Below are 96,643 nucleotides of genomic sequence, written 5' to 3'. Positions count from 1 at the left end.
GCTATCGGCTGAAGCAGAAAACGACAGGCTAGACTATGAAAGGTGGGTCAATTTTATTGGCCAAAGGTGGGTCAAAATAAATGGCCATTGACAGGTTCCCGTCGTCTTCGCCGGTCGCCCAACCTGGCCTACGAAACCGACCTGCCGAATTCATCCTCGCTGCGGTCCGTCGACCAGAAAGACATGTACAACGGTGCGCCTAACCAATACGACTGGGAGCTGAAAGGCAAGCGCGAGCTGTTCGTGCCCTACAATGCCTACAAGCTTCACGGGCCAGAAATCGAAGCCGACGACGTGATTCGTCCGGGCCATATCAATCAGCAGCTTACCCGCTACGAACTTCATCGGGTTTGGGTAGTCGAAGCGAAACGCCGTACCGGTATCAGCCACATTTATGATCGCCGCGTGTTTTACGTGGATGAAGACAGCTGGCAGATCCTCGCGTCCGAGGAATACGATGCAGAGGGGAATCTGTGGCGTGTGTCGGAAGCTCACAACATCAGCTATTACAGTGAGCCGGTATTCTGGACTACCATGGAAATGACTTACGACCTGAAGGCGGAGCGTTATTACGTTGATGGGCTGGATAATGGATTCCCGGCGTACGATTTCGCCCCGGGGTTCCGTGGCAACGAATTTACTGCCTCCGCCGCCCGTCGTGCCGCTCGCCGCTGATTTCCAAGGAGACTGACATGGCAGACCCGCAAGCCCACCTGGACCACCTGGATCGACTGATGGCGGATCTCGGTCGCGCCCTGGCCGAAAAGGACTGGGACGCGATGGCGGGGCTGAACGAGCAGGTGAAGCCGGCAGTCGAGCCGCTGATGGCTGCCCTGGAAGCGGGAGAGGTTGATGCGGAGCCGGTAAGGCTCCGCCTGCAGGAACTACAGCAGTTTATTGACGCCGCCGATGAATCGGCCCGAATGGCCCGCAAGGAGGCGGAGGATGGCCTGAAGGGTGTAAACAGGAACCGGAGTGCGGCGAAGGCCTACCAGAACGTTTCTTCGAACCGACCAAAATAGCGTCATAAAATTGACTCTGGGGTTCTTACAGTCTTAAATACCGCACAAATCCCCCAAGAGATTCGGTTGAATGTCTAAAAATAACAAAGTGCTGGTGCTGAGCGAGGATGATTCAAGATTGCGGGACATAGTCACCATTCTTGAGTTCATTGGCGAGGAGCAGGTCCTTGCCGGCGATGAAGCCAGGGCACTTTTGAGCAGTGGTGATGAGGAAAGCCTTTCAGATATCGCAGTCGCGGTGGTGAATGGCGAGGATGCAGGAACCACCGAGGCGATCACCGCTGTGTGTGATGCCGTTCAGGGCGTACCGTTTCTGGTTGTTGGTCACCCTGAGCTCAAGGGTCTGTCCGATGAGACCAGCGGTCGCATCATTGCTCGCATGGAATGGCCGCTCAATTACACCAAGTTCGTTGATTCGCTCTACCGGGCCCAGATCTATCGGGATCAGTTCAGCCGCTCCCGGGAGCGTGGCCAGCAGCGCGGTTTGCAGCTCTTCCGGAGTCTTGTGGGAACCAGCCGAAAAGTCCAGCAGGTACGCCAGCTGATGGAGCAGGTGGCGGATAAGGACGTCAGCGTTCTCATTACCGGTGAGTCCGGTACCGGCAAGGAGGTGGTCGCCCGCAACCTGCATTACCATTCTTCCCGTCGTGATAAACCATTTGTTCCGGTCAACTGTGGCGCCATTCCGGCGGAGCTGCTGGAAAGCGAGCTGTTCGGCCATGAAAAAGGGGCCTTTACCGGAGCCATCACGGCCCGGGTAGGGCGCTTCGAGATGGCCGAGGGGGGCACTCTGTTTCTCGATGAGATCGGAGACATGCCGCTCAACATGCAGGTCAAGATTCTCCGGGTTCTGCAGGAGCGCACTTTCGAGCGGGTGGGAAGCAATCGCACCCAGTCTGCAGATGTGCGGGTAATCGCCGCCACACACAAGCACCTGGAAGACATGATTGAATCCGGGGATTTCAGGGAAGACCTCTATTATCGCCTGAATGTGTTCCCCATCGAGATGCCGGCCCTGCGTGACCGGGTGGAAGACATTCCCCTCCTGATTAATGAACTCATTTCCCGGATGGAAAAAGAGAAGCGTGGATCGCTGCGGATGAATTCAGCGGCCATCATGAGCCTTTGCCGGCACGACTGGCCCGGCAATGTGCGCGAACTGGCGAATCTTGTCGAACGCCTGTCGATCATGCATCCCTATGGTGTAATCGGCGTGCAGGAGCTGCCCAAGAAGTTCCGCTACGTTGACGACTATGATGAGAATCGCCCGGTGGAGGACACCGGTATGCCTTCCGGTATTCCTGGCCTGGTGGGCCTGGATGCCCCGGCATTGCTGCCGGTGAACGGTATCGACCTGAAGGATTACCTCTCCAACCTCGAGAAACAGCTGATCCAGCAGGCGCTCGACGAGGCCGGCGGCGTTGTGGCCAGGGCTGCCGAGAAGTTGCGGATCCGACGCACTACTCTGGTAGAGAAGGTTCGAAAATACGGGCTGCGGGAAGAGGAATCCGAGGAGTCCTGAGCAGGATCGCCCGGAATTTAGAGCTCCCTGAACGGCGTCAAAGGTTCGTAACCTGAGGCGCCGTTTCCGTTTCTGACCGACGTAAAATTGTCATTCTCCTCTTTCAAGAATCTCCTTTCCTTTGAAATATATAGAAAAAATCAAGTTGGCACGTTGCTGGCTTACAAACCTGCAAACGAAGTATCCGAACTATGAGGTCCGAACCGACGGGCCGATCGGGGAGTCAGGTTATGAGTCAGGCACAATTTGTTCTTCAGTCCGGCGCGGGCGGTACAAAGACCAACGCTGCGGCGGACGTCAATGACAAGGTTACCGCCCTGTTTCCGGAACAGGACGATGAGGCGGTGGATACCGCCCTGGAATTGTTTAACCGGATGTCGCGGCAGATCACTGACTCCTACCGGACCCTCGAATCCCGGGTCAACCAGCTTTCCGGCGAGCTGAACCAGGAATCGCTCCAGCGTCAGCAGGAGCTCGAAGAAAAAGAGCAGCTGGCAGATCGTCTGTCCACCTTGCTGAACGCACTGCCTGCCGGCGTTGTCGTTCTGGATAGCCAGGGCGTGGTAACGCAGACCAACCCGGCAGCCATTGCGCTTCTGGGGGAGCCCCTCGACGGTGCCCGCTGGGTTGATGTCATCCATCGCTGTTTTGCGCCCCGGCGGGACGATGGTCACGAAGTGTCTCTGAAGGATGGTCGCAGGGTCAGCATCGAGATCCGGACCATGGAAAACCAGCCCGGCCAGTTGATTCTGCTGACAGACCTCACCGAAACCCGGCACCTTCAGGCGCAGCTGGCTCACGCCCAGCGTCTGTCTGCCATGGGCAAGATGGTTGCGTCTCTCGCTCACCAGATCCGTACTCCGCTGTCCGCGGCCATTCTTTACGGTGGTCATCTGAGCCAGGAGGACCTGGACGAAGAAATGCGCCAGCGCTGTGCTTCCCGCCTGATGTCGCGCCTGACCCACCTGGAACAGCAGGTGCGGGATATGCTCATTTTCGCCCGGGGCGAAACCCGGCTGGCCGAGGAGTTATCTGCCGACAAACTGGTCTCGGCACTGGCATCGGCAGTCGAGGGGCTGAAGCCGGCTCCGGGCGCGACAGTGAAGCTTGAGAACAAAATCTCCAGCGACTGCCGGCTGATGTGTAATCGGGATGCCCTAGTTGGCGCCTGTACCAATCTGGTGAATAACAGCCTGGAGGCCGGCGCTCGCCATGTGGCGGTTCGGGTAACCGAGGAAACCGGGGAACTGGTCATCCGGGTTGTGGACAACGGCCCAGGTTTTGAGCTCTCGGACGCTGCCCGGCTGACCGAAGCTTTTTATACAACCAAGTCCCATGGCACGGGTCTCGGCCTTGCAGTGGTTCAGGCCGTTATCAAGGCGCATCAGGGACGGTTTTCCATTGAATCGCCGGAGCAGGGCGGTGCTGTAGCCACCCTGCGTTTGCCGCAATTACGTAACAGACACTGATCGGAGGCAACCATGGCCAAGGCCCAGATTCTGATTGTTGAGGACGACCATGACCTGCGTGAAGCGCTGGTAACCACCCTCGAACTGGCAAAATTCCGGGTTCGGGAAGCATGCAATGCCAGCGAAGCCCTTGAGCGACTGGCCGAGGCTCCGGTGGATATGGTGGTCAGTGATGTCAACATGCCGGGTCTGTCAGGGCACCAGCTTCTGGCAGAGGTGCAGCGGCTGTACCCGGGCCTGCCAATGATGCTGATCACGGCCTATGGCCAGATCAGCGATGCGGTATCCGCCATGCAGGCCGGCGCTATCGATTATCTGGTGAAGCCATTCGAACCGCGTTTCCTGGTGGATGCCGTCAGCAAGGTTGTTGGCGGCGGGCGTGAGAAAGCCAGTGATGAACCGGTGGCAGAAGACCCGATCAGCAAGCGGATGTTCCAGCTGGCGACCAAAGTGGCCGGCAGCGATTCCACCGTCATGATCTCGGGGGAAAGCGGAACTGGCAAGGAAGTCCTTGCCCGGTTCATTCACCAGCAGTCCCCGCGGTCAGAGCAGCCATTCGTGGCGATCAACTGTGCTGCAATACCGGAAAACATGCTGGAGGCTATCCTGTTCGGTCACGAGAAAGGTGCCTTTACCGGTGCCGTCGCCTCCTCGCCCGGCAAATTCGAGCAGGCCAACGGCGGAACCATTCTGCTGGACGAGATTTCGGAGATGGATCTGGGGCTTCAGTCCAAGCTCTTGCGGGTATTGCAGGAGCGGGAAGTGGAGCGGGTTGGTGGTCGCAAGACCATCAGCCTGGATGTCCGTGTTGTAGCGACCACCAACCGGGATCTGGCGGATTACGTTCGCGAAGGCAAGTTCCGGGAAGACCTCTATTACCGTCTGACAGTGTTCCCGATGCACTGGCATCCGCTCCGGGAGCGGCCGCTGGATATCATGCCACTGGCTACTTCGCTGCTTAAAAAGCATTGCCGCAAAATGAAGCTGACCGGGATTACCTTTGCCCAGGACGCAAAAAGTGCGCTTATGAATCATCAATGGCCGGGGAATGTGCGGGAGCTGGACAATGCCATCCAGCGAGCGCTGGTGCTGCACCAGGGAAATGTCATTCACTCTGGCGATCTGTGTCTGGAGCTGGGCATCACCGGCCGGCCGGACCTTCGCAGCGCGGCGCCGGTTTCGATGACCGAAACCGTTGCCAACATAGCAGCGGGCGAGCCGGATATTTCAGACTCTGGCTTTTCCCCCCTAGACGAACCTTCTCATTTGCGCAGTGACGAGCCGGAGGGCGCGGTTTCGCTGGGAGATGATCTGAGGCAGCAGGAATTCCGTATTATTATTCAGACACTCCGGAAAGAGCGTGGGCGTCGCAACAGGGCCGCGGAGCAATTGGGGATCAGCCCCCGCACGCTCAGGTACAAGCTGGCCCAGATGCGCGACGCCGGAATCGATCTGGACGCCGAAATGGCCTTGGTCTGACCCCCTGCAAGACGAACTCCTTCATTGGCACCCCTCGGGGTGCCGTTTTTTTATCTTCGATTCCCCATGCCGGTGGGGGCACCCTGCCCGTCGTCAAAAGTCCGTCATGGAACTTTCACGACTCCGTCCTTTTATCCGTAACCTTCTGATATTTATATCTAAAAACTACTTGGCCTGCCAATTGCTTCACCGGAGCTAAGATTATCCCAAGAGCAATTCCGTCCCTGGGAGGGCGGAGCCAGGAGAGAGTTATGGTTCAGCGTGCCGACATCAACAGTGTTTTGTCCGATATCCGGTCCCTGCGTTCACAGATGATGCAGAACCAGCGGGTCGAGCAGGATCAATCGGTTCGTGGTCGCATAGACGGCCCTCGCCAGGTTCAGGAAACCCAGGAGACGCCCAGCTTCAATGACATGCTTAGCAACGCGGTGAACAACGTGAACGACCTCCAGAAAACGGCTGGGGATCTGCGAACCGCCTACGACATGGGCGATCCGAACGTAGACATCACCCGTGTGATGATTGCCGCCCAGAAATCCTCTGTCTCCTTCGAAGCGCTGACCCAGGTACGTAACCGGGTGGTTCGGGCCTACGAAGACATTATGAACATGCCGATCTGATAACGGAGCAGAGTCATGGCCAGCGTACCTGCAGAAACCAATGCCTCCAACATGCCCGCAGCCCGGGAGGGAGACGCGCCAGAGAGCCGTAGCGACCTGTTCATGGGGTTCAACCGGCTCAACCTGCTGCGCCAGATCGGGCTTATGGTGGGGCTTGCCGCCAGCGTGGCGCTGGGGCTGGCGGTCGTGCTCTGGGCTCAGGAGCCGAACTATCAGCCGGTGGTGGGTGATCTTTCATCCTACAATCCCCAGGATGTGACCACCATCCTCGAAAGCAACGGTATCGACTACAAGATGGATCCGCGCACCGGCGCATTACTGGTTCCCTCGGATCAGGTCTACAACGCCCGTTTGAAGCTGGCGGCCGAAGGTGTCACCGATCGTCAAACCATGGGCTACGAACTGCTGGACCAGGAACGTGGTCTCGGCACGTCCCAGTTTATGGAAACCATCTCATACCGGCGCGGGCTTGAGGGTGAGCTTGCCCGCACCGTTGCCAGCATGCGTGGCGTTCGGAATGCCCGTGTGCACCTGGCTATCCCGGAGCGCTCTGTCTTTGTTCGCGATGCCCGTGATCCCTCTGCCTCGGTGTTTCTTGAAGTTTTCGCTGGTCGCCGGCCAGAACAGGAACAGATTAACGCTATTGTGAATCTGGTTGCCGGCAGTGTTCCCATGATGAGCAAGGAACACGTAACCGTTGTCGATCAAAACGGCAATCTGTTGACGGGCAAGCAAAGTCAGAGCGGTGCGGATCAGATGGCGGACCAATACGAATACACCGCCAAAGTCGAGGAGCGTCTGACACGTCGGGTTGCCTCTCTCATCGGACCCATCGTGGGTGATGGCCGCTATCGTGCCGAAGTGTCGGCGGATCTCGATTTCTCCTCGGTGGAGCAGGCAGAGGAATTGTTCAACCCCGAACAGCAGGCGGTGCGCAGTGAGCGTGAGCTGACCGAACGGCGCACTGCCGGCGCACAGGGCGGCATTCCCGGTGCGCTGGCAAACCAGCCGCCGGCTAATGCTACGGTGCCAGAGCAGGCTGCCGGCGGTGATGGTGAGCAGGCGGTGCCAGAACCGGTCAACGTGCGAAGTGAATCCACGCGAAATTATGAAATGGATCGTACTGTCAGCTACCGACGTCAGGAGCTGGGCAGAGTCAAGCGGGTGACCGTGGCTCTGGCGGTGGACGACATGAAAGTAGTGGATCCACAAACGGGCGAAGTCAGCTACGAGCCCTGGCCGGAGCAGGAGCTGCAGCGGCTCAGCATGCTGGTTCGGGACGCCGTGGGCTATTCAGCTGCCCGGGGTGACAGTGTTACGGTGATGAATACCGCATTTGCGCAGGAAGAATCCGTTGAATTCGAGGCTCCGGCGTTCTGGGAACAGCCCTGGTTCTGGGATCTGATGAAGCAAGTGCTCGCAGGCCTGGTGATTCTGGTGCTCGTGCTGGGGCTGCTGCGCCCAACGCTTAAAAGCCTGTCCGGCGGTGGCCAGCGGGAACGCGGCCTGGATTCCGGCTCCGGCAGTGGCGGTGGTTACGGGGGCCTTGATGACATCGAGGGTGGAGATGAGCTCCGCAAGGCCATGTCCGCCCAGGATGATCTGCTTTTGCCGGGTGCCACAGACGGTTATGATAGGCAGCTGAACGCATTGAAAGGGCTGATTGCCGAAGACCCGGCGCGGGTCGCACAGGTAATGCGCCAGTGGGTGAACGTCGATGACTGAGCAAGCCAATCAACAGGGTGGCGGTGAGCCATCAAAGCCGCAGCGGAAAATTCCGCGTGTGGAGCAGGCTGCGATTCTGCTCATGTCACTGGGCGAAGCGGATGCCGCAGAAATCCTCAAGCACATGGGCCCCAAAGAGGTCCAGCGTGTGGGCGTGGCCATGGCCCAGATGAAGGATGTCAGCAAGGACGAAGTGACCTACGTGATGAACCAGTTTGTTGATGCCGTAGGCGGGCAGACCGGGCTTGGCGTAGGCAATGACGAGTACATCCGGACGATGCTCACCCAGGCGCTCGGCGACGACAAGGCATCCAGCCTGATCGATCGCATCCTGATTGGCGGCAATACCACCGGCCTCGATACTCTCAAGTGGATGGAGCCCCGGGCCGTTGGCGACATCATTCGCTATGAACACCCGCAAATCCAGGCCATTGTTATTTCCTACCTGGATCCGGATCAGGCCGCTGAAATTCTTGGCACCCTGGATGAGAAGGTCCGCCTTGATGTGATGATGCGTGTTGCGTCACTGGAGAGTATCCAGCCCCAGGCCTTGCAGGAACTCAACGATATCCTGGAGAAGCAGTTCTCGGGTGGCGCCGCCTCCCAGACCAGCCGCATTGGCGGGGTCAAGCGCGCAGCGGACATCATGAACTTCATGGATCGGAGCATCGAAGGCAATCTGATGGATTCCATAAAGGATATGGATCCGGACCTTGCCAGCACCATCGAAGACCTGATGTTCGTGTTCGATAACCTAAAGGAAGTGGACGACCGCGGAATCCAGGCGCTGTTGCGGGAAGTGTCCTCGGAAGTGCTGGTGGTGGCCCTCAAGGGCGCCGACGAGGAGGTTCAGAACAAGATCTTCAAGAACATGTCCAAACGCGCTGCGGAATTGCTGCAGGATGATCTTGAGGCCAAGGGGCCGGTCAAGGTCAGCGAAGTTGAATCCGCCCAGAAAGACATTATCACCATTGCACGCCGTATGGCCGAGGCCGGTGAAATCTCCCTCGGCGGTGCCGGCGAAGAAATGATGTGATGAAAGATTCCACCCGTGACGTCAATCGCATTCCCAAGGAACAGCTGACCGCCTATGAACGGTGGGAGCTGCCCCTGCTGGATGCCCGTGGCAATGAAGTAGCGCGGGAAGAGGAGCGCGAGGTCAAGCCCCTCACCGCCGCCGACATTGACGAGATTCGCGAGGCGGCCCGGGAAGACGGCTATAACGAGGGCCGGGAACAGGGTTACCAGGATGGCCTGAAGGCCGGCAAAGAGGAAGGCCACCAGGATGGGCTGGAAACCGGCCTGGCAGAGGGCAGGGAGCAAGGCAAAAGTCAGGGCTACGACGATACCCGCAAGGAAATCGACACCAAGCTTGACCGTCTCGAACATCTACTCGGTGAGTTACTGCTGCCGATCAAGCGCCACGAGGACGAACTTGAAACCTCTCTGGTCAACCTGACCACGGTTCTGGCCCGGGCGGTGGTCTATCGTGAACTGACCATCGACTCCTCCCAGATCCGTCACGTGGTTCGCCGCGCCATGGAGGCGCTACCCTCCACCGCGGAAAACATCCGCATCCATATAAACCCGGAAGACTGTGAAATGGTTCGCGAGGTGACCGCCCGCCTCGAAGCGTCCGCTTCCGTCATTGAAGACGCCAGTATTCTGCCCGGTGGCTGTAAGGTGGAAACCCGTCACAGCCTGGTGGATTTCACGGTTGAGAAACGTTTCCAGCGGGCCGTGCAGAGCATGCTGGACCAGCAGATGAGCGACAGTGAGGGCGGAGAAACCGAGGAACTGGACTCCATGATGGAAGACTTGACCGGTTTCCATCGGGACGTGCTGGATTCCCCGGAGACCGGGGATTCCTCAGACGATCCGAAGCCGGCGCAAAATACAGGTGACGGTGATGACCTCGAGCCTCGCTGATCGCCTCAACCGCTTTCAGGGGTTTCTGGGAAACGAGCCCGAGCCTGAACTTTCCGGCCGATTGACCCGCATGGTGGGCCTTACCCTCGAATGTGTCGGCTGCCCCATGGTGGTCGGTGACCGCTGTGTCATCTTTGGCCAGAACACCGGTAATGTTGAGGCGGAAGTGGTGGGCTTTGAGGACGACCGGGTGTATCTGATGCCCCTGACAGCAATCGAGGGGCTCAAGCCCGGTGCCAGGGTTGTGCCTCTGTCTGCCGCAAGCCGGGTGCCGGTCGGCCCCCAGCTGCTTGGCCGGGTGGTCGATGGCAGTGGCGAGCCCCTGGACGGAAAAGGCCCCTTGCAGGCCGAAGCCCGCGTGGCGCTCACCGGGGATATTATCAACCCGCTGAACCGCGCCCCGGTGCGGCAGTCGATGGATGTGGGTATTCGGGCGATCAATGCGTTGATGACCGTCGGCCAGGGGCAGCGCCTGGGTCTGTTTGCCGGCAGTGGCGTGGGCAAGAGTATGTTGCTGGGCATGATGACCCGCTTTACCGATGCCGACATCACCGTGGTGGGCCTGATTGGTGAGCGGGGCCGCGAGGTAAAGGAGTTTATCGAAGACATCCTGGGCGAAGAGGGCCTTTCCCGCTCGGTGGTGGTGGCCGCGCCCGCGGACGATTCGCCACTGATGCGGTTGCGCGCCGCCATGCTGACCACCCGGATTGCCGAGTATTACCGGGATCAGGGCAAACGCGTGCTCCTGTTGATGGATTCTCTTACCCGTTACGCCCAGGCCCAGCGGGAAATTGCGCTGGCCGTGGGTGAGCCGCCGGCGACCAAAGGCTACCCGCCCTCGGTATTTGCCAAACTGCCCCAGTTGGTGGAGCGAACCGGCAATGGTCGCCCCGGAGGTGGTTCTATCACGGCGTTCTACACCGTACTTACCGAAGGCGATGACCAGCAGGATCCGATTGCAGACGCTGCCCGGGCGATTCTGGATGGCCACATCGTACTCTCCCGCCGGCTTGCCGAAGAGGGACACTACCCCGCCATTGATGTGGAAGCGTCGATCAGCCGGGTGATGCCGCAGGTAACCGAGACCGAACATTTTTCCAGGGCCCAGCGATTCAAGCAGGTGTACTCACGGTACCAGCAGGCCCGGGATCTGATCTCTGTCGGCGCTTACGTGAAGGGTTCCGATCCCGAGACCGATTTTGCCATCACTCACATCGGTAATATGCGCCAGTTCCTGCAGCAGGGCCTGAATGAGAGTGCACCACTGAAGGAAAGTGTTGACCAGTTGCTGGCGGTGGTGCCAGAGCGTCGATCCCCCGATCGGCGTAAGTCGGCCGTGCCGAATCCGGCAGCTGGCGGCGGAGGTGATGCCTGATGCTGCGTTCCCGGCGTCTGGAAGTGGTTCTTTCCCTGGAGGAGCGCAAGGAGCAGGAAGCCCTGGAGCGAATGGGAGAGGCCAGGAAGCTGGCGGAGCAGCAGCGCGAACAGGTCCAGAACCTGAATCGCTACCAGCAGGAGTACCGGGATCAGATTCGCAACAGCCAACAGGGGGTTGTGCAGGTGTCCAGGCTCCAGGCGTGGCAGGCCTTTATTGCGCAACTGGATCAGGTAATCCGGCAGCAACAGACGCAGCTGGAGCAGGCGGAAAAGGTCTTCGAGGCGCGCAAAAAGGAATGGCAGCACGCCTGGGAGCGCCGGCGTGGCATGGAAAAATACATAGAAACCTGCCGCCAGCAGGAGCAGAGGGAGCAGGATCTCCGGGAACAGAAGCTTTCGGATGAGGCCGCGGGGCGGGCTTTTAACCAACGTCGACGCTGAATCTTGCTCCGCATCAAGCAAATACAGATGCAAAATCAGACCACTCAGCTATCCTTACCGGATGTAGGGCTGGTAGAACACGCCGGTCAAATGCTGCTCTTGATAGCCCGGGAGGTTTTGGAATGCCGATCCAGACGCGCCGCGATGATGACGGTCAGACTCTTGTTATCAGGATAGAGGGGCGTTTCGACTTCAGCACCCATCAGGCGTTCCGTGATGCCTACGAGCACGGTGATCCGAACATCCGGAATTACATTGTGGATCTGTCTGACACCACCTACCTGGATAGCTCGGCGCTGGGAATGCTGTTGTTGCTCCGTGATTATGCCGGAGGTGACAGCGCAGGAATCGTCATCGAAAACTGCAATAACGATGTCCGTCGTATTCTTTCAATCTCCAATTTCGAGCAACTTTTCAATATCCGCTGATGCTCGCGGACTGCCGGAGTACTCATGGATGATTCCGTTGCAGAACATAGCCGTCCCCTGAGAATACTGATCGCTGACGATTCGGACAGCGATCGCCTGATCCTCAAAACACTGCTGAAGCGACTGGGGCACGAAGTCCTTGATGTGGCAAACGGGCTGGACGCGGTCTCTGTTTTCCAGCGGGAGGCGCCGGACCTGGTGCTGCTGGATGCCCTGATGCCTGTCATGGATGGCATGGAAGCGGCCCGTCAGATCAAGCTCCTGGCTGGTGAACGGCTGGTTCCCCTGATTTTCCTGACCTCCCTCTCTGAAGCCGGTGCCCTGGCCCGATGCCTGGAGGCCGGTGGCGATGACTTCCTGGGAAAGCCCTATAACCGGATCATCATTGAAGCCAAGATCAAGGCCTTCAACCGAATGCGATTGATGCACCGGACCCTCTCGGATCAGCGGGATCTCATTCGTGAGCGCAACCGACAACTTACCGAAGAGCAGGAAATCGCCAAGCGGGTCTTCGATAACGTGGCTCATTCCGGCTGCCTGGATGCCTCCAATATTCGTTATCACGCCTCGCCCCAGTCCATTTTCAATGGTGATGTGTTGTTTGCCTCGCCGCGGCCGGCGGGCGGGATGCTGATCTTCATGGGGGATTTCACCGGCCATGGTCTGCCGGCTGCCATCGGCGCCATGCCTGTAGCCGAGATCTTCTACGGCATGGCCAATAAGGGTTTTAACGGCCAGGACGTATTGCGCGAGATCAACCAGAAACTCAAACGGATTCTGCCCACGGGCATGTTCTGCTGTGGCGCCATGATCGAGGCGGATTTCAAACTTAATCAGCTGCAAGTCTGGAACGGCGGTCTGCCCGATGGCTGGCTGATCCGGACCACCGGAGAACTCCAGGCATTGCCATCGCGGCATCTTCCCCTGGGTATCCTTGCGCCGGATCAGTTCAATGCCGATTTCGAGAGGGTTGGTGCCGGCCCTGGTGACAGGGTGCTGATGATGACCGATGGCTTTCTGGAATCTGCCGACAGCGCCGGCAACGTATTCGGTGAGCAGGGCGTTACCGGCACGCTTGACCGGCTGGACGGTGGCGACCATCCGTTCGATGCCATGATGTCCGCGGTTCACCGGTTCACCGGAAACTTTGAGGATGGCGATGACCTGACGCTCTGCTGTCTGGAAATGATGGACGAGGCTGGGCTGGCTACCCTGCCAGATCGTGCCGCACCGTCTGCTCTTGCCGGGCCGGCGGAATGGCGCTGCAGCTATGAAATCCGGGAAAGGACTCTCGGCGAGTTCAGTCCTCTGCCTCTGTTGCTTCATATCTGCATGGAGGTGCCGGGTCTTCGACGGAAGAGCGGCGAAATCTATACCCTGCTGGCGGAACTCTACAACAACGCGCTGGAGCACGGTGTTCTGGAACTCCCGTCAGAATGGAAACACTCACCGGAGGGCTTTGGCCGCTACTACGCGGAGCGCAATCGGCGCCTGGCTAACGTGGAGGGTCACTACATCCGGTTCACACTGCACCATTCCCTGAAACCGGATGGAGGTCGGCTTCGTGTTATCTGTGAGGACAGCGGCCAGGGGTTTGATTTTCACAATCATCCCAGCGTGGCCCCCGGTAATTCCCCAACCATGAGCGGGCGCTATGCAGGGCGGGGCCTGCTGCTGTTGAAACGTCTGGCGGAGACCATCAGGTTTCATGAACAGGGCAATCATGTTGAAATTGTCTACGATTGGCAGTTCGCCCGTACAGCGGAGAATCGAGATGACTGATAAACCACACCTGGACGAGGAGGCACTGGCTGAGCTTCGAGACGTCATGGAGGACGAATTCGAAGTGCTGATACAGACCTATGTTGCAGATTCCCGCGACAGGATTCGGGGATTGCAAGAAGCCCTGAGGGCTGACGATAGTGACGCCTTTGCCAAGACGGCCCATAGCTTCAAGGGCAGTTGTATCAATATTGGCGCCCCGCGGCTTGGCGAACTCTGCCTGAAGGCGGAAATCGCAGGAAAGGAGTCCCGGCTGGACGATGCCTCGGGATTAGTGGATGACATCGCCCGGGAATTCGAACAGGTAATCGCAGGCCTGGATGGCTTGATGGTGGGGTGAATCAGGTCTATTCAGGCCGTTTGTCAGGCGAAGCAGGTGTGCGCTGGCATCACAATTGCTTTGTCCTTCGCATTGAGTGGATTAACCGCCCATGCACCGGCCAAGTCCGGCAAGGTGAGGGCGACAATGCGATAAAAGCGGCAAGAGGTTGCCATGGCCCAGATGGTTCTTCCCCAAACCCCCGCGCCCGGGACGCAACAAGATCCCGGCCCGTCAAAATCCGGAGCCAGCCGAGATCCGGCTGACAGGAAAAGCGATTTCGACTCTGTCTCCCAGGCTGAGCAAAAGCGGCTCGATCGCCAGAAGGCGGATCGGGCCGCTGAGGCCAGATCTGCCGATGAATCCCGGGCGGCCCGGGACACACCTTCAGAGACGAAAACGGAAGCAAACGCGAACGCTGATCCAAAGGGTGGCGAAAAAGCCAACGCTGCCACGGATGCTGAATCACAGGACGCGGACTGGGCCGCTGTAGCAGGTGATGGCAAATCAGAGCCGACGGCGCTTCCCCTTACCTTTGTCGAGTTGCAGTCCTGGCTGAATCCAAAAGCCGGAGGTGCCGGTGAGTCCGCCATGTCAGCTACAATGCCGGGAGTCGGCGTCAATGCTGCCAACGGTGTTTCGGGCCAAGCGAATTCCGTTGCCGGATTGTTCAGTGGCCTTCTCACAGGGGCCTCGGGTCAGAAAGCTCAGTCCGGATCCGGCGGTGTTTCCGGCGATGCGACACTGACAGATGTCATGAAGGCCTCAGTGCTCACCGACTCCGGCCGCAATGCGGATTCCGGCTCGTTGATCAATTCTGGCCGCTTCCAGTCCGCCATGGATCTGGTGTCCCAGCAAGCGGCCAATAATGCCAATGGGGCAGCAAAACTGACGGCCGAGAACGCTGCGCCATTACGAGGTTATGCTACGTCCATTGATGTGCCGGTAGGCCATGCAGAGTGGGGCGACAAACTGGTGGGCAAGCTCAGCTGGCTGACTGCCCGTAACATGTCGGTTGCCGAAATCCACCTGACACCACCGGACATGGGCCCCATGGAGGTCAAGGTCCGGGTGCAGAACGAGCAGGCGAGTATTACGGTCCATTCGGCCAATCCCGTGGTCCGTGACCAGCTTGAACTGCATTCCCACCGGCTCAGGGATATGCTGGGTGAGCAGGGAATGTCGTTGGCAGGCTTCGATGTTTCCGATTCGCCTCGCCAGCAGACCGGCGAGCAGGGCACCGGAAACGATAATGGCTCCGGTGGCGGTTCGGCATCGCTGGTCGCTGGCGATCAGGACGATGAAGGCATCAGCTCCGGCAGCCTTGATCTCAGCTGGAAAGGCGAAGTAGACATCTTCGCCTGATACCCTTCGATATTCTCTTCCAATCTCCTTTGCCCATCCTTCCCGGCAACGCTAAACTGCTGTTCTGAACGGGAAGGTTGGGTGTTCTGGCCCGCCCTTTGCATCCAATCCTGAAAAGTCGCGGAAAATTGCTCCCCGTGACGGATTTCTGGCAAAGCGAACATTATGGCTGAAAATAACGAATCTGAAGCGGCTCCTGCCAAGAAGGGAAAACTGAAACTGATCATCATGCTGGTTGTGGTGGTGATCCTGGCCATTGTGCTGTCTGTGGTGGGTACCCTGTGGTTCCTGGGCGGCGGTCTTCCGGGCATGGGGGAGGAAGAGGGTGACGCAACCGAGGTTGCAGAGGAAACCTTTATTCCCAGCAGCTACTACCAGATGGAAAAAGCCATCGTTACCACGGTTCAGGCTGAGGGCCGCCAACGCTACGCCCAGGCGTACCTGGCACTGGAGTCTACGGATCAACAGGCGCTGGAAGCTGCCAAGCTGCATATGCCTCTGATTCGAAGCCAGCTGGTGACCGTACTCGGAAGCAGCAACTTTAACGAGCTGCAAACACCCGAGGGCCGGAGTGGCCTGGTTGACCGAATGCTGACCACGGTCAACCAGGTGCTGGAGCAGGAAGGTGAGCCCGCCATAAAACGGGTGTTATTCAGAAATTTTGTCGTGCAATAGCGCACGGGCCACGGTACTTCAGGGGCAGGACTACGTATGCAGGACTTGTTGTCACAGGATGAAATCGATGCCCTCCTCCACGGGGTGGATGACGGTGACATTGATACCTATGAAGAGACTGATGATACCGGTATAAAGTCCTACGACCTTGCCAGTCAGGACCGTATTGTCCGGGGTCGGATGCCGACCCTGGAAATGATCAACGAGCGGTTTGCCCGCTATACCCGGATCAGCCTGTTCAACCTGATGCGTCGCAACGCCGATGTCTCTACCGGCGGCGTGCAGATCATGAAATTCGGCGAGTACATCCACACCCTGTACGTGCCCACCAGCCTCAACCTGTGCAAAGTCCGGCCGTTGCGTGGCACCTCGCTGTTCGTGCTGGATGCCAAGCTGGTCTTCAAACTGGTGGACAATTTCTTCGGTGGGGAAGGGCGGCACGCCAAAATCGAGGGCCGCGAATTCACCCCGACCGAGACCCGCATCGTGCAGATGGTTCTGGATCAGGTGTTCCATGACATGAAGGAAGCCTGGCACGCGGTCCTCAAGGTGGATTTCGAGTACCTGAGCTCAGAGGTCAACCCGGCCATGGCCAACATCGTCAGCCCCAGTGAGGTGGTTGTGGTCAGCACCTTCCACATTGAACTCGACGGTGGCGGCGGTGAGCTGCATTTTGCCTTGCCCTATTCCATGATTGAGCCCATCCGCGACGTGCTCGATGCCGGGGTTCAGAGTGATATTGACGATGTTGATGAGCGCTGGGTGAACGCGCTCCAGGAAGACATCAAAGAGGTCAATGTACCGATCAACACGACGGTCTGTCGCCGTCGGATCTCGTTGCGGGATATTGCCAAGCTGAAGGCTGGCGACATTATCCCGGTGGAGGTGCCCGAGCATTTGACGGTCACCGCCAACGGCATCCCCGTTTACAAGGCAACTCTGGGGACCCGTGACGGGAAACTGGCACTGCGGATTCATGAGCGGGCATCAAGGCCCAAGGTGAAGAAACAATTCAAGGTGGGAAACAATGGCTGACGACGACAAGAAAGACGAGCAGGAACTCAGCGAGGACGAAAAGCTGGCTGCCGAGTGGGAAGCCGCCATGGAAGAGTCCGGGGATGAGGGCGAACGCGAGGACGAGTGGGCCGCTGCGATGGCTGAGGCCGGCGAGGCCGAGGATGATGTTCAGGCTGCCCCCATGGAGGAGTTTGAAACCGGAAGCGAACCCACGAAAGGGGGAGGCCCGGCTCCGGATATCGACGTTATTCTCGATATTCCGGTCACCATTTCCATGGAAGTGGGCAACACTGAGATTCCGATAAGGAACCTGCTGCAGCTCAACCAGGGCTCGGTTATCGAGCTTGACCGGCTGGCGGGCGAGCCGCTGGACGTGCTGGTAAACGGTACCCTGATCGCCCATGGCGAGGTGGTCATGGTGAATGAAAAGTTCGGCATCCGTCTCACCGATGTGATCAGCCCGGGCGAACGTATCAAGCGGTTGCAGAAGTAACATGTGGTCCAGAGTGACTGCGGCACTGGCGCTGCTTGTGATCAATCCGGTTGTTGCCCAGGAAACGGCAAAGACTGCTGCGCCTGATTCGCCGGTGCGAGCCCCGGATACCCTCGGAACCATTCTCAGCCTGGGGCTGGGTCTGGTGGCCGTGGTTGCCGTGATCTATGGCTGCGCCTGGATCATCCGCCGGATGAACGGCATGACCGGCATGAACAATAACGCCATCAAGGTGGTGTCGGTGATGGCCATTGGAGCTCGCGAGCGTATTGCCCTGATTGAGGTGGGCGGCCAACAGATCCTGTTGGGTATTACCCCATCGGCGATCCGGACTCTGCATGTGTTTGACGAGCCGGTTGTCGAGGCCGGGAGCGCCGGTTCCGGTGATTTTGCCCGTCGCCTGCAGGGCATGATCGGCAAATCCTGGACCTCCCCGACAAGGAACGATTAGCCCCATGCTTGCCGCAACCATCAAGCGACTGCTTCCTTCCCTGATCGTATTGGCAGGCTTTTTCTGGGCACCTCTGGCCCTGGCCCAGGAGCCGTCGGGCATCCCGGGTATACCGGCGTTTACCGTAACGCCCGGAGAAGGCGAAGGCGCGCAGGAATACTCGGTAACCCTGCAGATCCTGGCGCTGATGACTGCGCTCACCTTCCTGCCGGCGATGCTCATGATGATGACCTCGTTTACCCGCATCATCGTTGTGTTTGCCATCCTGCGTCAGGCGATTGGCCTGCAGTCCACGCCCTCGAACCAGATTCTTCTGGGGCTGGCCCTGTTTCTGAGTATCTTCATCATGAAACCGGTGCTGGAGGAGGCCAATCGCGTCGCCTTGCAACCCTACATGCAGGAAGAGGTGACCTCCCTGGAGGCGGTTGAGCTTGCCAGCCAGCCGTTCCGGAAATTCATGCTGGAACAGACCCGCGAGAGTGATCTGGCCCTGTTCATGCGGATCTCCGACACACAGTACGATACACCGCAGGACGTGTCCTTCTGGATACTGATGCCGGCATTCGTAACCAGTGAGCTCAAAACCGCGTTCCAGATCGGGTTTATCCTGTTCATCCCGTTCCTGATTATCGATATGGTGGTGGCCAGTGTTCTCATGGCCATGGGTATGCTGATGCTGTCGCCGATCATCATTTCCCTGCCGTTCAAGATCATGCTCTTTGTGCTGGTGGACGGCTGGGCCCTGGTCATGGGCACCCTGGCTGCCAGTTACGGAATATAGGAGGCCTTATGACTCCGGAAACGGTTATCGACATCCTGCGCGAAGCACTCTGGTTGATAGTCCTGCTGGCGTCCGTAATCATCGGACCGGGTCTGATTATCGGTCTGGTTGTCAGCACCTTCCAGGCGGCGACCCAGATAAACGAGCAGACCCTGAGCTTCCTGCCACGCCTGCTGGTCACGCTTGTCGTTATCATCGTCTGGGGACCCTGGATGCTGACCCAACTGCTGGACCATGCCAACCGCCTGATCTCCAGCATCCCTTACCTGATCGGCTGACGGATGATACCGGCGGAAATCAGCGCGGACGTTATCGGCCAATGGGTCGGCCAGCACATCTGGCCCCTGTTCCGCCTGGCCAGCTTCCTGATGGTGATTCCCATCTTCGGTACCCAGCTGGTGCCCGCACGGGTCCGGCTGGGACTCGCCTTGCTCATGACCATTCTTATCGCGCCCATGATTCCGCCCGTACCTCAGGTGGAAGCCCTGAGCACCGATGCGGTGGTGATAACGCTTCAGCAGATCCTCATTGGCGTGGGCATGGGCTTCGCGCTCACTGCGCTCTGGCAGCTCTTTGTCGTTGCCGGCCAGATGATCGCCATGCAAATGGGCCTGGGCTTCGCCTCCATGGTTGATCCGGCCAACGGCGTGAACGTGCCCGTACTGTCCCAGATCTACACCATCACCATCACCCTGCTGTTCCTGGCCATGAACGGACACCTTGTTGCCTTCGAAGTCTTTATCGAAAGCTTCCGGACCCTGCCTATCGGCATGGAAGGCCTGGGCCAGAACGGCGTCTGGGAACTGGCCCACCGGATCAGCTGGATGTTTGCCTCCGCCATGCTCCTGGCGTTGCCGGCGGTTACCGCCGTGCTGATCGTCAACATCTCCTTCGGCGTGATGACCCGTGCGGCACCGCAGATGAACATCTTCGCCCTCGGTTTCCCGATTGGCCTGATTTTTGGATTGTTTGCCATATGGGTGCTGCACGCCAATTTTCTGCCGCACTTCGATCAGTACACCCGAGAAACCTTTGATTTCATGCGGGGACTGCAGGGGCAGCCGTAAAGACTCATGGCCGAAGAAAACGACAACAGTCAGGAAAAAACGGAAGAGGCCACCCCCCGACGGCTTGAGAAAGCCAAGGAGGAGGGCCAGACTGCCCGTTCCAAGGAGCTGGCCACGATGGCTGTGCTCCTGGCCGGCGCCGGCGGCATGCTCATGTTCGGCGCCAGCCTGGGTGCGTCGCTGGAAGCCATCATGCGCGACAGCTTCGTGATCGAACGCTCCGCCATCTTTGACATGCGCCACATGAGCGTTCAGCTCGTCGAATCCGCCAAGGAAGCTGCCTGGGCCCTCGCGCCCATTCTCGTGCTACTGCTGATTGCCGCCATCTTCGGGTCCATCGGCATAGGAGGCCTGTTGATCAGCGGCAAGGCCGTGGCCCCCAAACTCAATCGCATGGACCCGATCAAGGGTCTCGGCCGCATGTTTTCCCTGCGCTCCCTGATCGAGCTGGTCAAAGCCATCGCTAAAGTCGGCCTGGTTATGGCCATCGCGATTCTCATCCTTAATTTGCGTACCGAAGACCTGTTATCCATTGCTGAGGAGCCGGTGGTGCCAGCCATGGAACACGTGCTCTGGACCATTGCCTGGAGCTTCTTTCTGCTGGCCTGCGCCACCATTATCATCGCGGCGATCGACGTGCCCTTCCAGATCTACGATCATCAGAAAAAACTGCGCATGACCAAGCAGGAGGTGAAAGACGAGTACAAGGACACTGAGGGCAAGCCGGAGGTAAAAGGCAAGATCCGGCAGCTCCAGCGCGAAATGGCCCAGCGCCGGATGATGCAGGACGTGCCCACCGCCGACGTGGTGATCACCAACCCGACCCACTATGCGGTTGCCATGAAGTACGATCAGAAGGCGATGGCTGCGCCGATTGTGGTGGCCAAGGGGGCCGATGAGGTGGCCTTCAAGATCATGGAGATTGCCCGTGAAAACAAAGTCGAGATTCTGAGAACGCCGCCGCTGACCCGGGCGGTGTACCACAACACCGACATTGGCGAGGAGATTCCCGATGGCCTGTACATGGCCATTGCCCAGGTGCTCGCCTATGTGTTCCAGCTCCGACAGTTCCGGAAGGGGCGCGGGCCCAAGCCCGGTATGCCGGAGTTCCCGATTCCTTCGGATTTGCGGCGGGACGTTTAGTTTGGAGTTGGGTTTCTTTTGGTAGCCTGCGAGGACTGGTGCTGGCGGCTTGTCGGGTTGGCCTCCCAAAAACCGCTACGAGCACATCCATGTGCGCTTGGCGTCGGCCATCCATGGCCGCCGACATTTTTGGGAGGCCAACCCGACAACCCGCTTCTGAGCGATTCGATATCGCATTGAATGTCAGAATCGTAGGTCGGATTACAGCTTCGCCTAATCCAACCTTAGTGGTTTTGGCGGATTCCCGTCAGTTGTGCGAGGTTTGTGGGTCTGCTTCCCAAAAATGTCTGTGGCCATGGATGGCCACAGCCAAGCGCACATGGATGTGCTCGTAGCGTTTTTTGGGAAGCAGACCCACAAACCTCTTCCACCGAAACAGCAGGCTAGGGCAGGACTTGAACGTAAGATCAGCAACCAGCCTCAATAACCCGAACCATCGGCTCTCCGCGGCTTTCGGGGATTGGCAGAATCCCATACCAGGATCGCGGATCGTGCACTGTGGCGGAGGCAAACCCACAGGACAGGAGATGTTCCCGTGCCTCTTCGTCGGTCTGGAAGTGGAAAGATACCTCGCTGCGGGTAACGGCCCCGAGGACGCTACCGAGCGCTTTGAGGGTAGTGTTCAGCACCGGCTGGCGGGGTTGGTAGTAGCTTTCGGAGAGGTAAACCGAGCCCGGGCGTTTGGCCATGGCGGCGGCCAGTCGGCCGGTGGCCATCAGGCGGAGGGCCTTGCGGGCGGCCATGTCGGGCAGATCGGCTTCGACCATGTGGAGCAGAGGGTGTTTCTGCCGTAACCGAATGCCGCGGGGGGGCATGCCGGAGCTGTCAGTCGGCTTTCTGCTCATAGACGGCTTTACCCCATGCCTCGCGGCTGCCGGGCAGTATCAGGTTCAGGATGATGGCAGCCACCGCACAGAGCGCGATGCCTTCGAGGTGCCCGAGCACCATGCCGCCAATACCGAACACCAGGGTAACGCCTACGATAACCAGGTTGCGAGACTGCGACAGATCTACCTGGTGGCGGATCAGTGTGTTCAGGCCAACGACGGCAATGGAACCGAACAGCAGGCAGAGGATGCCGCCCATGACGGGCACCGGGATGGTTTGCAGTGCTGCGCCGAATTTGCCAACGAAAGCCAGAACAATGGCGATGCAGGCAGCCCACCACATGACCTTGGGGTTGAAATTCTTGGTGAGCATAACGGCGCCGGTGACTTCCGAGTAGGTGGTGTTGGGCGGTCCTCCAAGCATGGAGGCGGCGCTGGTGGCCAGGCCGTCACCCAGCAGGGTGCGGTGCAGGCCCGGCTTTTCCAGGTAGTTCTTTCGGGTCACGTTGCCGATGGCCAGCACGTCACCGATGTGTTCAATGGCCGGGGCAATGGCGACGGGGATCATGAACAGCACGGCGCCCCAGCTGAATTCCGGCGCAACAAAGTTGGGAACGGCGAACCAGGCGGCGTCCCGGATTGGCGTGGTATCCACGATACCGGCAAACGCGGAGAGGATGTAGCCGGTGATAACGCCGAACATGATCGGAATCAGCCGGAAAATGCCTTTCGACCAGACCGACATGATGATGGTTACGGCCAGCGAGATCATGGCGATCCAGATCGCCGTGTCGTAGGGAATCAGCTGGTTGGCGCCATCACCGGTGCGGCCGGAGGCCATGTGAACGGCAACCGGCGCCAGGCCGAGACCGATAGTCATGATCACCGGGCCGATAACCACTGGCGGCAGCAGGCGGCGGACAAAGCCGGTGCCCCGCAGCCGCACCAGTCCACTGAGGAAAATATAGAGAATACCCGCTGCCATCAGGCCGCCGAGTGTCTCTTCCATGCCGAACTTGCCTTTGGAGGCAATCACGGGGGCAATAAAGGCGAAGGACGACGCGAGGAAAATCGGGATCTGACCGCCGGTCACCACGTGAAAGATCAGGGTGCCCAGGCCGGCGGTGAACAGGGCCACGTTGGGATCCAGCCCGGTAATCAGTGGCATCAGAACCAGCGCGCCGAACGCCACCAGCAGCATCTGGGAGCCAGCAATGGCCTGTTTCCAGACCGGGTCGTTGGTATGGTCCTGCATTCTTAAACGTCCTTTTGCTTGGTACCGAAGATTTTGTCACCGGCATCGCCGAGACCCGGAAGGATGTAGCCTTTGTCGTTGAGGCGCTCATCAACGGAGGCGGTGTAGATAGACACGTCCGGATGTTTTTCCAGAACCTTTTCAACGCCTTCAGGCGCGGCAACCAGAACCAGGGCCCGGATCTCGGTGCTGCCGGCCTTTTTGAGCAGGTCAATGGTGGAGATCATTGAGCCGCCGGTGGCGAGCATTGGATCGACAATCATGGCCATGCGCTGGTCCAGTTCGCCCACCAGCTTTTCAAGGTAGGTGCTGGCCTCGAGAGTTTCCTCATTGCGGATCTGGCCGACAACACTGACCCGGGCCACCGGAATCAGGCTGAGGACACCGTCAAGCATGCCAAGGCCGGCCCGCAGGATCGGCACGATGGTGACTTTCTTGCCGTGAATCTGTTCCACGTTAACCGGCCCTGCCCAGCCTTCGATGGTCTTTTCCTGCAGATTGAAGTCTTTGGTGGCCTCGTAGGTCAGGAGTGCACCGACTTCCTGTGCCAGCTCCCGGAAATTCTTGGTGCTGATATCCGCACGGCGCATGATGCCGAGCTTGTGGCGGATCAGAGGGTGTTTTACCTCGTGGATTGGCATGGGGTCACCTGTGTGTCTGGTTGGAATTTTGGCGTCGCGATCAAATGGCGCAAGGATACCGCATCTGGCAAGGCGAGTCAGGCCGCAAATGGCTGCTTAACGGAAATCCCCTAAGGGGTGGTACGGATCTTGCGATAACCCTTCCAAACGACGCTCCGGTGTCAGATTTTCGACCTTCAAAACGCCTGCAGGCACGGCCAATCGGAGAAGTATCCGGCATGGACAGAGCTTTAGTCCTCAATAACGTCAAAACCCTGACGCGGGGCAACCTGGGCATACCCATCATGCTGATGGGCTTGCTGGGCATGATGATTCTGCCCATGCCGGCGTTCCTCCTGGACGTGTTCTTTACTTTCAACATCACCCTGTCGATTGTCATTCTGCTGGTGTGTGTCTACGCCCTGCGGCCGATGGAGTTTGCGTCCTTCCCGACAGTCCTGCTGGTAGCCACACTTCTGCGTCTCGCCCTGAACGTGGCGTCTACCCGGATTGTTCTGCTGAACGGCCACGAAGGCGGCGATGCCGCCGGTAAAGTGATCGAATCCTTCGGCGCCGTTCTGATCGGCGGCAATTACGCCGTGGGTCTGGTGGTGTTTGCGATCCTGATGATCATCAACTTCCTGGTCGTGACCAAGGGTGCCGGCCGGGTCTCCGAGGTGAGCGCCCGTTTCACGCTGGATGCTATGCCCGGCAAGCAGATGGCAATTGATGCGGACCTGAACGCCGGCCTGATCAATCAGGATGAGGCCAAGCATCGTCGTGCCGAAATCGCCCAGGAAGCGGATTTCTACGGCTCCATGGACGGTGCGTCCAAGTTTGTGAAGGGCGACGCCATTGCTGGCCTGCTGATTCTTGCCATCAACATCATTGGCGGTATTGCCATTGGTATGCTGCAGCACGATCTGGATTTCGGGCTGGCCATGGAGCGATATGCGCTGCTGACCATTGGTGACGGCCTGGTGGCACAGATACCCTCGCTGCTGCTGTCCACGTCGGCTGCAATCATGGTAACGCGGGTTACCTCCAGCCAGGACATGGGTGGCCAGATCCTCCAGCAAATGTTCAGCGCGCCCAAGGCGCTGTCCATTGCCGCCGCTATCCTGATCATTCTCGGTCTGATTCCCGGCATGCCCCACGTGGCCTTCCTGGGTCTGGGTGCACTGGCCGCTGGCGCTGCCTGGTATATCTGGAAGCACCAGCGACAGACCGTCGAAGAAGATGGCGCATTCCCGGTCAGGGGCGCGGGCGGGGCGGCTCCACGGCCGGCGGGTCGTGATCTGCCTCCAGGCGGTGATGCTGGCGGCGATCAGGGTCGTCAGTTACCGGCCCCCGGAGAGACCAAGGAGCTGGGTTGGGACGATGTGTCCACTGTCGATATTGTCGGTCTGGAAGTGGGTTACCGGTTGATCCCGCTGGTGGACAAGTCACAGGGTGGCCAGTTGCTCAGTCGTATCAAGGGCGTTCGTAAAAAGCTGTCCCAGGATCTCGGCTTCCTGATGCCCTCGGTCCACATTCGAGACAACCTCGATCTGATGCCCAATGTCTACCGCATCACCCTGATGGGCGTGACCATTGCCGAGGCGGAAATCCATCCGGACCGCGAACTGGCCATCGACCCCGGTCAGGTATTCGGAAAGATAGAAGGCATTGAAGGCAAGGATCCGGCGTTCGGTCTGGACGCCAGCTGGATTGAGCCAGACAAGAAAGACCAGGCCCAGACCCTCGGCTATACCGTGGTCGATGCCAGTACGGTGGTCGCGACCCACCTTAACCAGGTCCTGCAGAAACACGCCCACGAGCTGCTGGGCCACGAAGAAGTCCAGAAATGGCTGGATCAGCTTGAAAAGATTTCTCCGAAGCTGGCCGAGGAACTGGTACCCACCACCGTATCCATCAGTCTGCTGCTGAAAGTGCTGCAGAATCTCCTGAAGGAAGAAGTGCCGATCCGGGACATGCGGTCCATTGCCGAGGCCATCGTGAACGTGCATCCGAAGAGTCAGGATCCGAAGCTGTTGACCACCGTTGCGCGGCAGTCCCTGCGCCGGATGATTGTCCAGAGTATCTGCGGCAACGAATCGGAGATACCGGTGATCACCCTGGATCCGGATCTGGAACAGTTATTGCTGAAGTCTGTTCAACAGAGTCAACAATCCGGCGGACAGGAAGATATTGGCCTGGTCCTGGAGCCGAATATGGTTGAAAAACTCCAGCGCTCGCTTCAGGAGAGCGTCCAGCGTCAGGAGATGCTCGGCAAGCCAGCCATTCTGCTGGTGTCCGGGCCCCTGAGGCCGGTGCTGGCGAAGTTCGCCAGCTACGGGGTAGAGCGGCTCCATGTGCTCTCGTACCAGGAAATTCCGGATAACAAACAGATTACGATCGTGGCGTCCGTTGGCCAGTAACGGCGCGGATGACAGAGCGGACAGCGCCGGCACGGCGTTGCCGGTGGAGGAAGAGGCATCATGAAAGTAAAACGGTTTTTTGCTCAGACCATGGCCGAGGCGCTCAAGCAGGTCAGTGAACAGATGGGGCCGGACGCCGTGATCCTTTCCAATCGTCGGGTCGACGGCGGTGTCGAAATTGTGACGGCGCTGGACTATGACGAGAATATGGCGCGCCAGCGACTGGGCAACCAGGCAGAAGAAGCCACCAACGGGTCCCGCTTGGCCGAGATGCAGGCCGACCAGCACAGGCGTCTTGAGGACGAGCTGAGCCGGTCCCGGGACCGCATCCGTGAAGTACGGGAAAAGCGGGCATCGCAGGGCGCGAGCTACGCCGGTTCGTTCGCTGCCATTCAGGAAGAGGTGAGCGGTGGTTTTGGTGATATTGAACCTCTGCCACAGGCGCCGAGGGAAGCCTATTCCGATGAGCTGGCGCAGATGCGGGCCGAGATCAGCTCGCTCAAAGACATGATGCAGGGCCATCGGCCGCAACAGGAGCCGGAGGTTTCTGCGACCACCGCCGTGCAGCAGAGGCTTGCCGAGCGCTTGCAGGAGTTCGGCCTCGGCAGTGATCTGGCGGGGTCAATTTCCCGTCGTCACAAGGCGGGGCGCCTGGAAGACGGTTGGAAGCAGTCCCTGAAAATGCTGTGTACCGGGGTTCGGACCTCCCGAATGGAGTGGCTGGATGAGGGCGGCGCCTATGCGTTGGTGGGTCCGACAGGGTCCGGGAAAACCACCACCATCGGAAAACTCGCCGCTCGTTACGTGCTCAAGCATGGCTCCGATTCCGTGGCCCTGGTTACCACGGATCGCTATCGGGTGGCGGCGCACGAGCAGTTATTCGTGTTCGGTCGGATCCTGAATGTGCCGGTTCGGGTCGTGGATGAAAGTCACAGTCTGGACGATATTCTGGACGAACTGTCAGACCGTCATCTGGTGCTGATTGATACCGCCGGACTGACCAGTGCGGACAAAGGCTACCAGGAACAGCTGGCCGAACTGGCTCGCAGCCATCACAATATCAAAACCCATCTGGTGGTCTCGGCAACCAGTCAGCCTCGCATCATGAAATCCGTGTGGCATTGCTATAAGATGGCAAATCTTGCGGGCTGTGTGATGACCAAAATCGACGAGGCCCTGACGCTGGGCGAGTCTCTCGGGTTTGTGATGGAAACCGGTCTGCCGGTAGCCTATTACACAGACGGCCAGAAGATTCCTGAAGACCTGCACCACGCAGAAGCCGTTCCGCTGGTGCGGTTGGCCGTGGATCGGCTGAAAACACTCCAGCAACAGCAAGCGGTCGCAGAGGGCCTGAAAGAGCACGCCTGAGACCGGACAGATTGACAGCAGGCGTCGGAGACAAAGCCGGCGAAACGTGGCGAGAGACCAAAAACAGTATGAGCAGAGCACATCCGGTACAGGTGATTGCAGTTTCCGGCGGAAAGGGTGGTGTCGGCAAGAGTAACGTGTCGGTGAACCTCGGAATCGCCCTGGCGCAGAAAGGCCGGAGAGTGGTGCTGCTCGACGCCGATCTGGGGCTCGCCAATATCGACGTCTTGCTGGGCATCACTGCCAATCGCAACCTCCAGGATGTTCTGGCGGGCGACTGTGATCTGAAGGACGTTCTGGTGAATGGTCCCGGTGGCATCAAGATTGTCCCCGCCTCTTCCGGTACCCAACGAATGACCCAGCTCAGCCCCATGGAACATGCCGGGCTGATTAATGCGTTCAGCGAACTGGGTGATCAGATCGATGTCCTGATCGTTGATACCGCCGCCGGTATTTCCGAGTCAGTGGTCAGTTTTCTGAGAGCGTCGCAGGAGCTGCTGCTGGTTGTCTGCGACGAGCCGACCTCGATCACCGATGCCTATGCCCTGATCAAGCTGATGAACCGTGATTATGGAACCAACCGCTTCCGTATTCTTGCCAATCAGGTCCGGAATGAGCAGGAAGGCCGGCATCTGTTTGAAAAACTGACCCGGGTCACCGAGCGCTTCCTCGATGTGGCACTACAATACGTAGGAATAGTCCCCTACGATGAGGCCGTGAAGAAAGCGGTTCAGCGGCAGCGTGCGGTGCTGGACGCCTATCCCAGGGCGAAAGCTTCACTGGCCATCAAGGCGCTGGCGGACAAGGTAGATAGCTGGCCGTTGCCGTCCTCTCCCCGCGGGCATCTGGAATTTTTTGTGGAGCGGCTCGTCGAAGTCTGAATCGGATCCAGTCAAACAAAAAACCGGATACATGACATTGGCGAAAAACCTCGGAATCTATAACCAGTCAAGTGCGCAGAAGCCGGCTCAGCTCATTGAGCAGCACGCGCCGCTGGTCAAGAAAATTGCCCTTCACCTGATGGCTCGCCTGCCGGCGTCCGTCCAGCTTGAAGACCTGATGCAGGCCGGCATGATTGGTCTGCTCGAGGCCGCCCAGCGTTACAGCTCCACCAAAGGTGCTACCTTCGAGACTTACGCCGGTATCCGTATTCGCGGCGCCATGGTGGACGAAATCCGCAAGGGTGACTGGGTGCCACGTTCTGTTCATCGCAACGCCCGTCGCATTTCCCAGGCCATCAAAGCCGTTGAAGATCGACTTGGCCGCGAAGCCCACGATCAGGAAGTGGCCGAAGAGCTGGGCATGGGGCTGCCCGAATACCACTCCTACCTTTCCGATTCCAACAGCGGTCGACTTTTTAGCCTCGACGAGCTCAATGAATCCGGAGAGCTGCCGATAGAACAGACAGAGACGCAGGATAATCCCCTTGAGGGTTTGTCCTCCGATGCCTTCCGGCGGAGCCTCGCTGAGGCGATTGAAGACCTGCCGGAGCGGGAAAAGCTGGTGTTGAGCCTTTACTACCAGGAAGAACTGAACCTCAAGGAGATTGGCGCGGTGCTCGGCGTCAGTGAGAGCAGGGTAAGCCAGATTCACAGCCAGGCAGCCCTGCGCCTTCGGGGGCGGCTCTCGGATTGGCGTCAGGAATCGGACAACTGACCGCGTTCAGTCTGTGTCGCCAACGAGGTGGTCTGTAGTTTTTGGTAACCGATGCTTTACAACCGAAGCAAAGGTCCGACAATAAGCGGTTAAAACAGCGGCCTGCTAGACTTTGAACGCAAAGGTCAAACGAATTCCGGGTGTTACTAACTGGAGGTCCCATTGGACAAAAACATGAAAATCCTCATTGTGGACGACTTCTCCACAATGCGACGGATCATCAAGAACCTGCTGCGTGATCTTGGCTTCACCAACACCGATGAAGCTGACGACGGCAACACGGCACTGCCAATGCTCAAAAGCGGCAAATACGATTTTCTGGTGACCGACTGGAACATGCCTGGCATGTCAGGCTTCGACCTGCTCAAGGCCGTTCGGGCGGACGAGAATCTGAAAACCCTGCCGGTATTGATGGTAACTGCTGAGGCCAAGCGCGACCAGATCGTTGCCGCTGCCCAGGCAGGCGTAAACGGGTATGTGGTCAAGCCGTTCACCGCTGCCGTGCTCAAGGAAAAGATTGAGAAAATCTTTGAAAGAATCCAGTAACCAGAGGTCGGATGGCTCTCATGAGCGATAGCAAAAAGAACCATCGGGGCCTTGAACCGGAGGTGACGGAAAAGCTCCAGCGGCAGGCAGCGGAACTGGCCGAGAGTGTTGATGCGGGTGATTATGCCAAAGCCATGACCCTGATCAATGAACTCAGCGAGGTCAGGGATCAGAGTCTGTACCGTGAGGTAGGGCGGCTGACGCGGAGCCTGCACGAAGCAATCCGGAACTTCCAGATTGATCCCCGTAACGCCGAGCAGCAGGAAGCACTGTCAAAGATGACTGATGCCTCTGATCGTCTCGAATACGTTGTGCAGATGACCGGTGAAGCAGCCAACCGGACCATGGACCTGGTTGAGGAAACCATGCCGGTGGCCAATGCCCTCAGAGACGAGGCCGCCGCGTTGCGTGATGAGTGGCAGCGCCTGCGTCGCCGGGAAATGCAGCCGGCTGAGTTTCGCGAGCTGTACGGCCGGATTGATCGTTTTTTTGTCAGCATGGCAACCGATGCCGACACCATGTACAGCAACCTGTCGGAAATCCTGCTGGCTCAGGACTATCAGGATCTGACAGGTCAGGTCATCCAGAAGGTCACCGCCCTGGTGAAAGAGGTTGAGGAGCAGATGCTCAGCCTGGTGGTGATGGCCAGTCATGTGGACCAGCTCACGGGCACGGTGCACCAGATTGAAGAAAAAGAAGAGTCTGCAGAGAAGGGCGTCGGGCCCCAGATCAAGGCCGATGAGCGTGAAGATGTAGTTTCGGGGCAGGACGACGTAGACGACCTGTTGTCCAGTCTCGGTTTCTGAATAATGAGGGTAACGCATGGCGTTTGATGCTGATGAAGAGATTTTGCAGGACTTCCTGGTAGAAGCCGGCGAGATCCTCGAAAAGCTGTCAGAGCAGTTGGTAGATCTTGAGCGACATCCTGACGACAGTGATCTGCTCAACGCCATCTTCCGTGGTTTCCATACCGTGAAAGGCGGAGCCGGCTTCCTTCAGCTTGAAGCGCTGGTGAACTGCTGCCATTCCGCGGAAAACGTTTTCGACATCTTGCGTAATCACAAGCGCAAGGTGGATTCCGAACTGATGGACGTGGTTCTAGAAGCACTCGACTACGTCAATGCCATGTTTGAGCAGGTCCGCAATCATGAGGAGCTGACGCCGGCTCCGGACGAACTGATTGCCCGTCTGGATGCCCTGGCCCAGCCTGAAGGCGAGGGGGCACCGCCCGCTGCCGCTCAACCTGAGCAGGAAGAGAGCGAACCGGCAGAAGACGGTGGCGACATCACCGACGACGAGTTCGAACAGCTTCTGGACGCACTGCAGGACGAGAAATCAGCGGAGGTTTCCTCGGCTTCGAGCGCCGGATCGGCCGGCGGTGACCAGGAAAGTTCTGGAGACGACGAAATAACCGACGACGAATTCGAAGCGCTACTGGACCAACTGCACGGAAAAGGTCAGTTTGCCGGTGCGCCAGCTGGCGAGGAAGAGGCTTCTGGTAAAGAAGAAAAGCCGGCTGCCAAGGCCGGATCTGCTGGCGGCGATGACCTGATCACCGACGACGAATTCGAGAAACTGCTGGACGATCTTCACGGCAAGGGCGGAAGCCCGACCGCGGGCGGAGAGCCTTCAGCCTCGAAAGAGCCTGCAGCTCCAAAACAGCCCTCAGCGCCGAAACAGCCTGCATCTTCAAAAGAACCAGCTTCAGCGAAAGCAAACGCGTCAAAACCCGAAAAGTCGAAGCCGGCCGAGAAGCCGGAGGCCAAAGGCGCTGCCGCACCGGCGATGCCTGCTCGCGAGAATGCCCCGGCCGCGGAAACGACGGTTCGTGTCGACACCAAGCGGCTCGATGACATCATGAATATGGTGGGTGAGCTGGTGCTGGTGCGTAACCGCTTGCAGCGTCTGGGTGCTGAAAGTGAAGACGAACACATGCACAAGGCGGTATCCAACCTGGATGTGGTTACGACTGATCTCCAGTCCGCCGTCATGCAGACCCGCATGCAGCCGATCAAAAAGGTGTTCGGCAGGTTCCCCCGCGTTGTGCGCGATCTCGCCAGAAACCTCAAGAAAGAGGTGAACCTGGTGATGCATGGCGAGGAAACCGATCTCGACAAGAACCTGGTTGAAGCGCTGTCTGATCCGCTGGTTCACCTGGTGCGGAATTCGGTGGACCACGGGATCGAGGCTCCGGAAGTCCGCGAGAAGGCCGGGAAGCCACGCCAGGGCACGGTTACCCTCTCTGCCGAGCAGGAGGGAGACCATATTCTGCTGTTTATCGAGGATGACGGCGCGGGCATGGATCCGGAAGTCCTGCGCCGCAAAGCAGTCGAAAAGGGTATCTACGACCAGGACGCCGCGGACCGGCTGACCAATTCGGAGTGTTACAACCTTATTTTTGCCGCCGGATTCTCCACCAAGGAGCAGATTTCGGATGTGTCCGGACGTGGCGTCGGCATGGATGTGGTGAAAACCAAGATTGGCCAGCTCAATGGCCAGTTGAGCATCGAATCCGAGCTGGGCAAGGGCTCTCGCATTGTCATCAAGGTTCCGCTGACGCTCGCCATCATGCCCACCCTGATGATCATGCTGGGCGATCAATCCTTTGCGTTGCCGCTGGTCAACGTGGTCGAGATTTTCCATCTGGACCTGACCAAGACCAACATCGTCGATGGGCGCGAGTGCATTGTGGTTCGGGATAAAGTCTTCCCGCTATTCCATATCAAGCGCTGGCTGGTTCGTGGCGGTGCTGGCCAGGAGGTGCCCGATAACGCCCATGTTGTCATTGTGGCCATGGGTACCAAGCAGGTCGGGTTCGTGGTCGACCAGCTGGTTGGTCAGGAAGAAGTGGTTATCAAGCCCCTTGGGCGAGCGCTCCAGGGTACGCCAGGCATGGCCGGTGCCACTATTACCGGCGATGGCCGGATTGCACTCATTATTGATGTGCCAAGCCTGTTGCAACATTACGGTTGAGCCGGGCCTTCCGGCGCTTTTTGCCAGAGAAGGCCGAAGAACGATGGATTGGGTAGGAGAAGTGGATGACAGTTTCTGTCCTGGTCGTTGACGATTCAGGGTTTTTTCGCAAGCGGCTGACGGAAATCCTGACCAGCTCCGGCCAGATCAAAGTGGTAGGTGCTGCGACCAATGGTCGGGAAGGCGTTGAGCTGGCCGAGAAACTGCGTCCCGACGTGATTACCATGGATTATGAGATGCCCGTGATGGATGGCATCTCTGCCGTGCGCGAAATCATGCGCAAACATCCGATACCGGTGCTCATGTTCTCATCGCTCACCTATGAGGGCGCCCGGGTCACACTGGATGCGCTCGAGGCCGGCGCCGTTGATTTTCTGCCCAAGAATTTCGAAGAAATTGCCCGGGACAACAGTCAGCTTCAGAAAATCTTGATTGAGCGGATTCTGGATGTAGCCCGCAGTCGTCCCGGCAACCGTTCTCCTGCGCCTTCCCGCGCGGAACCTTCAGCTCCGGCCTCCCGGGCGCCGGAGCCTGCAGGGCGCCCGCGTCCGGAACCAGCACCGCGTCAGCGTCCTGACACCCGGGCTCCGGCAGCGTCGGCAGGTTCTCCGGGCGAAACCGAGGCCCCCAGGCGCCATGGCCGCCGTGGGCCGGCCAAGCATTACGCCGTTGTTGGCATTGGTACTTCAACCGGCGGCCCGGTTGCCCTGCAGCGGGTACTGACGGTGTTGCCCGCGACCTTCCCGGCACCGATTGTTCTGGTGCAGCATATGCCGGCGAGTTTTACGCCTGCCTTCGCCGAACGCCTTAACAAGCTCTGCCGGATTGAAGTCCGGCAGGCTGAGGATGGTGAAGTGTTGCGGCCCGGCCTGGCTTTGCTGGCGCCCGGCGGCAAACAGATGATGGTCGAGAATCGGGGCGGACAGCCCAGGATCCGTATTCTGCCCGGAGACGAGCGGCTCAATTACAAACCCTGCGTGGACGTTACCTTCGGTTCTCTTGCCCGCAGCTTTCCGGGCAAGACGCTGGGCGTCATTCTTACCGGGATGGGCTCGGACGGCAAAGAAGGCTGTCGGATGATGAAGCAGAGCGGTTCCGATATATGGTCCCAGGATGAAAAATCGTCTGTGATCTACGGCATGCCGATGGCCGTCGCCAAGGCAGGGCTGACGGATGATGTATTGTCCCTGGACGAGATCGGGCCACGCCTCGCGGAAGGTGTGTGCTGATGGATATCCTGAGCCTGCTCGGGGTCATACTGGCCTTTGCCGCAATTCTTGGCGGTAACCTGCTGGAAGGCGGAGCGGTTGGCTCACTGTTTAATGGGCCGGCGGCCATCATCGTCATCGGTGGCACTCTGGCCGCGACTATCCTGCAGACCTCGTGGCCCATGCTGAAGCGGGCTTTCACTCAGGTGCGCTGGGTCTTTTTCCCGCCGTTTATCAACCTTGAAGACGGTATCGGAAAAGTCATTGACTGGAGTGTAAAAGCCCGCAAGCAGGGCTTGCTGGGTCTTGAAGGGCTTGCCGAGCGCGAGCCGGAGCCCTTTGCCCGCAAGGGGTTGCAGTTGCTGGTGGACGGTGCCGAAACCGAGACCATCAGGGGCATCATGGAAGTTGATCTGGAATCCCGTGAGCAGAGGGATCTGGAGTCGGCCAAGGTGTTCGAGGCCATGGGTGGTTATTCGCCAACCATCGGCATTATCGGGGCTGTCATGGGCCTGATCCAGGTGATGACCAACCTTGAGGATCCCCAATCCCTGGGTAGCGGGATCGCAACCGCCTTTGTAGCCACCATCTACGGTGTGGCGCTGGCCAACCTCCTGTTCTTCCCGGTCGCCAACAAGATGCGCGGTATCGTGCGGGAGCGCACCCGCTATGAGGACATGATGATCGATGGCCTGATTGCCATCGCCGAGGGTGAAAACCCGAAATCCATCGAATTGCGGCTGCGGGGCTTCCTGCAGTAAGCATGCGCAGGCCAACTTATGCGGCGCCGTAGGCAACCCCAGGATGATCTGCACAACAAGGAGCGGTGGCTGATTTCCTACGCGGATTTCATCACCCTGCTGTTCGCCTTTTTCGTCGTGATGTACTCGGTATCGTCCGTTAACGAAGGCAAATACAAAGTCCTTTCTGAAACCCTGACCGGCGTGTTCAATGCACCCCAGCGCTCCTTCCAGCCAATCGAGATTGGCGACCAGCCCCAGAGATCGCTGAATGCGCCTGCCGAGAACGTAATCCCGCCGGCGGTGACCGAAGCGCCCCGAAATCCGGAGATGGACGCGCAGGCGCGGACCGAAGCGCTGCGAGCCATGGCTGACCAGCTTTCCATGGAGTTTGATGAGCTGATCAACCAGGGCGTGGTTTCGCTTGAGACCAGCGACCAGTGGCTGGAGCTGAATCTGCCCAACAGTCTGTTGTTTGGCAGCGGCGATGCCGAGCCCCATTACGATGCGTTCGAGGTGGTCGAGAAAATCGCCACGGTTCTGAACAACCGGGACAACGCTGTCAAAGTGGAAGGCTTCACCGATAATCAGCCGATCAGTACCTCCCGTTTTCCGTCAAACTGGGAATTGTCAGCCGCCCGGGCGGCTGCCATGGTCCGGATGCTGGTGATGGAGGGCATCGAGCCGGAACGTCTGGCGGCTGTCGGCTATGGCCAGTATCAGCCGGTTGCCCGGAATGACACTGAGGAAGGGCGCCGCAGAAACCGCCGGGTGGTATTGCTGATCTCCCGTGACGCCAGTATTCGCGGTGCCATGCGCTGACCCGATCGTCGGCAGATGCGTATAGAGCCATTGGCATGGTTCCTGTATTACTCCCCGTTAACAATAAGGCGCCGGCAACAGCTTGCCGGATTTTCCGAGGACTGGTTCAAGTTGCCCGGGGAATGGCCGATAAACGGGACTGTGGCAACGGTTAATTGCCGGCCACACCGATGTATTCTCTGGAGAATCAAAGCGTGCGAATCTGGGCAGTAGCCAATCAAAAAGGTGGTGTCGGTAAAACCACGAGTGTGGTCGCCCTGGGCGGCTTGCTTGCCGAACGCGGCAAGCGTGTTCTCGTTGTGGATCTGGACCCGCATGGCTCGCTCACCAGCTGGTTCGGTTACGATCCGGATACAATCGCGCACAGTGTTTTCGACCTGTTCCAGCACCAGGGCAAGGTTCCGGAAGGGCTACCCGCCCAACTGATTACGGAGACCAGCTGCAAGGGCCTGTCCCTTTTGCCGGCGAGTGCAGCCCTGGCTACCCTTGAGCGACGAATGATCGGCGTGGAAGGCATGGGGCTGATCATTTCCCGGGCCCTGACTCAGCTTTGGGACGACTTTGATTATGTCCTGCTCGACAATACTCCCTCTCTGGGGGTTCTGATGGTTAACGCCCTTGCGGCAGCCCAGCATCTGATCATTCCCGTGCAAACCGAATTTCTGGCCATCAAGGGCCTGGAGCGCATGCTCCACACCCTGAAGATGATCATGCGTTCCCAGAAAAACGAACTTTCTTACACCATTGTGCCCACCTTGTATGACCGGCGGACACAGGCGTCGGTGAAAAGCCTGAACCTGTTGCGGAAGACCTACCGCGAGTCCCTCTGGCAGTTTGCGATTCCGGTGGACACCAAGTTTCGGGATGCCAGCCAGGGCGGCATAACACCGTCCGCGCTGGATGCCGAAACCCATGGTGTCCGCGCCTACAGCCATCTGCTGGATGATCTCATGGCCCGGGTGGGCAGGGTGAAGGAGCGTCAGCATGGCTGACGATAAATTGACACGGCTGGCGGATCCGGAAACTGCCATTGCCAGTTATCTTGACGAACTGCTGCACACGGCCACTGATACGGCGCTTCGGGAGGAAATCGAAGCGCCGGAACCGGTGAAACCTGCACCTCCGGAACCGCGGGTGGCAACCCGCACGAAACCGGCATCTGTGCCAACCGTCGAAAAACCGCCGGCAAGACCTGAACCACCCAAACGGGTCCGGGAAACGCCGGCGGAACCTGAGAGGCCAGTGGTGCGACAGGTGCCGGAAGCGCCGGTGCCGAAGGCAAGGATTGAAGCTCAGCCTGCGCCGGAGCCGGCCGCGCCGCCGTCCCGCCCGGAGTGGTCAGAACAGCCCTTTGAGTGCCTCATTTTCACGGTGGCCGGTCTGCAGCTGGCGGTGCCTCTGATTCTGCTCGGTGCCATTCACCGCATTGAAGAAGAGATCCGGCCCATCCCGGGAAGTCCACGCTGGTACATGGGAATCCGCCCGGACCGGGATCAGAACCTGAGGGTGGTGGATACCGCCGAATGGATCATGGCAGGGCGGGTGCCGCCCGATGCCCGGGACAACTACCGGTTCGTGATCCGGCTGGATAACAGCGACTGGGGGCTCGCCTGTGATGACGTCGCCCAGTCCTTTACCCTCCGGCCGGACGAAGTGCGTTGGCGCACAGCCCGAAGCAAGCGTCCGTGGCTGGCCGGCACTGTGATTGACCACATGTGTGCGCTGATTGATGTGCGCACCATGGCAGACTTGCTGGTGAGGGCGGAAAGAGAGCACCATCTGGATCTGAGCTGACGCAAACAATGGTTACTGAATGAAACCGAGCCGTGCTGGCACGGTTTGTGCCCTTAACTATAGTATTGGGCACTGATGATATTTTTTTGACGATCAGGTTGCCCGCCGGGCAGCCCAAGAGGAGAAACATCGCTATGGCATCCCCGAGCGGACAAACCAATCAGGCCCAGGACGATCAGGTACTGCAGTACGTTACCTTCCGGCTGGATGATGAGACCTACGGTCTGAACGTCATGCAGATTCAGGAAGTGCTGAGATACACGGAGATTGCTCCGGTTCCGGGGGCCCCGGATTATGTGCTCGGCATCATCAACCTTCGGGGTAACGTGGTTACCGTTATCGACACCCGCCGGCGCTTTGGCCTGGCCGATGCCGAAGTAACCGATGCCACCCGGATTGTGGTTATGGAATCTGCCAACCAGGTTATGGGCATTCTGGTGGATTCTGTCGCCGAGGTGGTGTACCTGAAAGCCAGCGAAATTGAAACTGCACCGAACGTGGGTAACGAGGAAAGTGCCAAATTTATCCAGGGCGTGTGCAACAAGGATGGCGAACTGATCATTCTGGTTGAGTTCGACAAGATGCTGTCAGACCACGAGTGGGCTGAAATCGCGGCACTGTGATCCGGGGCAACCCGCTACAGGCCTCACGATGGATGCCTTCCGTGGCAATTAACTGGAGACATCCGTCATGTTTGCAGAAATTCCTTCATACCTTCCCTGGGCGCTGACTGTTGCGGCCCTGTCTCTGGTTTTCGTTCAGGGCCTGGTTCTCGGGCGCCAGGTACGTAGCCTCCGAGCAACGCTGAAAGAGCGCTGTGATACCCTTGGCCGGGAACTGCATGCCACCACCAGTGGCAGCATGGGGGTAGGGCAGCGGTTGGTTAGCTGTGAGCGTCAGTTGCACGAGCTGAGGACCACGCTCGACGAAATGCGCCAGAACGATCCGCTGCGAATCTCTTACGATGAAGCCTCTCGACTGGTTGATCTCGGCGCCGATATCGACGATCTTATGAACACGTGCGGAATTTCCCGTCCCGAGGCCGAGCTGGTGTCAGCACTCAGAAAACGTCAGGCGGCCTGATACCAAGCCGTTACGGACGTTGTTGAATGAAGAGAGTCTATCCGAGGGCCCTTGAGGCCCTTCGATCTGTATCCCGCCATGATTTTGTTTCCGGTTCCGACCTGGTTGCCTCGATAACCGGCCACTCCATTCCCCGCGAAGAAACTGTCAGCCACATTCTCTCCCTGCTCCCGGAAATAGAACCGGATCAGATGGTGATGCACGTGGGCGGTGGCTCAGGCTATTTTGCCGCTGTGCTGTCCGGGCTCGCCCATCGGGTCCTGTACGTGGAGCGGAATGCCGTTGTCGCCGAGGCTGCCAGAGAGCGGTTTGTCCGTCTGGGTATGCACAATGTGGATGTCGTTGTTGCCCGTGCGGAAGAGGCGCCCGAGCCTGATCCACTCTGTGATCTCGTTTTGTGTACCTCGTTTGTCAGGGACCAGACTGCCCTGGCGCACCTGGTTCGTGAGGGGGGGCGCCTGGTGTGTCTTGAAGGGCGAGCGGGACCCGTCCCGAGCCTGGCCATGTTCGAAAAACAGGGTGCCAAGCTCAAGCGTGTGCGCACCCTGGGCTGGGTCGACTTCAACCGTAACGTCGAGCAGATCCTCATTGATCAGGGTGTCGTGGACGAAGCGGTCCTGGCCGAGGCAAAGGCGGAGGCAGCGAAGCAGAATTGCCGGCTGCTGGACGTGCTCCGCCGGAAACTGAATCTTGAAGAGATTGATCTCTACCGTTCTCTTGCCCGTCAGCGGGGCATGACCTTCACCGATGCGGACGAGCTTCTGCCGGATCTCCATCCGGCGCTTTTCCGGCGATTTTCCCGAACGTTTCTGGATCTCTCACGACTGATACCCATCGCCGAGGAAGATGGTCGGATCACGGTTGTGACCGACGATCCCGATGCGCGCACTGATCAGCTCGAGCGGTTGAGTCCTAACCAGGTGGTTGACTGCCTGCTGGTTACACCGACGGACTTTCGTCGGCTCTGGTCAGCTCTTGATCTGACTGCCAAAGGGCGCCGCTTTGCAGCGGATCAGGAACCAACCCCGAACCAGGCGGCGGACCCGACTGGCAGCAAGGATCAGCTTCTGGGCAAGGATCCGAAAAACAAGCACGTCAGCCCCTATCTGGTGTCTGTCTACGAAGCCATTCTGATGGACGCTGTAAGTGAAAAAGCCAGCGACATCCATATAGAACAGTACGGTGACCGGATTCGCATTCGCCTTCGGGTGGATGGCGATCTCCATGATCTGCCCCAGTACCAGCTGTCGGCCCGGGAGATGAAAGGGGTGATTAACGTCATCAAGCTGCGGGCAGAGCTGAACATCGCCGAGCACCGGCTGCCCCAGGGTGGGCGGTCCCGGCTGCAGCTCGGCGATATGGCCTACGATCTGCGGATACAGACCCAGCCTTCGCTCCATGGCGAACATGCCGTTATACGTCTGCTGCCGCAGACCGGCCGCGCCATGACCATTGCCGAACTTGGCATGTCATCCATGATCGGTGCCCGTTATCAGCGCTTGCTGGATAACCCGGCGGGACTGGTGCTGGTGGTCGGTCCGACCGGGTCAGGCAAGTCCACCACGCTGTATGCGGGGCTGCAGACCCTTGCCGATGACGGCCGCCGGAAAGTTATCACGGTGGAAGACCCCATCGAGTACTCCATCGACAACATTCAACAAACCCGGGTCAGATCAGAAATTGGCTTTGGTTTCGCCGATGCCATGAGGGCGTTTGTCCGGGAAGATCCGGATGTCATTCTGGTGGGCGAGATCCGTGACCAGGAAACCGCTCTGGAGGCGATACGGGCCTCCCAGACCGGCCACGTGGTTCTGTCCACGCTGCACTGCAACGACGCGGTGGATTCACTGCAGCGCTTGTATGATCTGGGTATCCACCCGAATTCCATTGCCGGTGAGCTGCTGGCTGTCATCGCCCAGCGGCTGGCCAAGCGCATCTGCAAGCATTGTTGCCAGCCTGCAGAGCCGGACCCGGTGATTCTGTCCGAGGTGTTTCCCGACGGCCCGCCCGCGGATTTCCGGTGTTTTCAGGGCGCCGGTTGTGACAAATGCAACGGCCGCGGCACCCAGGGGCGAGTGGCGATCGTCGAGTATATGGAAGTTGATTCGGACATCCGGAATGCCATTTCCAGCCAACCGCCCATCGGTGAGCTTCGCTGGCGCGCTCTCGATGCCGGACTGGTGACCATGCGGGACAGTGCTCTGGACCATGTTATTGAAGGCATAATTCCGCTGTCCGAACTGCCCCGTATTCTCCCGAGAGAGCGCATGGCACCGGAAGTTCGCGGCGGCCGCAGGAGTCAGGAATGAGCAACAAGCAATCGGTTACAAAGGCAGCCCAGCGGGAACCGGCAGAAGTGGTCTATGCCGCTGAGCTGGACAAGCTGAGAGGGATGGATCATGGCCCGGTGCCACCAGGCTGGCAGATGTCGCCGCGGGCGGTGGAAAAGTTCGTCATGGGGGATGAGAAACTCGGCATTGAGCGGAAGTTCGTTGCCGACCGGGCCATGGTGGTCCGGATCATCATTTCCCTGTGCACCAGCCGCGGCTGCCTTCTGGTCGGCGAGCCGGGTACCGCCAAATCCTGGTTGTCGGAGTTGCTGGCCGCCGCCATTTCGGGAAGCTCCACGTTAACCTTGCAGGGTGGGGCGGTGAGCAGCGTCGGGCAACTGCTGTATAGCTGGAACGAAGCGGTACTGCATACCGAGGGCCCCTGCCTGAAGGCGTTGGTACCCAGCCCCTTGCTGCGGGGCATGATGGAAGGGCAAATGGTCCGGTTTGAAGAGATCGCCCGCTGCCCACAGGCGCTGCAGGATGCGCTGCTCTCTGTGCTGTCCGACAGGGTGGTGGTGATTCCCGAGCTGGCGGGCGAGGACGGTGTGGTGCTCGCGCGGGAAGGTTTTAACGTTATCGCCACGTCCAACAGTATCGACGAGGGTGTGCACCGGATGAGCGCTGCCCTGAAGCGGCGAATGGACTTCGAGGAAATCCGGCCTATCCGTCATCTGGCCGACGAGATGGATGTTGTGCTCCGGGAGGTCCGCAGGGCCAACAGTCGGGCTGGCATCGAGGTGGCGCTGGAAGAATCGGTGGTCGAGATTCTGGTGACCATGTTCCACGAGCTGCGCAATGGCCAGACCCTGGACGGACGCAGCACCGATCGCCTCGCCGGTTCGGCTCTTTCCACCGCGGAAGCCGTGTCGGTCGCTCACGCGGCCAGCCTCAACGCCTGGTATTACGGTGGCGGAAGCATCACGGTTGAGCAGCTGATGCACCACATCATCGGCTCGGCCCTGAAGGACCAGCCGGAGGATCGGCGCCGGCTGCGTCATTACTTTGAAACCACGGTGGCGCCAAGGCGTGGCGACAACTGGCAGCAGGCCTGGGCGCTGCGCTCACTGATTCACTGAATCATCCGGTGCGCCGGGTTTGCGATCTTCTGGGGTGAGCCCGCGAATGTGGAAGGCAAACGCCAGGATCTCCGCAATTACCCGGTAGAGCGATTCGGGAATCTCTTCGTTCAGTGACAGGCGGGCCAGAATGCTGGCCAGCTCCGCATTTTCGTAAAGGGGAACGTTGTGCTCCCGGGCGATTCGGATGATCTCCTCCGCCAGCTCGTGGGTGCCAGTGGCGCTGATGGTGGGCGCTTTCTCACCGTCGTACTTGAGCGCAACGGCGGCCCTGCTTTGCTGTTGTGTTTCTGATGTCATGCCCGTGTATCCACCAGTCTGTGTTCGAGTCGGGTGACGCTGCTTTGCGGCGTGCCGCGGCGGCAATCCAGGTCTGTCACTTCCAGGCCCAGATCGGTTAGGCTCTGTCGCAACGCGGGAAGCTCCTGGTTCACCTGACGCAGGGTTGTCTGTTTTTCTGCCCAGACCCGGGCGCTCACTGCCTGTTGGCGAAGGGCAACATCGAAATGCAGGGAGCCAGCCTCATCCAGGTCCATGGTCAGTGAAAGCCGCCACTCGGCTGTGGTGGTTTTCGCGGATCGGGTTTCCGATTCCCGGTCTTCGGGATATTGTTCGATCCGGACCTGCGCCAGCCTCGGTTCATTCTGTGGCGTCAGCCATGGCAGATCGAGTACGAGGGTAGAGGCAGGTGCGGGCCCTGCTGCATCGCCGCCACCACGGGCAGTAAGTACCTGGCTGTGCAACTGGTTGACGGTGATCCGGTTGAGCATTCCGGCCAGCAGGCGGAGCATCTGCCCGACGCTGGGCGCTTCGCCACTGCCGGGGGCCTGGGGTGTGGCCAGCGGTTGGGGAAATTGCAGCGGCGCCTGCATGAGCTCTGGCGTCGAGATAGGTGTCAGCCGGTTGAAGTGTTCTGGTGTACTGCCCTGTTGGGCAAGCAAGGCGGTGATCACTCTACCGAGCGCCAGCTTGAGATCGGGCAACTGGGCAGAGGGTGCCTGGGCCAGTCGCGACTCGGCGAACAGGCCACTTTCTGAAAGCCATTGCCGGACCTGTTGCGATGTCGTGTCCTGGCTGCCAGAACCGGGAGTCAGACTGTTCCCCGAAGGCAGCCTCGCCATCATTTGTTCAATAGCCTGTCTGGCGGCCTCCGGCAGAGGTTGGGGGCCTCGCGATGAGGGCAGTTGGCCCGGTAGCGGGTCTTGCCGGAGGCCTTGTGTGAGAGTGCCCAGCAGCCTTGCCAGTCCACCATCCAGGGTTTGCTGCCAGGGCAGTCGCTGGGCCAGCGCTCGGGCGATACCGGCTTCGGGTGCGGGTGCCAGTTTGCCCATCAGCTGCAGCTCATTGCCGGCCCGCATCACTTTTACCCAGTCACCGGTTGCCAGTTCAGTCTTGCCGACGGCCGCCTGAACCAGAAGAGACTTGCCGCGAATGTCCAGTAACAGGTCCGCGCTGTTACCGCCCTGACGGTTGATGATCTCGGCCACCCGGGCCAGGGTGGTTTCCCGGTTCGTCAGCTGCAGCTGATCGAGCAGTTGCCGCGCTGATGCGGCCACGGGCTCCCGGGCCGCTTCGGTTGAGACTGAAGGCCGGGACGTCTGTGTTGCAGGCTGGGCTGGAGGTGTCGGGGGCTGTTGTCCGTTGGGTAGTTTCATCGTCACTGATTTGATGTTGGACAAGAGTAATCAGCCGGCGCTTTTGTTATAATACGCCGCGCCGGCAGGTCATGCGCGAACAATGTTCATGGTCGCCGCTGTCACGAATGCACCCGATGCCGTCTTCACGCGCATCGTCCTGGTTACGGGGTCCTGATGTCTGAGCCGTTATTACAGGCTGTCGATCTGCAGTGCGAGCGGGATGAACGGATCCTGTTCCGTGACCTGTCGTTCTCCATACTGCCCGGTACGGTCGCCCGTGTCGAGGGGCCGAACGGCTCCGGCAAGACCACGCTGCTGCGAATGCTGGCCGGCCTGAACGACGCCTGGTCCGGCAATCTGCTCTGGTGCGGCAAGTCCAGGTCTGCCCAGCGGGAAGAATTCCTCCGCAATACCCTGTATCTTGGCCACCGGCCTGGCATAAAGCCGTTGCTGACACCGATGGAGAATCTCCGGGCACTGACGGCCGGGCGGCGGCCGCTGCCAGATCCCGTTCTGCGTCAGGCGCTTGATGGCACCGGATTGACCGGGTTCCAGGATGTGCCCTGTCGCAATCTTTCGGCGGGGCAGCAAAGACGGGTTGCCCTGGCGCGCCTGTTGATTGCCGACGAGCCGCTCTGGCTGCTGGATGAAGTTTTTACCGCCATTGATGCCAGCGGTGTCAGCGCCATTGAACAGCTGCTTCAACAACGGGCTGCCGAGGGAGGTGCGGTGGTAGTGACGACCCATCACGATCTCAGATTGCCCGGTATGCAACGCATTGTGTTGGGCGGAGGGTCGACCGATGAATGCTGATTGCAGGCCGGCACTGACTTTGCGGCAAGACACCGTCGGTGCGCTGGCGGCAATGCAGACCGTGTTTGCCCGGGATATGAAGGTGGCCTTCCGGCAGCGCCAGGATCTGCTCAATCCGCTGTTGTTTTTTGTCATGGTCGTAACCCTTTTTCCCCTGGGGGTTAGCCCGGAAGTGTCATTTCTGCGGGAGGCCGGGGCCGGTATCCTGTGGGTAGCGGCGTTGCTATCGGTGTTGTTGTCGCTGGACCACCTGTTTCGCCATGATTTTGACGACGGCACGCTCGAGCAACTTGTGCTTCAGCCCCAGCCCCTGTTTCTGCTGGTACTGGCGAAAACAGCGGCGCACTGGGTGTTAACAGGCTTGCCGCTGGTGGTACTAACGCCGGTTTTGGGCGTAATGGTCCATCTTGACGGGAACTCCATCGGAGTTTTGTGTCTAACGCTGCTGATCGGTACACCGGTGCTGAGTCTGATCGGGTCAATCGGCGCGGCGCTGACGCTTGGATTACGGTCGGCAGGGGTGCTCTTGTCCCTGTTGATCATTCCGCTGTACATTCCCGTCCTGATTTTCGGAACAGGTACGGTGGCTTCGGCCGCAGAGGGCGCTCCCGCGGGAGCCTATCTGGCCCTGATGGGCGCGTTTCTGGTGCTGGCACTGACCCTGGCACCCTTTGCATCGGCAGCGGCGCTGCGTATCAGCCTGTTCAACGGGTAAAACAAGGTAACGGTAGGACGGTAACCATCTGATGTGGCAATTTTTTCACAAGCTGGGTTCTCCCAAATGGTTCTTCGGGATTGCAGCCCGGCTGATGCCCTGGCTACTGGCAGGTGGCATCCTGCTGTTGATGGCAGGCATTGTCTGGGGGCTGGCCTATGCTCCCAAGGATTACCTGCAAGGCAACAGCTACCGCATTATTTTCATCCACGTCCCCACGGCCTTTCTCGCCCAGTCGGTCTACGTGATGATGGCGGTGGCGGCTGTCGTCACTCTGGTCTGGCGCATGAAGCTGGCGGATGTATTCGTCAAGTCGGTCGCACCGGTGGGGCTGGTACTGACCTTTCTTTCCCTGTTTACCGGAGCGGTCTGGGGTAAGCCCACCTGGGGTACCTGGTGGGTCTGGGATGCCCGGCTGACCTCGATGCTGATTCTTCTGTTCCTGTACGGTGGTGTCATTGCTCTGGACAGGGCAATCAACGACGAAAAATCCGCGGCGCGGGCTGTATCGGTGCTGGTTCTGGTCGGGGTGGTGAATATACCGATTATCCAGTACTCCGTTGAATGGTGGAATACGTTACATCAGCCGTCGACGTTCAAACTGACTGAAAAGCCGTCCATGCCGGCGGAAATGTGGGTACCGCTGCTCCTTTCGGTACTCGGGCTGTACCTGCTGTTCGGCTGGCTGGCCTGTTTGCGTATGCAGACCGAGATTCTTCTGCGCGAGCAGAGAACGCGCTGGGTTAAAGATTATGTGTTGGCCGGGAGGGGCTGAAGCATGGCATTTGAATCCTTTTCGGCATTTATGGTGATGGAAGGTCACGGGCCCTATGTCTGGGCCTGTTACGCCGTATTTTTCCTGCTGATGATCGGCCTTATGGTATGGTCTCTGCGTCGCCGCAACGCCGCTATTGAGGCCTGCCGTCGCGGTTATGAGTTTCAGGCAGGCCGGCAGGACCCGCAGGCTGCGTCAGCTTCGGCAGCGTCCTTCACCCGCGTCAAGGTTTCCCAAGACTGAAAGGCAGATATCTGATGCATCCAATCCGAAAAAAGCGACTGACTATTGTCCTGTTCCTGCTGGTGGGGCTGGCCATCGCTGTGGGTCTGACCACCTATGCGCTGCGACAGAACATCAATCTGTTCTACGACCCCACCCAGATTTCCGCAGGCGAGGCGCCGGTGGATGTCAGAATCCGCGCCGGTGGCATGGTCGAGGAGGGATCGGTCCTCCGTGATCCGGACAGCCTGATGGTTGAGTTCAAGGTGACCGACTTCAACGCGTCCGTGCCGATCCAGTACACCGGTATCCTTCCGGATCTGTTTGCCGAGGGGCAGGGTGTGGTTGCCATGGGCAGGCTGAATGAAAGTGGCCGCTTTGTGGCCGATCAAGTGCTGGCCAAGCACGATGAAAACTATATGCCGCCGGAAGTCGCGGATGCGCTGGAGAAGGCCTCGAAGGGTCGGCATGCAGCCAGTGGCAGTGCGGAAACCGTGTCCTACTAACCGATTTATCTAACAGCCTGGTTTCTGGAGGCCTTTAATGTATCCCGAACTCGGACAGCTTGCACTGATTCTCGCACTGTTGTTGGCAGTGCTTCTATCCGTAGTCCCTTTGGCCGGTTCTTTGACCGGCAGAAACAATCTTCAGGCGTTCGCCAGGCCGCTGGCGTCCGGCGTGTTTGTCTTCGTGGGGCTTGCTTTTGCCGTCTTGACCCATGCCTTCGTGACTGACGACTTTTCGGTGGCCTATGTGGCCAATAACAGTAACAGCCTGTTGCCCTGGTATTACAAGTTCAGCGCTGTTTGGGGCGGTCACGAGGGCTCGCTGCTACTCTGGATACTGATGCTGGCGGGCTGGACGTTGGCGGTCGCTATTTTCAGCCGTCGCCTGCCGGCGGTGATGATCTCCCAGGTGCTCTCGGTGCTGGGCATGGTCTGCGTCGGCTTCCTACTGTTTATCGTGATTACCTCCAATCCGTTCGACCGTTTGTTGCCCAATGTGCCCGCCGATGGCGCAGATCTGAACCCCTTGCTCCAGGATTTCGGGCTGATCGTGCATCCGCCGATGCTCTACATGGGCTATGTCGGCTTTGCCGTTGCTTTCGCTTTTGCCATTGCTGCGCTGATCAATGGCCGCCTCGATGCCGCCTGGGCCCGTTGGTCGCGCCCCTGGACCACGGTTGCCTGGGCCTTTCTCTCTCTGGGTATCGCCCTCGGGAGCTGGTGGGCCTACTACGAGCTGGGCTGGGGCGGCTGGTGGTTCTGGGATCCGGTCGAAAATGCATCGTTGCTGCCCTGGTTGTCGGGGACTGCACTCATGCACTCGCTGGCCGTTACCGAGAAGCGCGGCGTGTTCAAGAGCTGGACCGTACTGCTTGCCATTGTCACCTTTTCACTAAGTCTGCTGGGCGCTTTCCTGGTCCGTTCCGGCGTGCTCACCTCTGTGCATTCTTTTGCGGCGGACCCGGAGCGGGGCACCTTCCTGCTGGGCCTGCTGGCAGTAACGGTGATCGCAAGCCTGGCGCTCTATGCGTTCCGGGCGCCGGTGGTTCACGTCCGGTCGCGCTACGGCTCGTTTTCCCGAGAGGTTTTCCTGCTTCTTAACAACGTACTGTTGGTTTCCGCCACGATTCTGGTGGCGGTCGGCACACTGTATCCGCTGGTTCTTGATTATCTGGAACTGGGCAAACTGTCGATCGGTGAACCGTTCTTCAATCTGACGTTCAGCCCACTGGCCGTCGCAACGGGCCTGTTGCTGGGCGCTGGTATCTTCTCCCGCTGGAAGAAAACCGATGGTGGCTGGCTGGCGCGCAAACTGCTGTGGCCCTTGGCAATCAGCATCGTTGCCACCACGGCGGTCCTGATCGGCTATGGTGGATTCAAGCCCTGGGCTTTCCTCGGCGTGTTTTCTGCCATGTGGGTAACCGTTGCTACTTTCTGGGATCTCTGGGAAAAATCATCGTCCCGAAAAGGCCGTCTGCACGGCCTCAAGCGGCAGTCCCGCAGCTATTACGGCATGGTGCTCGGGCATCTGGGCCTGGCCATTACCATGGCGGGGGCTACGGTGGTTTCCAACTACGGCATTGAGCGTGATGTTCGCATGGTGCCGGGCGATGTCGCGACCGTCGGCGATTATCATTTTGTATTCAGGGATATCGGCGCGCGCCAGGGCGCTAACTTTACGGCTCAATATGGCACCTTCGATGTCATGTTGGATGGCGAGCGTGTTTCCGTGCTTCATCCCGAGAAGCGCCAATACTCCGTGGGGATGAGCGTCATGACCGAGGCCGATATCGACGCCGGTCTGTTCCGGGACATCTTCGTGGCCATTGGTGAGCGCATCACCGACGAGGCTTGGGCCATCCGGCTGCAATACAAGCCGCTTGTTCGCTGGCTCTGGCTGGGCTCGCTGTTTATGGCAGCCGGCGGCTTCCTGGCTATCGCTGATCGCCGCTACCGCATCCGGGAGGGAGCTGACACGAAGGTGCAGACCGATACTGTCGCGCCTGAGCCAGGTTCTGCGACGTCCGCTGGAGTTACCTCATGAAGCGGTTCCTGCTCTTTCTGCCACTGCTGATTGCCCTTGTTGTTGGTGTCGTGCTGTTCGCGGGTATCGGCAAGGATCCGACCAAACTGGAATCGGCTCTGGTTGGCAAACCGGTGCCAGAGTTCAGTCTGAAAGATTTGCACAACGCTGATGTCGTGCTCGATCAGAGCCTGTTTCGTGGCCAGGTCACTCTGCTGAATGTCTGGGGCACTTGGTGCCCCGCCTGCAAGGACGAGCACGACGACCTGATGTGGCTGGCCGAAGAGAAAGGCGTCAACATCATTGGTCTCAACTACAAGGACAACCGCGAGGATGCGCTGTTGTGGCTTGACCGTTTGGGCGACCCTTACCGGAAAATCATCTATGACCCCCGGGGCACACTCGGGTTTGATCTGGGGGTATACGGCGCGCCGGAAACCTTCGTGATTGATGCCGAAGGCGTGGTTCGCTATCGCCATGTGGGTGTGGTCAATAAGGAGGTCTGGGAACAAACGCTGCTGCCTGTGTTCAATGACGCTCAGGGGAATGGCTGATGGTCCGGATCGTTTATTTGATGTTGGTGCTTCTGCTTTCCGGTGCCGCTGCAGCCGAGGTGGCCGACGTATACGATTTTTCGGATCGGGCTCAGGAGCAGCGTTACCAAAACCTGATCGCGGAATTACGCTGCCCGAAATGCCAGAACCAGAACATCGCCGATTCCAACGCGCCTATCTCCAAGGATATGCGCGATGCGGTCTACCGGATGATGAAAGACGGCGCCAGCAACGAGGAAATCGTTGAATCTCTCGTTGGCAGATTTGGTGAGTTTGTTCGCTACAAACCCGAGCTGGACAGCCGGACATTCCTGCTCTGGGCGACACCTGCGATTGCGGTGTTCGGCGGGTTTCTGGTGGTTGCCGGTGTGGTGATTCGTTCCCGGCGAGCGGGGCCGTCAGGCCCGGCGTTGAGCACTGAAGAGAAAGCCCGTGTCGACAAAATGCTGGCAGAGCAGGACAGATCTTCCTGAAGCCGGCACTTTCTGGCATGTCCTGGCCGCAACCTCATTCTTAATTCTGAACCTGTGACTGAAATTCCATGACTGACACTTTCTGGATTGCCGCAACGGTACTGATTGTTCTTGCCCTGTTGTTTGTCTTGTACCCCGTCTTTTTCCATCGGCTCGGCACGAGGAAGCAGACGGACCTGAAAAACCAGAATCTGATGGCCTATCGCTCCAGGATGAAGGAGCTCGACAATGAATACGAGGCCGGTATTCTGGACGACGAAAATTACCGGCAACTCAAGGAGGAGCTTGCGGGAAGCATGCTCGATGACGTTCCGGAGCAGGACCAGGTGAGGCCCGTGATCAGTGGCGGCAGGAGTGCCATGGCAGTGGCCCTGGTCTCGATTCTACTGATCCCGGCTGCCACGGTTTATCTGTATGAGCGCTGGGGCGCGATGGACCGGGTTGAACAGTTCATTACCATGCAGCAAATGGGAACCACCGAAGGATCGAGGCAGGCCCAGATGACCGAGCTCTCAGGGCAGCTCCGGGAACGGCTGGAAGCCAGCCCGGATAATCCGGACGGCTGGGCAATGCTGGGACGCACCTACATGCGTCTGGAACGCTTCGACGATGCAGCCTGGGCGTTCCGGCAACTGGCCGGCAGTGTTAATGACGATAGTCGGGCGCGAGCCGTTGCTTATGGTCTGTCTGCCCAGGCGTTGTTCTTCGGGAGCCAGGGCGCCATGACGAAAGAGGTTACGGCGGCCATTGAGCAGGCCCGTGAGCTGAACCCGGATGAAGTGAATGCCCTCGGTTTGCTGGGGATCAACGCCTTCAGCCAGCAGAACTATCGGGAAGCCATCGAGTACTGGGAGCGAATCGAAACCGTAGCACCCGACCACCCCCAGATTGGCTCCATTCGGGAAGGTATTCGTGAAGCCTACACGCGTCTCGGCGAGGAACCACCGGCACAGGTGGCTGCAGCCGAAACCTCTGGTGCTGGGGTTACCGTTCGGGTAACGCTTTCCGAGGATTTCCAGAATCAGGTGCCTGCAGATACCACTCTGTTCCTGTTTGCTCGCCAGCCCAATGTCCAGCAGGGCCCGCCTCTGGCAGTAGCCCGGCTGACGGCAGATCAGTTGCCGGTGGAGATCCGGCTGGACGACCGGTACGCCATGTCACCGCAGGCTACCATTTCCAGTGTTGACGAGGTGGTTGTAACCGCCCGTCTCAGTCGTTCCGGCAATGTGGCCGCCCAGGCAGGAGACTGGCAGGGCAGCACCGACGTTCCTGTAGCCGTTAACGAGAGCCAGGAAGCGCCGGTAGCGGTTGTGATCGATCAGCAACTGATTGACTGATCCTCAGGAGAGACCCTCGGGATAAAGCGGAGGCAGATCGGCGTTTGCCCGCGTCTGTTTTCGCTTCCGAATGGCCTCAAGAGTCCGGGCCAGTGGCCGTCCATCCCAGTCTTCGTTGCCATGGTCTGGCGCAAAGAACCGGGCCTGGAGCTTGCCGAGCTCTGTTGCCATGGTCTCGTCCTGGAAGTGGTGCACAACGTCAGACGCGGAACGGAAGTGTTCGCCGGGTCTGTGCCGATTGGCCCATGCTACCAGCAGCTCCGGTGTCTGGGCTGAACCGCTTCTCACGGCCGTGATCAGGTGCTCGAAGGCGACATCTTCATCGTCATTGTGCTGAGTAAAGGCGGGGGCGTTCTTGGCGCCTTTGCGCGACCACCACCATGCCATCAAGGTTCCGGCCCAGAGTATGCCGAACGCCAGGGTGAGCCACTGCCACGGCCCGGCCTCCGGTGCTGTCCGGTCAGTCGATGATTCCGGGCTAATCGTGTCCGGTTCAGGGGCCGGTTCTCCATTCGCGGGTTGCGGCGGTTCGGCGGCGACGGTATTCGGGTCCGTCACCGTCAGGGTTTTTTCCGGGATGACGGCAACGCGTTCCCGATCCGCTTCGGTATCCCACCAGTAAATGCGAATGGCTGGCAACGTCATCTGTCCCGCCTCAACCGGTACCAGAGCCACGGATTGCTTCAGCGAAGAGGTCAGGCCTGCCGGCGTTGTTTCGGTCTGCCTCTCTGGCTCTTCCGGGTAACTTCTCAGTCCGTCCGGGACCGTATCGGGTAAGGGTGGCAGTGCCTCCCCGGGCAAGCCCGCCGCCGTCAGCCTGATCTCTCGGGTAATGTTTTCGCCGGTCGCGACTTCCAGTGACGGAGGAAGCCCGGACTCCTCAAGCGACAAGCCTGTTGCCGGCAGCCAGGTATCGCCACTGAACTGGGCCGGGACATCCTTGACCGGCACCTCAAAAAGCTCCTCACTGTCCCTCAGGAAACGGAGGCTGCCAGAGGCATCTCTGGCCTGTCCCTCGAAGCGTACGGGGGGCAGCTTCAAGGTTCCCGGTCGTTGGGGGAAGATCGCGTAGCGCCGCTCCACCACGCGGTATCGCACACCGTCGCGATAGCGTGAAAATTCCTGCTGCCTGCCCAGGGATTCGATAATCACATGGGGATGGGTCGGCTCAGACAGCTCGCCGCGAATGAGGTTGCCCCTGAAGAAAAGCCGTACTGTCAGGATCAGTTGCTCCTGCACATAGACTTCATCCTTATCGGCGGACAGCTCGATAAAGCTGTCCCTTCCAGGCGCGGCCTGGTCTGGCGGCGAGCCGTCGACGACTTCCACGGTAACCGGCTCCGAAACAGCATCCTTGAAGGTGAGTGCAGGAATGGTCAGTTCGCCGGTGGTTTTCGGTGCCAACTGGTAGGTCCAGGTGATTTCACCCACCATCTGACTGTTTACGGTGCGGATACTGTACTGCTGGTTCTGGGCCAGGATCTCAAAATCTGGTTCCACTTTCTCTATATCAGGCTTGGGCAAGCTCGACATGTCGAAGTCGAACAGGTTGCCGAGATTGATGTCTATCTCCATGCTGCCTTTTACGGTCAGGGTCAGAACCTCACCCTCATAGAGGCGGGTCCGGTCCGGCTCGACTGTCAGTTGCCGGGCCTGCGTATGGGGTTGTGCCTGGGCCGGCAGCCAGAGTGCCGTCAGAAGAAACAGACAGACGGCGGGAATCATCAGCCGTTTTACCATGGTGTATCGCCCTCATCGGATGGAGTCTGGCGTTGTTGATACTGCTGCAGAAATTTGCGCTGTAATAATCCGCCCGGATTGTCAGGGACGCGCCTGAGCCACTGCTCCTGGCTCTGGGTCAGCGGCGTTTCAGAGATAGGGGCGGGTGCCGGGGACTGGCCGGACGGGGTTTCCTGCTCCCCGGAAGCCTGCTCGGGATCTCCGCGCTCGCCCGCCTGCTGTTGATTCTGTTCAGCCGTCTGGCCGCCTTGCTGATTCTCCGTGTCGGAAGAAGACTCGTTGTTTTCCGGGTTCTGCTGCTGACTGTTCCCCTGACTGCCGGGATTCTCGCTTTCACTGTTTCCGTTCTGGTCCTGACGGTTTTGTTGCTGATTACTGCCGTCGCCCTGGGAGTCCCGGGAATCCTGTTGGTTGTTATCCTGATTGCCGTTCTGGTTCTGCTGTTTTTGATTCAGAAGTTCCTCGACAATTCTCCGGTTGTGAAGGGCGTCTTCCATGTCGGGCGCTGCGTTCAGCGCCGCATCATAGGCAGCCAGGGCCTCTTCCAGTTTTCCGGCACGGGCCAGGGCATTGCCCCGGTTGTAACTGGCACGGGGACCCTGATTGCGCGCAAACGCTTCGGCGGCGCTGTCGAACTTGCCGGAACGATAGAGCGCAGAGCCCCGCCATTCCGGGTCTTCAAGCTGGCGGGCGGCTGATTCCGGGTTGTCCTGAATCAAGGCGGGAGCTCGCTGATCTTCCCTCTGCCAGAGTTCTTCCCAGCTTATGGCGGCTGCCGGCTGCGGCCAGACCGGCAGCAGGATCAAAGCAAGCGCACTGAGAGCCCCCCGGCGCCACCCCACCAAAACCAGCGGCAGCGCGAGCCAGAGCAACCAGTAACCGTCATCCTGCCAGCGATTGACCGTCAGGCCGTCCTCGGAATCCTGCCAGTCGTCACTGTCCCGCGGGCTCAGGTCGAGCGCTTCAATATCGGTGTCGTCCAGGGTCAGCTCATGGCTCTGGCCGCCGCTGCTGCGGGCGAGTGCCGCCAGCGCTTCGGGTTCAGCACGACTGATGACAATGTCGCCGTTCTCCCTTATGAAACCGCGCCGGGCGAGGGGAATGGGGCCTCCGTTCTCGGTGCCGACGACCAGGGTATTGAGCGCGTATCCGGTGCCGGAAAGCGTGTCCCGAATGGTACCTTCGTAGTCGTCATTGATGCTGTCCGTGATTAACAGGATGCGACCTTCGCCCGGTGCGCCTTGTTCCAGCAATGCCTTTGCGCGGGCAACGGCGAGATCGGCCCGGTTGCCTGTCGCCGGCATGATCACCGGGTCCAGCACGTTGAGCATGCCCTCAATCGTACGGCCATCATCGGTCAGCGGTGTCACCACGTGGGCATCGCCGGAAAAGACGAGCAGGCCGGTCAGGCTGCCTTCCCGAAGTTCGAGAATATCCCGGATCTTCCGTTTGGCCCGGGTCAGTCGATCAGGTTCCACGTCCGTTGCCAGCATGGACAGTGAAAGGTCCAGTGCGATCACGAGGCTGTCGCCAGGTTGTTTCAGCGGTGTCGGTGCCTCCCGCCAGGCCGGTCCGGCCAGGGCCAGGGACAGAATGATCAGAGCCAAAGAGGCCGGAACCAGAGGTGACTTGTTCGACTGGCCCGAGCTGCCGTTGTGACGAATCAGGGGCGAGAGCAGGCGGGCCGGAATAAGCCGGGACCATCCGCTGTCGCCCATGCGGAGTTGCCGGAATGCAAGATACAGTATCGGTATCAGCAGGATTAACAGCAGCCAGAGCGGGCGCAGGAAATGGAAGTCAGCCCACATGCGTTTCCTCCTCCTTGCTCCGGCGGGTTTCAGCAACAAGTTCCCGCCCGTGGCGGACGAGGAACAGCGCCAGCCACAGAATGACCGCGAGCCCGGCAGGCCAGACATAGAGCTCGGTTACCGGCCGATAGAACTTGCCTTCAAGCTCGATCGGTTCCAGTCGATCAATGCTCTCGTAGATAAGCTCCAGCTCGGGCAGGCTGCGCGCCCGGAAATACTCCCCGCCGGTCTGCTGGGCCATGCGGGTTAGCAGGTTTTCGTCCAGATCCCTGGATGGGTTGACCCGGCGCGAACCCAGCAGCCCACGCTGGACCATGGACTCGGCGCCAATACCAATGGTGTACAGGCGAATGCTGGCGGCCGCGGCGATTTCGGTAGCTTTGTCTGGGGTGATTTCGCCCGCAGTATTGGCGCCATCAGTCAGCAGGACCACAACGCGCTGATCCTGGGGCCGGTTTCTCAGGCGTTTCGTTGCCAGGCCCACGGCGTCGCCAATGGCCGTGGCGCGCCCGGCCATGCCAAGGCCCGCCTCACGCATCAGGGTTCTGACCGTCTCCAGATCGAAGGTGAGCGGCGCCTGTACGTAGGGCTCGGTGCCGAACAGGATCAGACCTAACCGGTCACCCTGGCGGCGGGAGATAAAGTCATCAAGCACGCGCTTGACCGCCTGCAATCGATTAATACTCCGGCCCTGAAGGACCATATCCTGTTCATCCATGCTGGGGGAGATGTCGACGACCAGCATGAGATCCCGGCCGGAAACGGGCATCTGGACCTGCTCGCCCACATGCTGCGGCCGTGCCAGAGCAACCACCAGAAGCGTCCACATCAGGAACAGCAACAGTTGCTGCCAGAGCGGTACGGCATTGCCACGACGACTGACACCGGGCAGGTCCGACAGCCAGTGGCCAACCGGCAACACGGGCGCGTCGACCGATTGCGCTCCGGGCTTGCGCCATTTGAGAATCAGGGGCAAGAGCACCAGAACCAGAGCCCAGGGCCAGGCGAGATTCAGCATTTCTGACCTCCCAGCCACAAACGGGCGAACGCCAGGGCGTCGGCCGGCTTGGTTGAAACCTCAGGTCGCCAGGCACTGTGAACCAGCGCTTCGGCGACCGGTCTGGACGCAACCCGGTCCTTCGGGGCGGTCTTTAACAGGAATTCCACCCAGGCATCGCCGGTCAGCGCTTCCGGGTGCTGTTCCGGGTAGCGCTCGCGGGCGGCCTGCTTCAGCAGGGTGTTCAGTTGTGTGAACCACGCGGGGGTCGTGGCTGCTGATCGTTCCAGTCTGGCGAGTTCGGCCCGAGCGGAGCGGAACCACCGGTTTCTTTGTCTCCGCCGGATAAACAGCCAGACCAGGGCAGCAAGCACAGCAATGAGCAAAATGGCCAATACCCACCAACCTGGCGCCGGAGGCCAGAGGCCCCCTGTTTCAGGCAGGTGAATGTCCCGAAGCTGGCTGAGTGGATCCTGCGGGTTCATCCTATGCGGCCTCCGGGTCCCAGCAGCAATTTGAGGGTCGCTGCGGGGTCATTCGCCGTGGACACTTCTGCCATGGTAACGCCGGAGGTACGGAAACACTCTGCCAGCCGGCGTTCATGGTTGGTGACTTTCTCGTGCCAGGCCTTCTGGAACCGGAGGTTTCCGGCATCGAACCACACCGGTCCGTCCGGGCCGGCCACCGCAAAGCGTCCGCTTTTCGGCAACTCTTTTTCCAATGGATCCACGATCCTCAGGGCGCTAACGCCGTTATGGCGGGCGAGCGCGCCGAGCAGGGTGCCCGTCTCCTCTGAGATATCCAGGAAATCGCTGATCACGAAAATCCGGCTACCGGTATGGGCCACCCTGCGAGCCTCGGTCAGTGCCATGTCCAGGCGGCTCTGGCCGGACGGCTCGTTTTGTTCCGGCCCTCGATTATCACTTCTTTGCAGTTCATCGAGAGTATCCAGCAGTCGCAGCACTGATTTCTTCCGCCGCGCCGGGCGAAGCACTCTCAGGGCCTCGTCGTTAAAGACAATGCCACCTACCTGATCGCCCGACCAGAGTGCCAGCCAGGCCAGAATGGAGGCGATCTGTGCGCAACGAACCTGCTTGAAGGCGCCGGTACTGGCAAAAAACAGGCTTGGGCCGAGATCGCAAAGAAGAAGAACGGGCCGTTCCCGTTCCTCCTCATAAAGCTTGGTATGGGGCTCCTGACGCCGCGCCGTTACCCGCCAGTCGATGCTACGGATGTCGTCCCCGGGCTGGTACAACCGTACCTCGGCAAACGCCATGCCCCGGCCGCGTTGCGGCGAGCGCTGCAAGCCGGCCTGACGCGTCCGAACCGGGCGGGCAGAGGGCAGTTTCAGTGCCCGTGCGTCTGCCTGCAGGCGGATCAGATCCGGTAGGCCGATGTGCGTTATTGCGTCGGTGTTGCCCATGCCTGACGGCTCCCGTGTCTTGCTTCCGTCGATGGCTTCAGGCGCTCACCGGAACACGTTCGATCAGCCGTTCGATAACCGTGTCAGCGGTCATGCCTTCGGCCTCTGCTTCGAACGTGAGGAGGATGCGGTGTCGTAGCACATCGAAGGCCATGGCTCGGACATCGTCGGGTGTTACGTAATCCCGGCCGTCTAGCCAGGCCAACGCCCGGGCGCAGCGGTCCAGGGCGATGGTGCCACGGGGGCTGGCGCCGAAGGCTGTCCACCGGGCCAGTTCCGGGTCCAGTGCCGCCGGGTCGCGGGTTGCCAGCACCAGGGCCAACAAATATTGCTCTACGGGTTCCGCCATGTAGATGTTCGCGACTTCCGCGCGGGCATCAAACACCTGGTCTGGCGTCAGGCGAAGGTCCGTTTTCGGAAGGCCGTGACGATAATCGTTACGGGCCAGTTGCAGGATGGCCTTCTCCGCTTCCGCCGACGGGTAGTGGATAACCACGTGCATCAGAAAGCGGTCCAGCTGGGCTTCGGGCAGCGGGTAGGTACCTTCCTGCTCAATGGGATTCTGGGTGGCCATCACCAGGAACAGCCGGTCCAGCGGAAACGTGCGCATCCCGACGCTGATCTGGCGTTCACCCATGGCCTCGAGAAGGGCAGACTGCACCTTGGCAGGCGCACGGTTGATTTCATCCGCAAGCACCAGGTTGTGGAAGATGGGGCCGCGCTGGAATTCGAACTGCCCGGTTTCCGGGCGGTAGATTTCACTGCCCATAACGTCTGAGGGCAGCAGGTCTGGCGTAAACTGGATTCTGTGAAAGTCGCCTTCCAGATGGTCGGCAAGCGCCTTGATCGCCGTGGTTTTTGCCAGCCCCGGGGCGCCTTCTACAAGCAGGTGGCCGTCGGCAAGAAGCGCGATCAGCAGACGATCCACCAGTTTTTCCTGCCCGATTATCCGTTTGGCTAACTGTTCCCGTAACTCACCGAACGTATGCTGTAGCGACATTGGAAATGACTGCTCTCTGTATCTGAGGATTTTCCGGAGAAACCCGTATCGTGCGTAGGTAGTTGCCGAAGTTTTGGCGTCTGGCCGGCAAAAATCAAGGGTTTGACTATGCTTATGTGACGATACGCCGATTACGTTTATTTCACACTAACTGAGGTCGACCATGAATGCGCTGACAGTGGCCAGCAAGGATCAATTCTTTGAACAGTTGGCTGACGCTTTCGCTAAGAAGATTTCCAAAACCGAAGCCAAGAAAATCAGCGAATTTGCCAAGCAGCATTATGCTCATATTCCCCTTGAAGAGTTGGTCAGTCGACGATTTGCGGATACCTACGGCGCCGTTCTGGCCGCCTGGCAGTTTCTGCAGAAGCGGTCTGCCGAGGAAACTCCGGTTGCTGTTTTCAACCCCGACCTGGAGAGTGACGGTTGGCAATCGACCCACACCGTTGTTTTTATCCTGCATCCGAACATTCCGTTTCTGATCGATTCCCTGCGCATTGCGATCAACCACCGGGAGATCGGTACCCATTCTATCCAGCACTCGATCCTGCAGGTGAACCGCGACCAGAATGGCAAACTCGAGAAGCTGCACACGTCTAAAAAGAAAGCCTCCGGTTCGGACTACGAGGCGTTCATTGTCCTCGAGATTGATCGGCACAGTAATCCCGAGGATCTCCGTGATCTGGAAGATACCCTGCAGAACGTGCTTCATGAGGTGCGGATCGCTGTCAGCGACTTCCCGGTAGTTACCGAGAAAGTGAACGAGATTCTCGGTGAGCTGGACAACACCACGGCGGGCATTAACGAGGAGCAGAAAGAAGAGGCCAGGGCGTTTCTGGAATGGCTCGCCCGGGACCATTTTACGTTCCTTGGCTACGATGAGTACGACTTTGCCAAGGACAAGAGTGGCATGGTGGTGCGTCGGGTAGAGAATTCCGAACTGGGTATCCTCCGGGTCAATAACGAGCGCCCGGACCGGGTTCGCCTGAACGAACTGCCGCAGCGCACGCGCCACGAGATGACCCGAAGCGATGATATTTTCATCTTCGCCAAATCGGCCCAGCGCTCGCGGGTGCATCGGCCCGCCTACCCGGACTACATCGCAGTCAAGAAATTCAACAGCAAAGGCGAGGTAGTCGGTGAGCGGCGGTTCCTGGGCCTTTACACCGCCCGCGTCTATAACGAGCGGCCGGACGAGATTCCCCTGCTGCGCCGTAAATTCCAGAGCGTGATGAAACGGTCCGGTTTTCTGCGTGACGACTACGCCGGTAAAGAACTCGAACAGATCCTGACAGTGTATCCCCGGGACGAACTGTTCCAGATCGAGCAGGATGAACTGCTCAAGGTGGCCAAAAGTATCCTGTACATCCAGGAGCGTCGCCGGATCGAATTGTTCCTGCGGGAAGACGTTTATGGGCAGTTCGTTACCTGTCTGGCGTTCTTTCCGAGGGACATCTACAACACCGAACTACGGCTGAAAGTCGAGCAGGTGCTGGTTGACCGGTTGGGAGCGGAAGACGTCGAGTTTGTCACCCACTTTTCCGAGTCGGTCCTTGCGCGGGTCCAGTTCACCATCCGGGTACCCCAGGTCGAGAACCGCCAACTGCCCACGGCGGAGATCCGGGAAAAGGTTATCGAGCTTGCCCAGTCCTGGCGTGATGGGTTGTCTGAAGCCCTGAGTGAGGCCTGGGGCGAAGAGCAGGGCAATGAGCTCTATCGCTTGTGGGCGGGCGGTTTTCCGGCCAGCTACACCGATATGTTCTCGCCCAGGCGAGCGGCGATCGACCTGGAGCATATCGCTTCATCGGCGAACAATCATGACCTTGCCATGAGCTTCTACCGGGCTCTGGAAGAAGACGAGAGCACGCTGCATTTCAAGCTTTTCTACCCGGACGAACCGTTGCCGCTTTCCGATGTGATGCCGATCTTCGACAACCTCGGCTTCCGGGTTATCGGCGAACACCCCTTCGAGGTCACCGACCGGCACAACAAAACGGTGTGGATTCACGACTTCACGCTCCAGGCTCACCAGGGAACTGTTGTCGATATTCATCGTATCCGTCCGATCTTTGAGGAGCTGTTCCGCCGGGTGTGGTACGGAGAAGCGGAAAACGACGCCTTCAACCGGATGCTGCTCTCTTCCTACATGAGCTGGCGGGAAATCGCGCTGCTGCGGACCTACGCCCGGTATATGCGCCAGATACGCTTTTCCAACAGTCAGACCTTTATCTCCAACACGCTGGTGAACCACGTTGAGCTGACCCGCCTGCTGCTGGAATTTTTCGAAATACGTTTCAATCCGGAGCGTTACCAGAGCCCCGGGAAGAGCCAGGCGGCCCAGCAGAAACTGGAAATCGAATTCAATGCCGGCCTCGAAAATGTGGAGAACCTCAGTGAAGACCGGGTGCTTCGGCTCTACCTGGAATTGATCCAGGCGACACTGCGTACCAACTACTACCAGCATGGCGAGTCCGGTGGTCCCAAGCCCTACATCAGCGTGAAATTTGATCCATCCCGGATTCCGGACATGCCATTGCCCATGCCGATGTTCGAGATTTTCGTGTACTCGCCGCGCGTCGAAGGCGTACACCTGCGGGGTGGCAAGGTCGCCCGCGGCGGCTTGCGCTGGTCAGACCGGTTTGAGGATTACCGCACCGAGATTCTTGGGCTGGTCAAGGCTCAGCAGGTCAAGAATGCGGTTATCGTGCCGGTTGGCGCCAAAGGTGGCTTTGTGGCCAAGCGCCTGCCGGATCCGTCGGACAGGGAGGCTTTCCAGGCCGAGGGCATCGAAGCCTATAAGACATTTATCCGGGGGTTGCTGGATATCACCGACAATCTGGTGGATGCCGGCATTGCGCCGCCGGAACGGGTGATCCGTCATGACGACGACGACCATTACCTGGTTGTGGCGGCTGACAAGGGTACGGCAACCTTCTCGGACATCGCCAATGGTCTGGCCTCGGAATACGGTTTCTGGATGGGCGATGCCTTCGCCTCCGGCGGAAGCAATGGTTACGACCACAAGAAAATGGGCATCACGGCCCGGGGTGCCTGGGTCTCTGTAGAGCGGCATTTCCGGGAAATGGGCATCAACCCCGGGCTGGACGAGTTCACCGCCATCGGCATTGGCGACATGGGTGGTGATGTCTTCGGCAATGGCATGTTGTGCTCAGAGAAGACCAAGCTGGTCGCTGCTTTCAACCACGTGCATATCTTTGTCGACCCTTCACCGGATCCGGAGAAGAGCTACAAGGAACGGATGCGTCTGTTCGGACTTCCGCGATCCGCCTGGACCGATTACGACAGCAAGCTGATTTCCAAGGGAGGCGGGGTTTTCAGCCGGAATTCAAAATCTATCCCGGTCAGCCCGGAAATGAAGAAACTGCTGGGTATCAAATCGGATCGGGTGCCACCAAACATGCTGATCTCGCACATCCTCAAGGCCCAGGTCGACCTGCTCTGGGTCGGTGGCATTGGCACCTATGTGAAGGCCGCCAGTGAATCCCACAGTGATGTGGGCGACAAGGCCAACGACGGTCTGCGGATCAACGGTTCGGATCTTCGCTGCAAGGTGGTCGGTGAGGGCGGCAACCTTGGGCTTACCCAGCTCGGTCGCATTGAATTTGCGCTCAAGGGCGGACGCCTGAACACGGACTTTATCGACAACTCCGGCGGTGTGGATTGTTCTGACCACGAGGTCAACATGAAGATCCTGCTCAACCGGGCCGTTGCCATGGGTGATCTCACTAACAAGCAGCGCAACATCATGCTTGAGGAGATGACCGATGACGTCGCGGAGTTGGTGCTCAAGAACAACTACCGGCAGACCCAGGCCATCAGTATTGCCAGCGAGGATGCAGCGACCCGGCTGGAAGAGTATCGCCGGCTGATGAATACCTTTGAGAGCGAGGGCAAGCTCAACCGTGCCCTGGAGTTCCTGCCCGATGACGAGACCCTGTCCGAGCGCAAGCTGGACAAGAAAGGGCTGACCCGGCCGGAACTGTCGGTTCTCATTTCCTATGTGAAGGGCGACCTGAAGCAGACCTTGATCGACAGCACCCTGCCTGACGATCCCCTGCTGGCCGGTGAAATGTACAAGGTGTTTCCCAGGGATCTGACCCAGAAATTCTCGAAGGAGCTGGGAGAGCATCAGCTGCGGCGTGAAATCATCGCGACACAGATTGCCAATGACATGGTCAACCACATGGGGATTACCTTTGTGGAGCGTTTGAACCAGTCTACTGGGGCCGATGCCGCCTCTATTGCTCTGGCCTGGATTATCGCCCGTGACGTGTTCCGCATTGATAACTGGTGGGACAGGATTGAAGCTCTGGATTTCCATGTCTCAGCCCAGCTACAGATGGAGCTGATGCAGGACCTGATGCGCCTGATGCGCCGTTCGGTGCGCTGGCTGTTACGCAACCGTCGGGCGGAGCTGAGCATTCAGCACCACATGGAGCGCTTTGCCGACAGCGTCTGGGCGATTACAGCGGGGCTGCCCGAGTATCTTGGTGATCAGGCGAAAACCACCTGGGAGAAACGGCATCAGGCTCTGGTGGATGCCGGGCTGCCATCAGAGCTGGCGTCCGTGGTTTCGGGTACCGGCCACCTGTACTCGTCTCTGGGTATCATCGAGGCCCACGAAGCCTCTGGCATGCCACTGAAGACGGTGGCCAATCTCTACTATGAGCTGGGTGACCGCCTGGATCTGAACTGGTTCGCGAGCGCCATTGCATCGCTGCAGCCCGGCTCACACTGGCAGGCCCTGGCCCGGGAAAGTTTCCGGGAAGATCTCGACTGGCAGCAGCGGGCGCTAACCACCGGTGTCTTGAAGCTGGCAGACAAGCCGGAAGACGTGCCGGCCTGCGTGGAGGCGTGGCTGTCCCGCCATCAGCAGATGATCGACCGCTGGAAATCCATGCTTTCCGAGCTCAAGGGTGTGCGGGAGCCGGAGTACGCCATGTTCTCTGTGGCCCTGCGTGAGTTGCTGGATCTGGCCCAGAGCACCATGCATCAGCCTCATGCGGAGGTGGAAGTGCAGACCAACTGAGTATTGCTTTGGGATGCGTATTCCCGTTCAATCGCCGGACGGGAATCATCAAACGGAGTGGGATAATGGGTCAGCTTGACCATCTTCTGGAAAAAAACCGGGCCTGGGCAGACGGTATCAAGGCCCAGGATCCGCAGTTTTTTACCCGCCTGTCGAATCAGCAGGCACCGGAATACCTGTGGATTGGTTGCGCAGACAGCCGCGTGCCCGCCAACCAGATCGTCGATCTTCTGCCGGGGGAGCTTTTTGTTCACCGGAACGTGGCCAACGTGGTTGTCCACACGGATTTTAACTGTCTGTCGGTACTGCAGTTCGCCATCGAAGTATTGAAGGTCAAACATGTCCTGGTGGTTGGCCACTATGGCTGTGGCGGCGTCAGGGCGGCATTGCTCAATGAAGGATTTGGACTGATCAGCAACTGGCTTCGACACGTTCAGGATGTCCGTGACCGGCATCAGCAAGTACTCGATGCCCTGCCGGGCGTTCAGGATCGGGTCGACCGTCTGTGCGAACTCAACGTGGTTGAGCAGGTGGGGCATGTTTGCCAGAACAGCATTGTTCAGGAAGCCTGGCGGCGGGGTCAGCCGCTCACGGTTCATGGCTTTGTCTACGATGTCTCGGATGGGGTTCTGCGGGATATGGGGTTGTCGGTAGCCTGCGAGGAAGATCGTGAGCGGGTACGGCAGAACAGCATCGATGAGCTGGTTCAGAGGCCGGTACGCTCTGGACGCCAGAAAATCATGCAGTGAAGAATGTAAAATTGCGTCAAAAATTCGTGAAGGGCGTCACTTCCTGACCCTCGGCGTCATCACAGTTGGTCACCTCCTGCTTTGCTAGAGTAGATACTGCAGTAAGCGAGGAGTGTGACCATGAAAGAATTGATGCAAAAAGCCCTGACAGTTCTGAACCAGAGGAAAGATGCCACGGCCAGCGCGGAGTCACGGGGTCGGGGGCGGAAATCGTCTGATGCCGGTCAGGCTGAGGACTGGGGTATGTCACCGGAGGACGCCCTGAGGGTTGGAACGGTTGCCCGTTACAAGTGATTGAAGATTTGATGGTATTTCCTCTCTGAAGGCCCTCCGGTCTCCGTCTTTCAAGGGAGACGCGAGGGCTCATTCCGGTTAGCATATCCCGTCTTTGAACTACCCACTCGGGATAAGCCCATCAATGTCATTGCCCAATTCCCATGAAGTCCTGTTGCGAAACCGCCACCTTGTGCAGGGGAGGCTGGCCCTTTTGGGCGTATCCGCTGGTGAGCTGCTGACGGATTTGCCCGCTGGCGGTATGGCAATGAGTGAGCATGCCGGTGTGTGTGCCTCACTCAGCGGGCGCGACGGCTGGCAGATCTGTTTTGGCTACGACGATCCTGCTCTGGCTGCCGATACCTTTGACACACTCGTGGTTTTTCTTCCCAAGGCCCGGGCGGAGCTTGACCTGCGTCTTGCCCTGGCACGCTGGCTGGCAGCACCCCGCGCTCGACTGGTGCTGGTAGGTGAGAAGAAAGAAGGCATTGCCGGGGCCGTGAAACAACTCAAGGCCGTGGCGCCGCAGGCTACCAAGACCGATAGCGCCCGGCATTGCCAGGTCTGGTGTGCTGAGAATATCGAACCTCTTCCAGAATTCTCGCTTCGGGAGTGGATGACCTGGACCGGGATTGACTGCCAGTCGGTTCACCTGGATGTTGCCGGACTGCCCGGTATTTTCAGTCTTGGTGAGCTGGACGACGGTACCCGCTTGCTGATGGAAACGCTGGACAGGGCGCCTCTGCGGTCTGGCCCGGTTCTGGATTTTGCCTGTGGTGCGGGTGTCCTCGGTGCCTGGCTCCATCGCTGGCAAGAGCGGCAGGACCTTCCCCGGCTGACGATCGACGGGATTGATGTTCAGTCCCAGGCCGTTATCTGTGCAAGGGCCACCTATGAGCGCAATGGCGTTTCCGGGCGGATCATGGCTTCGGACGGCCTTCCGGGCATCGAGGGTTCATGGCCCGTTATTCTCAGTAATCCACCCTTTCACTCTGGTGTCAGAACAGACCTGTCGATGACTGAGCGTTTTCTTCGGGAGGTAGTGCGCCATCTGGCGCCGGGTGGTGAGGTGCGCCTGGTGGCGAACAGTTTTCTGCCCTACGAGCCATTGATGAAGCGCTGTATCGGCCCGGTTGAACGATTGCGGGAGAATCAGCGTTTTACCGTTTATCGCGCTTTTCGACGTTCCTGAACGAAAAAAGCCCCTGGGGTGAGGGGCAAGAGGTTCGCGTCCAGAACAACGGAGCCAACCGGAAAAGGGATGTTCAGCGTGAACACCTTCCACGTTAGGGTTAATTTCTAGAATAAACAGCCTAGAATGGCGCTTTTGTGACAAAAGGCCTCCAGCATGCCCGAAATGACAACCGCCCAACTTGATTTCTCCGGAGGCTCACTGATTCTTGCCCGGCCAGGCACAGGTGATCCGACGCTGAGGGCATGGGATGCGGCGGACGAGCTTCTGCTTGAGGAAGCCATTTGCGCGGCGGCAGCCCTGGGTGAGCCCCGTGTTCTGGTGGTGGATGATCAGTTCGGGGCTCTTTCACTGGGGCTGGCAGCGCTCTCTCCGACCGTGGTGGCCGACAGTGCTGTGTTGCCCGCTGCCCTGGCACATAATGCTTCTTTGAATCCGGAAGTCACGCCACCTGAATCTGTTTTCAGCTGGATTAATGCGCCCGAGGGCCCGTTTGACCTGGTGGTATTGAGAATACCCCGCCAGGCCGACTATCTGGCCTGGTTGCTGCGCTGGCTCAATCGCGTGATGGCGGATTCCGGCGTGTTGCTGGCAGGCGGCATGATCAAGCATCTACCGGCAAGAAGCGTTGATGTGTTCGCCGAAGCTGTACGGACAGAGCAGGTGCTGCCGGCGCGAAAGAAAGCGCGGGTGATTCGATGTAACAGGGGCGCTGCGACTCTCGCGGATTGGTCAGCGACCTGGAAAGGTTACCGATTGGGCGACCGAAAAGGTGATGTGGGCATAGAGGCATTGCCGGCGGTGTTTGCCCGGGAAAAGCTGGATATCGGCACCCGCCTGATGTTGCCACATGTGGTCAACGAGGTGTCGACGGCCAGGGCTGGCGATTCGGTGCTTGATCTGGCCTGCGGTAACGGCGTATTGGGCCTGGCGGCGCTGTCGGAGCGACGGGATCTGCAGTTGGTTTTCAGCGATGTTTCAAGCCAGGCCGTGCTCAGTGCCCGTCGTAATGTTGAAAAAGCCTTTCCGGATGCCAAAGCCGCTTTCTCCCATCGCGATGGTATTGAGTCCGATCCGGGAGCCTTTGATCTGATACTACTGAACCCGCCGTTCCACGAGGGTGGTGTGGTCGGTGATCACATCGCACTTCGGTTATTCGAGCAGGCGTCGCAACACCTGAGGCCGGGCGGTCGCCTGCTCCTGGTAGGAAATCGACACCTCGGCTATCACCGAAGCCTGCGCCGGTACTTTTCGTCAGTGCAGCAGCTGGACGCCAGCCCCAAGTTCGTGGTGTTTCGGGCTGGCAACCGCTGAATAACCTGTCAGATTACAATGTTGGCGCCGGGCGGTCATACCCGAGCCGGGCCAGGGTATCCACGATGGTCTGGGTCTGGCTGTCTATTTCAATATTCACCCGCTGGCCCTCTTCACAGGACCCAAAGGTTGTGGCCCGCAGCGTCTCCGGGATCAGATGGATGTTGAACCGGTTGCCCCGTACCTCGCCAATAGTCAGGCTGGCGCCATTGATGGCGATGTAGCCTTTGGGGAAGATGTAGCGGGCCCATTCCTCGGGCACCTCAAACCATAGCGTGACGTTGTTTTCCGTACGCCGTATTTCGACAATGTTGGCCGCCGTATGTATATGGCCAGAAAGCAGGTGGCCACCAATTTCATCCCCAATGCGGGCGGCGCGCTCGAAATTCACCTGGTCCCCGGTAGTCAGCTCACCCAGCGTGGTAAGTCTCAGGGTTTCCTGCATGGCATCGAAATAGAGCACGCTGTCTTCCTGGCGTGTGACGGTCAGGCAGGTTCCGTTGATTGCCACCGAGGCGCCGATGGAAACGCCATCTGCCTTTTCTGCGGGGAGGCGAATGGCAAAAGTGCTGAGCCCGGGCTCTGCGGTGACGTTTTCAATGGTTGCAATGCCCTGGACAATGCCTGTGAACATAAGCCTGACCTCATTCAATGTGGTATGGGGCGCCTTTCCGGCAGGTGCGCCAAGGATAGCGAGCGGGCTGACTGATGCCAAGGCCCGACTGATGTCGGTATACCGGGGTAAACATTCAAGTATCCTGCATCATGGTCGATACCCTTCATAACCCCTGAATGCGGACAATCTGCCATGGCTGAAAATCAGAGTAAGGCCGCCACCCGGGCAAACAGTCCGGCGCAGGCCCCCGTGCTGCGCCCTGGTCGGGCGGCCGATCCTGTGCCCGCACCCGTGGAGGCGGGAAGCCAGCCTTCTGAGCCGGCTGCAGGTGCGGATGCCGCAAAAGGCGCGGAAACGCTGCCCGTTGATCAGGCGCCGGATACCGCAACCGGGTCCGAAGAAGCCTCGGGCGGTGATCAGCATCGGGACGCTGGTAGCAGCAAGCCCGAGAGGATTCTGGCGGAATCCCGGCAACGCAAACTCCGGTTGATGCTTCGTCAATGCGACCGGGTGCTGCTGATGGACTTTGAGCTGCTGGCGATGAACGGTTGGCCGGACAACTTTACGATGGCCGAGGCGCGTCGGGGCCGAGACCTCTGGTTATTCAGTGCCTTGATTGCGGCAGCCATCTTTCTGAGTGGGCTGACCGGGTTTGTGCCAGCCTGGATTGCAGGCGGCGGTTTCGGTGCGTTTGTGATCATCCTGCTGCTCGGGATTCCGGCGGTGCGCCGAATCTACACAACAAAACCTTCCTATCTTGATCTGCTTATGACCCGGCAGCGGATGCTCCGCGAGGCAAGGCAGCACGTTGCCCACCTGGAGGGCTCTGATGGCCTTATCTGGCAATGTGCCAGGATGTCGGATTTTAACCCTGCGCTGAAGAACACGCGTTTTGGCCACCTGTTGCGACTGTCGGAGAACCGGGTCCTGGCACGCCAGTTGACTCGCCGGGAGCACGTGCGCCTTTACCTGATTTACCTGCTGGAGGCAGAGAAGGCGTACAGCCGCGTTCAGAAAGCCTTTTTCGAGGGTAATCAGGAAGCGATTGATCAGGGGTGGGAAGAAGTCGCCGCAGAGCCTGAGCCGAGAACTTGACACAGATGCGCTTCAAACGTATGTTTCAAACAGACGTTTGCTAGAGGCATTGATAACAAAATGGCGCAGTCTGATACCGTTGACCGGATTCTCGATGCAGCCGAAGAGCTGTTCGCCGACCGGGGTTTTTCGGAAACCTCGCTCCGAATGATTACCAGTAAGGCTAAAGTAAATCTGGCCGCTGTCAATTACCACTTTGGTTCAAAGAACGCACTGATTCATGCGGTGTTTGCGCGCTTTCTGACACCGTTTTCCGCCACACTGGAAAACGCGTTCGATGAGCTGGAAGAGCGGTGCAGCGGTAAGCCTCCAACCTTGAATCAGACGCTCTGGGCGCTTACCGAGAGTGCGGTGCGTATGCCCCAGCGTAACGAAAAGGGTATCTCGATCTTCATGCGCCTGCTTGGGCTTGCCTATACCCAGTCACAGGGCCATCTGCGCAAGTTCCTTGAGCAAGAGTACAGCGAGCCCTTCAGCCGGTTCATGCGCCTGCTCAAGGAAGCAACGCCTCAGCTTTCCTCGGTGGATCGCTACTGGCGTATCCAGTTCATGCTGGGGGCAACGGCGTTTACCATGTCCAGCAGCGATGCGCTTCGCGATATTCTTCAGAACAAGTTGGGCGTGGAAACCACCGTCCAGGAAATTGCTGCCCGCCTGGTGCCTTTCCTGGCAGCCGGCATGCAGGCCGAAGACGCCATGCTGATCCCGCCAGCTGGCAGCAAGGTCTCGGTTGCCTGAATTCCTCTCTCTCGGTTAGGCTTCCCTCTTAACCTCCAAGGGAGCCTGGCCGGTTTTGACGCACCCCGCATCTGTTCGAATCGATATTGACCTGACCCTTCAGCGCCTGCAGCTGAAAAGCGAAGGCGGAGAGATTGTTGCCACCTATCCGGTTTCCACCGGCCTGAACGGGCCGGGAGAGAGCGATGGCAGTGGCTGCACTCCGCGTGGTGAGCACTATGTCCGGGCCAGTATTGGCGCCGGTCTTCCTGTTGGGGCAGTATTCCGTGCCCGGCGCCCCACCGGCGAAACCTACAGCGTGGATCTCGCCCGGCTTCATCCCGAACGCGACTGGATACTGAGCCGGATTCTCTGGCTATGCGGTCGCGAGTGGGGCAAAAACAGGGGCCCGGGTGTCGATACTTTCCGCCGCTTCATATACATTCACGGCACACCGGACAGCGAGCCCATGGGCGTGCCGTTGTCCCATGGCTGCGTGCGGATGCGCAACGCAGACATTATTGATCTGTTTGATCGCGTCAGGCCGGGAACGGCCGTTTCTATTCGATAAAACTGTCTAGACCAGAGGAATCCGATGATCGGGGATGTTATGGCCATGGTGAATGGCTGGATCGAGAATTTCGGGCTGCTGTCTGAAGCCTGGCGTGTCGGAATTGTTGTCTTTGCGCTGGTTTTTGGAACGGCCACGGTCGCCTACATTGCCAGCCATATAATTGCGGCTCTTGAGCGCAAATTCAGCCAGACCAAAAACCTGTTCGACGATGCCTTGCTGCATGCGGCTCGCAAGCCGGTGGTCGCCTTTGTCTGGCTGCAGGGGGTCTATTGGGCTGCCGAAGTGGCTCACAAATACTCGGAAGCGGAGATCTTCAAGGCCAATGAGTCGGTGCTGCAGATTGGTTTCATCTTCGTACTGGTCTGGGCGATTCTGCGATTGATCAAAGAAGCGGAGGGGATTCTCGTATCTCCTCTGAAAATGAAACAGCCCATGGACTACACCACCGTCAACGCGGTGAGCAAACTGTCCCGGGCCGTTGTCCTCATTACGGCCGTGCTCATTGCCATGCAGTCCATGGGCTACAGCATTTCGGGGGTACTGGCCTTCGGCGGCGTGGGCGGTATTGCGGTTGGTTTTGCCGCCAAGGACCTGCTGGCGAACTTTTTCGGCGGTTTTATCATCCACCTGGATCGACCCTTCAAGGTCGGGGACTGGGTGCGATCGCCCGATCGGAACATCGAGGGTACGGTTGAGCATATCGGCTGGCGTCTGACGACCATCCGTACCTTCGATAAGCGTCCTCTTTACGTGCCGAATGCGGCGTTTACCACCATTGCGGTAGAAAACCCCTCGCGCATGAGCAATCGTCGGATCTACGAGACCATTGGCATCCGCTATGCGGATGTCGCACAGATGGCAACGATCGTTGACGATATCAGAGCCATGCTTCAGCAGCATGAGGATATCGAGAGCGATGAGACCCTGATTGTGAATTTCCTGGCCTTCAATGCCTCGTCACTGGACATCATGGTGTATTGCTTTACCAAGACAACCCAGTGGATTCCATTCCACGAAGTGAAACAGGATGTGCTGCTGAAGATCAGCGATATTATTGAAGGCTACGGAGCTGAGGTCGCCTTCCCGACCCGGACTCTGCACTTGCCCGAAGGGGTTCGGCTGTCCGGATCGCAATCGGACGACTCGGAAGATAAGCGTGGGGAAGCCTCCTCCGGGAAAAGTGCGCAGAAATCGCAGAATCGCCAGACCACCGGAGATGTAGAAGATTCAGGAGAGTCAGAATGACGTCACCGGAGAAAATGCACCCTGTCGGGATTATCGGGGGTACAGGCCTGACCACATTGTCTGGCCTGGAAATCACCGGCGAGAATAAAGCCGGAACGCCCTGGGGCATGCCTTCAGCGCCCTTGGTAGAGGGGCGCTTGGGTGATCAGCCGGTGATGTTCCTGTCGCGCCATGGTAACCCACACCGTATTCCACCCCATCAGGTGAATTACCGGGCGAACCTCAAGGCCCTTTACGATGCCGGTGTGCGAACGGTCGTTGGTGTCAACGCCGTGGGCGGTATTCATGCAGATATGGGACCTGCCCATGTGGTTATTCCCGACCAGATTGTTGACTACACATGGGGGCGTGCCAGCACCTTTTTCGGGGGCAGTCTGGACTCGGTGACCCACATTGATTTCACCTGGCCCTACGACGAGAGCGCGCGGCAGATCCTGATTGATGCCGCCGGAGCAGAAAACGTCCCGTTTTCCGGTTTCGGAGTGTATGGCGCAACCCAGGGCCCGAGGCTGGAAACCGCGGCTGAAATCATCCGGATGGAGCGGGACGGCTGCGACCTGGTAGGAATGACCGGTATGCCGGAAGCCGCGCTGGCGGCGGAACTTGGAATGCGTTACGTCTGTCTGGGTTTGGTGGTGAACTGGGCGGCTGGAAAATCCGACCATATCATCACCATGGAAGAAATTGAGGCGGCCATCGAGCAGGGAATGTCCGGGGTCAAGCGGATCCTCGAAGTCTCGATGGCTGGCCTTGGGGTGCTTACTCCGTTGCCTCAATCTTCTTGAAAAACACCAGCACGCCGATCGTGGGGGAATCGAGGAAGTGGATTTCCTCACTGCGCATCCGGCGGGTTTCCCGAATCCAGGTCAACAATTCCAGGGGCGCGGGTTCAGCCAGAACAGGTAGTTGCTGACCGGCTGTTTCTCCGGTTGCTGCTGACATTGGGGCGGAGTCACTTGCTCCGGATGCGTCCGGAGCGGGGGGTGTTTCTTCAGAGAGCTCGGTCGCAGCCTCTACAGGCGGCTCCGATGTCTCTTCTGCCAGTTGCCAGTGGTTCAGATGCACATTGACGTGCAAATAGCGTTGCCGGTCGATGGTGATGTGTCCCTCAACCTCCCGGGTGCGAGCCTCATTCAGCCAGTCACCTGCTTCAACCCGCAAGGGTGTCCCCTCGTAATCTGGTGGAAACGCCTCGTACCAACCGGCAGCCACAAGCACACGGTAACGGCCACTGCGTTCGAGTCTGGCGGCGGCACTGGCAAGATGGAGATCCTTTCGGGGCGCCAATTCCAGTGTGGTTTCCGTGGTGCCATTCTCCAACGATGACCAGAGAACCTCTTCGGTCTCAAGGGGCGGCTCTACCGAGCGATCAGACATCCGTTCGTTCACAGCTTCCGGCTCTACGATCCGCTCAAGAATGACAAACTCCGCCCGGTAGTAGTCATCCGGAACCGGCGTGCCGGGCTCAAGAGGCAAGGTTGCCCTGTCAAGCTGCTGTGCGGCGCCTGTTAGAGAAAAGCTCAGAAGCAGAGCTGCCAGGATGGCCCGGGTCGGGTATCGGCACCAGCGAATTCCATCAATTTGCAAGGGTCGTACTCCACTTGTTGGTCGGCCGTTCATGAGCCGGACGCGTCATTTTTTGCTGGCTCCAGCTCGCCAAGCATCCGGGAAATGCCGTCGAGTTTACCACCGGTTGTGGCATCCTTCAGCCGAAAACGGAAGCTGTTGGCGCCTTCGAGCCGGTACTGGTCAGGTGCGGATTGCACTTTTTTAACCAGAACCAGCGGATCCACCGGTGTCGAGCTGCCAAACTCGATCCGCGCCCACTCCTTGCCGGCATCGACTTTCACGATGCCCAGGGCTTCTGCACGCAATCGAAGCTCGGTCTGGCGGATCAGGTTTTTGGCCGGATCCGGTAATAATCCGAACCGATCGATCATTTCAACCTGAAGTTCTTTTAATGCTTCCGGGCTGTCCACGCTGGCAATCCGTTTGTAGAGCATCAGGCGGTTATGGACATCCGGCAGATAATCCTCGGGGATCAGAGCCGGGATTCTCAGGTTCATTTCGGTGCCGTGGCTAAGTGGCAGGTCGGCATTCGGGGTTCGGCCCTCGCGAATGGCCTTGACGGCCTCGTCCAGCAGCTGCATGTAAAGGGTGAAGCCGATGCTTTCGATCTGCCCGCTCTGTTCTTCCCCCAATAACTCCCCGGCACCGCGGATTTCCAGGTCGTGAGTGGCCAGCATGAAGCCGGCACCCAGGTCCTGCGCCTCCGAAATCGCATCCAGACGCTTTTTGGCGTCCGCCGTGATGGATTTCGGCGGTGGCGTGAGCAGGTAGGCATAGGCCTGGTGGTGCGAACGGCCGACCCGGCCCCGAAGCTGATGCAGTTGCGCCAGGCCGAACTTGTCTGCCCGCTCGATAATAATGGTGTTGGCGCTGGGAACGTCGATGCCGGTCTCAATGATGGTTGTGCACACCAGCACGTTGAAGCGTTTGTGGTAGAAGTCGGACATGATCTTTTCCAGATCACGCTCTCTCATCTGCCCGTGGGCGACGCCCACCCGCGCTTCCGGAATCAGCGAACGTAGATCCTCTGCCGTCTTCTCGATGGTGGCCACGTCGTTGTGGAGGAAGTAGACCTGACCGCCCCGGAGAATCTCCCGCAGTATGGCTTCCTTGACCATGGCGTTGTCTTTCTGGCGCACAAAAGTTCTCACCGAGAGCCGCCGGGCCGGAGGAGTGGCGATAATCGAGAGATCCCGCAGATGCCCCATGGCCATGTTCAGCGTCCGCGGAATCGGGGTGGCGGTCAGGTTGAGCATGTCCACTTCGGCCCGCAGTGCTTTCAGTCTTTCCTTCTGCTGAACGCCAAAGCGATGCTCTTCGTCGATGATAACCAGGCCAAGATTCTTGAATTTGATGTCGCCCTGTAGCAGTTTGTGGGTGCCGATGACGATGTCGGCCCGGCCGTTCTCCACCGCCTCCAACGCCTTGCTGGTCTGGCCAGCCGTGCGGAACCGGCTGAGCAGCTCGACCTGCACAGGGGTATCCGAGAAACGGTCCCGGAAGGATTCATAATGCTGCTGGGCGAGCAGGGTAGTGGGGACCAGAACCGCCACCTGCTTGCCCGACCAAGTAGCCAGGAACGCCGCGCGCATGGCAACCTCGGTTTTCCCGAAACCGACATCGCCACACACCAGGCGATCCATGGGCTGCTCGCTGGTCATGTCCTCGAACACCGACTGGATAGCAACCTGCTGGTCTGGTGTCTCCTCGAACGGAAAGCCGGCAGCAAAGGCACGATAGGCTTCCTTGGGATCCTCGAAGCTGAAGCCTTTGCGCGCCTCCCGGCGGGCGTACACATCCAGCAGCTCGGCGGCAGTGTCCCGGATCTTCTCAAGGGCTTTCTGTTTCGCTGTGCTCCAGCGGTCCGTCCCGAGTTTGTGCAGCGGCGCGTGTTCGGTGTCATTGCCGGCATAGCGGGAAATCAGGTGCAGGCTGGAGACCGGAACATACAGCTTTGAGCCCCCGGCGTACTCAAGCATCAGGAATTCGCTCGCTTCGCCCTCTACGGTGATGGTCTCCAGGCCCAGGTAACGGCCAACACCGTGGTCGATATGAACCACCGGCGCACCAATCCGCAATTCGGACAGATCCCGGAAGCCGGCATCGTCCGTTTCCGTAGGCTTCTCGCGGCGCCGCCGCTGTAGTACCCGCTCGCCGAACAGGGCGGTCTCGGTGATCAGGGCAACGGAATGCTCGGGCAGAACCAGGCCTTGCTCCATCGGGGCAATGGTGATGGCGACCGAGCTTTCCTTATCGTCGAGAAAAGCCTGCCAGCCGGACAGGGTTTTCAATTCAACACCCTGTTCGCCAAGATTCTCCATCAGCGCCTCGCGCCGACCGGACGATTCGGCGCATATCAGCACGTGGCCGTCGAACTCTCCCAGAAACCGCTTGAGGCGACCGGCAGGGTCTGCGGCCCGACCGTCCATGGCGATATCCGGCAAGGTTGTCGTGGGGCAGTTAACTGATCCCGCGGCATCCTTTGTCTCCGCGGAGACGGTTACCCTCGGGAAGGCCTTCAGTTGTCCGAACAGCTCTTCCTGCTGCAGGAAGAGGAGCTTGGGCGGCAGAATCGGCCGCAGGCGATCGTGACGACGATCTTCGTACCGGTTGCGGGTTTCACTGTCAAAGTGGCTGACCGCATCGTTCAGTCCGTCCGCAGTAAAAACGTGAGTGGCGCCTGGCAGATAGTCAAACAGGGTTGCCGTCTCGTCGAAGAACAGCGGCAGGTAGTACTCAATGCCCGGCGGGGTAATGCCGTGAGTCACGTCCTGGTAGATGGGGGTGTCTTTGTCGGCATCCGGGAACTGCTCGAACCAGCGGCTGCGGAATCCGGAGCGCGCCTCTTTGTGCCAGGGGAATTCAAAGGCGGGCAGCAGTTCGATGCGTTCGATCCGGTCGATTGAGCGCTGAGTCTCGGGGTCGAAAGTCCGGAGCGTTTCGATCTCATCATCGAATAGGTCAATCCGATAGGGCTGGCTGGCGCCCATGGGGAAAATGTCCAGTATGGCGCCCCGGACCGCGTATTCGCCGTGCTCGTAGACGTTCTCGGCATGCCGGTAGCCTGCCGCCTCAAGCTGCATTCGCCAGCTCTTGATATCCAGGGACTGTCCCACTTCCAGAAGCAGGGTGTTGCCCTGGAGGTAATTTACTGGCGGCAGCCTGTGCATCAGCGTGCGTGCAGGAACCACGAGAACCCCATGGCTGGTTGCGGGCAGGCGGTGCAGGGTCCGGATTCGCCGGGAAATAATGTCCTGGTGGGGCGAAAACAGATCGTAGGGCAGGGTTTCCCAGTCGGGCAGCGACAGCAGTTCCAGCCCGTCGTCGCTGACCGCCGGGCCGTCTTCTTCCGGGGGTAGCCCCAGGAAGAAGCGCATGGCCTGCTCAAGCCGGATGGCATCGGCGGTGCTGCGGGTAATGACCAGGGTCAGACCCTTGTGCGCGCGCGCACTTTCGCAGATGGCCAGCGCCTCACTGCTGCCGTGCAGTTGACCCCATGTTCGGTGATCGGCCGGCCGAGACGGAAATTCGGGGGCAATCAGGGGGAGGGGTGACGGGCGTGTGCTGGCACCTTGGCTCATGGGCGGTCAGGTTCTCCTGCTGTGGATGTCCGGGAGCGGTGAGGCGCGTATTCTAACGCTCGCGCCCCTCACTGTCATGGCGCCGGCGCCATGGTCGGCGTTTGCGTTATTAGCCGGCGCGACCTATACGAAGGTCATGGCCCGCCGTATTTGCGGTCGACCGGATTAAATTGGATAATGTGCGCCCCAATTTCCAAGTGCCAATTGCAGAGGTCCAAGCGTGAGTCACGAACAGATCAATCAGCACCTGTCCAACTGGACAGAAAGAGAATCCACCGCGGAAGCCATGATTCCGCTGATCGGCCGCCTCTACCGCAAAAACAATGTGGTTACTTCTGTATACGGCCGCGCCATCATCAACCAGTCGGTTATCGATATCATCCGTGCCCACCGATTTGTGCGCCAGGTTGAAGACAGCGAGCTTTCTGTTCACGACACCCTGCCGATCCTCCAGGCCATGGACAAACTTGAACTCGGTCGTGCCCACGTGGATATCGGCAAGCTGGCGGTCAAGTTCAAAGAGGAAGGCGGCGACCTGACCGAATTCCTGAAGCGTGAAATCGGCCCGGTTGTGGGGCAGTACGCTGCCCAGTCCGAGGAAGATGCCAACAATGACACCAAAGACGTCGTTCTGTACGGTTTTGGCCGGATTGGTCGTCTGCTGGCTCGTATCCTGATCGAGAAGGCCGGGGGTGGCAACAACCTGCGTCTGCGTGCGATTGTGGTTCGCCAGGGCGGTGCGGAAAATGATCTCGAGAAGCGCGCCAGTCTGCTTCGCCGTGATTCCGTGCACGGTCCGTTCGATGGCACCATTACCGTTGATGAGAAGGAATCCGCCCTGATTGCCAACGGCAACTATATCAAGGTTATCTACTCTGATGGGCCGGACAAGGTGGATTACACGGATTACGGCATCAACAACGCCATCGTGATCGACAACACCGGTAAGTGGCGTGATGAAGCCGGTCTTGGCCTGCACCTGAAATCAAAAGGCGTCAGCCGCGTTATCCTGACGGCGCCGGGTAAGGGCGATATCAAGAACATCGTTTATGGTATCAACAACGACTGGATTACTGACGAAGACAGGATCCTGTCAGCCGCCTCCTGTACCACCAATGCCATCACACCGGTATTGAAGGCGATTGAAGACGAATACGGCATCGAAGATGGTCACGTGGAGACGGTGCACTCCTACACCAACGACCAGAACCTGATCGATAACTACCACAAGGGCAGCCGCCGCGGGCGCAGCGCCGCCCTGAACATGGTAATTACCGAGACGGGGGCCGCCAAGGCTGTCTCCAAGGCGCTGCCGGTTCTGAAGGGCAAGCTGACCGGTAATGCGATCCGGGTGCCAACGCCGAACGTGTCCATGGCGATCCTGAATCTCAACCTCAAGAAAGACGTTGATGTGGAAGGTGTTAACGAATACCTGCGGGATATGGCGCTGCACTCGGAGCTGCAGAAGCAGATCGACTTCGTGAACTCTCCGGAAGTGGTTTCCACCGACTTTGTCGGTTCCCGCCATGCCGGCATCGTTGATGCCCAGGCAACCATCACCAGTGGCAAGCGTCTGATCCTGTATGTTTGGTACGACAACGAGTTCGGCTACAGCGCGCAGGTGATTCGTGTGGTCAACCAGATGGCCGGCGTAAATTACCCGATCTTCCCCAAACGTGCGAGAGACTGAGCGAATCGCGCCGATCTGGTGAAGTAATGGTGTTCAGAACCCCGATAGCGATTGCTGTCGGGGTTTTTTGTTTTTACGGTCAGCTAAACGACTGGTTTGGCTGTCGACGCACAACCGGTTCCGGTTTCTGGTGGAAATAGGATTCCTTAATCTCTATAATTGGCGCGATTTTGGGTACGTCTGGCACTCCGTTTCTCATGGTTTTTCTGGGCCGCAGGTGTCGGGCGTTACGAATCCATTGAAAAGTTTCTGATGATTGGATGAGGCTAATGATCAAGATCAAAAAAGGCCTGGATCTTCCCATCAGCGGCGCTCCCGAACAGACCATTACAGACGGCAAACCCGTTCGCCACGTTGCGTTGATCGGTTTTGACTATATCGGCATGAAGCCGACGATGGCTGTGAAAGAGGGGGACCGTGTCAAGCGCGGTACGCTGCTGTTCACGGACAAGAAGACCGAGGGCGTTCGTTATACTTCACCCGCCGCGGGCGTTGTGAAAGAGATCAACCGTGGTGAGCGTCGGGTATTCCAGTCGATCGTTATCGAAGTCGATGGCGATGAGGCTGAGACCTTTGCGCGCTACAGCGAAGCGGATCTTGCCGGCCTGGAACGCCAGCAGGTAGTCGATAATCTGGTGGAATCCGGGCTCTGGACTGCATTCAAGACGCGTCCGTACAGCAAGGTTCCGGAGATTGATTCCGCTCCCCACTCAATTTTCGTGTCGGTCATGGATACCAACCCGCTGGCAGCGGACCCGACGGTCATCATTGGCGAAAACAGCCAGGCGTTCGAGAAAGGCCTTGAGATCCTTACCAAACTGACCACCGGCAAGGTGTTTGTCACTGGCAAGCCAGGATCCAACGTCGCTGTTCCCAGGTCCGACGCCGTTGAGGTGCACCAGTTCGATGGCAAGCATCCGGCCGGCAACGTGGGAACCCATATCCATCACCTGGATCCGGTTTCTGGCAGCAAGACGGTCTGGAGTATCAATTATCAGGACGTTATCGACATTGCCAAGCTGTTTGAATCCGGTGAAGTCCCTGTTGAGCGTGTCGTGGCGATCGGTGGCCCCAAGGCCCTGAAACCCCGTCTCGTGCGTACTCGTCTGGGTGCCAGTCTTGAGGAGCTTCTCGACGGTGAAGTTGCCACAGATTGCGAGATCCGGGCGATTTCCGGCTCCGTGTTCGGCGGTCGCCGTGGCGATGGTCCCTGCGCCTATCTTGGCCGGTTTGCCAATCAGGTGTCCGTGCTTGAGGAAGGTAACAAGCGCGAGTTCATGGGCTGGCTGTCGCCGGGTGCGAACAAGTTCTCCGTCATGAATATTTACCTGTCCAAGCTGGTCGGTGGCAAACGGTTCGATATGACCACCACCACCAATGGCAGCGAGCGGGCGATGGTGCCGGTGGGTGTTTACGAAAAGATCATGCCGCTGGACATTCTGCCCACGCAGTTGCTGCGTTCCCTGATTGTCGGCGACACAGAGATGGCACAGAAGCTTGGCGCACTGGAGTTGGATGAAGAAGATCTGGCGCTGTGCACCTTTGTGTGCCCCGGCAAATATGAATATGGTCCGATTCTCCGCGAGAACCTGACCCGAATCGAGATCGAGGGCTAATACGATGGCTATCAGACAGTTTCTCGATGGAATCGAGCATCACTTTGAAAAGGGTGGCAAGTACGAGCGCTGGTATGCGCTTTACGAGGCGGTGGATACTATTTTCTACTCGCCGGCGAGTGTCACCTCCACCACCGCCCATGTGCGTGACGGGATTGACCTCAAGCGCATCATGATCACGGTTTGGTTGTGCACCTTCCCGGCAATGTTCTTCGGAATGTGGAACATCGGCTACCAGGCCAACAGTTTCCTGGCGTCCAACCCGGATGCCATGATTGCTGACGGCGGCCTGCGGACTGCCTTTATCCAGGCACTTGCCATCACCGGTTCCGGTGCGGGCGTATGGGACAACTTCGTTTACGGCATGGCGTACTTCGTGCCCATTTACTTCGTGACCTTCGTGGTCGGTGGTTTCTGGGAAGTGCTGTTTGCCACCGTGCGCCGTCACGAAGTGAACGAGGGTTTCTTTGTCACATCGGTCCTGTTTGCACTGATCTGCCCGCCCACCATTCCTCTCTGGCAGGTGGCCCTGGGCATCACCTTCGGCGTCGTGATCGGCAAGGAAGTGTTCGGCGGTACCGGCAAGAACTTCCTGAACCCGGCCCTGACCGGTCGTGCCTTCCTGTACTTCGCCTATCCGGCGCAGATTTCCGGCGACACCGTCTGGACTGCGGTTGACGGCTTCAGTGGCGCCACGGCGCTGAGCTGGGCCGCCAGTGGTGGTCTGGAAGCTCTGGAAGCTCAAATTGGCTGGATGAGCGCCTTCATGGGCACCATTCAGGGCTCGATGGGTGAGACCTCGACACTGGCCATTCTGATTGGTGGCCTGATCCTGTTGGGGATGAAGATTGCCTCCTATCGCATCGTCGGAGGTGTGTTGATCGGTATGATCGGCATGTCGCTGCTGCTAAACATCATAGGTTCCGAGACCAATCCGATGTTCGCGGTTCCGGCGCATTGGCATCTGGTCATGGGCGGGTTTGCCTTTGGCATGATGTTCATGGCGACGGATCCGGTGTCCGCCGCGATGACTGACACGGGTCGCTGGTGTTTCGGTATTCTGGTAGGCGTGATGACTGTGCTGATCCGCGTGATCAATCCGGCGTTCCCGGAAGGCATCATGCTTGCCATCCTGTTCGCAAACCTGTTCGCGCCATTGATGGACCATTACGTGGTTCAGGCCAACATCAAACGGAGGCTTGCTCGTGGCTAAAGCTAAAGAAACCGTCTCCCGCACGCTGATCGTTGCGCTGGTGCTGAGTATCGTGTTCTCTGTCGTGGTATCCACCGCGGCGGTCATGCTCAGACCTGCCCAGGTCAAGAATCAGCATCTTGATATGACAACGAACATTCTCTCTGCCGCAGGTATGCTGGATCAAGGCGATACTGCAGAGCAGATTTTGCAGAAATTCGAGAGTTTCGATGTTCGCCTGGTGGATTTGGATACTGGTAAATTTGTAAAGCCTTCCGCCGTTGGTGTTGCTGAGCCCATGAAATATGATATGTACAAGGCTGCCTCGGACCCTCAGTTGTCTACGGATATTCCTTCCTCGGAAGACAAGGCTGGCATCAAGCGCCGGCCGAATGTTGCCAGGGTGTATACGCTGAGCGAGAACGGAGAGCTAGTGCGTGTGGTACTGCCAATTCATGGTTATGGCCTCTGGTCTACATTGTATGGCTTCATTTCGCTGGAAGGTGATTTGAACACCATTGAAGGGCTTGGCTTTTACTCCCACGCCGAAACTCCGGGCCTCGGTGGGGAGGTAGACAATCCACGCTGGAAGTCGCAGTGGGTGGGGAAGAAAGTTTATGATGGTGATCGCACTGAACCGCAGATCAAACTGGTTAAAGGTGGCGTAAACGTTGATGCAAAAAAAAGGCAGCATAAAGTGGATGCTCTGTCCGGGGCAACGTTGACCAGTCGCGGCGTTGAGCAACTGGTTAACTACTGGATGGGCGACCGCGGATACGCGCCGTTCCTGCAAAAACTTCGTGAAGGGGAGGTCTGATCATGGCAGATGCATCAGCCAAACAGGTTCTCTTCGAACCGATCTTCAGCAATAACCCGATTGCCCTGCAGATCCTGGGCATCTGTTCAGCGCTGGCGGTTACCACCAGCATGAACGTTACACTTGTTATGTGCGCGGCGGTTATTGCCGTTACCGCATTTTCCAACCTGGCTGTGTCCCTGGTACGCACCCAGATTCCGGGCAGTATCCGGATCATCGTGCAGATGACCATTATCGCCTCCCTGGTAATCGTGGTTGACCAGGTGCTCAAGGCCTATGCCTACGAGATTTCCAAGCAGCTCTCAGTGTTCGTTGGTCTGATTATCACCAACTGCATCGTTATGGGCCGCGCGGAAGGCTTTGCCATGAAGAACGGCCCCTGGCTGAGCTTCCTGGACGGCGTTGGTAACGGTCTGGGCTACTCGGTACTCCTGATCTTCGTTGCCTTCTTCCGTGAATTGCTGGGCGCCGGCTCACTGTTCGGTGTCTCCCTGATGCCGGTGGTGAACGAAGGTGGCTGGTACATTCCTAACGGCTTGTTGCTGCTGCCGCCGAGTGCGTTCTTTATTATCGGCCTGGCGATCTGGGGTCTGCGGACCTGGAAGCCGGAGCAGGTTGAAGAGCCGGACTATAAAATGTCTCGCCATGTCGCCAAGGAGGCCTTCTGATGGAGCATTATATCAGCTTGATTCTGAAGGCTGTTTTTGTTGAAAACATGGCGCTGGCCTTCTTCCTGGGGATGTGTACCTTCCTGGCCATCTCCAAGAAGATCGAGGCCGCAACCGGTCTTGGCATTGCCGTGGTGGTCGTGCTGACGGTCACCGTTCCGGTGAACAACCTTCTGTACAACAGCGTTCTGCGCGAAGGCGCCCTGGATTGGGCTGGCCTGCCGAACGTAGACCTGAGCTTTCTCGGATTGCTGACGTATATCGGGGTAATCGCGGCGATTGTTCAGATCATGGAAATGGTACTGGACAAGTATATCCCGGCGCTCTATGCCGCTCTGGGTGTGTTCCTGCCACTGATTACAGTGAACTGCGCCATTCTGGGTGCCTCGCTGTTCATGGTTGAGCGTGACTACACCTTCGGCGAGAGTGTGGTTTACGGCTTTGGTGCCGGCCTCGGCTGGGCACTGGCAATCATTGCCCTGGCGGGTATCCGCGAGAAGCTGAAGTACAGTGACGTTCCGGAAGGCCTGCGTGGCCTGGGTATCACCTTCATTACTGTTGGTCTGATGTCCCTGGGCTTCATGTCCTTCTCCGGTATCTCACTGTAATTCACCCGGTGATTCGGTTTAACGAAAAGGCGAGACCATGAATACAGAAATTATTCTCGGCGTGGTCATGTTCACCGTTATCGTTCTGGCCCTGGTCGCAGTGATTCTTGCGGCCCGGTCCAGGCTGGTAAGCACCGGTGATGTGACCATTGAGATCAACGATGATCCAGAACACACGCTGAAGACCGAAGCCGGCGGCAAGCTGCTCGGTACTCTGGCAAACAGTGGTATTTTCCTCTCCTCTGCCTGCGGTGGCGGCGGTACCTGCGCCCAGTGCAAGTGCAAGGTTCTGGAGGGCGGCGGTGCCATGCTGCCGACGGAAAAGACCCACTTCACCAATCGTGAAGAGAAAGAGGGCTGGCGCCTGTCCTGCCAGGTTCCTGTAAAACAGGACATGAAGGTGGAAGTGCCGGAAGAGTTCTTTGGCGTCAAGAAGTGGGAATGCGAGGTTGTCTCCAACCACAACGTCGCCACCTTCATCAAAGAGCTGGTGCTCAAGCTGCCGGAAGGCGAGGAAGTTGACTTCCGGGCCGGCGGTTACGTTCAGCTCGAGTGTCCTCCCTACGAGATCGACTTCAAGGATTTCGATATCGAGGAAGAGTTCCACGAAGACTGGGACAAGCACAACATCTGGCGCTACAAGGCGGTCAACAAGGAAGAGACCATCCGGGCCTATTCCATGGCAAACTATCCGGAAGAGAAGGGTGTTCTCAAGTTCAACATCCGTATCGCCACGCCGCCTCCGGGCACTGACCACAATCCGGGCATCATGTCGAGCTACGTGTTCAACCTGAAGCCGGGCGACAAGGTCACCGTTATGGGGCCGTTCGGTGAGTTCTTCGCCAAGAAGACCGATGCCGAAATGGTATTCATTGGTGGCGGTGCCGGTATGGCGCCTATGCGTTCCCACATCTTCGATCAGCTCAAGCGTCTGAACTCCAAGCGCAAGATCAGCTTCTGGTATGGCGCACGAAGTGTTCGCGAGATGTTCTATGTGGAAGATTTCGACGGGCTTCAGGAAGAAAACGACAACTTCGAGTGGCATGTCGCACTTTCCGATGCGTTGCCCGAGGACAATTGGCAGGGCCCGACCGGGTTTATTCATAACGTGTTGTATGAAAACTATCTGAAGGACCACCCGGCTCCGGAAGACTGTGAATACTACATGTGTGGGCCCCCCATCATGAACGCCTCCTGCATCAAGATGCTCAAGGATCTGGGTGTTGAGGATGAAAACATCATGCTGGATGACTTTGGAGGCTAAGCAGTTCTGATGACATTCAGCATGGTACGACCCGCCAGGGTGGCCCTGGCCAGCGCTTTTACAGCGCTGGCCTTTGCCGTTCTGGCGGGTTGTTCGTTTGAGCCAGAGGAAAAAATCTGGGAAATCTCCGGACCTGTCTTCGGCACCAGCTACCACATCAATGTCGTATTGACCGAGGATCAGGAGAGGCTTGAAACTCTGGCCAGCGGTATCGATGAGGTGCTCGAAGGGGTTGATGCGTCAATGTCGACCTGGCGCGAGGATTCGGAGCTGTCCCGTTTCAATCAACGATCCGATCAATCCGAGTGGGTTCCGGTGTCAGCGGACTTGCTCCGTGTTCTTCAGAAGGCTGAAGAGATCTCAACGATGACCGCTGGTGCCTTTGATGTGACCATCGGCCCGGTGGTAAATCTTTGGGGGTTCGGCCCCGAGGCGCGCCCGGAGCAGATTCCGTCAGAAGAATCTCTCTCCAGGGCTCTTGCCGCCACTGGCTTCGAGAAGCTCGAGCTGCGGGTCGATCCGCCCGCCGTGCGTGCGACACCACCGCAATATGTGGATCTGTCGGCTATCGCCAAGGGATACGGTGTAGATGCGGTTGCCCGTTTTCTTGAGAGCGAAGGCGTGGAGGCGTACCTGGTGGAGATTGGCGGAGAGGTTAGCGTCAATGGCCGTAAACCTGATGGCAGCACCTGGCGACTGGCCATAGAACAGCCGATGGCGGAAGGGCGCGCGGTAAACCGCGTGGTGGCGCTGGAATCACGTGCTATGGCAACATCAGGTGATTATCGTAATTATTACGAATCGGAAGGGCGTCGGTATTCCCATACAATAGATCCTGAAACGGGTGAGCCAATTGCTCACAAGCTGGCATCAGTAACCGTTATCGCGGACGATTGTATGACGGCAGATGCTCTGGCAACCGGTTTTAATGTGATGGGCTACGAGCGGGCAAATGAGCTCGCGGTAAGGGAAAATATCCCGGCCTATTTTATTGTCAGGACGGATGAAGGCTTCGAGACGCACCAGACGCCGGCCTTTTCGTCCTACGTGACTCAATGAGGGGAGGGCAACATGGGTACCTTTCTTTTGGTTCTTTTCATCGTGGTTTTGCTGGTTGCAGCCATGTCTATTGGCGTGATCCTCGGGCGCAAGCCCATCAGCGGAACCTGCGGCGGTATTGGCGCGCTTGGTATCAGCCAGTCCTGTGATATCTGCGGTGGTAATACCCAGAAGTGCGAAGAAGAAAACGAACGGTTGGCCAACGAGGGTAAAGAGCCCGAGGCTCTGGCTTACGACGCCAGCAAGGCCAGCAAGCACTGATCTGTTTTTGACAATTACAACCATCTTTTCACGACGTAGATAAGGAGTCACTGCGCGCATGGCAGAACATCATTACGACGTCGTCGTTATCGGCGCCGGTCCGTCCGGCGAAGGCGCGGCGATGAATGCGACGAAACACGGCAAACGTGTCGCGATCATCGAAGACAAGCCTACCGTTGGCGGGAACTGCACCCACTGGGGCACCATTCCTTCCAAGGCGCTGCGCCACTCCGTCAAACAGATCATTACGTTCAACACCAACCAGATGTTCCGGGATATCGGGGAGCCTCGCTGGTTCTCTTTCCCGCGAGTGCTTCAGAATGCCCAGAAGGTCATCGGCAAGCAGGTCAAGCTCCGGACGCAGTTCTACTCTCGCAATCGCGTGGATTTGATAAACGGCCGGGCCTTTTTTGTCGACCAGAACCGCATAGAAGTCCGGGGTAGCAAGTCCTCCGAGACGCTGCACTTCAAGCAGGCGATCATCGCCACCGGTTCCAGGCCCTACCTGCCACCCGATGTGGACTTCCGTCATCACCGTATCTATAACTCCGACACCATTCTGAACCTGTCTCACACGCCTCGCACACTGATTATTTATGGCGCTGGCGTCATAGGGTCAGAGTACGCCTCGATCTTTGCGGGCCTGGGTGTAAAAGTCGACCTGATCAACCCGGGTAGCCGGCTGTTGTCCTTCCTGGATGACGAGATCTCCGACGCCCTGAGTTACCACCTGCGGAATAATGGCGTTCTGGTTCGCCACAACGAGCAGTACGAGTCGGTTGTGGGCGACGACCACGGTGTGGTGTTGTCGCTTCAATCGGGCAAGAAAATCCGTGCGGATGCATTCCTGTGGTGCAATGGTCGCAGCGGGAACACCGAGAAGCTGGGCCTCGAAAATATCGGTCTGGAACCCAATGGCCGTGGGCAACTGGCCGTTGACGAGCACTATCGCACCGAAGTGGACAACATCTACGCGGCGGGCGACGTGATCGGCTGGCCAAGTCTGGCAAGCGCCGCTTATGACCAGGGCCGCTCTGCATCCTCGGATATTGTGGATGACGCATACTTCCGCTTTGTGTCGGATGTGCCGACCGGGATCTACACCATTCCGGAAATCAGTTCCGTTGGTAAAACCGAGCGCGAACTGACGGAAGCCAAGGTGCCCTACGAGGTTGGACAGGCGTTCTTCAAGGATCTTGCCCGTGCCCAGATTACCGGAGAAGCGGTAGGAATGCTGAAAATTCTGTTTCACCGGGAAACCCGTCAGATTCTGGGTATCCACTGTTTCGGTGACCAGGCGGCGGAAATCGTCCACATCGGCCAGGCGATCATGAATCAGGAAGGAGAGGCCAACTCCCTGAACTACTTCATCAATACCACGTTCAACTATCCGACCATGGCGGAAGCCTACCGTGTCGCGGCGTTGAACGGTCTGAACCGGATCTTTTAACGGGGCAGGCCACACCAGGGGTCAGAAGAAAGCCTACGACTGACCCCGGCTTAACCTTCCATATCCCGAATTCAGCCCGCTGACAGGGCCTCTTTACTGGCCGACACCCCGGCGTGACTCTGTGGCAATGACAGGGCTGACCTGGCCCTGTTGTCGAAGAATATGCGGGTGCTGGTGGGATAGTCAGTGATGATGCTGTCCACGCCCATTTCTTCCAGTTGCAACATGTCGTGAATCCGGTTCACCGTCCAGGTGGACACGTGCATGCCCTTTCGATGGGCTTTTTCAACCAGCGCTTTCGAGCAAAGCTTCCAGTTGATGCAGAGATACTCACAGCCGAGTTGGCCCGCAATGCTCAAGGGGCGCGGGAATTTGCGCTCTGCGACCAGGCCGATGCGGATGTTCTTGTTCCGCCGCCGGATCTGTTTCAGAAACCAGGTGTCGGAAGAGGTTATGGCCACCGTCTGATACAGATTGCGTCGCTGTATAACCTCTGTCAGGCGATTGCTGAGAATGTTCAGGCGCTGACGCGTGTCTTTTTTGACTTCCAGTTGCAGGTGTTCGAGGTCGTCGAACCGGTCCAGAAGGTCTTCCAGCGCGGGAATTCCCGTGGGTGTGGGCCAGGAGCTGGTGTTTCTTCGCGCATCCATGGCAGCCAGTTCGGCGGCCGTGTACTGACTGATACTGCCTTTCTGGCTGGTCGTGCGGTCAACCGAAAGATCGTGCACCAATACCGGCTTGCCGTCCTTTGACAATACGAGATCCAGTTCAAAATGCCGGATACCGTGCCGGTAAGCATGCGTAAATCCCGGAAGGGTGTTTTCGGGAGCTTCTCCCTTGGCGCCTCTGTGTCCGTAGACAATCATTCCGCTGCATCATCCTTCAGGCGTTGGTAAATGGCCTGGCGCTTCTTCCAGGTGTCGTGGCAAAGGCGTATGTCTTCGAGGTACGCCGGCAGCTCGTTCATCAGCAGGGCCTGGGGGCCGTCCACCAGGGCTCTTTCCGGCTTGGGGTGGAAATCCACGAGCACCATGTTGGCACCGGCGACGACGCCCTGGGCGGTCGCGTGCATGACATCAAGGATGCCGTCCGGAGACTGCTCGCGGCTGCCCACCGAATGGGAAGGATCCACACAGACTGGCATACGGGTAAGGCGCTTGACCGCCGGCACATGGGCGAAATCCACCATGTTCCGATGGGGCTGGCCGGCTTCGGTTTTCATGCCCCTCAGGCAGAAGATGACATTAGCGTTGCCTTCGCTGGCCAGATACTCGGCAGCGTTGAGGGATTCATTCAGGGTAATCCCGAACCCGCGTTTGAGCAGTACCGGATAGGTACTCTGGCGGCCAATGGCCTTGAGCAGCTCGAAGTTCTGGGTATTGCGGGTGCCCACCTGCAGCATTACACCGGTGGGACGGCCAAGCTTTTCGAGGCAGTTGTCGATTTCCTCAATGTGGCTCTCATGAGTGATCTCCATGGCGATAACCTTGATGCCGTGTTTCCCCGCCTTTTCAAACACCCAGGGGAGGCAGCCCTTGCCGTGGCCCTGGAATGAATAAGGGTTGGTGCGCGGCTTGTAGGCGCCCATTCGTGTGCAGACTTCCCCATGGCCTTCCAGGGCCTTCATCATCATGTCGACGTGTTCGGGCACATCAACCGCGCACAGCCCGGCAAAGATGTTCAGGTTGGATTGACTGAACTCGACACCGTTGTAGGTGAAGCCGCTTTGCCGTCGATCGTCCCGGTGGCGCCCAAGAATACGGTAGTCGTCCGAAATGCGTATGGCCCGTTCGACCGCAGGTAGGGCTTCGATCTCTTCCTTGTTCAGGGGCTTGGTGTCCCCGAGAAGATAGATTTCGGTCAGCCTCTGGGTGGCGCCCTGAACCTCATGAACCCGAACCGACACGTTCGGGAGATTCTCGAGGTAGTGCATGGTCTGTCGGTATTCTTCGCTGTCCAGAGCGGTATTCGGATGAAGAATCGCTAGCATGCTGTCTCCTTTTAAGAACCTGCGTCTTGCGCCCGGTGCCGCGCCTGCATGAACTCCCGATGATTAAGATGCAGCAGGTCTGCCATGCGGCGAATAAGGTGTTCTTCGTACTTGTCGATGCGGCCATCCGCAAAGGCCACGCGCCAGATACTTTCCAGCAGGGCCTGTTTTCCTTCCTGGTCCAGGTACTCGTTGATCTGGCCGGTAAATTCATAGAGCGACGTGGCATCGTCTGCGTGGCTAAGGGCGTCTTCCAGAATTTCCTCGGCTTCGGCCCGGGTTACCTGATGTGCTTTTACTGCGCCATCAACAATGGCCTGCAGTTCGCGCTCGTCTTCATCCTGGTCGACACGGGAAAGCTGAACCATCAATGCCGTGGCAGCCACTGCGAGCTGATGGTTATCGGGCTTCTCGCGTTCAGCTTCCGGTGCCGCAAACAATTTTTTCAGGCGCTCGATCATGATCGGACAGTCCCACTTCTGTGTTTGGTTTGAGGCGCCGCGTCAGGCCGCCCTGGCCAGCTGCCGGACCCGGTTCTCCAGTTCAATCTGGTCGGCTGTGAACCGGCGGATACCATCGGCCAGCTTCTCGGTAGCCATAGCGTCCTCGTTGGATTCCCAGCGGAACAGTTTCTCGTCGATGGTGCCAAACTGATCCGGTGAGCTGGCGGTGTCGGCGACCAGTCGACGCGGCAGATCGCCCAGGTCGTCCTGCAACTCCTGCAGCAGGGTAGGGCTTATGGTCAGGCGGTCACAGCCAGCCAGCATTTCAATTTCGCCGGTGTTCCGGAAACTGGCGCCCATCACCACCGTTTTAAAGCCGTTGGCCTTGTAGTAATTGTAGATACGGGATACCGAAAGCACCCCCGGATCCTCTGCAGCCGGGTAGCTGTCCCGGCCAGTGCTGGCCAGGTGCCAGTCCAGAATTCGACCAACAAAGGGCGAGATCAGGAATGCACCGGCCTGGGCACAGGCGGCGGCCTGAATGAAAGAAAACAGCAACGTCAGGTTGCAGTGAATGCCTTCTTTCTCCAGTTGCTCGGCCGCCCGGATGCCTTCCCAGGTAGAAGCAATCTTGATCAGTACGCGACTGGTGTCGACGCCCTGCTTGTCGTACAGCTCAACCAGGCGGCGGGCGCGCTCAAGCGTACCGGCGGTATCAAAGGACAAACGGGCATCCACCTCCGTCGAAACCACACCGGGAATCAGGTTCAGGATTTCTCGGCCGGCGAGTACGGCCAGCATATCAGTGGCCATGGTCAGCTGCTCGGCGTCTGAGCCGCCATGCCGCCGGGCTTCTGCCACAGCCTTGTCCAGCATCGGCCGGTAAGCGTCAGAAGCGGCAGCTTTGAGTAGCAGGGATGGATTAGTGGTGGCATCTTCCGGCCGCCACTTCGCAATGGCTTCGATATCGCCGGTATCCGCTACCACCGTGGTCATGGTCTTCAGTTGGTCGAGCTTGCTGGTCATTCGTCCTGTCGTCCCGGTTGATCTGTTATTGGTGCGCCCGAATCCCGGGCGCTGGCTATATGCCTACAATAACGGGCCGCTCTGACAGGAACAAGACAACAAAAGGTATGGTGGCAATTGCCTGCGATTAAGCTTCGGCAATCTCCGGCGCCGCCGGTTCACGAACCTTTTCCAGAGCGGTTTCGATCACTTCCAGGCCAGCACCGGATTTATGGGCGTTCTCGCTGATATAGCGACGGAACTGCCGACCGCCAGGTTGGCCGTGGAACAGGCCGAGAAGGTGCCTGGACATGTGAGTCAGGAATACGCCGCGCTCAAGTTCGCTCCCTATGAACGGAAGCATGGCCCGAAGTGCCTGATGCCGGGTTTCTACCGGCGCTGCCTCCCCGAAGAACTCCGGATCGACGCCTGCCAGCAGCCAGGGATTGTGGTACGCCTCCCGACCCAGCATCACGCCGTCGGTATGCCGGAGATGCTCGTGGCACTCATCGAAGGTCTTGATGCCGCCGTTGATGATGATTTCCAGGTGCGGGTATTTCGCTTTCAGCCGGTAGACCCAGTCGTATTTAAGCGGAGGGACTTCCCGGTTTTCCTTGGGGCTCAGGCCTTCAAGAATCGCGATCCGGGCGTGTACGATAAAGGTCCGGCAGCCAGCTTCCGACACTTTTTCCACGAATTCGCAGAGATCGTCCCAGGACTCCCGCCCATCAATACCGATTCGATGCTTCACGGTGACTGGCAGCTCGGTTGCTTCAATCATGGCGCGCACGCCCTCTGCCACCTTGTCCGGATGGCCCATCAGGCAGGCACCGATCATGTTGTTCTGAACACGATCGCTGGGGCAACCGACGTTCAGGTTAACCTCATCGAAGCCGTATTGCTGTGCCAGCCTGGCACAGTGGGCAAGTTCGCCGGCATCGCTGCCACCCAGCTGAAGGGCCAGTGGGTACTCGGCCTCATCGTGGCGCAGAAAGCGCGCGGTGTCGCCATGAATCAGTGCGCCGGTGGTGACCATCTCGGTGTAGAGCAGGGTATGCCGGCTAAGCTGGCGCGCCAGATAACGGTAGTGACTGGTGGTCCAGTCCATCATCGGGGCCACGCAGAAGCGGCGGGAGGGCTCAGACCCTGTGTTTGCAGGGGCTCCGGGGGTGTTTTGGCTCTGTTCCAAAGGTGCTGTTCTGCTCATTAATTGCTCAAATTTGGCTGTTTTTCTGACCACGGTGCTACAGAAGTGCTACGGCAAGTGGTTTGTAGCACCGCGATCTGGATTGATCACGAATTCCGGATCGGGACTCTCTTTAATGGCTTCCATATTTCGCGTCAATCCACTGGGCACGGGGCAATTCTATCAGGAAAGCTCCCCCGATGGTTTGGTGGTGAGGTTCTGATTGATAAGCGATATCCGAGCCTCTGATGTCGCCGAAATAGTTCGTTTGCCGTCACGAACGCCGATTTCCTGAAGGTATTCTGATGGCAATGGCGAGCGGTCACGCATTATCTTTTTTACAGGAGACACATCTCGCATGGCATCCATAACAACCCGAAAAAGGTCCGATGGTAGCAAAGCCTATCGGGCAGATGTGCGGGTCAAACGAAATGGCAAAGTCGTCTATCAGGAGAGCCGCACATTCGATCGAAAAACATTGGCACGAGACTGGAGTGCCAGACGGGAGCTGGAGCTACAAGAACCGGGTGCACTGCTTCGGATACAGCACAGGGGGGTAACTGTAGAGGACCTGATTGATCGGTATCTGGATGAATTCGGTCACAACTTCGGGAGGAGCAAAAGGCATCATTTGGAGTATTTGAGGACTTTTGATCTGGCCGAGAGGGACGCGATCGAGTTGACCGCTCAAGAAATTGTTGCTCACGTAATAGAACGCGCAAGACCGGATGCTAGCGGGCGGAGAGTGCAGCCCCAGACGATTAACAACGATCTGATTTGGCTCCGGTCGGTATTCAAAACCGCGCGTTCGGCCTGGGGCGTCCCCGCAGCGCTGGAATCGTTAAACGACGCCGCCGAAACATGCCGCCGGGAGCGCCTGGTTGGCAAATCGAAAACACGGGTTCGTCGACCCACTTTGATGGAGCTTGATAGCTTGCTGGATTACGCCGCCATACCCTCGGGCAAAAGATCCATTCCGATGACCGACATCATCTTGTTCGCCCTGTTCTCTTCTCGTCGCCAGGATGAAATTTGCCGGATCAAGTGGGCAGGCCTGGATCCGCGGAATCGAAGTGTCGTGGTCCCTGATATGAAAAACCCAATGGGTACCAAGGGCAACGATCGAATGGTTTACCTCACTGATGAGGCCTGGTCGATAATTCAGCGCCAGCCGCGAGATAACGATCGGATCTTCCCCTGTAACGCCAAATCCATCGGGACCCGTTTCCATGCATACTGCCAGTTTCTGGGGATCAGTGATTTACGTTTTCACGATCTTCGCCATGAGTGCATCAGTTGGCTGTTTGAGCGCGGCTGGGATATTCCCCGGGTCGCCTCTATTTCTGGCCACCAGAGTTGGGCAATGCTGCAGCGCTATACGCATCTCAGTCGACAGGAGCCCCACGATAAATTTTTGGGTTGGAACTGGCGGCCCGTTACCGAAGATTGAATGAGAACGTATCGTTGACTTATGTACGCAAAAAACACGGTTTAACGACACACGACGGACGGCGTGTCCCATATGCTTAAAGTGCGATGTATACAGAAGGAGGTTTTATGAGTCAGGTTTCAACCTTTTTTGCGCTTTTAGCGGAATACTCTGAATCTGAGGTGCCCCTGGCGGATGTATGCCAGAAATACTTTGGCTTATCGCCGGCCAAAGCAGCCGCCCGAGCCGGGCGTCATGCACTTCCTATCCCCGCGTGGCGCGGTGGCTCGCAGAAGTCGATCTGGTTGATCAGTTTGAAGGATCTGGCGGAGTTTATTGATAAACAGCGAGAGTTGGCCTGGCGCGAGTGGCGCCTGGTTAATTCCTGAAAGAGATATAGGACCTGAAAGCTGGGCTGATGCCCCCAGCTGTGAATGTTTGGCCGTCCTCTGATGTTATTGAATTGAACTGCTGAGAGTTTCGTGTTCAGAGATGATCATCCAGGATTGAATCCGGAGCGTCGTCGAAGGCAGATGACAAATGATCATGTGAGCCTGCCCCAAAGATATTCCCGCCTATATCCATGCCTGAAGTCCCTTCTCCAATCATTGGTAATCCGGTCGCGGGGTTGATCCAGGTTGAGTCTGTGCTTGAAATTTCCTCCAGTGCGGAATCGGAAAAGGGATCCGAGAGCTCCAGCCCGGTGTGGGAGATCTCGGAGTCAGTGAAGGAGGTAAAGTCTGTCAAACATGTGTTGTCGGCTTGTAGTCCAGTATCAGGCACCTGCCATGAGGCGCTGGTAGAGTTCGCGAGTATCAGTCCGAGTAAAGCGCCAAAAACACCGCCGGTGATGCCGAACTGACTGCCAATTGACGCTCCGAAAATCAGACATATAAGAGTTAACATTGTCTCTTCCCTTTTTCACCATGAGCTTCCAGCTTATCGCAGATTGTGAAACGTCCAAGCCAAGTGGGGCTGGTGCAATCATAGGCCAGGAGTGTTCACTGCTGTAGTAGCCCCATTTAACCCGGCCGGTGTAGTTCACGCTTGCCAGCAAGGTCAACAGCTCGCCCACCTGTATGGGTTGAAGAAACATCACCTGGTCGACGGACAGGGAACGACAGGCGCGCCCGTGCAGCGGTTGCCGTGGGCGTACCAACTTCCGCTAGTTATTCCAGAGGGGTTGATCCCTCCAGTTTTCGGTTCGGCCCATGCAGACCCAGTCCTTGTTGGGATTATCCACGCCGATCATGTTGTAAGCGTATCGGCCGGTGGCGTTACTGGTGGCCCATTTCACAGCTTCGCCACCTCGAATGCCACCGGTTCCACAGTCTGCACTGCCGTCAGATCGCTCGTTACATTTTTTCACCACGATACGGCGATCGCAGGCATTGCGATAGGTAGCAATTATCCGGCCTTCAGTCATCTGGCTCCATTCGGAGCCGACGACGAGGCAGTTGGGTGAGGGGGACCAGCATATATGCTGCTCGGTGTCATCAATCCTTGTTGCATTAACTGTGTTTGCAGGGGGTGTCTCCGGTGCGTCCTTGCTCTGAGCTGTGTTGCCCGCCACTTTCTCTGCCTCTGCCTCAGAAGGCTTGGGGGCGTCAAGGGAATCCATAGGCATGGGCTGAGGCAGAGTCGCGCTTGGCTGTTTGGGGTTTACGGTACTTGTCTGTGGCCTGTTGAACGCTTGAGCCTGAAGCCTGCGCACATTGGCTTCAGTTTGACGATTTTGGGCCTGCAGGGTTTGGTCTAGAGACTGCAGCCCTTGCACCAAGCCTCGCATTGCCTGTGCCTGTCGTGCATGGTCCGCTTTTCTTTGCTGATTTCGTTCACTCCAGTAGTCGCCTCCGTCATAGAGGGCTTGTGCCCTTTCGCCGGCGATCTGTATGTCTCGGACGACCTGATTAACGGTATCCAAGGCATCTTCGAGGGAAAAACGTTCTATGCCGTAAGTGCTGGCATAGAGTTTCGATTCTTGGTCAAGGTTTCTCTCATAGGCTGAGATGAGAGGGTTTGGATCATAGCTATTGACCAGTTCCGTCAGGCAGTTGGCACGAGTGACCGCGATGTCTCCCTGTTGATACCACTCGGCTGGTGGGTCGTAGGATCGAGCCATGTAGGGCAGAGAAGGACACTTCGCCCTCTTTACTTTGTCCGTCAGGGTTAGTTGGACGAAGGACTGGTAGACAAAGGTTCTATAGGCCTGGTTGGCAGCTTCCGCCGCCTTCTTACGATTGGCCTCGGCGACCTGGGCGCCGTGTGGCTCGCCAAAGTACTGAGTGTAGACGGACTCTGGATCTTCAAAAGCAGCCAGTGCAGACTCTCCGGCGAGGGTGTTGTCCTTTAGGCGTTGGACCCCGGGCACATCTGCCCAGGCTCTGCGATTGGAAAAGAACATGCGAATCGGTTTGACTGGACCTGAGGTTTCACGCCAGCTGGGTAGTTTGCGAAGGATGTTTTTTACCGCCGGTTGCCTGAAACTGGTGCCGATAAGCTTTGCGTAGTCAGATTCAGGTTTGTTTACGGCCAGGTAATGCTCGGCGTGCCAATGCCAGGGGCTCACGATGTATTTTCGGCCTTCAACGCCCACGACTGTCTCGCCGCCGGCAAAGCTGAAATCGCGCAAAATGAGATTCAGTTTGGCTTCTGTAAAGCTCACCGTAACTTCATAGGTGTCTCGGAGATTGGGCTCTACACCCTGATCACTCGCCGAAAATGCCACCTTATAAATGTAGTTGTCTTCGTTAAATCGTACCCGGACTTGCACGATTCCCAGGTCGGTGTTGTTGCCAAATACGCTGGTTGATGAGTCGGCAAGTACGATTTCGTTTGTTCCAAGAGGTTCATCTGCAACCGGCCAAATCAGTTCATGCGACTGAGGCGTGGTGGCGCAGGCGCTCAGAGCCAGTGAGGCAGCCAGCGCAAAAAGTCGTTTAACTATGTGCATGGTTTCACCTGGTTGTGGGGCCGCTACTGCGGCTTAGAAAGCGGATCGATATAATTATAGTGTTACTTGCTTTCATTTTTGCTGAAATTAAATGCCTCCAGCGATGAGCTTTTGGGATTCGCTATCAATAGGGCGGCAGATCATGTTTTACCAGCGAGGCCCGAAAAGGTGCCGCTGAGTCCCCGGGTACGATCTGGGTCAATCCTAGTTGTCCAGGCCTGAAGTGATCTGGCCGCAGAGTTGCCCTTTAATGTTGCCGTCGGTAAGGCCGGTACGGTTTGCAATTTCCTGAGGTGCGGCAAACACAGTACGGGGAATACGAGTCCAGTGAGTGGCAGTCCGGCACATGGGGCAGGGTCACTTCAACTGAAATGAACGTTCACGGTCGCCGGAATACGTATTTTTAGGTATACCCGAAATTGAAAACCCTGCTATTTGCGTATTCGGGAAACTAGGTCGAGGCAACTCGCTGCAAGGATCGCCTGTGCGCGATTTTGAACATTCAGCTTACGTAGTACAGCCGAAACGTGAGCTTTAACGGTGGTTTCCGCCAAGTGCAAATTGTACGCGATCTGTTTGTTGGACTCTCCAAGTGTCATTCTCTCTAGAACTGTCAGCTGTCGCTTCGTTAAAGATTGAAACTGGCTCGGATCAACCTCTGCTTCTGAGCCGGCCCGGACAGCACTACGGCCATTTCCACTTTCGAATTCGTCAGAGCCCGCACAAATGCAAATCTTGCCATCCAAAACCTGTCGAATGGCGTGGACAATTTCATCTCTTGATGCAGTTTTCGCCACGACCCCCATGGCCCCCCGACCGATCGCCTGAGACGTGATATACCTGTTTACTCTAACCGACATAACTAGTGCCCATCCAGAAACCCGCATTTTCAGCCAGTTTAGCTCACCTCCAGGAGTGGAGGCTGAGCTGCGTGCCTTCAAAAAAATGAAAGCAGCTAAATATTGGTAAATGTGATCATTATTTGATCGACTGGCTCGCGTTCAAGCCACGGGCGGGCACCGCACGACTGCTCATGCGCCCTGTTTACAGATGTTCAGTCGGAACCGGTCGGCTAATCCGGACCGAGTCGGGCCAACCGCACCAGGTTGTAGCTCAGAACTGAGGCCCAGACAAACGCTTTGAAACCATCGTGACCTTTCCACTTCGCTTTCGCGGCTCCGAAGGCCC

Annotated in this window: 92 protein-coding genes and 1 pseudogene; 70 read left to right on the top strand and 23 right to left on the bottom strand. The window is 58.4% G+C overall.

All coding sequences use genetic code 11. The features are described from left to right. The first annotated feature begins 87 nt into the window (after positions 1–87). From BM035_RS16835 to flhB, 23 genes are all read left to right on the top strand, one after another. Positions 88–675 carry a DUF1329 domain-containing protein gene (locus BM035_RS16835; RefSeq protein WP_254775523.1) on the top strand — a complete coding sequence of 196 codons (588 nt, stop codon included), beginning with the start codon at positions 88–90 and terminating at the stop codon, positions 673–675. 17 nt (positions 676–692) lie between these two features. Then, positions 693–1,022: an SOS cell division inhibitor gene (locus tag BM035_RS16830; protein WP_092033270.1), complete on the top strand. Its 330-nt coding sequence runs from the start codon at positions 693–695 to the stop codon at positions 1,020–1,022. A gap of 70 nt (positions 1,023–1,092) precedes the next feature. Then, positions 1,093–2,544 (top strand): sigma-54 dependent transcriptional regulator, encoded by a 1,452-nt coding sequence (locus BM035_RS16825; protein WP_092033268.1) that lies wholly within the window; start codon positions 1,093–1,095, stop codon positions 2,542–2,544. 230 nt (positions 2,545–2,774) lie between these two features. Further along, a complete protein-coding gene (locus BM035_RS16820) occupies positions 2,775–4,013 on the top strand; it encodes a sensor histidine kinase (protein WP_092033265.1) in 1,239 nt (412 codons plus the stop codon). Between the two features lie 12 nt (positions 4,014–4,025). Continuing rightward, positions 4,026–5,492, top strand: a complete 1,467-nt coding sequence (locus BM035_RS16815; protein ID WP_092033262.1) for a sigma-54-dependent transcriptional regulator — start codon at positions 4,026–4,028, stop codon at positions 5,490–5,492. 251 nt (positions 5,493–5,743) lie between these two features. After that, positions 5,744–6,112 (top strand): flagellar hook-basal body complex protein FliE, encoded by a 369-nt coding sequence (fliE, locus tag BM035_RS16810; protein WP_008173058.1) that lies wholly within the window; start codon positions 5,744–5,746, stop codon positions 6,110–6,112. Between the two features lie 15 nt (positions 6,113–6,127). After that, positions 6,128–7,837 carry a flagellar basal-body MS-ring/collar protein FliF gene (fliF, locus tag BM035_RS16805; RefSeq protein WP_053112491.1) on the top strand — a complete coding sequence of 570 codons (1,710 nt, stop codon included), beginning with the start codon at positions 6,128–6,130 and terminating at the stop codon, positions 7,835–7,837. Beyond that, positions 7,830–8,873, top strand: a complete 1,044-nt coding sequence (gene fliG, locus BM035_RS16800) for a flagellar motor switch protein FliG (RefSeq protein ID WP_008173060.1) — start codon at positions 7,830–7,832, stop codon at positions 8,871–8,873. Before fliF ends, fliG begins: the two co-directional genes overlap by 8 nt. Continuing rightward, positions 8,873–9,766, top strand: a complete 894-nt coding sequence (locus BM035_RS16795) for a flagellar assembly protein FliH (protein ID WP_041645327.1) — start codon at positions 8,873–8,875, stop codon at positions 9,764–9,766. The genes fliG and BM035_RS16795 overlap by 1 nt, the downstream gene beginning before the upstream one ends. Then, entirely contained in the window at positions 9,747–11,141 is a 1,395-nt protein-coding gene (fliI, locus tag BM035_RS16790) for a flagellar protein export ATPase FliI (protein ID WP_014577634.1), read from the top strand. The genes BM035_RS16795 and fliI overlap by 20 nt, the downstream gene beginning before the upstream one ends. Continuing rightward, on the top strand, positions 11,141–11,584 hold the full coding sequence (fliJ, locus tag BM035_RS16785) for a flagellar export protein FliJ (protein ID WP_014577633.1): 444 nt from the start codon (positions 11,141–11,143) through the stop codon (positions 11,582–11,584). The genes fliI and fliJ overlap by 1 nt, the downstream gene beginning before the upstream one ends. 122 nt (positions 11,585–11,706) lie before the next feature. Then, positions 11,707–12,012 (top strand): STAS domain-containing protein, encoded by a 306-nt coding sequence (locus BM035_RS16780; protein ID WP_014577632.1) that lies wholly within the window; start codon positions 11,707–11,709, stop codon positions 12,010–12,012. Positions 12,013–12,036: 24 nt separating this feature from the next. After that, positions 12,037–13,794 (top strand): PP2C family protein-serine/threonine phosphatase, encoded by a 1,758-nt coding sequence (locus tag BM035_RS16775; protein ID WP_092033260.1) that lies wholly within the window; start codon positions 12,037–12,039, stop codon positions 13,792–13,794. Beyond that, positions 13,787–14,134, top strand: coding sequence for an Hpt domain-containing protein (locus BM035_RS16770; RefSeq protein WP_092033257.1), 348 nt, complete (start codon positions 13,787–13,789; stop codon positions 14,132–14,134). The genes BM035_RS16775 and BM035_RS16770 overlap by 8 nt, the downstream gene beginning before the upstream one ends. A 153-nt stretch (positions 14,135–14,287) precedes the next feature. Continuing rightward, positions 14,288–15,478, top strand: coding sequence for a flagellar hook-length control protein FliK (locus BM035_RS16765; RefSeq protein ID WP_008173069.1), 1,191 nt, complete (start codon positions 14,288–14,290; stop codon positions 15,476–15,478). A gap of 165 nt (positions 15,479–15,643) precedes the next feature. Continuing rightward, positions 15,644–16,153, top strand: coding sequence for a flagellar basal body-associated FliL family protein (locus BM035_RS16760; protein ID WP_092033253.1), 510 nt, complete (start codon positions 15,644–15,646; stop codon positions 16,151–16,153). A gap of 36 nt (positions 16,154–16,189) precedes the next feature. Next, positions 16,190–17,188, top strand: coding sequence for a flagellar motor switch protein FliM (gene fliM, locus BM035_RS16755; RefSeq protein WP_092033250.1), 999 nt, complete (start codon positions 16,190–16,192; stop codon positions 17,186–17,188). After that, positions 17,181–17,663: a flagellar motor switch protein FliN gene (gene fliN, locus BM035_RS16750; protein ID WP_053112483.1), complete on the top strand. Its 483-nt coding sequence runs from the start codon at positions 17,181–17,183 to the stop codon at positions 17,661–17,663. The genes fliM and fliN overlap by 8 nt, the downstream gene beginning before the upstream one ends. Before the next feature lies 1 nt (position 17,664). Continuing rightward, positions 17,665–18,114 carry a flagellar biosynthetic protein FliO gene (gene fliO / locus BM035_RS16745; RefSeq protein WP_092033247.1) on the top strand — a complete coding sequence of 150 codons (450 nt, stop codon included), beginning with the start codon at positions 17,665–17,667 and terminating at the stop codon, positions 18,112–18,114. A 4-nt stretch (positions 18,115–18,118) separates the two neighbouring features. Continuing rightward, positions 18,119–18,895, top strand: a complete 777-nt coding sequence (gene fliP / locus BM035_RS16740) for a flagellar type III secretion system pore protein FliP (protein ID WP_092033245.1) — start codon at positions 18,119–18,121, stop codon at positions 18,893–18,895. An 8-nt stretch (positions 18,896–18,903) separates the two neighbouring features. Beyond that, positions 18,904–19,173: a flagellar biosynthesis protein FliQ gene (gene fliQ / locus BM035_RS16735; protein WP_053112477.1), complete on the top strand. Its 270-nt coding sequence runs from the start codon at positions 18,904–18,906 to the stop codon at positions 19,171–19,173. A 3-nt stretch (positions 19,174–19,176) separates the two neighbouring features. Beyond that, a complete protein-coding gene (fliR, locus tag BM035_RS16730; protein WP_092033242.1) occupies positions 19,177–19,962 on the top strand; it encodes a flagellar biosynthetic protein FliR in 786 nt (261 codons plus the stop codon). Positions 19,963–19,968: 6 nt separating this feature from the next. Further along, a complete protein-coding gene (gene flhB, locus BM035_RS16725) occupies positions 19,969–21,105 on the top strand; it encodes a flagellar biosynthesis protein FlhB (RefSeq protein ID WP_092033240.1) in 1,137 nt (378 codons plus the stop codon). Between the two features lie 407 nt (positions 21,106–21,512). On the opposite strand, the gene BM035_RS16720 is transcribed toward flhB, so the two are convergent. Genes BM035_RS16720 through upp form a run of 3 tightly spaced genes read right to left on the bottom strand, consistent with a single transcriptional unit; the run spans position 21,513 to position 23,828 of the window. Beyond that, positions 21,513–21,950, bottom strand: coding sequence for a hypothetical protein (locus tag BM035_RS16720; RefSeq protein WP_254775522.1), 438 nt, complete (start codon positions 21,948–21,950; stop codon positions 21,513–21,515). Then, positions 21,931–23,187, bottom strand: a complete 1,257-nt coding sequence (locus BM035_RS16715) for a uracil-xanthine permease family protein (RefSeq protein ID WP_088556889.1) — start codon at positions 23,185–23,187, stop codon at positions 21,931–21,933. The genes BM035_RS16720 and BM035_RS16715 overlap by 20 nt, the downstream gene beginning before the upstream one ends. A 2-nt stretch (positions 23,188–23,189) precedes the next feature. Then, positions 23,190–23,828 (bottom strand): uracil phosphoribosyltransferase, encoded by a 639-nt coding sequence (upp, locus tag BM035_RS16710; protein ID WP_008173081.1) that lies wholly within the window; start codon positions 23,826–23,828, stop codon positions 23,190–23,192. A gap of 218 nt (positions 23,829–24,046) precedes the next feature. Between upp and flhA the strand changes: the two genes are divergently transcribed. The 16 genes from flhA (at position 24,047) to BM035_RS16630 (ending at position 41,826) form a co-directional block, all read left to right on the top strand. Beyond that, positions 24,047–26,227, top strand: a complete 2,181-nt coding sequence (gene flhA / locus BM035_RS16705; RefSeq protein ID WP_092033237.1) for a flagellar biosynthesis protein FlhA — start codon at positions 24,047–24,049, stop codon at positions 26,225–26,227. Between the two features lie 60 nt (positions 26,228–26,287). Continuing rightward, positions 26,288–27,595, top strand: coding sequence for a flagellar biosynthesis protein FlhF (gene flhF, locus BM035_RS16700; protein ID WP_053112466.1), 1,308 nt, complete (start codon positions 26,288–26,290; stop codon positions 27,593–27,595). Positions 27,596–27,663: 68 nt separating this feature from the next. Continuing rightward, entirely contained in the window at positions 27,664–28,476 is an 813-nt protein-coding gene (locus tag BM035_RS16695) for a MinD/ParA family protein (protein ID WP_041646273.1), read from the top strand. 31 nt (positions 28,477–28,507) lie between these two features. Next, the gene (locus BM035_RS16690; protein ID WP_014577616.1) at positions 28,508–29,251 is read left to right on the top strand and encodes an RNA polymerase sigma factor FliA; all 744 of its coding nucleotides are present in this window, start codon (positions 28,508–28,510) and stop codon (positions 29,249–29,251) included. Between the two features lie 162 nt (positions 29,252–29,413). Continuing rightward, complete coding sequence (gene cheY, locus BM035_RS16685) at positions 29,414–29,797, top strand: chemotaxis response regulator CheY (protein ID WP_008173086.1); 384 nt, start codon at positions 29,414–29,416, stop codon at positions 29,795–29,797. A gap of 20 nt (positions 29,798–29,817) precedes the next feature. Then, positions 29,818–30,603, top strand: coding sequence for a protein phosphatase CheZ (locus tag BM035_RS16680; protein ID WP_053115437.1), 786 nt, complete (start codon positions 29,818–29,820; stop codon positions 30,601–30,603). A gap of 16 nt (positions 30,604–30,619) precedes the next feature. Continuing rightward, positions 30,620–32,770, top strand: a complete 2,151-nt coding sequence (locus BM035_RS16675) for a chemotaxis protein CheA (RefSeq protein ID WP_092033234.1) — start codon at positions 30,620–30,622, stop codon at positions 32,768–32,770. Between the two features lie 65 nt (positions 32,771–32,835). Beyond that, positions 32,836–33,999, top strand: a complete 1,164-nt coding sequence (cheB, locus tag BM035_RS16670) for a protein-glutamate methylesterase/protein-glutamine glutaminase (RefSeq protein ID WP_092033232.1) — start codon at positions 32,836–32,838, stop codon at positions 33,997–33,999. Continuing rightward, a complete protein-coding gene (locus BM035_RS16665; protein ID WP_008173090.1) occupies positions 33,999–34,739 on the top strand; it encodes a flagellar motor protein in 741 nt (246 codons plus the stop codon). The genes cheB and BM035_RS16665 overlap by 1 nt, the downstream gene beginning before the upstream one ends. Before the next feature lie 18 nt (positions 34,740–34,757). Then, positions 34,758–35,540 carry a flagellar motor protein MotD gene (motD, locus tag BM035_RS16660; protein WP_008173091.1) on the top strand — a complete coding sequence of 261 codons (783 nt, stop codon included), beginning with the start codon at positions 34,758–34,760 and terminating at the stop codon, positions 35,538–35,540. A 194-nt stretch (positions 35,541–35,734) separates the two neighbouring features. After that, positions 35,735–36,532: a ParA family protein gene (locus BM035_RS16655; protein ID WP_039881985.1), complete on the top strand. Its 798-nt coding sequence runs from the start codon at positions 35,735–35,737 to the stop codon at positions 36,530–36,532. Then, positions 36,525–37,334 carry a chemotaxis protein CheW gene (locus BM035_RS16650; RefSeq protein ID WP_008173093.1) on the top strand — a complete coding sequence of 270 codons (810 nt, stop codon included), beginning with the start codon at positions 36,525–36,527 and terminating at the stop codon, positions 37,332–37,334. Before BM035_RS16655 ends, BM035_RS16650 begins: the two co-directional genes overlap by 8 nt. 134 nt (positions 37,335–37,468) lie before the next feature. Next, positions 37,469–37,957 carry a chemotaxis protein CheW gene (locus tag BM035_RS16645; RefSeq protein WP_008173094.1) on the top strand — a complete coding sequence of 163 codons (489 nt, stop codon included), beginning with the start codon at positions 37,469–37,471 and terminating at the stop codon, positions 37,955–37,957. Positions 37,958–38,024: 67 nt separating this feature from the next. Continuing rightward, positions 38,025–38,417: a DUF2802 domain-containing protein gene (locus BM035_RS16640; protein ID WP_053112462.1), complete on the top strand. Its 393-nt coding sequence runs from the start codon at positions 38,025–38,027 to the stop codon at positions 38,415–38,417. 26 nt (positions 38,418–38,443) lie between these two features. Beyond that, positions 38,444–40,726, top strand: a complete 2,283-nt coding sequence (locus tag BM035_RS16635) for an ATPase, T2SS/T4P/T4SS family (RefSeq protein WP_053112460.1) — start codon at positions 38,444–38,446, stop codon at positions 40,724–40,726. Beyond that, positions 40,723–41,826, top strand: a complete 1,104-nt coding sequence (locus BM035_RS16630; RefSeq protein ID WP_053112458.1) for an ATP-binding protein — start codon at positions 40,723–40,725, stop codon at positions 41,824–41,826. Before BM035_RS16635 ends, BM035_RS16630 begins: the two co-directional genes overlap by 4 nt. Here the strand turns inward: BM035_RS16630 and BM035_RS16625 are convergent. Both BM035_RS16625 and fliK read right to left on the bottom strand, forming a co-directional pair. Beyond that, entirely contained in the window at positions 41,812–42,126 is a 315-nt protein-coding gene (locus tag BM035_RS16625) for an EscU/YscU/HrcU family type III secretion system export apparatus switch protein (RefSeq protein ID WP_053112456.1), read from the bottom strand. The genes BM035_RS16630 and BM035_RS16625 overlap by 15 nt on opposite strands. Further along, on the bottom strand, positions 42,123–43,382 hold the full coding sequence (gene fliK, locus BM035_RS16620; protein ID WP_175497411.1) for a flagellar hook-length control protein FliK: 1,260 nt from the start codon (positions 43,380–43,382) through the stop codon (positions 42,123–42,125). Before fliK ends, BM035_RS16625 begins: the two co-directional genes overlap by 4 nt. A 255-nt stretch (positions 43,383–43,637) precedes the next feature. Here fliK and ccmA point away from each other — a divergent pair, with 255 nt between their 5' ends. The 9 genes from ccmA to ccmI all read left to right on the top strand — a co-directional run bounded on the left by ccmA (position 43,638) and on the right by ccmI (position 50,881). After that, positions 43,638–44,276 (top strand): cytochrome c biogenesis heme-transporting ATPase CcmA, encoded by a 639-nt coding sequence (gene ccmA, locus BM035_RS16615; protein ID WP_053112454.1) that lies wholly within the window; start codon positions 43,638–43,640, stop codon positions 44,274–44,276. Beyond that, on the top strand, positions 44,266–44,991 hold the full coding sequence (ccmB, locus tag BM035_RS16610) for a heme exporter protein CcmB (RefSeq protein WP_008173102.1): 726 nt from the start codon (positions 44,266–44,268) through the stop codon (positions 44,989–44,991). The genes ccmA and ccmB overlap by 11 nt, the downstream gene beginning before the upstream one ends. A gap of 31 nt (positions 44,992–45,022) precedes the next feature. Next, on the top strand, positions 45,023–45,766 hold the full coding sequence (gene ccmC / locus BM035_RS16605) for a heme ABC transporter permease CcmC (protein ID WP_008173103.1): 744 nt from the start codon (positions 45,023–45,025) through the stop codon (positions 45,764–45,766). A gap of 3 nt (positions 45,767–45,769) precedes the next feature. Next, on the top strand, positions 45,770–46,009 hold the full coding sequence (gene ccmD / locus BM035_RS16600; protein ID WP_053112452.1) for a heme exporter protein CcmD: 240 nt from the start codon (positions 45,770–45,772) through the stop codon (positions 46,007–46,009). 14 nt (positions 46,010–46,023) lie between these two features. After that, positions 46,024–46,494 carry a cytochrome c maturation protein CcmE gene (gene ccmE, locus BM035_RS16595; RefSeq protein WP_053112451.1) on the top strand — a complete coding sequence of 157 codons (471 nt, stop codon included), beginning with the start codon at positions 46,024–46,026 and terminating at the stop codon, positions 46,492–46,494. 37 nt (positions 46,495–46,531) lie between these two features. Further along, positions 46,532–48,538, top strand: a complete 2,007-nt coding sequence (locus tag BM035_RS16590) for a heme lyase CcmF/NrfE family subunit (protein ID WP_053112449.1) — start codon at positions 46,532–46,534, stop codon at positions 48,536–48,538. Then, positions 48,535–49,071 carry a DsbE family thiol:disulfide interchange protein gene (locus BM035_RS16585; protein ID WP_053112446.1) on the top strand — a complete coding sequence of 179 codons (537 nt, stop codon included), beginning with the start codon at positions 48,535–48,537 and terminating at the stop codon, positions 49,069–49,071. The genes BM035_RS16590 and BM035_RS16585 overlap by 4 nt, the downstream gene beginning before the upstream one ends. Beyond that, positions 49,071–49,544, top strand: coding sequence for a cytochrome c-type biogenesis protein (locus tag BM035_RS16580; protein WP_053112444.1), 474 nt, complete (start codon positions 49,071–49,073; stop codon positions 49,542–49,544). The genes BM035_RS16585 and BM035_RS16580 overlap by 1 nt, the downstream gene beginning before the upstream one ends. 68 nt (positions 49,545–49,612) lie before the next feature. Next, positions 49,613–50,881 carry a c-type cytochrome biogenesis protein CcmI gene (gene ccmI / locus BM035_RS16575; RefSeq protein WP_053112442.1) on the top strand — a complete coding sequence of 423 codons (1,269 nt, stop codon included), beginning with the start codon at positions 49,613–49,615 and terminating at the stop codon, positions 50,879–50,881. 3 nt (positions 50,882–50,884) lie between these two features. Here the strand turns inward: ccmI and BM035_RS16570 are convergent, their stop codons facing one another. From BM035_RS16570 to BM035_RS16545, 6 genes are read right to left on the bottom strand one after another with little or no spacing between them, the layout of a single operon-like run. Beyond that, positions 50,885–52,621: a BatD family protein gene (locus BM035_RS16570; protein WP_053112440.1), complete on the bottom strand. Its 1,737-nt coding sequence runs from the start codon at positions 52,619–52,621 to the stop codon at positions 50,885–50,887. Then, complete coding sequence (locus BM035_RS16565) at positions 52,615–54,429, bottom strand: vWA domain-containing protein (protein ID WP_053112438.1); 1,815 nt, start codon at positions 54,427–54,429, stop codon at positions 52,615–52,617. Before BM035_RS16565 ends, BM035_RS16570 begins: the two co-directional genes overlap by 7 nt. After that, positions 54,419–55,447, bottom strand: coding sequence for a vWA domain-containing protein (locus BM035_RS16560; RefSeq protein WP_082220533.1), 1,029 nt, complete (start codon positions 55,445–55,447; stop codon positions 54,419–54,421). Before BM035_RS16560 ends, BM035_RS16565 begins: the two co-directional genes overlap by 11 nt. Continuing rightward, entirely contained in the window at positions 55,441–55,911 is a 471-nt protein-coding gene (locus BM035_RS16555) for a DUF4381 domain-containing protein (protein ID WP_008173120.1), read from the bottom strand. Before BM035_RS16555 ends, BM035_RS16560 begins: the two co-directional genes overlap by 7 nt. Beyond that, positions 55,908–56,849 carry a DUF58 domain-containing protein gene (locus BM035_RS16550; protein WP_053112436.1) on the bottom strand — a complete coding sequence of 314 codons (942 nt, stop codon included), beginning with the start codon at positions 56,847–56,849 and terminating at the stop codon, positions 55,908–55,910. The genes BM035_RS16555 and BM035_RS16550 overlap by 4 nt, the downstream gene beginning before the upstream one ends. 37 nt (positions 56,850–56,886) lie before the next feature. Continuing rightward, entirely contained in the window at positions 56,887–57,849 is a 963-nt protein-coding gene (locus BM035_RS16545) for an AAA family ATPase (protein ID WP_008173123.1), read from the bottom strand. A 163-nt stretch (positions 57,850–58,012) separates the two neighbouring features. Here BM035_RS16545 and BM035_RS16540 point away from each other — a divergent pair, with 163 nt between their 5' ends. The 5 genes from BM035_RS16540 (at position 58,013) to BM035_RS16525 (ending at position 66,427) form a co-directional block, all read left to right on the top strand. After that, positions 58,013–62,899 (top strand): NAD-glutamate dehydrogenase, encoded by a 4,887-nt coding sequence (locus BM035_RS16540; protein ID WP_053112434.1) that lies wholly within the window; start codon positions 58,013–58,015, stop codon positions 62,897–62,899. Positions 62,900–62,964: 65 nt separating this feature from the next. Next, positions 62,965–63,648 carry a carbonate dehydratase gene (can, locus tag BM035_RS16535; RefSeq protein ID WP_008173125.1) on the top strand — a complete coding sequence of 228 codons (684 nt, stop codon included), beginning with the start codon at positions 62,965–62,967 and terminating at the stop codon, positions 63,646–63,648. Positions 63,649–63,768: 120 nt separating this feature from the next. Beyond that, positions 63,769–63,942, top strand: coding sequence for a hypothetical protein (locus tag BM035_RS22655; RefSeq protein WP_008173126.1), 174 nt, complete (start codon positions 63,769–63,771; stop codon positions 63,940–63,942). 124 nt (positions 63,943–64,066) lie between these two features. Next, positions 64,067–65,113 carry a class I SAM-dependent methyltransferase gene (locus BM035_RS16530; protein ID WP_008173127.1) on the top strand — a complete coding sequence of 349 codons (1,047 nt, stop codon included), beginning with the start codon at positions 64,067–64,069 and terminating at the stop codon, positions 65,111–65,113. A 165-nt stretch (positions 65,114–65,278) separates the two neighbouring features. Then, positions 65,279–66,427, top strand: a complete 1,149-nt coding sequence (locus BM035_RS16525; RefSeq protein WP_053115434.1) for a class I SAM-dependent methyltransferase — start codon at positions 65,279–65,281, stop codon at positions 66,425–66,427. A 13-nt stretch (positions 66,428–66,440) separates the two neighbouring features. On the opposite strand, the gene BM035_RS16520 is transcribed toward BM035_RS16525, so the two are convergent. Further along, on the bottom strand, positions 66,441–67,061 hold the full coding sequence (locus BM035_RS16520; RefSeq protein WP_053112432.1) for a riboflavin synthase: 621 nt from the start codon (positions 67,059–67,061) through the stop codon (positions 66,441–66,443). Positions 67,062–67,235: 174 nt separating this feature from the next. On the opposite strand from BM035_RS16520, the gene BM035_RS16515 reads away from it, so the two are divergent. Genes BM035_RS16515 through BM035_RS16495 form a run of 5 tightly spaced genes read left to right on the top strand, consistent with a single transcriptional unit; the run spans position 67,236 to position 71,459 of the window. Continuing rightward, the gene (locus tag BM035_RS16515) at positions 67,236–68,138 is read left to right on the top strand and encodes a hypothetical protein (protein ID WP_053112430.1); all 903 of its coding nucleotides are present in this window, start codon (positions 67,236–67,238) and stop codon (positions 68,136–68,138) included. Positions 68,139–68,198: 60 nt separating this feature from the next. After that, the gene (locus BM035_RS16510) at positions 68,199–68,876 is read left to right on the top strand and encodes a TetR/AcrR family transcriptional regulator (protein ID WP_008173132.1); all 678 of its coding nucleotides are present in this window, start codon (positions 68,199–68,201) and stop codon (positions 68,874–68,876) included. A 55-nt stretch (positions 68,877–68,931) separates the two neighbouring features. Next, the gene (locus BM035_RS16505) at positions 68,932–69,426 is read left to right on the top strand and encodes a L,D-transpeptidase (RefSeq protein ID WP_053112429.1); all 495 of its coding nucleotides are present in this window, start codon (positions 68,932–68,934) and stop codon (positions 69,424–69,426) included. Between the two features lie 24 nt (positions 69,427–69,450). Next, positions 69,451–70,674 (top strand): mechanosensitive ion channel family protein, encoded by a 1,224-nt coding sequence (locus BM035_RS16500; protein ID WP_053112428.1) that lies wholly within the window; start codon positions 69,451–69,453, stop codon positions 70,672–70,674. After that, a complete protein-coding gene (locus tag BM035_RS16495) occupies positions 70,671–71,459 on the top strand; it encodes an S-methyl-5'-thioinosine phosphorylase (RefSeq protein WP_053112427.1) in 789 nt (262 codons plus the stop codon). Before BM035_RS16500 ends, BM035_RS16495 begins: the two co-directional genes overlap by 4 nt. Here BM035_RS16495 and BM035_RS16490 read toward each other — a convergent pair. Beyond that, positions 71,434–72,261 carry a CsiV family protein gene (locus BM035_RS16490; protein WP_008175078.1) on the bottom strand — a complete coding sequence of 276 codons (828 nt, stop codon included), beginning with the start codon at positions 72,259–72,261 and terminating at the stop codon, positions 71,434–71,436. The genes BM035_RS16495 and BM035_RS16490 overlap by 26 nt on opposite strands. Before the next feature lie 29 nt (positions 72,262–72,290). Next, a complete protein-coding gene (mfd, locus tag BM035_RS16485) occupies positions 72,291–75,824 on the bottom strand; it encodes a transcription-repair coupling factor (RefSeq protein ID WP_053112425.1) in 3,534 nt (1,177 codons plus the stop codon). A 235-nt stretch (positions 75,825–76,059) separates the two neighbouring features. Here mfd and BM035_RS16480 point away from each other — a divergent pair, with 235 nt between their 5' ends. The 10 genes from BM035_RS16480 to sthA all read left to right on the top strand — a co-directional run bounded on the left by BM035_RS16480 (position 76,060) and on the right by sthA (position 86,449). Further along, positions 76,060–77,514: a glyceraldehyde-3-phosphate dehydrogenase gene (locus BM035_RS16480; protein WP_413540232.1), complete on the top strand. Its 1,455-nt coding sequence runs from the start codon at positions 76,060–76,062 to the stop codon at positions 77,512–77,514. A 269-nt stretch (positions 77,515–77,783) separates the two neighbouring features. Further along, positions 77,784–79,130 (top strand): Na(+)-translocating NADH-quinone reductase subunit A, encoded by a 1,347-nt coding sequence (locus tag BM035_RS16475; protein WP_008175071.1) that lies wholly within the window; start codon positions 77,784–77,786, stop codon positions 79,128–79,130. A 4-nt stretch (positions 79,131–79,134) separates the two neighbouring features. Continuing rightward, entirely contained in the window at positions 79,135–80,343 is a 1,209-nt protein-coding gene (locus BM035_RS16470; protein ID WP_008175069.1) for an NADH:ubiquinone reductase (Na(+)-transporting) subunit B, read from the top strand. Next, positions 80,336–81,139 (top strand): Na(+)-translocating NADH-quinone reductase subunit C, encoded by an 804-nt coding sequence (locus BM035_RS16465; protein WP_053112423.1) that lies wholly within the window; start codon positions 80,336–80,338, stop codon positions 81,137–81,139. The genes BM035_RS16470 and BM035_RS16465 overlap by 8 nt, the downstream gene beginning before the upstream one ends. 2 nt (positions 81,140–81,141) lie before the next feature. Further along, positions 81,142–81,807, top strand: coding sequence for an NADH:ubiquinone reductase (Na(+)-transporting) subunit D (locus tag BM035_RS16460; protein WP_008175066.1), 666 nt, complete (start codon positions 81,142–81,144; stop codon positions 81,805–81,807). After that, complete coding sequence (gene nqrE, locus BM035_RS16455; RefSeq protein ID WP_008175064.1) at positions 81,807–82,415, top strand: NADH:ubiquinone reductase (Na(+)-transporting) subunit E; 609 nt, start codon at positions 81,807–81,809, stop codon at positions 82,413–82,415. The genes BM035_RS16460 and nqrE overlap by 1 nt, the downstream gene beginning before the upstream one ends. A 37-nt stretch (positions 82,416–82,452) precedes the next feature. Next, positions 82,453–83,679, top strand: a complete 1,227-nt coding sequence (gene nqrF, locus BM035_RS16450) for an NADH:ubiquinone reductase (Na(+)-transporting) subunit F (RefSeq protein WP_008175061.1) — start codon at positions 82,453–82,455, stop codon at positions 83,677–83,679. Positions 83,680–83,688: 9 nt separating this feature from the next. Then, the gene (locus BM035_RS16445; protein ID WP_053112421.1) at positions 83,689–84,738 is read left to right on the top strand and encodes an FAD:protein FMN transferase; all 1,050 of its coding nucleotides are present in this window, start codon (positions 83,689–83,691) and stop codon (positions 84,736–84,738) included. 12 nt (positions 84,739–84,750) lie between these two features. Then, positions 84,751–84,999, top strand: a complete 249-nt coding sequence (nqrM, locus tag BM035_RS16440; protein WP_008175057.1) for a (Na+)-NQR maturation NqrM — start codon at positions 84,751–84,753, stop codon at positions 84,997–84,999. A 58-nt stretch (positions 85,000–85,057) separates the two neighbouring features. Beyond that, positions 85,058–86,449, top strand: coding sequence for a Si-specific NAD(P)(+) transhydrogenase (gene sthA, locus BM035_RS16435; RefSeq protein WP_008175054.1), 1,392 nt, complete (start codon positions 85,058–85,060; stop codon positions 86,447–86,449). 71 nt (positions 86,450–86,520) lie between these two features. Here sthA and BM035_RS16430 read toward each other — a convergent pair whose 3' ends face one another. The 5 genes from BM035_RS16430 to dusA form a co-directional block, all read right to left on the bottom strand. Beyond that, complete coding sequence (locus tag BM035_RS16430) at positions 86,521–87,315, bottom strand: glycerophosphodiester phosphodiesterase (RefSeq protein ID WP_008175052.1); 795 nt, start codon at positions 87,313–87,315, stop codon at positions 86,521–86,523. Continuing rightward, positions 87,312–88,439, bottom strand: a complete 1,128-nt coding sequence (locus BM035_RS16425) for a 3-deoxy-7-phosphoheptulonate synthase (protein WP_053112419.1) — start codon at positions 88,437–88,439, stop codon at positions 87,312–87,314. Before BM035_RS16425 ends, BM035_RS16430 begins: the two co-directional genes overlap by 4 nt. Before the next feature lie 11 nt (positions 88,440–88,450). Further along, on the bottom strand, positions 88,451–88,900 hold the full coding sequence (locus BM035_RS16420) for a tellurite resistance TerB family protein (protein WP_014577563.1): 450 nt from the start codon (positions 88,898–88,900) through the stop codon (positions 88,451–88,453). 42 nt (positions 88,901–88,942) lie between these two features. Beyond that, positions 88,943–89,908, bottom strand: a complete 966-nt coding sequence (tal, locus tag BM035_RS16415) for a transaldolase (RefSeq protein ID WP_008175047.1) — start codon at positions 89,906–89,908, stop codon at positions 88,943–88,945. 127 nt (positions 89,909–90,035) lie between these two features. Then, a complete protein-coding gene (gene dusA, locus BM035_RS16410; protein WP_288366715.1) occupies positions 90,036–91,094 on the bottom strand; it encodes a tRNA dihydrouridine(20/20a) synthase DusA in 1,059 nt (352 codons plus the stop codon). 394 nt (positions 91,095–91,488) lie between these two features. On the opposite strand from dusA, the gene BM035_RS16405 reads away from it, so the two are divergent. Both BM035_RS16405 and BM035_RS16400 read left to right on the top strand, forming a co-directional pair. Continuing rightward, the gene (locus tag BM035_RS16405) at positions 91,489–92,523 is read left to right on the top strand and encodes a tyrosine-type recombinase/integrase (RefSeq protein ID WP_175497410.1); all 1,035 of its coding nucleotides are present in this window, start codon (positions 91,489–91,491) and stop codon (positions 92,521–92,523) included. Between the two features lie 107 nt (positions 92,524–92,630). Then, positions 92,631–92,891, top strand: a complete 261-nt coding sequence (locus BM035_RS16400; protein WP_092033224.1) for a pyocin activator PrtN family protein — start codon at positions 92,631–92,633, stop codon at positions 92,889–92,891. A gap of 97 nt (positions 92,892–92,988) precedes the next feature. Here the strand turns inward: BM035_RS16400 and BM035_RS22650 are convergent, their stop codons facing one another. From BM035_RS22650 to BM035_RS23290, 4 genes and pseudogenes are all read right to left on the bottom strand, one after another. Beyond that, entirely contained in the window at positions 92,989–93,408 is a 420-nt protein-coding gene (locus BM035_RS22650; protein WP_175497409.1) for a hypothetical protein, read from the bottom strand. A gap of 121 nt (positions 93,409–93,529) precedes the next feature. Beyond that, positions 93,530–93,634: pseudogene (locus tag BM035_RS22995) on the bottom strand (acyl-CoA thioesterase); the annotation flags it as partial. A 33-nt stretch (positions 93,635–93,667) separates the two neighbouring features. After that, on the bottom strand, positions 93,668–95,455 hold the full coding sequence (locus BM035_RS16390; RefSeq protein WP_092033221.1) for a hypothetical protein: 1,788 nt from the start codon (positions 95,453–95,455) through the stop codon (positions 93,668–93,670). A 431-nt stretch (positions 95,456–95,886) separates the two neighbouring features. Beyond that, a complete protein-coding gene (locus tag BM035_RS23290) occupies positions 95,887–96,261 on the bottom strand; it encodes a response regulator transcription factor (RefSeq protein ID WP_441295081.1) in 375 nt (124 codons plus the stop codon). Positions 96,262–96,643 lie beyond the last annotated feature (382 nt).

Origin of the sequence: Marinobacter sp. DSM 26671 (genome assembly GCF_900112835.1) — a bacterium.
Classification (GTDB): Bacteria; Pseudomonadota; Gammaproteobacteria; order Pseudomonadales; family Oleiphilaceae; genus Marinobacter; species Marinobacter flavimaris.
This window is presented reverse-complemented; position numbering and strand designations above follow the sequence as displayed.

Excerpts from the sequence above, each read along its gene's own strand:
- BM035_RS22655 (WP_008173126.1), top strand. The coding sequence starts at position 63,769 with ATGAAAGAATTGATGCAAAAAGCCCTGACAGTTCTGAACCAGAGGAAA.
- BM035_RS16545 (WP_008173123.1), bottom strand. The coding sequence starts at position 57,849 with ATGTCGCTACAGCATACGTTCGGTGAGTTACGGGAACAGTTAGCCAAA.
- BM035_RS16470 (WP_008175069.1), top strand. The coding sequence starts at position 79,135 with ATGGCTATCAGACAGTTTCTCGATGGAATCGAGCATCACTTTGAAAAG.
- ccmC (WP_008173103.1), top strand. The coding sequence starts at position 45,023 with ATGTGGCAATTTTTTCACAAGCTGGGTTCTCCCAAATGGTTCTTCGGG.
- fliJ (WP_014577633.1), top strand. The coding sequence starts at position 11,141 with ATGCTGCGTTCCCGGCGTCTGGAAGTGGTTCTTTCCCTGGAGGAGCGC.
- fliG (WP_008173060.1), top strand. The coding sequence starts at position 7,830 with ATGACTGAGCAAGCCAATCAACAGGGTGGCGGTGAGCCATCAAAGCCG.
- BM035_RS22650 (WP_175497409.1), bottom strand. The coding sequence starts at position 93,408 with ATGTTAACTCTTATATGTCTGATTTTCGGAGCGTCAATTGGCAGTCAG.
- BM035_RS16445 (WP_053112421.1), top strand. The coding sequence starts at position 83,689 with ATGACATTCAGCATGGTACGACCCGCCAGGGTGGCCCTGGCCAGCGCT.
- BM035_RS16720 (WP_254775522.1), bottom strand. The coding sequence starts at position 21,950 with ATGAGCAGAAAGCCGACTGACAGCTCCGGCATGCCCCCCCGCGGCATT.
- BM035_RS16770 (WP_092033257.1), top strand. The coding sequence starts at position 13,787 with ATGACTGATAAACCACACCTGGACGAGGAGGCACTGGCTGAGCTTCGA.
- BM035_RS16390 (WP_092033221.1), bottom strand. The coding sequence starts at position 95,455 with ATGCACATAGTTAAACGACTTTTTGCGCTGGCTGCCTCACTGGCTCTG.
- ccmB (WP_008173102.1), top strand. The coding sequence starts at position 44,266 with ATGAATGCTGATTGCAGGCCGGCACTGACTTTGCGGCAAGACACCGTC.
- BM035_RS16695 (WP_041646273.1), top strand. The coding sequence starts at position 27,664 with ATGAGCAGAGCACATCCGGTACAGGTGATTGCAGTTTCCGGCGGAAAG.
- motD (WP_008173091.1), top strand. The coding sequence starts at position 34,758 with ATGCGGCGCCGTAGGCAACCCCAGGATGATCTGCACAACAAGGAGCGG.
- BM035_RS23290 (WP_441295081.1), bottom strand. The coding sequence starts at position 96,261 with ATGGGGGTCGTGGCGAAAACTGCATCAAGAGATGAAATTGTCCACGCC.
- cheB (WP_092033232.1), top strand. The coding sequence starts at position 32,836 with ATGACAGTTTCTGTCCTGGTCGTTGACGATTCAGGGTTTTTTCGCAAG.
- BM035_RS16570 (WP_053112440.1), bottom strand. The coding sequence starts at position 52,621 with ATGGTAAAACGGCTGATGATTCCCGCCGTCTGTCTGTTTCTTCTGACG.
- BM035_RS16525 (WP_053115434.1), top strand. The coding sequence starts at position 65,279 with ATGACAACCGCCCAACTTGATTTCTCCGGAGGCTCACTGATTCTTGCC.
- BM035_RS16425 (WP_053112419.1), bottom strand. The coding sequence starts at position 88,439 with ATGCTAGCGATTCTTCATCCGAATACCGCTCTGGACAGCGAAGAATAC.
- ccmI (WP_053112442.1), top strand. The coding sequence starts at position 49,613 with ATGACTGACACTTTCTGGATTGCCGCAACGGTACTGATTGTTCTTGCC.
- BM035_RS16565 (WP_053112438.1), bottom strand. The coding sequence starts at position 54,429 with ATGTGGGCTGACTTCCATTTCCTGCGCCCGCTCTGGCTGCTGTTAATC.
- upp (WP_008173081.1), bottom strand. The coding sequence starts at position 23,828 with ATGCCAATCCACGAGGTAAAACACCCTCTGATCCGCCACAAGCTCGGC.
- BM035_RS16555 (WP_008173120.1), bottom strand. The coding sequence starts at position 55,911 with ATGAACCCGCAGGATCCACTCAGCCAGCTTCGGGACATTCACCTGCCT.
- fliP (WP_092033245.1), top strand. The coding sequence starts at position 18,119 with ATGCTTGCCGCAACCATCAAGCGACTGCTTCCTTCCCTGATCGTATTG.
- BM035_RS16500 (WP_053112428.1), top strand. The coding sequence starts at position 69,451 with ATGATCGGGGATGTTATGGCCATGGTGAATGGCTGGATCGAGAATTTC.
- fliR (WP_092033242.1), top strand. The coding sequence starts at position 19,177 with ATGATACCGGCGGAAATCAGCGCGGACGTTATCGGCCAATGGGTCGGC.
- BM035_RS16420 (WP_014577563.1), bottom strand. The coding sequence starts at position 88,900 with ATGATCGAGCGCCTGAAAAAATTGTTTGCGGCACCGGAAGCTGAACGC.
- sthA (WP_008175054.1), top strand. The coding sequence starts at position 85,058 with ATGGCAGAACATCATTACGACGTCGTCGTTATCGGCGCCGGTCCGTCC.
- BM035_RS16650 (WP_008173093.1), top strand. The coding sequence starts at position 36,525 with ATGGCTGACGATAAATTGACACGGCTGGCGGATCCGGAAACTGCCATT.
- flhA (WP_092033237.1), top strand. The coding sequence starts at position 24,047 with ATGGACAGAGCTTTAGTCCTCAATAACGTCAAAACCCTGACGCGGGGC.
- flhB (WP_092033240.1), top strand. The coding sequence starts at position 19,969 with ATGGCCGAAGAAAACGACAACAGTCAGGAAAAAACGGAAGAGGCCACC.
- BM035_RS16590 (WP_053112449.1), top strand. The coding sequence starts at position 46,532 with ATGTATCCCGAACTCGGACAGCTTGCACTGATTCTCGCACTGTTGTTG.
- fliF (WP_053112491.1), top strand. The coding sequence starts at position 6,128 with ATGGCCAGCGTACCTGCAGAAACCAATGCCTCCAACATGCCCGCAGCC.
- BM035_RS16715 (WP_088556889.1), bottom strand. The coding sequence starts at position 23,187 with ATGCAGGACCATACCAACGACCCGGTCTGGAAACAGGCCATTGCTGGC.
- BM035_RS16530 (WP_008173127.1), top strand. The coding sequence starts at position 64,067 with ATGTCATTGCCCAATTCCCATGAAGTCCTGTTGCGAAACCGCCACCTT.
- BM035_RS16625 (WP_053112456.1), bottom strand. The coding sequence starts at position 42,126 with ATGACATCAGAAACACAACAGCAAAGCAGGGCCGCCGTTGCGCTCAAG.
- BM035_RS16550 (WP_053112436.1), bottom strand. The coding sequence starts at position 56,849 with ATGGGCAACACCGACGCAATAACGCACATCGGCCTACCGGATCTGATC.
- ccmD (WP_053112452.1), top strand. The coding sequence starts at position 45,770 with ATGGCATTTGAATCCTTTTCGGCATTTATGGTGATGGAAGGTCACGGG.
- fliI (WP_014577634.1), top strand. The coding sequence starts at position 9,747 with ATGACCTCGAGCCTCGCTGATCGCCTCAACCGCTTTCAGGGGTTTCTG.
- BM035_RS16675 (WP_092033234.1), top strand. The coding sequence starts at position 30,620 with ATGGCGTTTGATGCTGATGAAGAGATTTTGCAGGACTTCCTGGTAGAA.
- BM035_RS16795 (WP_041645327.1), top strand. The coding sequence starts at position 8,873 with ATGAAAGATTCCACCCGTGACGTCAATCGCATTCCCAAGGAACAGCTG.
- BM035_RS16815 (WP_092033262.1), top strand. The coding sequence starts at position 4,026 with ATGGCCAAGGCCCAGATTCTGATTGTTGAGGACGACCATGACCTGCGT.
- BM035_RS16510 (WP_008173132.1), top strand. The coding sequence starts at position 68,199 with ATGGCGCAGTCTGATACCGTTGACCGGATTCTCGATGCAGCCGAAGAG.
- BM035_RS16645 (WP_008173094.1), top strand. The coding sequence starts at position 37,469 with ATGGCATCCCCGAGCGGACAAACCAATCAGGCCCAGGACGATCAGGTA.
- BM035_RS16430 (WP_008175052.1), bottom strand. The coding sequence starts at position 87,315 with ATGATTGTCTACGGACACAGAGGCGCCAAGGGAGAAGCTCCCGAAAAC.
- mfd (WP_053112425.1), bottom strand. The coding sequence starts at position 75,824 with ATGAGCCAAGGTGCCAGCACACGCCCGTCACCCCTCCCCCTGATTGCC.
- nqrM (WP_008175057.1), top strand. The coding sequence starts at position 84,751 with ATGGGTACCTTTCTTTTGGTTCTTTTCATCGTGGTTTTGCTGGTTGCA.
- BM035_RS16820 (WP_092033265.1), top strand. The coding sequence starts at position 2,775 with ATGAGTCAGGCACAATTTGTTCTTCAGTCCGGCGCGGGCGGTACAAAG.
- BM035_RS16690 (WP_014577616.1), top strand. The coding sequence starts at position 28,508 with ATGACATTGGCGAAAAACCTCGGAATCTATAACCAGTCAAGTGCGCAG.
- BM035_RS16760 (WP_092033253.1), top strand. The coding sequence starts at position 15,644 with ATGGCTGAAAATAACGAATCTGAAGCGGCTCCTGCCAAGAAGGGAAAA.
- nqrE (WP_008175064.1), top strand. The coding sequence starts at position 81,807 with ATGGAGCATTATATCAGCTTGATTCTGAAGGCTGTTTTTGTTGAAAAC.
- flhF (WP_053112466.1), top strand. The coding sequence starts at position 26,288 with ATGAAAGTAAAACGGTTTTTTGCTCAGACCATGGCCGAGGCGCTCAAG.
- BM035_RS16460 (WP_008175066.1), top strand. The coding sequence starts at position 81,142 with ATGGCAGATGCATCAGCCAAACAGGTTCTCTTCGAACCGATCTTCAGC.
- fliM (WP_092033250.1), top strand. The coding sequence starts at position 16,190 with ATGCAGGACTTGTTGTCACAGGATGAAATCGATGCCCTCCTCCACGGG.
- BM035_RS16585 (WP_053112446.1), top strand. The coding sequence starts at position 48,535 with ATGAAGCGGTTCCTGCTCTTTCTGCCACTGCTGATTGCCCTTGTTGTT.
- BM035_RS16825 (WP_092033268.1), top strand. The coding sequence starts at position 1,093 with ATGTCTAAAAATAACAAAGTGCTGGTGCTGAGCGAGGATGATTCAAGA.
- BM035_RS16560 (WP_082220533.1), bottom strand. The coding sequence starts at position 55,447 with ATGCTGAATCTCGCCTGGCCCTGGGCTCTGGTTCTGGTGCTCTTGCCC.
- BM035_RS16495 (WP_053112427.1), top strand. The coding sequence starts at position 70,671 with ATGACGTCACCGGAGAAAATGCACCCTGTCGGGATTATCGGGGGTACA.
- fliN (WP_053112483.1), top strand. The coding sequence starts at position 17,181 with ATGGCTGACGACGACAAGAAAGACGAGCAGGAACTCAGCGAGGACGAA.
- BM035_RS16830 (WP_092033270.1), top strand. The coding sequence starts at position 693 with ATGGCAGACCCGCAAGCCCACCTGGACCACCTGGATCGACTGATGGCG.
- BM035_RS16475 (WP_008175071.1), top strand. The coding sequence starts at position 77,784 with ATGATCAAGATCAAAAAAGGCCTGGATCTTCCCATCAGCGGCGCTCCC.
- can (WP_008173125.1), top strand. The coding sequence starts at position 62,965 with ATGGGTCAGCTTGACCATCTTCTGGAAAAAAACCGGGCCTGGGCAGAC.
- BM035_RS16515 (WP_053112430.1), top strand. The coding sequence starts at position 67,236 with ATGGCTGAAAATCAGAGTAAGGCCGCCACCCGGGCAAACAGTCCGGCG.
- BM035_RS16635 (WP_053112460.1), top strand. The coding sequence starts at position 38,444 with ATGAAGAGAGTCTATCCGAGGGCCCTTGAGGCCCTTCGATCTGTATCC.
- BM035_RS16580 (WP_053112444.1), top strand. The coding sequence starts at position 49,071 with ATGGTCCGGATCGTTTATTTGATGTTGGTGCTTCTGCTTTCCGGTGCC.
- fliQ (WP_053112477.1), top strand. The coding sequence starts at position 18,904 with ATGACTCCGGAAACGGTTATCGACATCCTGCGCGAAGCACTCTGGTTG.
- BM035_RS16765 (WP_008173069.1), top strand. The coding sequence starts at position 14,288 with ATGGCCCAGATGGTTCTTCCCCAAACCCCCGCGCCCGGGACGCAACAA.
- BM035_RS16520 (WP_053112432.1), bottom strand. The coding sequence starts at position 67,061 with ATGTTCACAGGCATTGTCCAGGGCATTGCAACCATTGAAAACGTCACC.
- ccmA (WP_053112454.1), top strand. The coding sequence starts at position 43,638 with ATGTCTGAGCCGTTATTACAGGCTGTCGATCTGCAGTGCGAGCGGGAT.
- BM035_RS16640 (WP_053112462.1), top strand. The coding sequence starts at position 38,025 with ATGTTTGCAGAAATTCCTTCATACCTTCCCTGGGCGCTGACTGTTGCG.
- ccmE (WP_053112451.1), top strand. The coding sequence starts at position 46,024 with ATGCATCCAATCCGAAAAAAGCGACTGACTATTGTCCTGTTCCTGCTG.
- BM035_RS16665 (WP_008173090.1), top strand. The coding sequence starts at position 33,999 with ATGGATATCCTGAGCCTGCTCGGGGTCATACTGGCCTTTGCCGCAATT.
- BM035_RS16780 (WP_014577632.1), top strand. The coding sequence starts at position 11,707 with ATGCCGATCCAGACGCGCCGCGATGATGACGGTCAGACTCTTGTTATC.
- fliE (WP_008173058.1), top strand. The coding sequence starts at position 5,744 with ATGGTTCAGCGTGCCGACATCAACAGTGTTTTGTCCGATATCCGGTCC.
- BM035_RS16540 (WP_053112434.1), top strand. The coding sequence starts at position 58,013 with ATGAATGCGCTGACAGTGGCCAGCAAGGATCAATTCTTTGAACAGTTG.
- nqrF (WP_008175061.1), top strand. The coding sequence starts at position 82,453 with ATGAATACAGAAATTATTCTCGGCGTGGTCATGTTCACCGTTATCGTT.
- BM035_RS16775 (WP_092033260.1), top strand. The coding sequence starts at position 12,037 with ATGGATGATTCCGTTGCAGAACATAGCCGTCCCCTGAGAATACTGATC.
- BM035_RS16680 (WP_053115437.1), top strand. The coding sequence starts at position 29,818 with ATGAGCGATAGCAAAAAGAACCATCGGGGCCTTGAACCGGAGGTGACG.
- tal (WP_008175047.1), bottom strand. The coding sequence starts at position 89,908 with ATGACCAGCAAGCTCGACCAACTGAAGACCATGACCACGGTGGTAGCG.
- BM035_RS16630 (WP_053112458.1), top strand. The coding sequence starts at position 40,723 with ATGAGCAACAAGCAATCGGTTACAAAGGCAGCCCAGCGGGAACCGGCA.
- fliO (WP_092033247.1), top strand. The coding sequence starts at position 17,665 with ATGTGGTCCAGAGTGACTGCGGCACTGGCGCTGCTTGTGATCAATCCG.
- dusA (WP_288366715.1), bottom strand. The coding sequence starts at position 91,094 with ATGAGCAGAACAGCACCTTTGGAACAGAGCCAAAACACCCCCGGAGCC.
- BM035_RS16400 (WP_092033224.1), top strand. The coding sequence starts at position 92,631 with ATGAGTCAGGTTTCAACCTTTTTTGCGCTTTTAGCGGAATACTCTGAA.